At 61.5% G+C, this 114,778-nt stretch carries 98 protein-coding genes and 4 tRNA genes (1 of these 102 only partly in view); 45 read left to right on the forward strand and 57 right to left on the reverse strand.

The window, feature by feature from the left end:
• The 8 genes from AC07VH_RS27685 to ahpF all read left to right on the forward strand — a co-directional run.
• Positions 1-336, forward strand: partial view of an ABC transporter permease gene (locus tag AC07VH_RS27685; RefSeq protein WP_086146592.1) — the 3' end only. The gene continues 636 nt to the left of window position 1, outside the view; the window shows 336 of its 972 coding nt (coding positions 637-972); the start codon falls outside the window, past its left edge; its stop codon occupies positions 334-336.
• A gap of 9 nt (positions 337-345) precedes the next feature.
• Positions 346-1,404 (forward strand): LacI family DNA-binding transcriptional regulator, encoded by a 1,059-nt coding sequence (locus AC07VH_RS27690; RefSeq protein ID WP_494788916.1) that lies wholly within the window; start codon positions 346-348, stop codon positions 1,402-1,404.
• The gene (gene rbsK, locus AC07VH_RS27695) at positions 1,401-2,309 is read left to right on the forward strand and encodes a ribokinase (RefSeq protein WP_494788917.1); all 909 of its coding nucleotides are present in this window, start codon (positions 1,401-1,403) and stop codon (positions 2,307-2,309) included. Before AC07VH_RS27690 ends, rbsK begins: the two co-directional genes overlap by 4 nt.
• 13 nt (positions 2,310-2,322) lie before the next feature.
• A complete protein-coding gene (gene rbsD, locus AC07VH_RS27700; RefSeq protein ID WP_099666108.1) occupies positions 2,323-2,715 on the forward strand; it encodes a D-ribose pyranase in 393 nt (130 codons plus the stop codon).
• Between the two features lie 134 nt (positions 2,716-2,849).
• Complete coding sequence (locus tag AC07VH_RS27705; RefSeq protein ID WP_475416671.1) at positions 2,850-5,693, forward strand: EAL domain-containing protein; 2,844 nt, start codon at positions 2,850-2,852, stop codon at positions 5,691-5,693.
• A 167-nt stretch (positions 5,694-5,860) separates the two neighbouring features.
• Positions 5,861-6,256, forward strand: a complete 396-nt coding sequence (locus tag AC07VH_RS27710) for a DUF3597 domain-containing protein (RefSeq protein ID WP_494788918.1) — start codon at positions 5,861-5,863, stop codon at positions 6,254-6,256.
• A gap of 194 nt (positions 6,257-6,450) precedes the next feature.
• A complete protein-coding gene (ahpC, locus tag AC07VH_RS27715; RefSeq protein ID WP_070219447.1) occupies positions 6,451-7,014 on the forward strand; it encodes an alkyl hydroperoxide reductase subunit C in 564 nt (187 codons plus the stop codon).
• Between the two features lie 98 nt (positions 7,015-7,112).
• A complete protein-coding gene (ahpF, locus tag AC07VH_RS27720; protein ID WP_494788919.1) occupies positions 7,113-8,708 on the forward strand; it encodes an alkyl hydroperoxide reductase subunit F in 1,596 nt (531 codons plus the stop codon).
• A 65-nt stretch (positions 8,709-8,773) separates the two neighbouring features.
• Here ahpF and AC07VH_RS27725 read toward each other — a convergent pair whose 3' ends face one another.
• The 8 genes from AC07VH_RS27725 to AC07VH_RS27760 all read right to left on the reverse strand — a co-directional run bounded on the left by AC07VH_RS27725 (position 8,774) and on the right by AC07VH_RS27760 (position 13,983).
• The gene (locus AC07VH_RS27725) at positions 8,774-9,121 is read right to left on the reverse strand and encodes a CzcE family metal-binding protein (RefSeq protein WP_475416668.1); all 348 of its coding nucleotides are present in this window, start codon (positions 9,119-9,121) and stop codon (positions 8,774-8,776) included.
• A gap of 135 nt (positions 9,122-9,256) precedes the next feature.
• The gene (locus AC07VH_RS27730) at positions 9,257-9,883 is read right to left on the reverse strand and encodes an ABC transporter ATP-binding protein (RefSeq protein WP_475416667.1); all 627 of its coding nucleotides are present in this window, start codon (positions 9,881-9,883) and stop codon (positions 9,257-9,259) included.
• On the reverse strand, positions 9,874-10,977 hold the full coding sequence (locus AC07VH_RS27735; RefSeq protein ID WP_494788972.1) for a hypothetical protein: 1,104 nt from the start codon (positions 10,975-10,977) through the stop codon (positions 9,874-9,876). Before AC07VH_RS27735 ends, AC07VH_RS27730 begins: the two co-directional genes overlap by 10 nt.
• Before the next feature lie 102 nt (positions 10,978-11,079).
• A tRNA-Asp gene (locus AC07VH_RS27740) sits at positions 11,080-11,156 on the reverse strand.
• A gap of 57 nt (positions 11,157-11,213) precedes the next feature.
• Positions 11,214-11,289: transfer RNA gene (locus tag AC07VH_RS27745), tRNA-Val, on the reverse strand.
• 217 nt (positions 11,290-11,506) lie between these two features.
• Positions 11,507-11,583 (reverse strand) — tRNA-Asp (locus AC07VH_RS27750).
• Between the two features lie 54 nt (positions 11,584-11,637).
• Positions 11,638-11,713, reverse strand: a tRNA-Val gene (locus AC07VH_RS27755).
• Between the two features lie 98 nt (positions 11,714-11,811).
• On the reverse strand, positions 11,812-13,983 hold the full coding sequence (locus AC07VH_RS27760; protein WP_494788920.1) for a S9 family peptidase: 2,172 nt from the start codon (positions 13,981-13,983) through the stop codon (positions 11,812-11,814).
• 162 nt (positions 13,984-14,145) lie between these two features.
• Between AC07VH_RS27760 and dinB the strand changes: the two genes are divergently transcribed.
• Positions 14,146-15,330, forward strand: coding sequence for a DNA polymerase IV (gene dinB / locus AC07VH_RS27765; protein ID WP_494788921.1), 1,185 nt, complete (start codon positions 14,146-14,148; stop codon positions 15,328-15,330).
• Positions 15,331-15,446: 116 nt separating this feature from the next.
• Positions 15,447-16,343 (forward strand): recombination-associated protein RdgC, encoded by an 897-nt coding sequence (locus AC07VH_RS27770; RefSeq protein WP_034754435.1) that lies wholly within the window; start codon positions 15,447-15,449, stop codon positions 16,341-16,343.
• Between the two features lie 134 nt (positions 16,344-16,477).
• Here the strand turns inward: AC07VH_RS27770 and AC07VH_RS27775 are convergent, their stop codons facing one another.
• A complete protein-coding gene (locus AC07VH_RS27775) occupies positions 16,478-19,207 on the reverse strand; it encodes a TonB-dependent receptor (RefSeq protein ID WP_494788922.1) in 2,730 nt (909 codons plus the stop codon).
• 519 nt (positions 19,208-19,726) lie between these two features.
• Positions 19,727-20,212, reverse strand: coding sequence for an asparaginase domain-containing protein (locus AC07VH_RS27780; RefSeq protein ID WP_034781194.1), 486 nt, complete (start codon positions 20,210-20,212; stop codon positions 19,727-19,729).
• Between the two features lie 151 nt (positions 20,213-20,363).
• Here AC07VH_RS27780 and AC07VH_RS27785 point away from each other — a divergent pair, with 151 nt between their 5' ends.
• Positions 20,364-21,137, forward strand: a complete 774-nt coding sequence (locus AC07VH_RS27785) for an L-asparaginase (RefSeq protein WP_475416663.1) — start codon at positions 20,364-20,366, stop codon at positions 21,135-21,137.
• On the opposite strand, the gene AC07VH_RS27790 is transcribed toward AC07VH_RS27785, so the two are convergent.
• Positions 21,125-22,138, reverse strand: a complete 1,014-nt coding sequence (locus AC07VH_RS27790; RefSeq protein WP_475416662.1) for a D-2-hydroxyacid dehydrogenase family protein — start codon at positions 22,136-22,138, stop codon at positions 21,125-21,127. The two genes, AC07VH_RS27785 and AC07VH_RS27790, sit on opposite strands and share 13 nt — an antisense overlap.
• A gap of 328 nt (positions 22,139-22,466) precedes the next feature.
• Here AC07VH_RS27790 and AC07VH_RS27795 point away from each other — a divergent pair, with 328 nt between their 5' ends.
• Positions 22,467-24,338 (forward strand): phosphoenolpyruvate carboxykinase (GTP), encoded by a 1,872-nt coding sequence (locus tag AC07VH_RS27795; RefSeq protein ID WP_494788923.1) that lies wholly within the window; start codon positions 22,467-22,469, stop codon positions 24,336-24,338.
• 208 nt (positions 24,339-24,546) lie between these two features.
• On the opposite strand, the gene AC07VH_RS27800 is transcribed toward AC07VH_RS27795, so the two are convergent.
• Both AC07VH_RS27800 and uvrA read right to left on the reverse strand, forming a co-directional pair.
• Positions 24,547-25,275, reverse strand: a complete 729-nt coding sequence (locus AC07VH_RS27800) for a hypothetical protein (RefSeq protein ID WP_494788924.1) — start codon at positions 25,273-25,275, stop codon at positions 24,547-24,549.
• Positions 25,276-25,829: 554 nt separating this feature from the next.
• Positions 25,830-28,679: an excinuclease ABC subunit UvrA gene (gene uvrA, locus AC07VH_RS27805; RefSeq protein ID WP_494788925.1), complete on the reverse strand. Its 2,850-nt coding sequence runs from the start codon at positions 28,677-28,679 to the stop codon at positions 25,830-25,832.
• A gap of 381 nt (positions 28,680-29,060) precedes the next feature.
• On the opposite strand from uvrA, the gene ssb reads away from it, so the two are divergent.
• The 4 genes from ssb (at position 29,061) to AC07VH_RS27825 (ending at position 32,863) form a co-directional block, all read left to right on the forward strand.
• The gene (gene ssb / locus AC07VH_RS27810) at positions 29,061-29,570 is read left to right on the forward strand and encodes a single-stranded DNA-binding protein (protein ID WP_076569341.1); all 510 of its coding nucleotides are present in this window, start codon (positions 29,061-29,063) and stop codon (positions 29,568-29,570) included.
• A 238-nt stretch (positions 29,571-29,808) separates the two neighbouring features.
• Entirely contained in the window at positions 29,809-31,260 is a 1,452-nt protein-coding gene (locus tag AC07VH_RS27815) for a UbiA family prenyltransferase (protein ID WP_494788926.1), read from the forward strand.
• Positions 31,257-31,622, forward strand: coding sequence for a DMT family transporter (locus tag AC07VH_RS27820; protein WP_475417706.1), 366 nt, complete (start codon positions 31,257-31,259; stop codon positions 31,620-31,622). Before AC07VH_RS27815 ends, AC07VH_RS27820 begins: the two co-directional genes overlap by 4 nt.
• The gene (locus tag AC07VH_RS27825; protein WP_494788927.1) at positions 31,622-32,863 is read left to right on the forward strand and encodes an ArnT family glycosyltransferase; all 1,242 of its coding nucleotides are present in this window, start codon (positions 31,622-31,624) and stop codon (positions 32,861-32,863) included. The genes AC07VH_RS27820 and AC07VH_RS27825 overlap by 1 nt, the downstream gene beginning before the upstream one ends.
• A 56-nt stretch (positions 32,864-32,919) precedes the next feature.
• Here AC07VH_RS27825 and AC07VH_RS27830 read toward each other — a convergent pair whose 3' ends face one another.
• Entirely contained in the window at positions 32,920-33,336 is a 417-nt protein-coding gene (locus AC07VH_RS27830) for a hypothetical protein (protein ID WP_489629457.1), read from the reverse strand.
• 224 nt (positions 33,337-33,560) lie between these two features.
• Here AC07VH_RS27830 and AC07VH_RS27835 point away from each other — a divergent pair, with 224 nt between their 5' ends.
• Positions 33,561-33,719 carry a hypothetical protein gene (locus AC07VH_RS27835; protein WP_475417703.1) on the forward strand — a complete coding sequence of 53 codons (159 nt, stop codon included), beginning with the start codon at positions 33,561-33,563 and terminating at the stop codon, positions 33,717-33,719.
• A 53-nt stretch (positions 33,720-33,772) separates the two neighbouring features.
• Here AC07VH_RS27835 and AC07VH_RS27840 read toward each other — a convergent pair whose 3' ends face one another.
• Both AC07VH_RS27840 and AC07VH_RS27845 read right to left on the reverse strand, forming a co-directional pair.
• Entirely contained in the window at positions 33,773-37,354 is a 3,582-nt protein-coding gene (locus AC07VH_RS27840; protein ID WP_494788928.1) for an ABC transporter permease/M1 family aminopeptidase, read from the reverse strand.
• A 9-nt stretch (positions 37,355-37,363) separates the two neighbouring features.
• Complete coding sequence (locus AC07VH_RS27845) at positions 37,364-38,251, reverse strand: ABC transporter ATP-binding protein (RefSeq protein ID WP_475417701.1); 888 nt, start codon at positions 38,249-38,251, stop codon at positions 37,364-37,366.
• 256 nt (positions 38,252-38,507) lie between these two features.
• On the opposite strand from AC07VH_RS27845, the gene AC07VH_RS27850 reads away from it, so the two are divergent.
• Positions 38,508-39,020: a GNAT family N-acetyltransferase gene (locus AC07VH_RS27850; RefSeq protein ID WP_475417700.1), complete on the forward strand. Its 513-nt coding sequence runs from the start codon at positions 38,508-38,510 to the stop codon at positions 39,018-39,020.
• On the opposite strand, the gene AC07VH_RS27855 is transcribed toward AC07VH_RS27850, so the two are convergent.
• The gene (locus AC07VH_RS27855; RefSeq protein WP_475417699.1) at positions 39,017-39,865 is read right to left on the reverse strand and encodes a porin family protein; all 849 of its coding nucleotides are present in this window, start codon (positions 39,863-39,865) and stop codon (positions 39,017-39,019) included. The two genes, AC07VH_RS27850 and AC07VH_RS27855, sit on opposite strands and share 4 nt — an antisense overlap.
• A 165-nt stretch (positions 39,866-40,030) precedes the next feature.
• On the opposite strand from AC07VH_RS27855, the gene AC07VH_RS27860 reads away from it, so the two are divergent.
• Together AC07VH_RS27860 and AC07VH_RS27865 are read left to right on the forward strand one after the other, a co-directional pair.
• Positions 40,031-40,597: a GNAT family N-acetyltransferase gene (locus AC07VH_RS27860; protein WP_494788929.1), complete on the forward strand. Its 567-nt coding sequence runs from the start codon at positions 40,031-40,033 to the stop codon at positions 40,595-40,597.
• Positions 40,594-41,337, forward strand: coding sequence for a metallophosphoesterase family protein (locus AC07VH_RS27865; RefSeq protein ID WP_475417697.1), 744 nt, complete (start codon positions 40,594-40,596; stop codon positions 41,335-41,337). Before AC07VH_RS27860 ends, AC07VH_RS27865 begins: the two co-directional genes overlap by 4 nt.
• Positions 41,338-41,343: 6 nt before the next feature.
• Here AC07VH_RS27865 and AC07VH_RS27870 read toward each other — a convergent pair whose 3' ends face one another.
• The 6 genes from AC07VH_RS27870 to AC07VH_RS27895 all read right to left on the reverse strand — a co-directional run bounded on the left by AC07VH_RS27870 (position 41,344) and on the right by AC07VH_RS27895 (position 50,555).
• Positions 41,344-41,979: a hypothetical protein gene (locus AC07VH_RS27870; protein ID WP_494788930.1), complete on the reverse strand. Its 636-nt coding sequence runs from the start codon at positions 41,977-41,979 to the stop codon at positions 41,344-41,346.
• Between the two features lie 88 nt (positions 41,980-42,067).
• Complete coding sequence (locus tag AC07VH_RS27875) at positions 42,068-43,411, reverse strand: sigma-54-dependent transcriptional regulator (protein ID WP_475417695.1); 1,344 nt, start codon at positions 43,409-43,411, stop codon at positions 42,068-42,070.
• A complete protein-coding gene (locus tag AC07VH_RS27880) occupies positions 43,404-45,314 on the reverse strand; it encodes a sensor histidine kinase (RefSeq protein WP_489629462.1) in 1,911 nt (636 codons plus the stop codon). The genes AC07VH_RS27875 and AC07VH_RS27880 overlap by 8 nt, the downstream gene beginning before the upstream one ends.
• 109 nt (positions 45,315-45,423) lie before the next feature.
• Positions 45,424-46,416, reverse strand: coding sequence for a porin (locus AC07VH_RS27885; protein ID WP_475417693.1), 993 nt, complete (start codon positions 46,414-46,416; stop codon positions 45,424-45,426).
• 108 nt (positions 46,417-46,524) lie between these two features.
• Complete coding sequence (locus AC07VH_RS27890) at positions 46,525-47,838, reverse strand: dicarboxylate/amino acid:cation symporter (RefSeq protein ID WP_099375495.1); 1,314 nt, start codon at positions 47,836-47,838, stop codon at positions 46,525-46,527.
• Between the two features lie 383 nt (positions 47,839-48,221).
• Positions 48,222-50,555, reverse strand: a complete 2,334-nt coding sequence (locus tag AC07VH_RS27895; RefSeq protein ID WP_494788931.1) for a catecholate siderophore receptor Fiu — start codon at positions 50,553-50,555, stop codon at positions 48,222-48,224.
• A gap of 294 nt (positions 50,556-50,849) precedes the next feature.
• On the opposite strand from AC07VH_RS27895, the gene nudC reads away from it, so the two are divergent.
• Both nudC and folE read left to right on the forward strand, forming a co-directional pair.
• Positions 50,850-51,689, forward strand: coding sequence for an NAD(+) diphosphatase (nudC, locus tag AC07VH_RS27900; protein WP_494788973.1), 840 nt, complete (start codon positions 50,850-50,852; stop codon positions 51,687-51,689).
• 74 nt (positions 51,690-51,763) lie between these two features.
• Positions 51,764-52,330, forward strand: a complete 567-nt coding sequence (gene folE, locus AC07VH_RS27905) for a GTP cyclohydrolase I FolE (protein WP_034781250.1) — start codon at positions 51,764-51,766, stop codon at positions 52,328-52,330.
• 46 nt (positions 52,331-52,376) lie between these two features.
• Here the strand turns inward: folE and AC07VH_RS27910 are convergent, their stop codons facing one another.
• Positions 52,377-53,195: an AraC family transcriptional regulator gene (locus AC07VH_RS27910; RefSeq protein WP_494788974.1), complete on the reverse strand. Its 819-nt coding sequence runs from the start codon at positions 53,193-53,195 to the stop codon at positions 52,377-52,379.
• A 193-nt stretch (positions 53,196-53,388) separates the two neighbouring features.
• Between AC07VH_RS27910 and AC07VH_RS27915 the strand changes: the two genes are divergently transcribed.
• On the forward strand, positions 53,389-53,796 hold the full coding sequence (locus tag AC07VH_RS27915; protein WP_475417691.1) for a hypothetical protein: 408 nt from the start codon (positions 53,389-53,391) through the stop codon (positions 53,794-53,796).
• A gap of 131 nt (positions 53,797-53,927) precedes the next feature.
• On the opposite strand, the gene AC07VH_RS27920 is transcribed toward AC07VH_RS27915, so the two are convergent.
• Positions 53,928-54,293 carry a hypothetical protein gene (locus AC07VH_RS27920; protein WP_034781254.1) on the reverse strand — a complete coding sequence of 122 codons (366 nt, stop codon included), beginning with the start codon at positions 54,291-54,293 and terminating at the stop codon, positions 53,928-53,930.
• A gap of 325 nt (positions 54,294-54,618) precedes the next feature.
• On the opposite strand from AC07VH_RS27920, the gene AC07VH_RS27925 reads away from it, so the two are divergent.
• Positions 54,619-56,265 carry a methyl-accepting chemotaxis protein gene (locus AC07VH_RS27925; RefSeq protein WP_475417690.1) on the forward strand — a complete coding sequence of 549 codons (1,647 nt, stop codon included), beginning with the start codon at positions 54,619-54,621 and terminating at the stop codon, positions 56,263-56,265.
• Positions 56,266-56,269: 4 nt separating this feature from the next.
• Here AC07VH_RS27925 and AC07VH_RS27930 read toward each other — a convergent pair whose 3' ends face one another.
• Positions 56,270-56,695, reverse strand: a complete 426-nt coding sequence (locus tag AC07VH_RS27930) for a hypothetical protein (RefSeq protein ID WP_494788932.1) — start codon at positions 56,693-56,695, stop codon at positions 56,270-56,272.
• A 189-nt stretch (positions 56,696-56,884) separates the two neighbouring features.
• Between AC07VH_RS27930 and AC07VH_RS27935 the strand changes: the two genes are divergently transcribed.
• Entirely contained in the window at positions 56,885-57,589 is a 705-nt protein-coding gene (locus AC07VH_RS27935) for a glutathione binding-like protein (RefSeq protein WP_494788933.1), read from the forward strand.
• On the opposite strand, the gene uraH is transcribed toward AC07VH_RS27935, so the two are convergent.
• Positions 57,586-57,993: a hydroxyisourate hydrolase gene (uraH, locus tag AC07VH_RS27940; protein ID WP_494788934.1), complete on the reverse strand. Its 408-nt coding sequence runs from the start codon at positions 57,991-57,993 to the stop codon at positions 57,586-57,588. The genes AC07VH_RS27935 and uraH overlap by 4 nt on opposite strands.
• Positions 57,994-58,004: 11 nt before the next feature.
• Positions 58,005-58,499 (reverse strand): GlcG/HbpS family heme-binding protein, encoded by a 495-nt coding sequence (locus tag AC07VH_RS27945; RefSeq protein ID WP_494788935.1) that lies wholly within the window; start codon positions 58,497-58,499, stop codon positions 58,005-58,007.
• 138 nt (positions 58,500-58,637) lie between these two features.
• Between AC07VH_RS27945 and AC07VH_RS27950 the strand changes: the two genes are divergently transcribed.
• Both AC07VH_RS27950 and AC07VH_RS27955 read left to right on the forward strand, forming a co-directional pair.
• Complete coding sequence (locus AC07VH_RS27950; protein WP_475417686.1) at positions 58,638-59,348, forward strand: heavy metal response regulator transcription factor; 711 nt, start codon at positions 58,638-58,640, stop codon at positions 59,346-59,348.
• Entirely contained in the window at positions 59,345-60,763 is a 1,419-nt protein-coding gene (locus AC07VH_RS27955; RefSeq protein ID WP_494788936.1) for a heavy metal sensor histidine kinase, read from the forward strand. The genes AC07VH_RS27950 and AC07VH_RS27955 overlap by 4 nt, the downstream gene beginning before the upstream one ends.
• A gap of 255 nt (positions 60,764-61,018) precedes the next feature.
• On the opposite strand, the gene AC07VH_RS27960 is transcribed toward AC07VH_RS27955, so the two are convergent.
• From AC07VH_RS27960 to AC07VH_RS27970, 3 genes are all read right to left on the reverse strand, one after another.
• On the reverse strand, positions 61,019-64,357 hold the full coding sequence (locus AC07VH_RS27960; protein ID WP_494788937.1) for a DEAD/DEAH box helicase: 3,339 nt from the start codon (positions 64,355-64,357) through the stop codon (positions 61,019-61,021).
• 174 nt (positions 64,358-64,531) lie between these two features.
• Positions 64,532-66,238, reverse strand: coding sequence for a methyl-accepting chemotaxis protein (locus tag AC07VH_RS27965; protein WP_494788938.1), 1,707 nt, complete (start codon positions 66,236-66,238; stop codon positions 64,532-64,534).
• A gap of 206 nt (positions 66,239-66,444) precedes the next feature.
• Entirely contained in the window at positions 66,445-67,335 is an 891-nt protein-coding gene (locus AC07VH_RS27970) for a LysR family transcriptional regulator (protein WP_494788939.1), read from the reverse strand.
• Between the two features lie 114 nt (positions 67,336-67,449).
• Between AC07VH_RS27970 and AC07VH_RS27975 the strand changes: the two genes are divergently transcribed.
• Together AC07VH_RS27975 and AC07VH_RS27980 are read left to right on the forward strand one after the other, a co-directional pair.
• Positions 67,450-68,646 (forward strand): serine hydrolase domain-containing protein, encoded by a 1,197-nt coding sequence (locus AC07VH_RS27975; protein WP_494788940.1) that lies wholly within the window; start codon positions 67,450-67,452, stop codon positions 68,644-68,646.
• Positions 68,643-69,833: an MFS transporter gene (locus AC07VH_RS27980; RefSeq protein WP_494788941.1), complete on the forward strand. Its 1,191-nt coding sequence runs from the start codon at positions 68,643-68,645 to the stop codon at positions 69,831-69,833. Before AC07VH_RS27975 ends, AC07VH_RS27980 begins: the two co-directional genes overlap by 4 nt.
• On the opposite strand, the gene AC07VH_RS27985 is transcribed toward AC07VH_RS27980, so the two are convergent.
• The 3 genes from AC07VH_RS27985 to AC07VH_RS27995 form a co-directional block, all read right to left on the reverse strand.
• Positions 69,798-70,343 carry a DinB family protein gene (locus AC07VH_RS27985; RefSeq protein WP_494788942.1) on the reverse strand — a complete coding sequence of 182 codons (546 nt, stop codon included), beginning with the start codon at positions 70,341-70,343 and terminating at the stop codon, positions 69,798-69,800. The two genes, AC07VH_RS27980 and AC07VH_RS27985, sit on opposite strands and share 36 nt — an antisense overlap.
• A 32-nt stretch (positions 70,344-70,375) precedes the next feature.
• On the reverse strand, positions 70,376-70,975 hold the full coding sequence (locus AC07VH_RS27990; protein WP_475417678.1) for a MarC family protein: 600 nt from the start codon (positions 70,973-70,975) through the stop codon (positions 70,376-70,378).
• 117 nt (positions 70,976-71,092) lie between these two features.
• Positions 71,093-71,881: an AraC family transcriptional regulator gene (locus AC07VH_RS27995; protein WP_494788943.1), complete on the reverse strand. Its 789-nt coding sequence runs from the start codon at positions 71,879-71,881 to the stop codon at positions 71,093-71,095.
• Positions 71,882-71,983: 102 nt separating this feature from the next.
• Here AC07VH_RS27995 and AC07VH_RS28000 point away from each other — a divergent pair, with 102 nt between their 5' ends.
• The 3 genes from AC07VH_RS28000 to AC07VH_RS28010 all read left to right on the forward strand — a co-directional run bounded on the left by AC07VH_RS28000 (position 71,984) and on the right by AC07VH_RS28010 (position 76,796).
• Positions 71,984-72,898: a DMT family transporter gene (locus tag AC07VH_RS28000; RefSeq protein WP_489629479.1), complete on the forward strand. Its 915-nt coding sequence runs from the start codon at positions 71,984-71,986 to the stop codon at positions 72,896-72,898.
• 40 nt (positions 72,899-72,938) lie between these two features.
• Entirely contained in the window at positions 72,939-74,555 is a 1,617-nt protein-coding gene (locus AC07VH_RS28005; protein WP_494788944.1) for a toxin-antitoxin system YwqK family antitoxin, read from the forward strand.
• A 510-nt stretch (positions 74,556-75,065) separates the two neighbouring features.
• The gene (locus AC07VH_RS28010; protein WP_494788945.1) at positions 75,066-76,796 is read left to right on the forward strand and encodes a methyl-accepting chemotaxis protein; all 1,731 of its coding nucleotides are present in this window, start codon (positions 75,066-75,068) and stop codon (positions 76,794-76,796) included.
• A gap of 1 nt (position 76,797) precedes the next feature.
• On the opposite strand, the gene AC07VH_RS28015 is transcribed toward AC07VH_RS28010, so the two are convergent.
• Positions 76,798-77,949, reverse strand: a complete 1,152-nt coding sequence (locus tag AC07VH_RS28015) for an AI-2E family transporter (protein ID WP_475417673.1) — start codon at positions 77,947-77,949, stop codon at positions 76,798-76,800.
• A gap of 160 nt (positions 77,950-78,109) precedes the next feature.
• The gene (locus AC07VH_RS28020) at positions 78,110-79,120 is read right to left on the reverse strand and encodes a hypothetical protein (protein WP_494788946.1); all 1,011 of its coding nucleotides are present in this window, start codon (positions 79,118-79,120) and stop codon (positions 78,110-78,112) included.
• Between the two features lie 170 nt (positions 79,121-79,290).
• Between AC07VH_RS28020 and AC07VH_RS28025 the strand changes: the two genes are divergently transcribed.
• On the forward strand, positions 79,291-79,611 hold the full coding sequence (locus AC07VH_RS28025; RefSeq protein ID WP_494788947.1) for a hypothetical protein: 321 nt from the start codon (positions 79,291-79,293) through the stop codon (positions 79,609-79,611).
• Here the strand turns inward: AC07VH_RS28025 and AC07VH_RS28030 are convergent.
• The 3 genes from AC07VH_RS28030 to AC07VH_RS28040 all read right to left on the reverse strand — a co-directional run bounded on the left by AC07VH_RS28030 (position 79,590) and on the right by AC07VH_RS28040 (position 81,563).
• Positions 79,590-80,651 (reverse strand): GGDEF domain-containing protein, encoded by a 1,062-nt coding sequence (locus AC07VH_RS28030; protein WP_475417670.1) that lies wholly within the window; start codon positions 80,649-80,651, stop codon positions 79,590-79,592. The two genes, AC07VH_RS28025 and AC07VH_RS28030, sit on opposite strands and share 22 nt — an antisense overlap.
• A 193-nt stretch (positions 80,652-80,844) precedes the next feature.
• The gene (locus tag AC07VH_RS28035; RefSeq protein WP_494788948.1) at positions 80,845-81,294 is read right to left on the reverse strand and encodes a GNAT family N-acetyltransferase; all 450 of its coding nucleotides are present in this window, start codon (positions 81,292-81,294) and stop codon (positions 80,845-80,847) included.
• A complete protein-coding gene (locus AC07VH_RS28040; RefSeq protein WP_494788949.1) occupies positions 81,291-81,563 on the reverse strand; it encodes a hypothetical protein in 273 nt (90 codons plus the stop codon). The genes AC07VH_RS28035 and AC07VH_RS28040 overlap by 4 nt, the downstream gene beginning before the upstream one ends.
• On the opposite strand from AC07VH_RS28040, the gene AC07VH_RS28045 reads away from it, so the two are divergent.
• Positions 81,562-82,923, forward strand: coding sequence for a DNA cytosine methyltransferase (locus AC07VH_RS28045; protein ID WP_494788950.1), 1,362 nt, complete (start codon positions 81,562-81,564; stop codon positions 82,921-82,923). The genes AC07VH_RS28040 and AC07VH_RS28045 overlap by 2 nt on opposite strands.
• On the opposite strand, the gene AC07VH_RS28050 is transcribed toward AC07VH_RS28045, so the two are convergent.
• The 5 genes from AC07VH_RS28050 to dnaA form a co-directional block, all read right to left on the reverse strand.
• Positions 82,850-83,770 carry a hypothetical protein gene (locus AC07VH_RS28050; RefSeq protein ID WP_494788951.1) on the reverse strand — a complete coding sequence of 307 codons (921 nt, stop codon included), beginning with the start codon at positions 83,768-83,770 and terminating at the stop codon, positions 82,850-82,852. The genes AC07VH_RS28045 and AC07VH_RS28050 overlap by 74 nt on opposite strands.
• Positions 83,767-86,154: an ATP-binding protein gene (locus AC07VH_RS28055; RefSeq protein ID WP_494788952.1), complete on the reverse strand. Its 2,388-nt coding sequence runs from the start codon at positions 86,152-86,154 to the stop codon at positions 83,767-83,769. The genes AC07VH_RS28050 and AC07VH_RS28055 overlap by 4 nt, the downstream gene beginning before the upstream one ends.
• A 253-nt stretch (positions 86,155-86,407) precedes the next feature.
• Positions 86,408-88,906: a DNA topoisomerase (ATP-hydrolyzing) subunit B gene (gyrB, locus tag AC07VH_RS28060; protein ID WP_494788953.1), complete on the reverse strand. Its 2,499-nt coding sequence runs from the start codon at positions 88,904-88,906 to the stop codon at positions 86,408-86,410.
• Positions 88,907-89,058: 152 nt separating this feature from the next.
• Positions 89,059-90,165 (reverse strand): DNA polymerase III subunit beta, encoded by a 1,107-nt coding sequence (gene dnaN / locus AC07VH_RS28065; RefSeq protein ID WP_034754341.1) that lies wholly within the window; start codon positions 90,163-90,165, stop codon positions 89,059-89,061.
• A gap of 274 nt (positions 90,166-90,439) precedes the next feature.
• Positions 90,440-91,834, reverse strand: coding sequence for a chromosomal replication initiator protein DnaA (gene dnaA / locus AC07VH_RS28070; protein WP_070224767.1), 1,395 nt, complete (start codon positions 91,832-91,834; stop codon positions 90,440-90,442).
• Between the two features lie 624 nt (positions 91,835-92,458).
• On the opposite strand from dnaA, the gene rpmH reads away from it, so the two are divergent.
• The 6 genes from rpmH (at position 92,459) to AC07VH_RS28100 (ending at position 96,925) form a co-directional block, all read left to right on the forward strand.
• Positions 92,459-92,593, forward strand: coding sequence for a 50S ribosomal protein L34 (gene rpmH, locus AC07VH_RS28075; protein WP_010401996.1), 135 nt, complete (start codon positions 92,459-92,461; stop codon positions 92,591-92,593).
• Between the two features lie 8 nt (positions 92,594-92,601).
• A complete protein-coding gene (rnpA, locus tag AC07VH_RS28080; protein ID WP_494788954.1) occupies positions 92,602-93,054 on the forward strand; it encodes a ribonuclease P protein component in 453 nt (150 codons plus the stop codon).
• On the forward strand, positions 93,051-93,311 hold the full coding sequence (yidD, locus tag AC07VH_RS28085; protein WP_034754335.1) for a membrane protein insertion efficiency factor YidD: 261 nt from the start codon (positions 93,051-93,053) through the stop codon (positions 93,309-93,311). Before rnpA ends, yidD begins: the two co-directional genes overlap by 4 nt.
• An 11-nt stretch (positions 93,312-93,322) precedes the next feature.
• On the forward strand, positions 93,323-95,050 hold the full coding sequence (yidC, locus tag AC07VH_RS28090) for a membrane protein insertase YidC (RefSeq protein ID WP_494788955.1): 1,728 nt from the start codon (positions 93,323-93,325) through the stop codon (positions 95,048-95,050).
• 185 nt (positions 95,051-95,235) lie between these two features.
• On the forward strand, positions 95,236-96,615 hold the full coding sequence (gene mnmE, locus AC07VH_RS28095; protein WP_070291976.1) for a tRNA uridine-5-carboxymethylaminomethyl(34) synthesis GTPase MnmE: 1,380 nt from the start codon (positions 95,236-95,238) through the stop codon (positions 96,613-96,615).
• A gap of 10 nt (positions 96,616-96,625) precedes the next feature.
• The gene (locus AC07VH_RS28100; protein ID WP_475415128.1) at positions 96,626-96,925 is read left to right on the forward strand and encodes a hypothetical protein; all 300 of its coding nucleotides are present in this window, start codon (positions 96,626-96,628) and stop codon (positions 96,923-96,925) included.
• Between the two features lie 73 nt (positions 96,926-96,998).
• Here the strand turns inward: AC07VH_RS28100 and AC07VH_RS28105 are convergent, their stop codons facing one another.
• Positions 96,999-98,696 carry a M1 family metallopeptidase gene (locus AC07VH_RS28105; RefSeq protein WP_494788956.1) on the reverse strand — a complete coding sequence of 566 codons (1,698 nt, stop codon included), beginning with the start codon at positions 98,694-98,696 and terminating at the stop codon, positions 96,999-97,001.
• Positions 98,697-98,875: 179 nt separating this feature from the next.
• Between AC07VH_RS28105 and AC07VH_RS28110 the strand changes: the two genes are divergently transcribed.
• Positions 98,876-99,073 (forward strand): hypothetical protein, encoded by a 198-nt coding sequence (locus tag AC07VH_RS28110; protein ID WP_493047685.1) that lies wholly within the window; start codon positions 98,876-98,878, stop codon positions 99,071-99,073.
• Positions 99,074-99,091: 18 nt separating this feature from the next.
• On the opposite strand, the gene AC07VH_RS28115 is transcribed toward AC07VH_RS28110, so the two are convergent.
• Positions 99,092-99,727, reverse strand: coding sequence for an Hpt domain-containing protein (locus tag AC07VH_RS28115; protein WP_489629497.1), 636 nt, complete (start codon positions 99,725-99,727; stop codon positions 99,092-99,094).
• A gap of 104 nt (positions 99,728-99,831) precedes the next feature.
• Positions 99,832-100,782, reverse strand: coding sequence for a CAP domain-containing protein (locus tag AC07VH_RS28120; RefSeq protein ID WP_494788957.1), 951 nt, complete (start codon positions 100,780-100,782; stop codon positions 99,832-99,834).
• Positions 100,783-100,989: 207 nt separating this feature from the next.
• On the opposite strand from AC07VH_RS28120, the gene pssA reads away from it, so the two are divergent.
• Entirely contained in the window at positions 100,990-101,775 is a 786-nt protein-coding gene (gene pssA, locus AC07VH_RS28125; RefSeq protein WP_489630741.1) for a CDP-diacylglycerol--serine O-phosphatidyltransferase, read from the forward strand.
• 3 nt (positions 101,776-101,778) lie between these two features.
• On the opposite strand, the gene AC07VH_RS28130 is transcribed toward pssA, so the two are convergent.
• A complete protein-coding gene (locus tag AC07VH_RS28130; protein ID WP_494788958.1) occupies positions 101,779-102,705 on the reverse strand; it encodes an aldo/keto reductase in 927 nt (308 codons plus the stop codon).
• 53 nt (positions 102,706-102,758) lie between these two features.
• A complete protein-coding gene (locus tag AC07VH_RS28135; RefSeq protein ID WP_494788959.1) occupies positions 102,759-103,322 on the reverse strand; it encodes a TetR/AcrR family transcriptional regulator in 564 nt (187 codons plus the stop codon).
• Positions 103,323-103,552: 230 nt separating this feature from the next.
• Here AC07VH_RS28135 and AC07VH_RS28140 point away from each other — a divergent pair, with 230 nt between their 5' ends.
• The 3 genes from AC07VH_RS28140 (at position 103,553) to AC07VH_RS28150 (ending at position 107,562) form a co-directional block, all read left to right on the forward strand.
• The gene (locus AC07VH_RS28140) at positions 103,553-104,245 is read left to right on the forward strand and encodes a gluconate 2-dehydrogenase subunit 3 family protein (protein WP_494788960.1); all 693 of its coding nucleotides are present in this window, start codon (positions 103,553-103,555) and stop codon (positions 104,243-104,245) included.
• Between the two features lie 117 nt (positions 104,246-104,362).
• Positions 104,363-106,159: a GMC family oxidoreductase gene (locus AC07VH_RS28145; protein ID WP_046683272.1), complete on the forward strand. Its 1,797-nt coding sequence runs from the start codon at positions 104,363-104,365 to the stop codon at positions 106,157-106,159.
• 14 nt (positions 106,160-106,173) lie between these two features.
• A complete protein-coding gene (locus tag AC07VH_RS28150) occupies positions 106,174-107,562 on the forward strand; it encodes a cytochrome c (RefSeq protein WP_494788961.1) in 1,389 nt (462 codons plus the stop codon).
• A 64-nt stretch (positions 107,563-107,626) separates the two neighbouring features.
• On the opposite strand, the gene AC07VH_RS28155 is transcribed toward AC07VH_RS28150, so the two are convergent.
• The 8 genes from AC07VH_RS28155 to AC07VH_RS28190 form a co-directional block, all read right to left on the reverse strand.
• Positions 107,627-108,772, reverse strand: coding sequence for a D-alanyl-D-alanine carboxypeptidase family protein (locus tag AC07VH_RS28155; protein ID WP_489629503.1), 1,146 nt, complete (start codon positions 108,770-108,772; stop codon positions 107,627-107,629).
• 113 nt (positions 108,773-108,885) lie between these two features.
• A complete protein-coding gene (locus AC07VH_RS28160; RefSeq protein WP_219135775.1) occupies positions 108,886-109,539 on the reverse strand; it encodes an alpha/beta hydrolase in 654 nt (217 codons plus the stop codon).
• 48 nt (positions 109,540-109,587) lie between these two features.
• Positions 109,588-109,905: a (2Fe-2S) ferredoxin domain-containing protein gene (locus AC07VH_RS28165; RefSeq protein WP_034781335.1), complete on the reverse strand. Its 318-nt coding sequence runs from the start codon at positions 109,903-109,905 to the stop codon at positions 109,588-109,590.
• A 40-nt stretch (positions 109,906-109,945) separates the two neighbouring features.
• Complete coding sequence (locus AC07VH_RS28170; protein ID WP_489629504.1) at positions 109,946-111,133, reverse strand: VanZ family protein; 1,188 nt, start codon at positions 111,131-111,133, stop codon at positions 109,946-109,948.
• Positions 111,130-111,744, reverse strand: coding sequence for an ABC-type transport auxiliary lipoprotein family protein (locus tag AC07VH_RS28175; RefSeq protein WP_489629505.1), 615 nt, complete (start codon positions 111,742-111,744; stop codon positions 111,130-111,132). The genes AC07VH_RS28170 and AC07VH_RS28175 overlap by 4 nt, the downstream gene beginning before the upstream one ends.
• Before the next feature lie 12 nt (positions 111,745-111,756).
• Complete coding sequence (locus tag AC07VH_RS28180; protein ID WP_077408877.1) at positions 111,757-112,716, reverse strand: MlaD family protein; 960 nt, start codon at positions 112,714-112,716, stop codon at positions 111,757-111,759.
• Complete coding sequence (locus AC07VH_RS28185) at positions 112,716-113,612, reverse strand: ABC transporter ATP-binding protein (protein ID WP_230542069.1); 897 nt, start codon at positions 113,610-113,612, stop codon at positions 112,716-112,718. Before AC07VH_RS28185 ends, AC07VH_RS28180 begins: the two co-directional genes overlap by 1 nt.
• Complete coding sequence (locus AC07VH_RS28190) at positions 113,612-114,745, reverse strand: MlaE family ABC transporter permease (RefSeq protein ID WP_494788962.1); 1,134 nt, start codon at positions 114,743-114,745, stop codon at positions 113,612-113,614. Before AC07VH_RS28190 ends, AC07VH_RS28185 begins: the two co-directional genes overlap by 1 nt.
• Positions 114,746-114,778: the final 33 nt, after the last annotated feature.

Genomic DNA, 114,778 nt, shown 5'->3' on the forward strand with positions numbered 1-114,778 from the left:
ACAAAACCGTCGAAAGTGCTGGTGTTTGCCCTGATGGGCTTTCTTGCCGGCGTGGGCGCGCTGTTCCAGGTGTCGCGCCTGGAAGCGGCCGACCCGAACGGCGGCGTGGGCATGGAATTGCAGGTGATCGCCGCCGTCGTGATCGGCGGCACGAGCCTGATGGGCGGGCGCGGTTCCGTCATCAGCACCTTTATCGGCGTATTGATCATTTCCGTGCTGGAAGCGGGCCTGGCGCAGGTGGGCGTGTCGGAACCCGTGAAACGCATCGTCACGGGCCTGGTGATCGTCGCCGCCGTTGTGCTCGACACTTACCGCCGCCGCGGCGAGCGTTCATAATACCGGCCCATGGCAACCATCAAGCAAGTGGCGCAGGCGGCGGGGGTATCGTTTACCACCGTCTCGCACGTCCTCAACAATACCCGTCCCGTCAGCGACGAGGCGCGCCGCGCCGTGCTGGCGGCGGCGGAACAATTGCATTACGTGCCCAGCGCGCTGGCGCGTTCCCTGCGCAGCCGCAGCACGGGCACCATCGGCCTGATCATTCCGAACAATACGAACCCGTATTTCTCGGAAGTGGCGCGCGGCATCGAGGACAGCTGCTACGCGGCCGGCTACAGCGTGATCCTGTGCAATTCCGATGACGATCCCGTCAAGCAGCGCGATTACCTGAACGTGCTGCTGACCAAGCGTTGCGACGGCCTGATTTTGTCCGCGCTGGCCGACAGCGATGGCGAACTGCTGCGCAAGATGAAGGTGCCGGCCGTGCTGCTCGACCGCGCGCCCAGCGACCTGGCCATCGATGCGGTGGCCGTCGACAACCGCGCCGGGGGATCCTTGGCCGCGCGCCATCTGCTGGGACTGGGACGCCGGCGCCTCGCCTGCATTGCCGGTCCCCGCGAAGTGAGCATTTCCAACGAGCGCATCGCCGGCGCGCGCAGCGCCATGGCGGACGCGGGCGTGACCCTGGCCGACGCCCTGTGCGTGCATGGCGATTTTACGAGCGCGGGCGGTTATGCGGCCGCGCTGGACTTGCTGGCGCTGCCGCAAGGCCAGCGTCCGGACGCCTTGTTCTGCTGCAATGATTTGATGGCCTTTGGCGCCCTGCGCGCCGCCGCCGAGCGGGGCATCGCCGTGCCCGGCGAACTGGCCGTCGTCGGCTTCGACGATATCGACCTGGCCAGCTTCGTGCATCCGGCCTTGACCAGCGTGGCGCAGAACACGCGCGAGCTGGGCCGCATCACGGCCGCGTGCCTGCTGGCGCGCATCGCCGACCCCGCCTTGCCGCGCCAGCAGCGCAGCATCGCACCCGAGCTGCACGTGCGCGGCTCCAGCGTGGCCGCCACCGTACCTTCTGCAGTACCTACTTCTTCTCCTGCAACTGAACTGATGGGAATGACATCATGATCGTGGTTATCGGCAGCATCAATATGGACCTGGTCTTGCGCGTGCCGCGCATGCCCCTGCCCGGCGAAACCCTGACGGGCGGCGCGTTTAGAACTATTCCTGGCGGCAAGGGCGCCAACCAGGCCGTGGCCTGCGCGCGCCTGAGCGGCAAGGTGGCGGGCGCCCAGCAAGTGGCCATGATCGGCTGCGTGGGCGACGACGCCTTCGGCGCGACCTTGCGCGCGGCGCTGGTGGGCGACGGCATCATCGACAGCCACGTCACCACCTTGCCGGGCGTCGCTTCCGGCATCGCTTCCATCCTCGTCGACGACAACGGCCAGAACAGCATCGTGATCGCCGGCGGCGCCAACGATCTGCTCAGCCCCGCGCACATCGACGCGGCGAAAGAGCTGATCGAGCAGGCGGACATCGTCGTGCTGCAGCTGGAAACGCCGATGGCCACCGTCGTGCACGCCATCAAACTGGCCCGTTCGCTGGGCAAGACCGTGGTGCTGAACCCGGCCCCGGCGGCCAGCTTGCCGGAAGGCGTGCTGGAACTGGTCGACTACCTGATTCCGAATGAAATCGAAGCGGCCATGCTGGCCGGCGTCAGCCCGGATGGCGCCGATGCCCAGGCGCTGGCGGCGGCGCTGCAAAAGCTGGGCAGCGACAACGTCATCATCACGCTCGGCTCCAAGGGCGTGCATGCGTCCCTGTATGGCGGCGATTTCACGTTTCCTGCCGAAGCGGTGCAAGCCGTCGACACGACGGCCGCCGGCGACACCTTCATCGGCGGCTTTGTCGCGGGCCTGGCGTCCGGCATGGACGAGGCGGAATCCATCCAGCAAGGCCAGCGCGCGGCCGCCTGGAGCGTCACCAAGCCCGGCGCGCAAACCTCGATCCCCCACTTGCACGAGCTGTTCTAACGACACCACGCCCATGAAAAAATCACCGCTGCTTAATATTGCGCTGTCGCAACTGATCGCGTCGCTGGGGCATGGCGACATGCTCGTCATCGGCGATGCGGGCTTGCCGTCGCAGCCGGGCGTGCCCCTGATCGACCTGGCCCTGACGCGCGGCATTCCCGGCTTCATCGATACCGTCAACACGGTATTGACTGAAATGCAGGTGGAATACCATTTGCTCGCCAGCGAACTGCCGCAGCATAATCCGGCCATGGCGGCGCAGGTGGCGGCCTTGTCCCTGCCCGATGCGCGCCAGGTGACGCACGAGGAGTTCAAGCAATTGAGCAAGGGCGCGCGCGCTATCGTGCGCACGGGCGAGTGCAGTCCGTATGCCAACATCATTTTGGTCGCCGGCGTCGTGTTCTAGCGCAAACAATGGCGACATTGTTTGCCAAAAACATCAACGCTATTGTTCTCACTGAAATAATTATCCAATGGCAAAAGGGGCGGCTACAATAGCCTTACCCCTGCCAGCTCGGCAGCTTCCTGTGGTGTTCCGCCATGCCGATGAAAGCCCCCGACGCTTTCCGCCTAGTCTTGCCGCTCGCCGGCAGGCTGGCGCGCGGCTGGCGCGGCCTTTTCTTCCTGCTGCTGTGTCTGGCCACACAAGCCCGGGCGCTGGAACCCGTCTCCCTGCAGCTCAATTTCACGCACCAGTTCCAGTTCGCCGGCTATTACGCGGCCATCGAGCAAGGCTATTACCGCGAGGCGGGCCTCGACGTGACGCTGCTCGAAGGCAGCGGCGCGCCGCGCGCCGAGGCGGCCGTGCTGGCGGGCCAGGCCGAATATGGCGTGGGCAACAGCACCTTGTTGCTCAGCCGCCTGGCCGGTAAACCCGTGGTGGTGCTGGCCGTCGTGTTCCAGCATTCGCCCAGCGTGCTGCTGATGCGCCAGCATGGCGGCGCGCCCGACGTGCGCCGGCTGGCGGGCGCCCCCGTGATGATAGGCGCGCCCGCCGACGCGGCATCCGCGTCCGATGAAGTGTCGCTGTTCCTGAAGAAAATGGGCGTCGCGCCGCAGCAGATGCGCCACTTGCCGCCCAGCTACCGGGTCGAGGATTTGATCGAGGGCAAGGTCGATGCGATCGCCGCGTATTCCACCAACGAACCGGACTATCTGGACCGGGCGGGCTTTCCCTATTACCAGTTTACGCCGCGCACGGCCGGCATCGATTTCTACGGCGACAACCTGTTTACCAGCGAGCACGAACTGCGCCGCCATCCCGAGCGCGTGAAAGCGTTCCGCGCGGCCAGCCTGCGCGGCTGGCAATACGCGATGGCGCACCGCGAGGAAATGGCGCAACTGATCCATGTCAAGTACGGCCAGCGCCATGACCGCGCCCATCTGCTGTACGAGGCGCAGCAGATGGAATTGCTGCTGCAGCCCACGCTGGTGGAACCGGGCTACATGAATCCCCAGCGCTGGCAGCATATCGCCGATACGTATGCCGCCATGGGCGTGCTGCCGCGCGATGCCACGGACAGCCGCGCCTACCAGGGCTTTTTGTACCGCCCCGTGCCAGGCGCGGACCTCGGCTGGCTGTACCTGTCGCTGGGCGTGGCGGGCAGCCTGCTGGCCGTGTCGGCCGCCTTTCACTTCAGCAATCTGGCACGCGAGCGCCGCCGCACGGAGGACACCATCCGCCAGGGCGAGTTGCGCTTTCGCACGATGTTCGAGCAGGCGCCCATGGGTATCGCTCTGATCGATACCGTGAGCGGACAGTTTCTGGATATCAATCCGCGCTATCTGGCCATCGCCGGGCGCAGCCTGGAGCACATGAAGCAGACGAGCTGGATGGAGATCAGCCATCCCGACGACGTGGCGGGCGAGCAGGCCCACGTGGCGCAGCTGCTGGCGCGGCGCATGCAGGGCTTTCGCCACGCCAAGCGCATCGTGCGCCCCGATGGCGGCGTGGTGTGGGTCGACGCCTCGGTGACGGCCATCGCCACGGCGCGCCATGACGGCCCGCACCACTTGTGCATGCTGGAAGACGTGACGGACAAGCGCCAAACGGAAGCGCTGATCTGGCAGCAAGCCAACTTCGATACTCTGACGCAATTGCCGAACCGCCGCATGTTCCACGAGCGCCTGCGCCAGGCGCTGGCCCAGGGCCGCCGCGACGCGAGCCGCGTGGCCATCCTGTTCATCGACCTCGACCATTTCAAGGAAGTCAACGACACCCTCGGCCACCACCAGGGCGATATCCTGCTGATCGAGGCGGCGCGGCGCATCCGCGTGGGCGTGCGCGAGACGGACACGGTGGCGCGCCTGGGCGGCGACGAGTTCACGGTGATCCTGTCCGACCTCGATGATTTGCAGCAAGTCGACCGCATCGCGCGGCAAATCCTCGACGGCTTGCTGGCGCCGTTCTTGCTGGGGCAGGAGCAGGCCTTCGTGTCGGCCTCGATCGGCATCACCCTGTATCCGGACGACGCGGGCACCATCGAGGAATTGCTCAAGCATGCGGACCAGGCCATGTATGTCTCGAAAGGCGCGGGACGCAACCGCTACAGTTATTTCACGCCCGCCATGCAGGTGGCGGCCGTCAACCGCATGCGCATGGGGGCGGACTTGCGCACGGCCCTGCGGGAACAGCAGATGCAGCTGCATTACCAGCCCATCGTCGAGCTGCATAGCGGCCAACTTGCCAAGGCAGAAGCCTTGCTGCGCTGGCACCATCCGCAGCGGGGCATCGTGTGCCCGCCCGATTTTCTGGCGCTGGCCGAAAGCAGCGGCTTGATCGTGGAGATCGGCGACTGGGTGCTGCGCACGGCGGCCGCGCAGCTGCTGCATTGGCGCGCGCAGGGCCAGGTCATCGGCTTGCCGGGGCTGCAGCTGTGCCTGAACCAGTCGTCGCTGGAATTGCAGCGCGAAGTCGAGGCGCCCGGCACCTGGCTGCGCCAACTGCTGGCGCTCGATGTGCCGCCTTCGGCCATCGTGCTCGACATGCGCGAAGATGTACTCTTACCTAACGGCAATAGCATGGCGCCACGCCTGCAGCACTTGCGCGAGGCGGGCTTGCAGATCGCCCTCGACGACTTCGGCAGCGGCCATGCCTCGCTGACGCAATTGCAGCAGTGCGGCATCGATTACCTGAAGCTCGACGGCGTGCTGGTGCGCAAGCTGGGGCCCGGGGCCAGCGAACTGGCGCTGTGCGAAGCCATCGTCACCATGGCCCACAAGCTGGGTTTGCAAGTCATCGCCGAAGGGGTGGAGACCGAAGAGCAGCGCGCGCGGCTGCTGGAGATCGGCTGCGATTTTGCGCAAGGCGAGCTGTTTGCGCCGCCGCTGGCCATCGAAGCGTTCGACGCGCTGCTGCACGCCAGGCGGCCCTTGCACCCTTGAAACAGGCGCGCCGCGCTACCAGATGTTACGCAAGCCTGCGGGACGGGGCCCCCGGCCTGAACGGGCTTATACTCGACGGGCTGGCGCCTGCGTCCGGCTTTGCTGTCATGGGTCCCGGACCCTACGCAGGCAAACCTTCTTCCATTCACTCAACTCGAGGTGACCTCATGGGCATTTTCAGCAATATCTACAACAAGATCTTCCACCATTCGTCCGACGCCGCACCGGCTGCCACGCCAGCCGCCACGACGGCGCCGGCAGCGGCACCTGCGGCTCCGGCTGCCGCACCGGCGGCTGCCGTTCCCGTGGTGGACGTGGAAGTGGTGCTGGTCGACCTGGCCAGCAAGAACGCGGAAAAACTCAATTGGCGCACGTCCATCGTCGACCTGATGAAACTGCTTCAACTCGACAGCAGCCTGGCCGCGCGCAAGGAACTGGCGCAAGAGCTGCACTTCACGGGCGACACCAACGATTCGGCCAGCATGAACATCTGGCTGCACCGCCAGGTGATGATCAAGCTGGCGGAAAACGGCGGCAAGGTACCGGAAGAGCTAAAGAACTAAGAAGGAAACACCTGGCGGCGGCAGGGGTATCCACTGTCACCGCTATCCAATCCCGTGGGAACTGCCTATCATGGAGTTCCCATGGCGTCATGATAGCTAAAACCAATTGAAACTATTGTGACAATCAATTTTGAATATGGGTTAAAACCCCTTACACTAGAGTCTTACTGATTCACCACACGAGAGGAAATGACATGTCGCTGATCAATACCCAAGTTAAACCATTCAAGGCAACCGCATACCACAATGGCAAATTCGTCGACCTGACGGAAGCGTCGCTGAAAGGCAAGTGGTCGGTATTCGTCTTCTACCCGGCCGACTTCACCTTCGTTTGCCCAACCGAACTGGAAGATCTGGCCGATCACCACGCCGAGTTCCAGAAGCTGGGCGTCGATGTCTACGGCATCTCGACCGATACCCACTTCGCGCACAAAGCCTGGCACGACACCTCGGACGCCATCAAGAAAGTGCAATACGCACTGATCGGTGACCCGACCGGCGCCCTGTCGCGCAACTTCGAAGTCATGATCGAAGAAGAAGGCCTGGCACTGCGCGGCACCTTCGTCATCAATCCGGACGGCTTCATCAAAGTGCTGGAAGTGCATGACAACGGCATCGGCCGTGACGCATCGGAACTGTTGCGCAAAGTGAAAGCCGCCCAGTACGTGGCGAACCACCCAGGCGAAGTGTGCCCGGCAAAATGGACGGAAGGCGCCGCAACGCTGACCCCATCGCTGGACCTGGTCGGCAAGATCTAAGTCTCGATGCACGACGTAGCAAACAAGTAGTTACCGCGATGCCGGACCGGGCGTCCGGCCCGGCATTCGCCTAAATATTTGTAAAGGAAGAAAAAATCATGTTAGATGCAACCCTCAAAACCCAACTGAAATCCTACCTGGAAAAAGTGGTGTATCCGCTTGAGCTGGTCGCTTCTCTCGATGACAGCGCAAAAGCCCGCGAGATGAAGGAATTGCTCCAGGAAATAGTCCTGTTGAGCGACAAGATCACGCTGGTCGAGCGCCTTGATGCTGGCGTACGCACCCCGTCGTTCAGCATCAACCGTACCGGCTCCGACATCGGCGTGCGTTTCGCCGGTGTGCCGCTGGGCCACGAATTCACCTCGCTGGTGCTGGCGCTGCTGCAAGTGGGCGGCCACACCATCAAGTTCGACGACGCCGTGATCGAGCAGATCCGCAACCTCGACGGCGATTACGAGTTTGAAACGTTTATTTCACTGAGTTGCCATAACTGCCCGGAAGTGGTGCAGGCCTTGAATGCCATGGCCGTGATCAACCCGCGCATCAAGGTCACCACCATCGATGGCGGCGTGTACCCGCAAGAAGTGGAAGCGCGCCAGATCATGGCCGTGCCGATGATGTTCCTCAACGGCCAGCACTTTGGCCAGGGACGCACGAATGTCGAGGAAATCCTCGCCAAGCTCGACACCAATGCCGGCGCCCGCCAGGCGGAAGCTTTGAGCAAGAAAGACGTGTTTGATGTGCTGATCGTCGGCGGCGGCCCAGCCGGCGCGGCAGCGGCCATCTATGCGGCCCGCAAGGGCATCAACACGGGCGTGCTGGCCGAGCGTTTCGGCGGCCAGGTGCTCGATACCCTGGCCATCGAGAACTTTATTTCCGTCAAGGAAACCGATGGTCCGAAGTTCGCCGTGGCGCTGGAACAGCACGTCAAGGAATACGACGTCGACATCATGAACACGCAGCGCGCCGCGAAATTGACGCCAGGCAAGCTGATCGAGATTGAAACGGCGAATGGCGCCGTGCTCAAAGCCAAGACCGTCATCCTGGCCACCGGTGCCCGCTGGCGCGAAATCAACGTGCCGGGCGAGAAGGAATACCGCAACCACGGTGTCGCCTACTGCCCGCACTGCGATGGTCCCTTGTTCAAGGGCAAGCGCGTGGCCGTGATCGGCGGCGGCAACTCGGGTGTGGAAGCGGCGATCGACCTGGCCGGCCTCGTGAAACACGTGACCCTGATCGAGTTCGGCGCGGAACTGCGCGCCGATGCGGTGCTGCAGCGCAAGCTGCACAGCCTGCCCAACGTGACCGTGATCACCTCGGCGCAAACCACCGAGATCCACGGCGATGGCAAGATCGTCAATGGCCTCAGTTACACGGACCGGGTCAGCGGCGAGTCGAAGAAGGTCGAGCTGGAAGGCGTCTTCGTGCAAATCGGCCTGGTGCCGAACACGGAGTGGCTCAAGGGCACGGTCGCGCTGTCGCGCCACGGCGAAATCGAAGTCGACGCCCGCGGCCAGACCTCGATCCCCGGCGTGTTCGCGGCCGGCGACGTCACCACCGTGCCGTACAAGCAGATCATCATCGCCACCGGCGAAGGCGCCAAGGCAGCCCTGTCCGCCTTTGACCACCTGATCCGCTCGGACGACGAGGAAGTGGTCGAAGAGTCCGCGGCGAAAGAAGCATTGACGGCGTAAATCTTCACGCATAAAAAACCGGAACGGCCGCGAGGCCCTTCCGGTTTTTTTATGCGTAAAGAAACTTAACTGCCCGCGTACAGGGGATTGGCGGCCACGTACACCGCGATGCCGTCGACGGCCATGTCCTTCGGTGCGATCTCGGCCAGGGCGAAGACGGTCTTGTTGTTAAAAGTTTGCACGTGCCATGTAAAACGCTGGCCGGCGCGCGCGATGGTGACGGTTTCGCCGCGCGTGACGTTGATGTGGCGCGTATCGGGCTGCAGCTCGATGCTGCGCTGGGCGGCGGCGTGCGGGGCGCTGCTGCCATAGTCGGCGGCCGTGCCCGTGGGGCCGGCGGCGATCGCCGAGGTGGCAACGGTGGTGAGGGCGGCGCACAGGATGGCCAGGGCGCTGCGGTGGGTGTTCAACATATCAATCTCCAAGAATTAGCCTGGCGCGCCGAATAAGCGCGCCATGTTGTCGTTGTGGCTGCACCGGGATCGCCGGTTTTTGCAACACGGCATCGTAAGCGGTTCTTGGCCGATCTGCAAAGCTGTATTTCCTGTCTATATTTCCACGGTGGCCGCCAGCGGCACGTCCGGCGCCATGTGGCTGGTCAGCACGATGCACTGGCGCGCCAGGCGCGATGGCTCGGCCAGGCGCGCGCGCAAGTAAGCCATGGCGGCCGCGTCGAGGCCATTGAACGGCTCGTCGATCAGCAGCAGGCGCACGGGCAAGGCCAGGGCCAAGGCCAGCTGCAGTTTTTTATGCTGGCCCAGCGAGAGGGCGTTGATGCTTTGCTGCAAGGTTGGCAGCAGGGCAAACGCGCTCAGCTCATCGTTCAGCAGGGCCTGGTCGCTGCCCGGGTACAGGGCCAGGTGCAGGTCGAGAAACTCGTACACCTGCAGCCAGGGCAGGGCGGGTGCATCGCCGCCGCAATAGAAGGCCTGGGCGCGGTAGGCCAGCGGCATGAAGCCGCTGTCGATATCGTTTAGGCGGATGGCGCCGCGCGCGGGCAGCAGGGCGCCGCTCGCCAGCTTCAGCAGGGTTGTCTTGCCGGCGCCGTTGGCGCCGCGCAGCCAGGTGACGCCGGGGCCGAATTGCTGGTTGAATCCCTGGAACACGCTGTGCGTGGGGAAGTGAAAATCGAGGTGCTCGATGTGCAGAGTGGGACGACAGGCATTCAATTCCATAATTCGCTTCCGATGGCGCTCAAGGCAAGGATGGACAGGACGACGAGGGCGACACGCCCGCGTGCCGTCAGGCGGAGCAGGCCGACGATGGCCAGCAGGGCGACGCTGGCGGTGATGGCATACACGCTGGTCGCGCGCTGCTGCAAGGCGGCGGGATCGGTGGCGTACAGCAAGACGCCGGCGGACAGCAGCACGGCAAACGCTGGCAGCAGGCTGGCCGCGCAAGCCAGGCGCGTCAGGGGCGTGCTGGCCAGGGGCCAGGCGTTCAGCACGGGGCGCAGCACGGCGATCTGCTCGCGCACGGCCTTGTCGCCGCGGTCCGTCACAATGATCAGGCTGGCGCTGGCCAGCAAACCGAGCAGCGGCGCGGGCACGAGGGGCGCGCGCAGCAGCCAGGCCAGCATACTGGCGCCGGCCGTAGCCAGCAGCACGCTTTGCTGCAGGCCAATCACATTCTCATTGCGCCAGAACGGCAGCCAGAACAGCTGGCGCCACAGGAAGACGCTGCGCCAACGGGGGGGCTGCGGCACATAGGTGCTCATCGTGGGCGCCCGCGCCCTTTGGGCGGGGTGGGGCGCGCGCAGGCGCTGTGCCATGATGAGCGTCGTCAGCAGCCAGGCCAGCAGCCAGGCGGCGAGGGTGGCGGCCATGCCGGGCGCGACGACCGGGCGCAGCCAGGGCGGCGACTGCAGCAGCCAGATGCTGGCCGAGACGGCGTACGCGAGGCCCAGCGGCAGCATCAGCAGGCCGGCCACGGCCACATCGGCTTGCCAGCGCAGGCGCGGCGGCAAGGGCAGCTGGCGCAGCCAGGCGGCGGTATGCGCCGGCAGCAATCGCTTGCGCAGCAGCCAGGCGGGCAGGCAAGTGAGCAACGCCTGCGCACCCAGGATGGCCAGCGCCGTGGGCCAGGCGTGCGTCACGGCGAGAAAGCCGGGCAGGGCGATGACGCTGAGCAAGCCCAGCAGGACGGGACCGGCCAGGAACACGAGAATCTCCATGGAACTGGCCAGGCTGGCGGCAAATTGCAGCAAAGCATGATGGGCCAGGCGCAAGCGCAGGGCGAGGTAGGGGGAAAAGCTGCGGGGCAGGCGCATCAAGGCGTGGACTGAGTCAGGGTAGCGCTGATTCTAGTGCATTTGCTGTTCCAGAATGGGAAAAGCCCTTCGGTTCCAGGAACCAAAGGGCTTTTCTTTTATTGGCGGAGCGGACGGGACTCGAACCCGCGACCCCCGACGTGACAGGCCGGTATTCTAACCAACTGAACTACCACTCCAAGCTCGTATGATCTGTGTTGCTGATCCATGAAGCACTGGATAATTTTCTGTATTGGTGGTGGGTGCTGAGAGGCTCGAACTCCCGACCTACGCCTTGTAAGGGCGCCGCTCTACCAACTGAGCTAAGCACCCGCATACCCAGAAAACTATCCCGACGTTTGTCACCACGTCTGGAAGAGGCACTATTATAGGGGGCGCTTTCGTGCTTGTGCAACTATTCTTGAGGGGGAATGGCAGTTTTTTTGCTGAAAAGCGCAAAAATGTTCAAGGAAGGGAGTACTGGCGTGATTTCTGCTGCTGAAATGGGAAAAGCCCTTCGGTTCCAGGAACCAAAGGGCTTTTCTTTTATTGGCGGAGCGGACGGGACTCGAACCCGCGACCCCCGACGTGACAGGCCGGTATTCTAACCAACTGAACTACCACTCCAAGCTCGTATGATCTGTGTTGCTGATCCATGAAGCACTGGACAGTTTTCTGATTTGGTGGGTGCTGAGAGGCTCGAACTCCCGACCTACGCCTTGTAAGGGCGCCGCTCTACCAACTGAGCTAAGCACCCGTTGCTTGTCTCAGAAAACCATCCCGACGTTTGTCACCACGTCTGGAAGAGGCGCTATTATAGGATGGCTAAAATCCTTCTGCAAGCGCTTTTTCACATTATTCTGTGATATTCCACTGCGACAGCATCCACGCCATATTGAAGGCGTTTTCCTGGATGGCGTTATAGCGGCCCGACGCGCCGCCGTGGCCGGCGCCCATATTCGTTTTCAGCAGCAGGGGATTGCCGTCCGTTTTATAGGCGCGCAGCTTGGCCACATACTTGGCCGGTTCCCAGTACATGACCTGGCTGTCGTTCAGGCCCGTCGTCACCAGCATGGCCGGGTAATTCTTGCGCGCAATGTTGTCGTACGGCGAGTAGCTGAGCATGTAGTCGTAGGCCGCCTTCTGGTTCGGGTCGCCCCATTCCAGGTACTCTCCCGTGGTCAGCGGCAGGCTGGCGTCCATCATGGTGTTCATCACGTCGACGAAGGGCACGGCCGCGTGCACGGCGTGGAACAGTTCGGGGCGCATGTTGACGACGGCGCCCATCAGCAAGCCGCCGGCGCTGCCGCCCTGGATGATCAGGCGGTTCGGGCTCGTCCATTTTTCGCGCACCAGGTAGTCGGCGCTGTCGATGAAGTCATGGAAGGTGTTTTTCTTCTTCATCAGCATGCCGTCTTCATGCCACGCTTCGCCCATGTCGGTGCCGCCGCGGATATGCGCTTGCGCATAGATGACGCCCCGCTCCAGCAGGCTGATGCGGCTGATGGAAAAAGTGGCTTCCGTCGAGATGCCATACGAACCGTACGAGTACAGCAGCAGCGGCGCGGAACCGTCGAGCTTGACGCCCTTCTTGTAGACGACCCACAGCGGCACTTGCACGCCATCGCGCGCTTTCACCCACAGGCGCTGCGTGGTGTAGCGGCTGCCGTCAAAGCCGCCGACGATTTCCTGCTGCTTCAGTACCGTGCGCTGGCCATCCTTCATGCTGACATCGATGATGGTGGGCGGCGTGACAGGCGACTGGTACGACATGCGAAATTGCGTGGCCGAAAACTCCGGCGTGCCGACGGCCGTGGCCAGGTAGACGGGGTCGTCGAACTGCACCGTCTTCCAGTTCTTTTGCGCAAAATCAAAGATGCGCGCGCGGTTCAAGGCACGCGCCTTTTCCATCACCACCAGATAGCCCTGGAAGGCGTCGATGGACTGGATCACGGCATCCTTGTTGTGCGGTACGACGGGCTTCCAGTTCTTCGGCTGCGGCGCGGACAGGGGCGCGCTGACGACGCGGAAATTCTTCGCATCCTTGTTGGTGAGAATGTACAGCTGGCCGTCGCGGTGCTCGACGCCGTAGCGGTGGCCCTTCTCGCGTTTCAGCACGCTCTGGAAACTGCCTTGCGGCTTGCTCGTTGGCAGCAGCAGCACTTCGCTCGTATCCGTGCTGCCCGAAGTGAGCACGAAGAACTGCCTGTCGTGCGTGCGGTCCACATGGATGGCGAACTGTTCCACCGGCTCGTGGTAGACCTGTTGCGGCGCGCCGCCCAGGGCCAGGCGGAACACGCGGTCCGAGCGCTTGGTGGTGGCGTCTTCCTGCGCCAGCATCAGGGTGGCATTGTCCGCCGCCCAGGCCACGGACGTCACGCGCGGCATGCTGTCCGTGAGCAATTTGCCCGTTTTCAAATCCTTGACATGCAGCTCGTACTGGCGGAAACCCGTTGTGTCGGTGGTGTAGGCCAGCAACTGTTCATTCGGGCTGACGCTGAAGGCGCGCACGGCAAAGAATTTGTGGCCTTCGGCCAATTGATTCTGGTCCAGCAGGATTTCTTCAAACGCCTGCGCATCGTAGGCGCCGCCGGCGCCGACGGGGCGGCGGCAGTGAATCGGATATTGCTTGCCCGCTTCCACGCGCGTGTAATAGTAAAAGTTGCCCTGGCGCGCAGGCACGGACAGGTCCACTTCCTGCATGCGTCCCTTGACTTCCGCATACACCTTGTCAGCCAGCGGCTGGATCGGGGCCGTGACGGCGGCCGTGTAGGCGTTTTCCGCATTCAGGTAGTCGATCACGGCAGGATCGGTCTTTTTTTGCAGCCAGCGGTAGTCGTCCGTGACGACGGTGCCGTGGCGCGTTTCCTGCCAGGCCGTCTTGGCGGCGATGGGCGCGGACAGAGTGGCAGCGGTGGTGGTGGCGTCGGCGGCCAGCGCGGATGGCGCCAGCGTGGACAGCAGCAGGGCCGGCAGGATGGATGAGCAGGCGGCAATGCGGCGCAAGGCGTGATGTGCGGTGGACAAGGCAACTCCTTCGGTTCGTTGTTGTGCAGCAATTCTATTCTTGCTAAATAGAAAAGCCAATCATGATTTCAGTCAACACGGCGCGGCGCTTGCATCCACGGGCATTTCCAGCGATACTGTATATAACAACAGTATTTAACTGCATTCCGCCGCGAGGTGCCCTTGACCACATCTGCCTCCCCACTTCCCGAGCCGCCTGCCGCCCGCCGCTGGATAGCCCACCTGGACATGGACGCCTTCTTCGCGTCCGTGGAATTGCTGAAATATCCCGAATTGCGCGGCGAGCCGGTGGTGATCGGCGGCGGCCGGCTGCAGCAGCCCGTGCTGCAGGAAGACGGCACGCTGCAATTCGCGCGCATGCGCGACTATGTGGGGCGCGGCGTCGTCACCACCTCGACCTATGCGGCGCGCGCGTTCGGCGTGTTTTCCGCCATGGGCATCATGAAAGCGGCGAAACTGGCGCCCGACAGCATCCTGCTGCCCGCCGATTTCGAGGCTTACCGCGACTATTCGGCCCGCTTCAAGCAAGCCGTGGCCAATCTTGCCCCCATCATCCAGAACGTGGGCATCGATGAAATCTATGTCGACCTGACCGAACATGGCGAGCAGGCGCCGGCCATGGCGGCGCGCCTGAAGGCAGCCGTGTTCGAGGCGACGGGCCTGTCGTGCTCGATCGGCCTGGCGCCGAACAAATTGCTGGCGAAAATCTGTTCCGACCTGGAAAAACCCGACGGTCTGACCATTTTGTCGCCCGAGGATGTCGAAATGCGGGTCTGGCCCTTGCCGGCGAAAAAGATCAATGGCATCGGCCCGAAGGCGACGGCCAAGCTGGAAGCCTTGGGCATTGTCACCATCGGCGAGCTGGCGCGGGCCGACATGGCCATGCTGCGCACGCAGTTCGGCGACCTGTACACGGGCTGGCTGCGCCAGGCGGCGCTGGGCATCGACGAGCGGCCCGTACAGACGAGCCGGGAAACCAAGTCCGTCAGCCGCGAAACGACGTTCGAGCGCGACTTGCAGGTGGTGCGCGACCGCGCCACCCTGTCGGAAAAGCTGGAAAGCCTGTGCACGCGCGTGGCGGGCGACCTCGACAAGCAGTCGCTGGCGGGGCGCACGGTGGGCATCAAGCTGCGCTTCGAGGATTTCAGCACGGTGACGCGCGACATCACCCTGCCCAGCGCCACGGCGGACGCCGCCGCCATCCTGCGCGCCAGCCGCGACTGTTTGCGGCGCGTGCCATTTGACAAGAAAATCCGCCTGCTGGGCGTGCGCATCTCGACCTTGTCCGATCCGGCCGTCGTGACGCGGCAGGTGCCAGCCCAGGCGGAGCTGTTTCCCGCCCTGTAGCGGCGTTTCCTACAAGATACATACCGCGCCAGACCGCGCTTTTGACGGCATTTTCACGTCGAAAGTGTAGAATGGCGTTCCCCTGGCACTACTGAAACAAACGGAAGACAAAAACTATGTGGTTCAAGAATCTTCAGATTTACCGCCTGCCCGCACCGTGGGCTTACACGCCAGAACAACTGGAAGAGGCTTTGTCCTCGAACAAATTTACGCCGGCGACCAGCATGGATCTGATGCGCCAGGGCTGGGATACGCCGCGCCCGAACGGCGGCCTGGTCCACGTGGTCAACAAGCAAATGCTGATCCTGCTGGGCACGGAAAAGAAATTGCTGCCAGCGACCGTCATCAACCAGGTGGCCAAGGCCCGTGCCGCCGAGATGGAAGAAGCGCAAGGCTTTGCGCCTGGTAAAAAGGCTATGAAGGAATTGAAGGAACGCGTGGCCGACGAGCTGCTGCCGCGCGCCTTCAGCATCCGCAGCAACGTCTGGACATGGATCGATCCCGTCAATGGCTGGCTGGTGGTCGATGCGGCCAGCCCGGCGAAAGCCGACGAAGTCATCAAGCTGCTGCTGAAAGCCGTCGATAAATTGCCGCTGGAAAGCCTGCGCGTGCAGCGCTCGCCCGTGGCGGTGATGACGGAGTGGCTGCAGGCGGACGACGCGCCTGCCGGCTTCACGGTCGACATGGACACGGAATTGCGCGCCACGGGCGAGAGCAAGGCCACCGTGCGCTACGTGCGCCACACCCTGGAAGCGGACGACGTGCGCCGCCACATCGCGGCCGGCAAGCAGTGCACGCGCCTGGCCATGACGTGGAACGACAAGATCTCGTTCGTGCTGACGGAGTCGCTGGCGATCAAGAGCGTCAAGCCGCTGGACGTGATCAAGGAAACGGAATCGAGCACGAAGAACGACGAAGAGCGTTTCGACGGCGACGTGATGCTGATGACGGGCGAGCTCTCCAAGCTGATGGCCGACGTGGTCGAAGCTTTGGGCGGCGAAGCGACGGCATAAAAGCAGTTATATCGGTATGGAAAAGGAGCTTCGGCTCCTTTTTTTCGTCTGTGCAATATGCGGGCGCATAAAAAAAGCGCCTTGCACGGTGAAGTGCAAGGCGCTTTCCAGACAAGCTAATTCACAACGTCAAATTAGAACTTGTAGTTGCCGGTGATGTAGAACGAACGCATCATTGGATCGGCGTAGCGTGGGTCGAAGCCGACCTGGTGGCCCGACGACGCGCGCAGCGACAGCGGCGGTGCACGGTCGAACAGGTTTTTGATACCTGCGCGGATCGTGGTCTGCTTGTCAAAGGCGAAACGTGCTTGCCAGTCGAACGTGGTGTACGACGGTACTTGCAGGCGGAAGTTTTTCTCTTCTTTCTGGGTAGCGAGGTTGTACACGGTAGCGGCTGCATCGGTGTAGCCGTTACGGTAGTTGACCGTGACCGTGTTGCTCAGGCGGCCCGTGTCCAGGGTCGTCGTCAGCTTCATCAGGTTGCGGAACGTGACTTCGTTGGTGTCGCCGAAGAAGTTCATGTTGCTGGTGTAGATATTGTCGCTACCAGCCTTGGTGTAGTTGGCGTGCAACATGTGCGTACCGCTCAATTGGGCGGTCAGCTTGCCGAAGGAAAACTTGTGGTTGGCCGACAGATCCCAGTCGATACCACGGTATTCCTTCTTGCCGATGTTGACCGACAGTTTCTTGAACGAGTAGTAGGTGATGCCGGTCGATGGTTCGGTATAGGTTCCGAAGCTCGATGCATACTTGATCGGATCGGCAAATGCCTGCTCTTCGGAAACTTCCGACACGGCATTGCGCAGTTTCACATCCCACAGATCGGCGCCGAACGAGAAGGCCGCGCTAGGCTCGACACGGAAGCCCAGGGTGAACTGCTTCGATTTTTCCGATTGCAGATCCGGGTTGCCTTGCGATACGGCATTGTATTGCGTTGCTTCCGCGCGGCACAGTGCGTTACCTGGGTATGGGCAGTCAAATTTCTTGGCGGTAAAGCCGGCGTTGACCAGTGGCTGAGCAATTTCCAGCATGCTCGGTGCCTTGAAGCCCGTGCCATAGGAACCGCGGATCAGCACGGTCTGTACCGGCTGCCAGCGTGCCGATACCTTGTAGGTATTGGCGCTGTCTTTTTTGCCGACAGTTTTGTTGTTCAGCTTGTCATCGATCGCCTTGACGGTATCGTGACGGCCACCGACGGTCATTTCGAACGACTTGGTCAGCGGTGCCAGCAACTCGACGAACGCGCCGTAGGTGTCGCGGCTCATGTCGTAGGCAGGCTTGGTGTTGAAGCTGTAGATGTCGTCGCCGGTAGCGCCTGGCGATTGCTCATAGGTATAGGTGCGGTAGTCGCCACCGATACCCAGGCTGGCTTTGCCGCCTGGCAGGCTGAACAATTCACGCGAACCGTGCGTGTCGACGCCGCGCATCGTGGTCGATGCCGTGCGCACGGAGCCGACGAATTGCGCGCCAGCGACCTGTGCTTGCACGGATGGCTTTTGCGTCGCTGCAAACGGGTTGAAGTCCGGATTGGCCAGGATGTCCTTGAACGCCTGATTTTTCTGGTAGCCACCCGTGTAGCGCTCGTCGATCGAGTTTTGCGACCAGGTCAGGCCGCTTTCGAAGTTCCACGCGCCCAGTTCGCCTTCCACACCGACGACCATGTGTTTGGTTTCGGTGATGGTGTTGCTGGCGCGCAGGCCGAAGTCGGTGCTGCGGTAGTTGGCCGTCACGGATTTGACGTCGGCGCGTTGCGCTGGCGTCAGGTAGGGCGACACATAGGTGTTGTACAGCGCGCTGTCCTTGGCGATCGAAATCGGGATCGGATTGGCGGCGATACGCGCCGTCAGGTCGTAGCGCGAGTAGGCCAGTTCGGCGAATGCGTTCAGGTTGTCGTTCAGCTTGTACGTCGCTTTGGAGAACAGGCTGTCGCGTTTCGATTGCGGCACGACTTCCACGGTGGAGCCAGTGTCGAAGCCGCAAGCGCGTGCATTGGCGGTGGTGACGTCGAAACCTTCAGGGCAATTTTTGCCGCCATTTTGAGCCAGGTAAGGCGAAAACGCGGTCGATGGCGCACCGCTCTTGTAGGCAACCGTGGCGCCTGCTGGCGAAGCCGAGGTGCTGGTGCGGTCCCAGATGTAGTTATTGCCGTTGCGGCTGAATGGCACATACGAGCTAGCGGCGAACGTGCGGTCGGTGGCGCGCAGTTTCGACTGCTCGTCGTGACGGTACGACAGCAGCACGTTGAAACGGTCTTCGTCCAGATCGCCGAAACCGTAGGTGACGCTGGTGTTCCAGGCGTTGCCGCCCTTGTCTTCCGGACCGCCGTAGGTGGCTTCCAGGGTGGCGCCTTGCTGGTTTTTCTTCAGGATGAAGTTCAGTACGCCGGCGATGGCGTCCGAACCGTACAGTGCCGAAGCGCCGTCGGTCAGGATTTCGACGCGCTCAACGGCGCTCATTGGAATGGCATTCAGGTTGACCGTGGTGCCGGAACCTTGTGGCGCGATGCGGCGGCCGTTCAACAGCACCAGGGTGTAGGTTTCACCGATACCATGCAGCGATGCACTGGTATTGCCGCCCGAGTCGGAACCAGCGGCGACTGCGCCGATGGTGAAGCCTTGCATGGCAGGCAGGGCCTGGATCAGGTCGGCTACCGAAGTAGCGCCCGATTTGGCGATCGCTTCTTGCGACAGGCGCTGCACAGGCAGGGCGCCTTCGACAGCGATACGCTTGATGCTCGAACCGGTAATTTCAACTTTTTGAATTGCTTCGTCCGCCATGGATTGGCCGGAGAACAAGACGCTGCCTGCCAGTACGGTCAGGGCCAGGCGTACGCTGCGTACGCCGATTTTTTCTTTAAATGCCATTGTAACAATTACTCCGTAGTAGTTTTAATAACGACAAGCAGTACACGAGCACCGCTCAGGCCATCGGATAGAGGGCCAGCGGAGGCGTGTACGGTAGGCGGAACCACGTCGGTGGGAGGTGGAAGACTACTTAGCGCAATATTGTTATAAATGCACTTTTGACTTGTCGAGGCAAACATTATGTCTTCTCAGCAAGGAAAAATGCATGTCAACCGTGTCGGATTTGGCAATAAATTATAGATACTGAAGAATATTTTATTTATTTGTTAAATTGCAGTTTTATATTTCAATATATCAGTGTTTTAAAAAATGTTGAATGGCGTTTTTTTACAACATAAAATTATTGTATTGGCAATTCGATGTTTTACCTACAATAATTCGAGGAAAAGTGTTGCTATGCAGAATTTCTGAAAGGTCAAAAAACGTAAAAAAGCCCGCTGAAAGCGGGCGGGGCGAATTGTGACAGAGTGTCGGTCAGGCCGTTGCCGGCCTGTTTGTGCCCCTGTGCTTTGCCATCGCTTACAAGGGCTGGAACACGCCGGCGGCGCGGTTCTTTTGCACATTGTCCCAAGCGAAGATCTGGCCGTTCATGGCCACGTACACGCCGGCCGGCAAGGTTTGCGCCACGCCGCAGGCAAAGCCCAGGTTGAACAGGGCATCGGAATTGTCGATTTCGTAGGGAATCATGGCGCCCGTGAGAATCACCGTTTGCTGCAGGTTCGCCGCGCCCAGCACTTGCGCCGTTTCGCGCATGGTGTCGGTGCCGTGGATGATGACGATGGCTTTTTCCTGCGCCGCGCGGCACGAGGCCAGCACGCGCTGGCGGTCCGCATCCTGCATGTCGAGCGAGTCGAGCAGTGGCAGTTGCTCCAGCGCCACGGGTGCCGTCATGCGCGCACGGGCAATCGCTGCCGGCAAATGACTGTCGGAAAAGCCCAGGGTACCGTTCAATTCGTTGTAGTGTTTGTCGAAAGTGCCGCCGGTGGCGAGTATGCGCAAAGTCATGATGTGGTCACGATGTCAGTGGAGAATGACGCGCATGATAGCGTGGATTGTGTCCCTTGCGTGAATGGCGGGCCGGTGCGCATCGCACCTGGAAAATTCAGCCATCTGTGAGTACACTGGTTTCTTTGTTTGCCTGCCACCCCGACTCCGTATGAAAGCGCTCGCTCCCGGTACCGTTATTTTTCACCGCCACCGCGGCTACGGGGTGATCACGTCCGTCAATCTGCTGACGGGCTGGATCGCCGCCCGTTTCGGCAGCGAAGCGCGGACCCTGGACCTGAACCTGTCGACCGACGACGTGCAGTTCGCCGATGGCGAAGCGATCCTGTTTCGCCGCGCGCCGCCGGACCGCATGCCGCACGCGCGCCTGATGGCCATGGTGCGCGAGCTGCACCAGGCCGGTTACCAGAAACTGTATCTGTATTCCTGGCCCAAGCCGTCCGGCCTGCACTGGCGCTGGCATCTGTTCACGGGGCCGCGCGACTGGATGCAGCGGCCGTGGCGCGAAGGCTGGTATGGCTCGGGCGCCGATTACAACGTCAACCCGGTGATGGGCTGGGGCGACACGCCCGGCGCCACCACTGGCGAGCTGATCGATGCCCTGGCCCGTTTCGATCCGCAAGGCCTGGCGCAGGCGCTGGGGCGCGACGACGACCATAGCGACTGGTTTGGCCGCGTCTGCGATGCTTTATTGCCGAATTACATGTACAGCCTGGACATGCAGCGCACGGCAGGCGAGCCCTTGCCAGACATGCCGCCCGTGCCGGTAGTGGCCGTGCGCGCCGGCGTGGCGCCGTATGCGGGACCGCAGATCGCCTGGCCGCCCGGCTGGGCCGGCCTGTGGCGCGGCCGGCACGTGCTGCCGGCGCCCGCCATCCGCATCACTGGAGAACCCGACCTCCTCAAGGGCTTTCAGCGCTCCTGAGGGACTTGCCGCGCGTGCGCCAGTACTTCCGGATTGAGCAGGCGCGTGCATTGACCCTGCATGAAATCGACAATGTTTTGCAAGGCGTAGCGGAAATACAGTTCATAGCTGTCCCGCTCGACGTAGCCCAGGTGTGGCGTGGCCAGCACGTTCGGCAGCAGCAGCAATGGCGAGCCGGGTGGCAAGGGTTCATCCGTAAACACGTCCAGCGCGGCGGCGCCCGGACGTCCCATCTGAAGCGCCGCTTCCAGCGCGCCCTCGGCCACTAGTTCGGCGCGGCTGGTGTTGACGAAAAGCGAGTTTGGTTTCATGCGCGCCAGGTCCTCGGCTGTGACCAGGCCGCGTGTCTTGTCGGACAGGCGCAGGTGCAGGCTCAGCACGTCGGCCTGTTCAAAGAAGGCCTCGCGCGATGGTGCCGCCGTGTCGCCGGCCGCCACGGCCGCCGCACGGCTCGCTTCGCTGCCCCACACGAGGATGGTCATGCCAAAGGCGCGGCCATAGCCGGCGATCAATTGCCCGATCTTGCCGTAGCCCCAGATCGCCAGGGTGCGCCCTTTCAATACCGTACCGAGCGTGTTGCGCGCCGGCTCGATTGACGACGTTTGCCACAGCCCTTCCTGTAAATGTTGCGCGTACGGCACGATCTTGCGTTGCGCCGCCATGATCAGCGCCCACGTCAGTTCGGCCGGCGCCGTGGGCGAGCCGATGCCTTCCGCGATGGCGATGCCCAGTTCCGTGGCGGCCGCCACGTCGACGTGTCCGCTGACCTTGCCCGTTTGCGATATCAGTTTCAGGTTCGGCAGTTTCGACAGCAAGGCCCGGTTGAAACTGCTGCGTTCGCGGATCAGCACCAGCGCGTCGAACGGCGCCAGGCGGATGGCCAGCTGGCCCAGTCCCCGCGCCGTATTGCTGAACACTTTGACCTCGTGGCCATCGAGCAATTGGAAACAATCGAGGCCGCGCACGGCATCCTGGTAATCATCGAGTATGGCAATTTTCATGGTGGATGGCCGATTTTAGTGAAGATTTGGTAGGGAAATAACAGGATACGGGAAATGCTGAATAGCCTACTACATTAGTCAAGCTATTCTCCTACATTTTTGCGAGAATAGCCGTTACGCGGGTGTACAATCGCCGGCACTTTTAAAGCTTCCTGATTATAGTTATAGCGCAAACTGTTCCTGCAGCCTGGGTGCATGATCCAGGTAAACGACTCCAGAGCCCTGCCCGCGTGAGCACCCCGCCCGCAGTGAGCCGCAGCCAACTCTCAACGATGCTGCCTGTCTTGCCGGAATGACCAGAATTTCTTTTATTGGTATTGGAGGTAATATGAATCAGCCCGTCATGGGTGGCGTCGCCGCACTCAACGTCCCAGCTTATATTAAACAACAGAAACTGATCAACTGGGTGGCCGACATTGCCGCGCTGACCAAGCCGGACCGCATCTACTGGTGCGATGGCTCGCAGGAAGAGTACGAGCGCCTGTGCGCCGAGATGGTTGCCAGCGGCACCATGAAAAAACTGAATGCCGACAAGCGCCCGAATTCCTACCTGGCCTGCTCCGACCCGAGCGACGTGGCGCGCGTCGAAGACCGCACGTATATCTGCTCGGCAACGAAAGAAGCGGCCGGCCCGACGAACAACTGGACCGATCCGGGCGAGATGCGCCACACCCTGAACGGCCTGTTCGACGGCTGCATGCGCGGCCGCACCATGTACGTGGTGCCCTTCTCGATGGGGCCGCTCGGCTCGCCGATCGCCCACATCGGCGTGGAACTGTCCGATTCGCCGTATGTCGCCGTCAACATGAAGATCATGACCCGCATGGGCCGTGCCGTGTACGACGTGCTGGGCACCGATGGCGAATTCGTGCCGTGCGTGCACAGCGTGGGCGCGCCGCTGGCCGCCGGCCAGCAAGACGTGAAATGGCCGTGCAACAGCACCAAGTACATCGTGCATTTCCCGGAAACGCGCGAAATCTGGTCCTTCGGTTCCGGCTACGGCGGCAACGCCTTGCTGGGCAAGAAATGCTTCGCCCTGCGCATCGCCTCGAACATGGGCTACCAGGAAGCGCAAGCGTCCGACAACAACCCGGGCTGGCTGGCCGAACACATGCTGATCCTCGGCGTGGAATCGCCGGAAGGCAAGAAGCATTACGTCGCGGCAGCGTTCCCGTCCGCTTGCGGCAAGACCAACTTCGCCATGCTGATCCCGCCGGCAAGTTTTAACGGTTGGAAAGTAACCACCATCGGCGACGATATCGCCTGGATCAAGCCGGGCGCCGATGGCCGTTTGTACGCCATCAACCCGGAAGCCGGCTATTTTGGCGTGGCACCGGGCACCAACGAAAAAACCAATTACAACTGCATGGCGTCCATGCGCGACAACACGATTTTCACCAACGTGGCGCTGACGGACGACGGCGACGTCTGGTGGGAAGGCTTGACCAAGGAAGCACCTGCCCACCTGATCGACTGGCAGGGCAAGGACTGGACGCCAGCGTCCGGCACCAAGGCGGCGCATCCGAATGCGCGCTTCACTGTTGCTGCAACGCAAAACCCCGTCATCGATGCGGCCTGGGACGATCCGGCCGGTGTGCCGATCTCGGCCTTCATCTTCGGCGGCCGCCGCTCGACCACCGTGCCGCTCGTCACCGAAGCGCGCAACTGGGTCGAAGGCGTCTACATGGCCGCCACCATGGGCTCGGAAACGACGGCCGCGGCCGTGGGCCAGATGGGCGTCGTGCGCCGCGATCCATTTGCCATGTTGCCGTTTATCGGCTATAACATGAGCGATTACTTCCAGCACTGGCTGGACATGGGCGTCAAGGTGGGCAAGGTCAACCCGGCTGCCCTGCCGAAGATCTACTGCGTCAACTGGTTCCGCACGGACGAGGCGGGCAAGTTCGTCTGGCCTGGCTTCGGCGACAACATGCGCGTGCTGAAATGGATGCTGGAGCGCATCGAAGGCAAGGCGGGCGGCGTGGAAAACCTGTTCGGCACGACGCCGCAGTATGGCGACCTGAACTGGGATGGCTTGCCATTCACGCAGGAGCAGTTCGACACCATCACCTCGATCGACAAGGCCGCGTGGGTGGAAGAATTGAAATTGCATACGCAGTTGTTTGAAAAACTCGCGTATCATCTGCCGCAAGAATTGGCAGATCACAAGGCTGCGCTGGAAAAGCGGCTGAGTGCGTAAATAAGTTAACGTACGACGGCGCCTGACAAGCGTAGCGCGCCGCGCAATAGCTTGTCAGGTGTTGAGAGTTGTAGTGGGGGGAGAAACACGCCGGCATAGACTGGCGTGCTATAAGTGACACGCCGGCAATGACTGGCGTGCTAGCAAAAAGAGAAACGGCGCGGATTGCATGAGCAATCCGCGCCGTTTTTTATTGTGGCTTGTCGGTTCAGCGAGACATGGCCGGCACGAAATAGCGCAGGTTGGCGTCATCGTTCATTTTCGGGCATTGGCCAGGTTTTGCTGCCGGAAAGGATAGCGGCAGTAGCGTCGTTTCATGCAGGCGGTCTTCCACTTCCAGCACGCCGGCATACGCTTTCACCTGGCGTGGCGCGGGCGACTGGCAATCACCGATTGCCAGTTCGCGTCCTTCGCCATGAAAGCTGCCACCGTAGGCAATACTGGTGCACAGCGCCGGCCAATAATGAAATGGAGTAAATTGTGCTGCCGCCGCCATGTGTTGTTGATCTGCCGGCTGTAATTTTTGCTGCATGAAATATAGCAGCAATGAGGCATGCCGCTCGTAGGACGGCGGCAGTGCCAGGCGCAACGGCTGGGTAGCTACCTTGATCCGCCTGCCGCAGCTGCCGTCGTTGCTCGCCACGGGCAGGATTTCACGTCCCGGTGGCCCCTGTGGATGGATCGCAAACGGGGCGGGCTGGTTCAGACTCAACGGTAGGGATTCCATGCGCAATGCAAGTTTCAGGCGCCGTGCGCCATCGTGGTATTCAATATCATATTGTTTACCAGGCTTGAAGCCCTCGCGGGCCTCGATCCGATACAAACCGTAGGCTGCATCGACTTCTTCGCTGATGTCGCGCAAGCCCTGCTGCATGGCGAAGCGCTTGATCTTGTCGCCAGTTTGTTGTTGCTTCGGTTCGCTCCAGTCCGAATCCACGGCTTTCAAGCTGCGGCATATCGGCAGGGAAGGCGTTTTTCTGGCCGGTGCATTGCTGCATTTCCGGGCTCGCCAGATAATAGCCTTGCAGTTGTTGCCCCATTTGCTTTTCCACGCGTAGCCGTACCACGACCGGTGTCAGTTTTCGACCCAAACCATGCTCCTGAATACGAAAATTCTTTGTGGACAGGGCGATTGGTTGCCTGACAATGCTATACCTTCCTTCATCCCTGAGCACGTAATCCGGATAAGTTTCAGGCAGAAACAGGACACCGCGCGCATTGGCCGGCAGGCTGATGGTCGCGGGGCCTGCGCTGGTCGCAGGTGTTGCATGCAGGAATTTTCCTGGCTCATCTCCCATGCAGGAACAGGCCAGTACACTGCCCGGCAGCAGCAAGCACGCCAGTGCTATGCAGCGGGTCCAGCTGAATCGCGATGGTCTGGTTTGCATGGTCTCTCTTGACGAAGCGGCTTGATTGCCGAGCAAGATAGTTTCCCATAGAAAAATCCCCCGGACAAGACCATTGGCCGGGGGATTGAGAGGGAGACGCCGCTTATTGCTTCAGCAGCGGCCCCAGGTACTTGCCCGTCACGCTGGCCGGGTTCAATGCCACGTCTTCCGGCGTGCCCGTGGCGATGATCTGGCCGCCGCCGGCGCCCCCTTCGGGGCCCAGGTCGACGATCCAGTCGGCCGTCTTGATGACGTCCAGGTTGTGCTCGATGATGACGAGGGTGTTGCCCTGGTCGCGCAGGCGGTGGATGACTTTCAGCAGCAAGTCGATGTCGTGGAAATGCAAGCCCGTCGTCGGTTCATCGAGGATGTACAGGGTGCGGCCCGTGTCGCGCTTGGACAGTTCCAGCGACAGTTTCACGCGCTGCGCCTCGCCGCCGGACAGGGTGGTGGCGCTCTGGCCCAGCTTGATGTAGCCGAGGCCCACGTCGAGCAGGGTTTGCAGCTTGCGCGCGATCAAGGGGACGGGTTTGAAGAATTCATGCGCCTCTTCCACCGTCATGCCCAGCACTTCCGTGATGTTCTTGCCCTTGTAGTGCACTTCCAGCGTTTCGCGGTTGTAGCGCTTGCCATGGCACACGTCGCACGGCACGTAGACGTCGGGCAGGAAGTGCATCTCGACCTTGATCACGCCATCGCCCTGGCACGCTTCGCAGCGTCCGCCCTTCACGTTGAACGAGAAGCGGCCCGCGCTGTAGCCGCGTTCCTTGGCCGTCGGCACGGTGGAGAACAAATCGCGGATCGGCGTAAACAAGCCGGTATATGTGGCGGGATTCGAGCGCGGCGTGCGGCCGATCGGCGCCTGGTCGACGGAAATGACCTTGTCGAAGTGCTCCAGGCCGCTGATCGACTCGTGCGGCGCCGGCTCCGTCTGCGAACCGTACAGATGGCGCGACAGGGCCGGATACAGGGTATCGTTGACCAGCGATGACTTGCCCGAGCCGGACACGCCCGTCACGCACGTCATCAGGCCCACCGGCAAGCTCAGCGAGACCTTTTTGAGGTTGTTGCCCGTCGCGCCAGTAATGACCAGCTGCTTTTCCGGATTGCTGGCGTGGCGCTTGGCCGGTACGGCGATCTTCAGCTTGCCGTTCAGGTACTGCGCCGTCAGCGACTTCTTGTTCTTGAGAATGTCGGACAAGGTACCTTCGGCGATGATCTCGCCGCCGTGCACGCCCGCGCCGATGCCCATGTCGACGATGTAGTCGGCCGTGCGTATCGCGTCTTCGTCATGCTCCACCACCAGCACGCTGTTGCCGATGTCGCGCAAGTGTTTCAAGGTTTCGATCAGGCGGTCATTATCGCGCTGGTGCAAGCCGATCGACGGCTCATCGAGCACATACATGACACCTGTCAAACCGGAGCCGATTTGCGACGCGAGGCGAATGCGTTGTGCTTCGCCGCCGGACAGCGTATCGGCGCTGCGGTCCAGCGACAGGTAATCGAGGCCCACATTATTGAGGAATTTCAGGCGCGAAATAATTTCCTTGACCACGCGGTCGGCGATCTCTTTCTTAGCACCCGTCAACTTCAGCTTTTCAAAGAATTCCAGCGTCTCGCGCAGCGGTTTGCCCGCCACTTCATAGATGGCGCGCTGCTGCTTGCCGGTGCCGACCTTGACGAAGCGCGCTTCCACGCGCAGGCGCGCGCCATCGCATGAGGGACAGCATTTCTCATTGATGAACTTGGCCAGTTCTTCCTTGACGGCCATCGAATCCGTTTCGCGGTAGCGGCGCTGCAGATTGTTGACCACGCCTTCAAACGTGTGTTCCTTGATGACGGTGCGGCCCCGTTCGTTGACATAGCTGAACGGGATCACTTGCTTGCCGGAACCGTACAGCACAGCTTGCTGTGAATTCAGGTCCAGCTGCTCGAACGGCATGTCCAGGTCGAATTCGTAAAAGGCGGCCAGGTTCGACAGCATCTGGAAGTAAAACTGGTTGCGGCGGTCCCAGCCCTTGACGGCGCCCGACGCCAGCGACAGATTGGGGAACGCGACGATGCGTTTCGGGTCAAAGAATTCAATGTGTCCCAGGCCGTCGCATTCGGGGCAGGCGCCCATCGGGTTGTTGAACGAGAACAGACGCGGTTCCAGTTCCTGCAGGGAGTAGCCACACACATTGCAGGCGAACTTGTTCGAGTACACGTGTTCCTGGGCGGTATCCATTTCGTAGGCAATGGCGCGGCCGTCGGCCAGGCGCAGGGCCGTTTCGAAACTTTCCGCCAGGCGCTGCTTGATGTCCTGGTTCACCTTGACGCGGTCGATGACGACGTCGATCGTGTGTTTTTCCGTTTTCTTTAGTTTCGGGAGGTCATCGACTTCATAGATCTTGGCCGCATGCGTGCCGCTCTGCACGCGGAAGCGCACGAAGCCCTGTGCCTGCATCTGCTCGAACAGATCCACGTGTTCGCCCTTGCGGTTGGCGACGACGGGCGCCAGTATCATCAGCTTGGTGTCTTCCGGCATGGCCAGCACGGCGTCGACCATTTGCGACACGGATTGGGCGGCCAGCGCGTTTTCCGGGTGGTCGGGGCAGTAGGGCGTGCCCACGCGCGCATACAGCAGGCGCAGATAATCGTGGATTTCCGTCACGGTGCCCACCGTCGAGCGCGGGTTGTGCGACGTTGCCTTCTGTTCGATGGAGATGGCGGGTGATAGGCCCTCGATCAGGTCGACGTCCGGTTTTTCCATCAATTGCAGGAACTGGCGCGCATAGGCCGACAGCGACTCGACGTAGCGGCGCTGGCCTTCCGCGTACAGGGTGTCGAAGGCCAGCGACGACTTGCCGGAGCCGGACAAGCCGGTAATCACGATCAGCTTATTGCGCGGCAAATCGAGATTGATATTCTTGAGGTTATGCGTGCGAGCGCCGCGAATGCGGATCTGTTCCATGTGATTGCCTTGCTTTCAGTGAGTGGTGCGGCCGGCGCATTGCGGGAACTGCCAGATGAGGCAGCCACAACGGGTCAACCTGTTACTATAGCCGGGTTTTGCTCTGCATGCCTGAGGCAGTCACGGGCGGATTGCGCCACCCCGAGAACGTGCCCCGGCAAAGTTTGATGCAGATGCGTGCAGACGATTAAACACTGTATATAATACCAGTATTCAAGTTTCTTGTTTTCACCTGCCGTGAAAAAAACGTGTTGCCGCGCGGTAGCTGGCGTCCGTTAGAAAGCGGATGCTTTGCGCCGCGTGGTCGCTTATAATCGTCGTTTGGTAAAAAATCTCACGCGCGGGACTCCGGCTCCCGCTGCGGTTCATCAGGAGTTATTCATGGCATCAGTCAACAAAGTCATCATCGTCGGCAATCTGGGCCGTGACCCGGAAATCCGCTACATGCCTAGCGGCGACGCGATCGCCAACATCGCCGTGGCCACTTCGTACAAATCGAAGGACCGCAACACGGGCGAACAAAAAGAATTGACAGAGTGGCACCGTATCTCGTTCTTCGGCCGCCTGGCGGAAATCGTCGGCCAATACCTGAAAAAAGGTTCGTCCGTCTACGTCGAAGGCCGTCTGCAAACCCGTAAATACACGGACAAGGACGGCGTCGAGAAGTACGCAACCGACATCATTGCGGAACAGATGCAAATGCTGGGCGGCCGTTCCGGCATGGGCGGCGGCGATGCCGGCGGCGATGACAGCTACGGTGGTGGCGGCGGCTACGAAGCCCCGGCCCCGCGCCAAGCGCCAGCCCCGCGTCCGGCACCAGCCCCGGCACCACGCCCGGCACCGAAGCCGGCGCCGAACTTCTCGGACATGGATGACGATATTCCGTTCTAAGACGCACTACGGCTCATTGCTGCATAACGCCTCGCAAATCCTTGATTTGCGAGGCGTTTTTATTTGTTGTTGCGGGTCTTTTTTTTCGGGTCACTTTTAGGTGCTACGGGCGTTCAGCTCAAGCAGATAACCGCTCCCTTCCTTGATCTATGTTGGTTAGCGCCATCATGACTCCCCCTATAATTTAATCACTGCCCTCAGCATCCCGTCCGCAATGCCACACCAGAACAGGGAGAAAATGGTGGCTATTTCGACCGAAGCGCCCCTGGTTGTCGATCTTGATGGCACGCTGACGCCAACCGATACCCTGGTTGAAGCCGTCATTAAGGTGGTGAAGCAATCCCCGCTCAATTTGCTCCGCTTGCCGTTCTGGCTCATGAGAGGGCGGGCAGGCTTCAAGGAAGCCATTTCGGCGCATGCCAGCATCTCGGGCGAACTCCTCCCTTACCGTGCGTCCCTGCTGGATTACCTGCGCGAGGAAAAGCAGAAGGGCCGCATGATTGTCCTGGCGACGGCGGCTCACCATTCTATTGCCAGCGACGTGGCCAGGCATCTTGGCCTGTTCGACAAGGTGCTGGCGACGCAAGCCGGTCACAATCTCAAGGGCAGGGCCAAGCTGCAAGCCATCCAGGAGCAGGTAGGGCCATGCTTTGTCTATGCTGGCGACAGCAAGGCGGATGTCCCCATCTGGCAGGCCGCCAAGGCGGCGGTGCTGGTGGATGTTGCCTGGCGTACGGTCCAAACCGTCCGACGGCATGTACCGATCGAACGCGAGTTTCCGGGGGAGAGCTGCGGGCTAGGCGTGTGGATGAAAGCCCTGCGTGTCCACCAGTGGCTAAAGAATCTGTTGCTGTTCGTACCCCTGCTGACGGCATTCTCCTTCCTCGACCTGGGCAAGTTGATCACCATGGCCGTGGCCTTCCTGGCTTTCTCCTTGGCCGCCTCCGCCACCTACATGGTCAACGACCTGTGGGACCTGGAAAGCGACAGAGCACACCCCCGCAAGCGGCTTCGCCCTTTTGCCAGTGCCCGCCTGCCGATTCTGAAGGGCCTGGTCGTGGCAGCGGCGGCGTTGCTCCTGGCCCTCGTTCTGGCCTGGTTCGTGTCGAATGCCTTCCTTCTGATGCTCCTGCTTTACCTCGTGCTGACCAGCGCGTATAGCTGGGTGCTCAAGGAATACGTGCTGATTGACGTGCTCATGCTATCCCTGCTGTATACCTTGCGCATCCTGGCAGGTTCGGTTGCCATTGGTACCGCCGCCAGTTCCTGGCTGTTGGCTTTCTCGGTCTTCATGTTCCTCAGCCTCGCCCTGGTGAAGCGCTGTGCGGAGCTGGTCACCCTGGAAGAGAATGGCAAGGCAGCCACGCGTGGACGGGATTACCGGGTGACCGACCTGGCGGTGTTGTGGCCCCTGGGGGGCGGGGCGGCCCTCTCTGCCGTGGTGGTGTTCGGGCTGTTCATCAGTGCGCCGGAAACGCAGCGGCGCTATGGCACCCCGCAGATGCTGTGGCTGGTTGCCCTGGGATTGATTTACTGGCTTGCGCGCCTGTGGGTGAAAACCTCCCGCGGTGAAATGCACGATGATCCGGTGATTTACGCCCTCAAGGACCACGGCAGCCGCATGACCGTATGCGCCATGGTGGCCATCATGCTTGGGGCGCATTTCCTCGTATTGGGTACCTACCCATGAAAACGCTCTGCATTGCCATCCTGAGCATCGCGCTATCCGTCATGGCGCAGTTCTCATTGAAGAGCGGCGTGTCCGGCGCCGGGGTGAAGGCGATGATGGCTGAGCCCAAGTCCTTCATGACCCTCATCAATATCCTCACGGACAAATATGTCCTGGGAGGCTTTCTCCTCTATGGCCTGGGAGCGCTGGCCTGGCTGGGCGTGCTGTCGCAATGGGAGGTGAGCAAGGCCTACCCTCTGGCAGGCCTGGGATTCGTGCTCACCCTGCCAATCGCTTACCTGCTCGGGGAGCAGATAAGCATGCCCCGTGTGATTGGTGTGGCGCTGATTTGTGCGGGGGTGTTTTTGGTGGGGAGGAGTTGATGAATGACAAGCATGATGCCCAGCAACAGCGAGATTGGCTGTGGCTGGCAATCGTCGCAGGCATCGGCCTCGCCCTGAGGGCGGCGGTGATTGCGGGCTACCAGCATGTGCCGGAAGGCGATGAACTTGCCTACAGGAGCATGGCGCTCAACTTGCTTGGCGGGAATGGCATCGTCGACAGCATGGGCAACCGCGCGATGTACAACGTGGGCTATCCCCTGTTGATACTCGCGCCTGTCTTTTTTCTTTTTGGCGACGACCTCCTGGCGGTTCGCCTGGTGAACATGTGCCTGGGAGGCGCGGCAATCGTGCTGTGCTACCTGGTGGCCAAAGAGGCTGGTGCAGGCCGGTCGGGGCGTCTCATCGCCGCACTCGCCTGGGCGCTATATCTTCCGAACGGCATCTATGGGATGTATCTGGCCAAGGAAAACCTGATGATTCCCCTGATGCTGGGGGTCATGTGGTGTGCCCTGAGACTGACACGTCAGCCCTCGAATACAGTGGCAATCGGCTGCGGGGCACTCGGTGCCCTGTTGGCGTTGACTGGCAATGCAGCCTTGTCACTGCTGGCGGTCCTTGCATGGGCATTGCTGCTGTCTCCCGCATCGATGGCTCAGCGGGCAAGCATGGCCATGCTCGCGCTGTCAGTTGCGTTGCTGATATCTGGCCCATGGCTGCTCAGGAACATGCAAGTGATAGGCGCCCCTGTCTTGAACACCAATGGCGGCTTCAATCTCTATTTGGGGAACAACCCGGCTGCGACAGGCATGTTTGTTTCCATCTCGGAGACACCACGTGGCCCTACCTGGGATGCCCTTCGGAAAACGGGGGAAGTGCAGGCCTCCGAGACCTTGAAACAGGAAGCTATTTCTTGGGTGAAGGCCCATCCGGCGGCGTTCCTGACGTTGGCAGTGAAGAAAGCGGCTTACTTCTGGACGCCCCCCTTCCATGAGGGCAAAGGAGATCAGTCGTCGGCGGAAAAGCTAGTTCGTCTCTTGTGGACGATACAGTTCTTGCTCCTGATTGCCGGTGCGATTGGAACGGTGCTGATTCCAAGGCTAAGAAATCGGCAGGTCGCCCTGCTCTGGCTGGCGCTTGCGTGCTACACCGGCGTTCACATGTTGTTCTACGTGATATTCCGATACCGTGAACCCATCATGCCGATCCTGGCAGTGATGGCGGGCTTGGTGCTTGAGTCACTTGTGGCCGCCCGCCAGCAGGCAGCGAATCCGGCCAGATAAGACTGGGGCCGTGCTCTCGACTCTTTTGCGCCCCTTGCTGTCATGCTGCCGGAAACTCAATCGCGCAGCCGCATCTCCAGGCTGTAATTCGCCACCGCATTCCTGCGTGCCGCGTTGCGCATCAAATACACCTGCACCGTGTACTCGCCATCGGCCGGCAGTTTCGCCTGGTAACTGTTGCCGCTGGTCGAGCCGATGAACAGGGCTTCCTCCTGGCCGGCCTGGCGGATATTGAAGTAATTCGACGGCTGATTGGTTTTCAGCTTGACGCTGAGGGTCTGGCCGGCCTTGCCAGTGACCGTGTATTCGGCCGTGGCGTAGCCCTTGATCTTGCCTTTCACGCTGTGCGCGTTCTTGCCTGCCGTCAATTCGACGTTTTCCTTGTGGACAGGATCGGCGCTCCAGGCGGGCGTGGTAAAAACGAGGGCCGCCAGCAGCAGGCTGGCGCGGAGGGACAGTGGACGACGCGGCATATGGCATTTCCTTTCAAACTGGATGAAGAAGCAGGCGATGGTGATGCCGCCCATCTTACGCCAGCGCTTGCCAAGCGCCTGTACGGCAGCGCGAGCATGGCCAGTTCGCGGATGGTTTCCCCCCGCTTTCTTGACCTGGGTACTTTTTTTAGCTGCGCACGTTTCAAGATGCGGCCGACGGCATTACCGTCAACGCGTATTGCCCCGGCGTTGTCGGCACCGACATGTGGCTCGACATCGACAAGCGCATGGCCGAACTGACCGGCGCCGAGCTGGACGCAACGTACAAGCAATACGTGGACGGCATCGCGCTGGGACGTGCCGAGATGCCGGAAGACATGGCGGGGCTGGTCTCGTGTACCGTTAAAACACTGACGGCATAAAAAACAGGCCACGCTGTCGGTGACAGCGCGGCCTGTTTGCGTTGCATCCAGGATTACTTGATGCTCACTTCCTTGCGGTTATCGCGCGGGACCCGGTCGATCATCTTGTTGTAGGGATCGACGCCCACTTCGAACGGCTTGTCCTTCACCGTGATGGTGAGCACAGGCTCGCTGCCCGACAGCATGCGCTTGGCGGTGTACAGGACTTGTTCATCCTTTTCCTTGGCGCCGGGGGCGCGCGCGAAGATGGCGATCTCCACCGGTTCGTCGTAGATGCGCGGGCTTTCCTTGCCCTTGCCGTCGGACTCGAGCTTGGCCAGGTGCAGCTGCAGGGTGACGTCCCACTGGCCGTCCTTGCGCTGCACGGCCGTCGCTTGCGTGACGCGGTTGTCGTAGAAGACGATTTTCTCGAACAGGTCCGTGATCAGCGCCTGCTTGTCCTGCGGCGCCTCGGCGCGGATGTACGCCAGCAGTTCGCGCGAGGTGGTGAACGGCGCCTGCTGGTAGCCCTTGTCCTGCAGATAGCGCTTCAGGGCACGGTTCAGGGCTTCTTCGCCAATCTCGTCGCGCAGGCGGTAGAACACGAGGCTGCCCTTGTTGTAGTGGATGTATTGCTGTCCCTCCACGCGTGCCAGCGGCAGCTCCTCGATGGCTTCGCCGCCGCGTCCGCTCAGGTAGCGGTCCAGCTCATAGCGCAGGAAGCGGCGCATCTTGTCGCGGCCGTATTCCTTTTCCATCACCATCAGGGCCGAATACTGCGCCAAGGACTCCATCAGCATGGTGGCGCCCTGCACGTTGGCGCCGATCACCTGGTGGCCCCACCACTGGTGCGCCATTTCATGCGCCGTGACGTAGAACACGTAGTCGATGTCATCCTGGTCGCGCAGGTCGGCGATGAATCCGATGCCTTCCGAATACGGAATCGTATTGGCAAACGACTGCGCGAAGCTCTGGTAGCCGGGAAATTCCAGGATGCGCACCTGCTTGTGCTGGTAGGGCGTGAACTGGGTGGTGTAATAGTCGAGCGACTTTTGTACGGAGGTCACCATGCGCTGCGTGTTGTAGCCATGCTTTTTATCGAAATATATTTCGATCGGCAAGCCGCGCCACGCGTCTTTCTTGACTTCCCAGCGCGCCGACAGGTAGGCGAAGAAGGGCAGCATCGGCTGGTCCATCTTGTAGCGGTAATAGCGGCGGCCATCCTTTTCCCAGCTGTCTTGCAGATAGCCGGGCGCCAGGGCGATCTGCTCGCCGCTGGTGGACACCGTCGTGTCGAAATGGACCCAGTCGGCATCGCCGCCCAGCACCGCATTGCCATACGCTGCAGTGTCTTCCAGCTTGGCCATGCGCTGCGGTTCGCCCAGGCCCCGCTTGCGGCGCTCATTGCGGTCCGTCAACTCCATTTCCTTGGCATAGCCGAAGTGGGGGAAGAAGGCCTGGTTGTTGAAGAAGCTGCCGTTCAGGTTGACCTGGTCCGGCGCGCCGCTGTTGGTAAAGCCCTCATGCGTGACGGCCACCGTGAAGTCCAGCGGCAGGGTGGCGCCCGGCGCCAGGGGCTGGGCCAGCTTGAGGATGCTGAAGCCGAGTTCCTTGTCATCGAGCACGATCTTGTGCGCCGGCAAGTTCAACCACCGTGTTTCCAGGTCCGGGTTAAGCTGGATGCGCAGGGTATCGAGCGGCTGCTGCGTCTTGTTTTGCAGCACGTAGTGGCCCTTGATCAAGACTTTACGTTGTTCAGGGTAGATATCCACGTCGGCCTGGATATCCGTGATCTTCAGCTGCGGCAAGTCCTTGTATTGCTTGTACAATTTCTCGTAGCGGGCCTGCTTGTCCATGCCGATGTTGGCTGTTTCATACTGGTTCAGCACATTCGTGTTGTAGAAGATCCAGCCGCCCGTGCCTGCCCAGCACAGCAGGACCACGGCCAGCGCAATACCTGCACCACCCTGCAGGCGCTGGCGGGCCAGGCGCAGGCGCGCGCGCCAGCCGGCTGCCAGGCCGCGCACCCAGAATGCTTGCGCCAGCATGACGAGGGCCACGGTAAACAGGCTCCAGTACAGCGCAAACCAGGCCCAGCCAGTCAGGAAGTGGCCATAGCCGTTCATGTCCGAATACTTGATGGCCGGCGTGCCGCCGAAGGCGTACAGATTGTGTTCGAAGTGCAGCATGCCCAGCACCATTTGCGCCACCATCAGCAGGATCACCAGCAGGTAGCCGATGAACTTGTTGTTGGACAACACTTGCAGGGTGAGGGCGCACAAGGCCATCAGCACGAAGAAGAGGGAACCGAGCAAGCTGCCTTTCAGGTACAAGCCCAGTTCCACGGGCGCGCCGCCCTTGTAGAGCTGAAAACCGATGGCCGCGATGACGCCCACCAGCAGGTAGCCGGCGATGACGCCGACCAGGGCCGTGCACTTGGCCAGCAGCGGTACCCAGCCGGGCACGGGCATGGCGTCGCTGACGTCGGCGATCCGCGCTTGCCGCTCCTTGAAGATCAGTTCACCTGCGTAAAAGGTGACGATGATGATCAGCATGAAGCTGAAGCTGTTGTTGATGTGCTGCAACAGCAAATGCGTCATCGGATACACGGCCGTGCCATACATGTTCTTGGCGACATTGGCGCCGGTGATCAGGTTGATCACGGCGAACAGCAGCATGACGAGGAAGGGCACGCTCTTGAACACGCCGACGGCGTCGAAGCGCAGGATTTGCCACCACTGGCGCCAGGCTGTCGCGGCCGTAAAGGTGGGGACGCTGCGCGGCAGGTGCAGCGGCGCCGCCACGGCCGGCCCGGCGGCCTCGGCCTTGTGCTTGCCGAACAGGCGCTTGCCCGTGCCCGTGCGCTGCGGCTTGAACAGGAGCACGGTGGCGGCGAACAGCACCACCGTGATACCCAGCCACAGCAGGCGGTTGGCCAGCAGGAAGCCGGAGAACGGCGGCAGGCCCGCGTTCGCTTCGGCGGACGTGAAGTAGCGCGTCATGCGGCCCAGGGCGCGCATGCCGAAGGGGTCGAGCAGGACGGCGATCCATTCGTTGTTGATGTCGCGCGTAAAGGCGCCGGCCATGCCCCACAGCACGAAAAAGCCCAGCACGCCCACGTAGACGAGCAGCATCGAGCGCGTGGTGGCCGCCAGCAGCATCAGCAGGGCGCCGATGAAGAGCAGGTTCGGGATCACCATCACGGCGAAGCTCCACGCATACGCATGCGGCGAGAACGCGCCCACGCGCTGCGGGTCGACCCAGGGCATGAGGGGGCCGAGCATGATGGCGACGGCAATGGCGGCAAAGATCACCAGGCAGGCGACGAAGCCGGCGGCGAAGCGGCCGAACAGGTAGTCCCATTTGCGCATGGGCGTGGCGAACAGCATGTCGGCCATGCCCACTTCGCTGTCGCGCAGCACGGCACCGGCGATAAAAATGGTGATGAGCAACATCGACAGCAGGCTGAACATCGTCAGCAGCTGCGCCACCACGGTGGGCGCATTGCGGTTGATGTTGCCGATGGCGCCGCCCACCTGGATCGAATCGCTGCTGCTGGCGCCAAAGGCCAGCAAGGCCAGGATGACGGTAAATATCCACAGCAGCGGCTGTTTCAGCTGGTAGCCGAGGTCAAACTTGAAAAATTCCTTCCACATGGCGGCCCCTTACGCGGCGGCGCCGCTGCGGGCGGCGTTGCGCACGTGCAGGAAGTACACGTCTTCCAGGTCCGCGGCGATCTGCGCGAAGCCGCTGTCGGGCTGGCTGTCGGCAAACACATTGATCTGCGGCTTGCCGCCCACCAGGCGCGTCGACAGTACATTGTGCGACTGCTGGTACTGCGCCAGCTCGTCCATGCTGACGCTGCGGCGCCAGACCTTGCCGTGCAGGGTGTCGATGGCCGCCTGCGGTTCCCCCTGCACCAGCACCTGGCCCTTGACGATCATCGCCATGCGCGGGCACAGGTCCGTCACGTCGTCGACGATGTGGGTCGACAGGATCACCACCACCTGCTCGCCGATCTTCGCCAGCAGGTTCAGGAAGCGGTTGCGCTCGTCCGGGTCCAGGCCGGCCGTCGGCTCGTCGACGATCACCAGGCGCGGCGCGCCCAGCAGCGCCTGGGCGATGCCGAAGCGCTGGCGCATGCCGCCCGAATACGTGCCCAGGTTGCGTTTGCGCGCTTCCCACAGATTGGTTTGCTGCAACAAGGCTTCCACGGCTTCCTTGCGCGGTCCCTTTTCCGTCAAGCCTTTGAGCACGGCAAAGTGGTTGAGCAGGGTTTCCGCGCTGACCTTCGGATACACGCCGAAATCCTGCGGCAAATAGCCGAGCTGGCGGCGCAAGCCGGCCTTGTCCTTGAGCACATCGGCGCCATCGAAGTGGATGCTGCCGCTATCGGGATCCTGCAAGGTGGCGATGGTGCGCATCAGCGAGGACTTGCCCGCGCCATTCGGTCCCAGCAAGCCGAACATCCCGTTGGGAATGTCCAGGCTGACATTGTTGATGGCCTTGACGCCATTGGCATACGTTTTGTTCAGCTGTTTGATCGATAGCATGTGCAGCACTCTCCAGAGCTTGGGTATGAAAGCCGGCAGATACATGTCTGCCGGTCTGTGGAAGGGGATCCCCCTTGTTTTTCAGCCGCGGTGGCGGATGTTACTCAAAAACAATAATATATAGCCAACTGGAAGAAAATTAATGTTTTTGCGACCAGGGGTGGAAATGCGGGGCTGGAATGCGGGAGAGAGGGATGAATGACGTGGTGGTACACTCGCCATTTTCAGCGACGCCGGGCGTCGGAAAGAGGGGACCATGCCAGTCGCACAGAACATGACATTGCGCGCCGTTGCGCCGGACGAAGTAGGGGCGCTGGCGCGGCTGTTCCAGCTGTACTGCTATGAGAATACCGCCTGGAGCGGCGAAGACGTGCTGGCCGACGGCCGTTACGATGTGTGCGATGCGGGGCTGGCCGAGTACGTGCATGCACCCGGACATACGGCCGTCTGGATCGAGGTCGATGGCGCGCTGGCGGGCTTCTTCGTCACGGAACCCGGCATGGCGGGCGCGCTGCCGGTGCGGGAGTTCAGCGACTTGTTCATCTTGCAGAAATACCGGCGCCGGGGGCTGGCGCTGGAAGTGGTGCGGCGCGTGCTGCTCGATGGCGAGCAGACGTGGCTGGTGGCGATGTTCCGCGCCGATGCGCATGCGAATGCGTTCTGGCGGCAGGCGTTTGCGCGCCTGCCGTTTGCCAGGGTCGAGGCGTACGACGATCCGGACTTGCCGCAGTTTCAGCTGACTTTGCTGAAACCGGCGGCGGTCACTTAAAAGCGCACTTTGACATATGCCGACGGTCCCGTCAGGCGGATGTTCAGGTCGGCATCGCGTTCGCTGTCGCGGTGCAGCTTGATTTTCGAGATGCCGTAATCGGCCACGAAACCGATATTCTTGAACGGAAACCATTCCACGCCGACATTGCCGCCGTAGATGTGGCCGTTGATGCGCCCGCCATTTTTCTTGATGCCCGACGCTTCCGCATACATGCGCAAGTCCGGCGTGAAGGCGTGGCGCCAGCCCACTTCCAGCAGCGGCGCAAACGCGTGCTCGCCGATGGAATCGCGCGCCGTGGCCGTTTCGCCATTGACGACGCCGGTGGCCGTGCCGTTCAGGTTGGCGTGGTAGTAGGCGGCGCCCAGGCCGATGCCGAAGGTGTCGTTGCCGCTGCCCAGCCACCATTTATAGGCCAGCTTGGCCAGGTCCAGCTTTAAATCGGCATTCGCCGTCGCCGTGCCCGTGACGGGCTGGCCATTGATGATGGTTTCGCCCGTCAAGCTTGGCGTGTAGGATTTGTCGTAGCGGTAGTAGTCGAATGCTAGGCCGTGGCGGTCGCCGATCAGCAAGTCCGCCTTGATGCGCGGGATGGTGGTGTGGCTTTGCTTCGACTCGGGGGCGTCGATGCGGCCAAACTGGGTGTCGGCGCCGATATTGATGCGCGGATCGGCGGAAAATGCCCCCACCGAAATGCTGACACGGTCCAGGGCGGGCGACGGCTCGGCCCGCGCCGTGGCGGCCGCCGTGGCCATGCCCAGCACGCCCAGCATCATGGTCCCGCGCAAGGCGAGATGCTGGAAACGGAGTGGGGACAGGCGGGCGGGGACGGACGTAACAACCATGGGACAACTCCTCAAGATAAAGTGAAAACTGGCGCGATGTGTTGGGCAACAGTGCAATGAGGAAATGGTAGCAATTGTTACTTTTGGATTACGTAGCCGCACGGCGCAAATTACCGTCGGATTTGTCCTACCGTATGTAAGTCCTGGTTAGAGGAGAAGAAAACGATGCAAGCAATCATCGAGCTGGCGACACCGCGTCTGCTGCTGCGCCAATGGCGCGACAGCGACTTGCCGCCGTTCGCGGCGCTGAATGCCGATCCCCGCGTGATGGCATTTTTCCCATCCACCCTGTCGCGCGAAGCCAGCGACGCCATGGCGCGGCGCTGCAGCGGACTGATCGCCGGGCGGGGCTGGGGTTTGTGGGCGGTAACCTTGCGTGAAAACAATGCCTTCATCGGCATGACGGGGCTGCATAGTCCCGACGCGCAATTGCCGTGTTCGCCATGCGTGGAAATCGGCTGGCGCCTGGCGTTCGATTACTGGGGACAAGGTTACGCGCAGGAAGCGGCGCACGCCGTCCTGCAGGCCGGTTTCGGGCGTTTGCAACTGCCGGAGATCGTCTCGTTCACGGCCTTGCCCAACGTGCGCTCGAGCGCCCTGATGGCGCGCCTGGGCATGCGCCGCGATGCTGCCACCTTCGAGCATCCGGCCCTGCTGCCAGGACACGCATTGCGTACGCATTGCCTGTATCGTCTGACGCGCGCAGAATGGTGCGCACAGGAGGGAACATGAGAATCGCCGCCATTTCCGATATCCACGGCAACCTCGATGCGCTGGAGGCCGTGCTGGCCGACATCGCCCGGCGTGACGTGGACGTGACCGTCAATCTGGGCGATATCGTCTCGGGCCATCTGCAGCCGCGCGCCACGGCGGCGCGCCTGATGGGCCTCGGCTTGCCCACCATCCGCGGCAACCACGAGCGTCAATTGTTCGGCGATCCGGCGCGCATGGGCGTGTCCGACGCTTTTGCGCGCGCGCAACTGTTACCCGAGCAACTGGACTGGATCGCGGCGCTGCCCGCTACTTTGCGCTTGCGCAAGGACGTGCTGCTCGTGCATGGCACACCGGCAAGCGACCTCGTGTATTTTCTCGACAGCGTCACGCCGCAAGGCAGCCGCGCCGCCACGCCGCAGGAGGTGGCCGAACGCGCCGGTGAGGCCGACGCGGCCCTGATCCTGTGCGGCCACACGCACATGCCGCGCCAGATGCGCCTGGCCGATGGGCGGCTGATCGTCAATCCGGGCAGCGTGGGCTTGCAAGCCTACGACGACGACCACGGCTATCCGCACCTGATGGAAAACGGCACGCCGCACGCGCGCTATGCCATCGCCGAACAGGGCGCGGACGGCGCCTGGACGGCGCAGTTGCACGCCGTGGAATATGACTGGGACAAGGCGGCCCGGCTGGCGCTGGCCAACGGCCGGCCCGACTGGGTCACGCCCTTGCGCACGGGCTACGTCGGCGCCGCCTGAGGTGTATCAGCAGCTCGGCGCGCGGGTGACGGGCACGGGCACCAGTGCCGTCTTGCCTTCCCTGGCGATCACCTGGTTGATGCTGATGCTGCAGCGCTTGCCTTCCCACGAGAAAGCCGCTTCATAATCCTCGCCGGCGCGCGGCGTGAAGGTGATGTCGCCATGGCAGCTGGGCGACACGCTGTCAAAACGCACGCCGTTGGCCACGTAGAACGGCGAGACATCCTGGAAGCCCAGGCGCAGGCTGCTGGGCTTGCCCGCAGGAATCTCATATTCGCGGAAATAGGCCTTCGAGAAAAAACCGTCCTTGCGCGCCAGGTTTTGCGACGTTTCCGTTTCCGGGATGCCCAGGCTGGTATTGCTGACCGTGCCGATCAGGGAGCCGAAGGCGGAGCTCATGCCGCCGCTGGCCTTTTCCACGCCATCGCTGAACATGCCGCGGATGCAGCTGCTGTCGCGGTACAGGAAGGCGGTGGCGCCATTCTGGCCGAACAGGCGCAGACGGCTGATGGTGGATGTTGCCGGCGCCGCCGGCGCGCTGGCCGCCTCGGCGGAGGCAGCGGGTACTTCGGTGGTGGCGAGATCCTGGGCAAAGCTGGTGGCGCTGAGCAAGAGGGAAAAGAGGAAAGCAGGTTTTTTCATTGGCTTAAAAATTATCAAAAAGAAATAATATATACTATAAGGCAATAAATTACTGCTCTTTTTGACAAGCCTTTCACCGTGCCGTTCCCTAGCGGAACTCTTCCGCCACCAGGTTGTACTTCTGCATCTTGTGATACAGGGTTTGTTTCGGTAGACCCAGCACGGCGCTTACCTCGCTGACGTTGCCCGAATATGCGCGCAGTTCCTGCTCGATCAGAGCGCGTTCGAAGCCGTTCACTTGCTCCGCCAGCGACAGCGGGCTGGCCTGGCCACTCGCCAGCAGGCTCGAGGCGCCGCCGGCGATACCGAGCACGAAGCGGTCGGCGATATTGCGCAGCTCGCGCACATTGCCGGGCCAGGAATGGGCCATCAGGTTGCGCATCTGTGCGCTGGAGACCACGGGTGCGGCGCGGTTGTAGCGGGCGGCGGCGGCCAGCACGAAGTGTTCGAACAGGATGGGAATGTCTTCGCGCCGTTCGCGCAGCGGCGGCAGATGCAGCACGATCAAATTCAAACGGTAGTACAGGTCGCTGCGGAATTTCTGTTGCTGCGACAAGTCTTCCAGGTCCAGCTTGGCCGCCGCGATGACGCGCACGTCGACGGGCGTGGGCACGTTCGATCCCAGGCGCTCGATATAGCGTTCCTGCAGCACGCGCAGCAATTTCACTTGCAGGGACAGGGGCAGGCTTTCGATTTCGTCGAGGAAGAACGTGCCCTGGTCCGCATGCTCGATCTTGCCGACTTGCCGCTTGGCCGCACCCGTGAACGCGCCCGGTTCGTGGCCGAAGACTTCGCTTTCGAAGATGCTCTCGGGAATCGCGCCACAGTTGACGGCGACAAAGTTGTGCTTGCGGCGGTGGCTGAAATCATGCAGGCAGCGGGCCACCATTTCCTTGCCCGTGCCCGTGTCTCCATAGATCAGCACGTCTGCCGGTTCGTTGGCAACGTCGAGGATCAAGCGCCGTATGTCGCGCATCGCCACGGAATTGCCCAATAGACGGGCTTCGATGCCGCCGCCGTCCTCGAGCTGGCGGCGCAGGCTGTGCACTTCCAGGGTCAGGCGCCGGGTTTCCAGCGCGCGCAGGATGACGTCAACCAGCTGGTCGGACGAATACGGTTTTTCGATGAAATCGTAGGCGCCCGTGCGCATGGCGTGCACGGCCATGGTGATGTCGCCGTGGCCCGTGACGAGGATCACGGGCAGGTTGGCGTCGAGCGTCTTGACCGCTTGCAGCAATTCCAGGCCGCTCATGCCGGGCAGGCGCACGTCGCTCACGACGATGCCGGGGAAATCCGGCGTCAGCAGTTTATAGGCCAGTTCGGCCGAGTGGAAGGCCAGCACGTCCAGGCCGGCCAGCTGCAATGCCTGCTCGCTGCCTTCGCGTACGGTGGGGTCGTCCTCGACCAGCAAGACCTTCAAGCCGTCAAACATGTTTTTCCTCCTGCGTTGCAATCTGTAGTTCGATGGTGAAGATGGCGCCGCCGCCGGGGGCGTTCTCGGCGCGCAGCACGCCGCCGAACTGGCGCGTGATCTGTTCGGAAATGGCCAGTCCCAGGCCCAGGCCCAGGCCTTGCGGTTTGGTGGTGAAGAACGGTTCGAACAGGTGTTCATACACTTCCGTCGACAGGCCCGGCCCGGTGTCGGCCACGTGGATCAGCACGTGCTCCGGCGTGCATTCGACGGCCACGCGCAGGCTGCGCACCTCGCTGCCATTCATGGCGTCGAGCGCATTCGCGTACAGGTTGACCAGCACTTGCTCCAGGCGGTTGCTTTCGCACATGGCGAAGATGTCGTCGGGCGGCAGTTGCAAAGTAAAACGCACATTTTCCACCTGCAGCCGGCGTTCGACCAGGAACAGGGCGTTGCTGATCGCCGTGGGTATCGAGACGGAGGTCAGGCTGGTCGTCGACTTGCGCGCAAAAATCTTCAATTGCCCCGTAATGGTCCCCATCCTGGCCGCAATTTGCGAGATCTTCGCCAGGTTGCGCCGCGCATCGTCGAGCCGGCCCCGTTCGAGCAGGATGACGGCATTGTCGGACATGGTGCGCAGCGCCGTCAGCGGCTGGTTGAGTTCATGCGTGATGCTGGCCGACATCTGTCCCAGTACGGCCATCTTGCCGGCCTGAAACAGTTCATTCTGTGTGATGTGGAGTTTCTGCTCGGCCTTGCTGCGCACCTCGATTTCCTGGCTCAGGCTTTGCGTCATGGCATTGAGTTCCGAGGTGCGTTCCTCGACCATGGCTTCCAGGTTGTCGTAGGCATGCTGCAGGTCTTCGCGGGCGCGCAGTTTTTGCGCCACGGCCGCGCGGCGCTGGCGCAGGTAAAAGAACAGCAGCATGAAAAAGCCCAGCAGCACGCAAGAAAAGGCGGCCGCCGCGCGGGCGCTGGCCTTGGCCTGCGCCAGGTCGGACAGGTAGATGAAGGTCCAGCCTTGCGGCGACTTGAGCTTGATCTGCGTCATGACGCTCGAGCTGGTCTTCGGCGGCGTGTCGGCGTGTTCCTGCTCGCGCACGCTGATCACGCGCGCGCCATTGCCCAGTTGGCGGTCGGAAACGAAGGGAATGGCTTCCAGCTGCTTCGAGTAATACTGGCGCGTGCGGTTGAGTTCTTCGACGATGGCGGGCGACAGCGGCGCCAGGGTCTTGTATTTCCAGTCCGCCATGGAACTGAGGAAGATCACGCCGTGCTCGTCGGCCAGCATGACCTTGTCGGCGCCCTGCACCCAGCGTTTTTCCAGGTTTTCCAGGTTCACCTTCACCGTTGCCAGGCCCAGCATGTGGCCATTCTGGTAGATGCCGTGGGCAAAGAAGTAACCGGGCTCCAGCCGCGTCGTGCCCACGCCGTAGAAGCGGCCCGGCGTGCCGCGCAGCGCATCCTGGGCGTAGGGGCGGAAGGAGATATTGTCGCCAATAAAGCTGTCGGGCTGCTGCCAGTTGCTGGCTGCCCGCGTGTTGCCGTCGAGGTTGCTGATGAAAATGGTCGACGATTTCGCCTGGGCATTCATCTGCTCGAGGTAATGGTTGACCGTGTCGACCAGCACCGGGTCCTCCGGGTGCTGCAGCAGGCGGATGACGTCGCGGTTCAGCTCCAGGGTCTTGGGCAGGAAGTCGTATTTCTCCAGTGCATTTTCCAGGCTGCTCACATACACCTCGAGGCGCTGCGCGCCGCTCGCCTGCAGCTTGCCGATGGCGATGCGTTCGGTCCAGAAATACACGAGCCAGACGGTGGCCAGGCAGGCGGCCAGCACCACGCCCCAGGCCAGCGTTTCGCGGCCCGACCGTTGCGACAGGCGCTGGCGCCAGGAAAGGGAGGATTTGGTAGTACTGCTATTCATAAAATCAGCTGCCAACTTGCAAGAACCCACAGTATCGCATTTAAGTAATCGCGGAAATAAAAAAGCCGCCGGATGTGCATCCGGCGGCCTGCGCTAGCGTGAGCCGCGATTAGAACGTGTGACGCATACCGAGGTTGAAACCGCTGTTGCCGGTGCCATTGTCGGTGGCGTTGCCGACGACGAAGGTGGCGCCGTTCTTGTTGCTGATGTGGCCATAGCCGGTGTACAGGTCGCTGCGCTTGGACAGGGCGTAGAACGCGCCGATGGCCCATTGCTGGGCGTCACGGTTCAGGTTGCTCTTGTCGTTGTGGCGGATGTACGAAGCGACCAGCTTGGTGGCGCCGAACGGGGCGCTGAAGCCGACGAGGATGTCGTTGCTCTTGCTGTTGTCGAGGGCGCGGTTGTCGGCGTAGCCGAAGTTGCCTTGCACGACGCCAAAGTCGTAGCGCGTGGCCAGCAGCGTGTTGCGCGTTTGCTGGGTCGCCAGCGCATTTTCCTTGCGGTGGTGCGTCAGGGTCACGTTCAGCGGACCATCGATGTAGTGCACGGCGCCGCCCATGCTGCGGTTTTTCGCATTGTCGCCGGCCACTTCGCCGAAGCCGTACGCCAGGTCGGCCGACAGCTTGCTCCAGGTCGGCGTGCTGTATTGCACCATGTTATCGACGCGGATATTCGTCACCATCAGGTTCGATGCCGTGCCGGCCAGACCGATGACGAACGGATCGGCCACGTCGCGCAGGGCCAGGTAGTACGGCGAATATTGGCGGCCCAGGGTGACGGCGCCGGCGCTGCCGGTCAGGCCGACATACGCCTGGCGGCCGAACAGCAAGCCGCCCTGACCCGAGGTGCCGGTATCGATATTGAAACCGCTTTCCAGCACGAAGGTGGCGGCCAGGCCGCCGCCCAGGTCTTCCTTGCCTTTGAAGCCGATGCGCGAGCCCGAGGCGACGCCGGAAGCGACGCGGTTCAGGCGGTCTCCGGCCGCATCCTTGTCGAACACCAGGCCGGCGTCCGCCACGCCGTAGACGGTCACGCTCGATTGGGCCATGGCGCCGGTGGAGGCTGCGCCGAGGGTCAGCAGGGTAAACAGGACTTTTTTCATGAAAATCTCTCTAATAGGTTGGAATGACTACTGATCGCACTACCTGACTGCTTGTTACTCAACATGGACAACAAATAAATGGCCCGCTTGTGGCGGGCCATGGCGCTATCAGGCTTTGCTAGCGTGATCCGCTTCGCCCCAATGGCTTTCCGTGTTCTGGTTGGCCGCGTTGGCCGCGGCTGCTTCTTCCTCGGTGGCCAGGCCGCCTTCCCACTTGGCGACGACGGCCGTGGCGACGGCATTGCCGACCGCGTTGGTGGCCGAACGGCCCATGTCGAGGAATTGGTCGACGCCCATCAGCAGCAGCAGGCCCGCTTCCGGAATATTGAACTGGTTCAGGGTCGCGGCAATCACCACCAGCGAGGCGCGCGGCACGCCGGCCATGCCTTTCGAGGTCAGCATCAGCAGCAGCAGCATGGTGATCTGCGTGCCGATCGACAGGTCGATACCGTAGGCTTGCGCGATGAACAGCACGGCGAAGGTGCAGTACATCATCGAGCCGTCCAGATTGAACGAGTAGCCCATCGGCAACACGAAGCTGGAAATCTTGCGGTCCACGCCGAACTGGTCGAGCGCCGTCAGCAGTTTCGGATACGCCGCTTCCGAGCTGGCCGTCGAGAATGCCAGCAGGAATGGTTCGCGGATCAGGCCGACCAGTTTGAAGACGCGCGGGCCGATGACGACGAAGCCGGCGCCGATCAGCAGTGCCCACAGACACATCAGGCCCAGGTAGAAGCCGCCCATGAACTTGGCAAACGTGACCAGCACGCCCAGGCCATGCGTGGTGATGACGGAAGCCATCGCGGCGAACACGGCCAGCGGGGCCAGATTCATGATGGTGCCGGTGATGCGCAGCATGACTTGTGCCAGCTGGTCGACGACGGCCGTCAGGGTCTTGCCCGATTCGCCCAGGCCGGCCAGTGCGCCGCCGAAGAAGATCGAGAACACCAGCACTTGCAGGATTTCATTGTTGGCCATGGCCTCGATCGGCGACTTCGGCACCAGGTGCGTGAAGAAATCTTTCAAGGTGAAGGCGGCCGTTTTCAGATTCGTTGAAGCGTGTACGTCCGGCAATGGCAAGCCCAGGTTGGTTCCCAGCTGCATCAGGTTCGACAGCACCATGCCCAGCGCCAGCGAGACCAGCGAGGCGACGACGAACCAGCACATGGCTTTCAGGCCGATGCGGCCCGCCGTCTTGCCGTCGCCCATGTGGGCGATGCCGACCGTCAGGGTGGAAAACACCAGCAGCGCAATGATCATCTTGATCAGGCGCAGGAAGACGTCGGTGACGATGGAAATATTGCCAGCGATTTGAGCGCTGAGCTTGGCATCAGGGAAGGCGGTGTTGCATCCATAACCGACGGCAATGCCGAGGATCATGGCAATCAGGATGTACAGGGTTAATGGCCGTTTCTTTTTCATTTTGACTCCTCCGGTGAAACGCCGCTATGAGCGGATTATTGATAGCGAGCAACTCAAGCTTGGAGTCAATATTTCTCAAAAACAAGCCCTTGCGTGCCAGCGATTATTTGCAGCAAAACCTGTACATAGCAAAGGATATGCCTGAAATGGAAATTTGGGACCTAACTTCTTAAGTTGTTGATTTGAGGCGGCTTTTTTGTTGCTTAGATGTTGCAACTTTGCACGCTTGCGCGAAATATTGGACGCGGCAGGCCATCGCTGTATGACTTTTCATACGCTAGTTACGGCAGGGGGCGCTGCGACAAAAAGATAAGATTGTCAGGACAATAAAAAAGCCCCTCCGAAGAGGGGCTTGATGTGGCGCAATGTGTGTTCTCTTGACGTTAGAACTTGATATTCGCCGTCAGGCTGAACGAACGGGGCTGGCCTGGCGTGTAGCGGAAGCCGGACTTGTTGATGGCTGCCACATAGGTCTTGTCGGCCAGGTTGTAGGCATTCAGCTGCAAGTCGAGGTTCTTGTTGACGGTATAGGTTGCCATGGCGTCGAAGACCCAGTAGGCATCCACGCGGGCCGGCGTGCCGACGGCGCCATCGGTGCCGCGCAGCATTTCACCCACGTAACGCGCGCCGCCGCCGATCTTCAGGCCGAACGGCAGGGTGTAGGAAGTCCAGCTGGTGAACGCCTGTTTTGGCGTGTAGGTGAGGCTCTTCTCGCCGCTGGCCGTGAAGACCTTGTTCGACTCGACCTTGGTATTCATGCGCGTATAGCCGGCGCTGACCAGCCAGTTCGGCATGATCTCGCCCACCACGCCCAGTTCCAGGCCTTGCACGCGCTTCTTGCCGGTCTGGTAATAAATGGTCGAGATGACAGGATCTTGCTCCACTTCATTCTTGACGGTGGTCTGGTAGACGGCGGCCGACAGCGACAGTTTTTGCTTCAGGAAGTCCCACTTGGTGCCGATTTCCTTGGTGATGGTTTCCTGTGGGTCATAGTTCGGGTTTTGCGCGCTGTTGGCGGCGGTGCTCAGGCCGAAGTTGACGCCAGGCGGTGCTTTCGACGTGGCCAGCAAGGCGTACACGCTGCTGTCCGGCGTCGGCTTGTACATGGCCGAGATCTTGCCGTTGGCCAGGGTGTCGCTCAGGGTCAAATGGGTCGGAATCGGCGTGCCCACTGGCAATGGCTGTACCGCGGGCGCAGTCACGGCCCCTTGCAGGGTGACGGCGTCATACGTGGTGTTGAAGTGGTCGAAGCGCACGCCGCCGTTGAAGATCCACTTGTCGCCGAACTTGACGGTGTCGAACACATACAGGCTTTGCGTGTTGACTTCGCCTTCCGTGAAGGCGCCGCTGCGCACGGGATTGTGGCCGGTGACGGTGTCGCGCGGATTCGGGTGGTACAGGTTCGCTGCCGGCAAGGTGCCCAGGCTGGCGGGCACATAGCTGTAGTTGGTCTGTTTTTCGCTGGTGAACTCGGCGCCGGCAACCACGGAGTGCTTCAGCACGCCCGTGTCGAACTGTGCGCTGACGACGGTCTGGTTGGTCAGGATCGTGTTTTCCTGGTCCTTGACGGTGCGCAGCGAGCGCGCCAGGGTCCAGGTCGACGGATCGGCGGCGACCGGCGTCTTCAGGTTGGCCATGCTGCCCATGAAGGCCGTCAGCAGGTAATCCTGCTTGGTCTTGCCATAGCGCGTGGTGTTCTGGATCTGCACGTTGGGCGAGAAATCATGGTCGATGCGCAAGGTGCCCATGTCCGCCTTGACCTTGTCGTAGTCCGAGGTGGAGCCGTAGAAATTCTTCGGATCGACCCTGGCGGCGCCGTTCAGGAAGGTACGGATGACCGGTTGCTCCTTCGTGGCGACGTCCGGCGTCGAGTAGCCAGGCAAGCCGATGGTCGGCACGCCGCCGTCGGGCACGTTGTCCTGGTCCACGTGCAGGTAGCTGGCCGTGATGCGCGTCGGTTTGCCGATGCCGAAGGTGACGGTGGGCGCGAAGGCCCAGCGCTTGTTCTTGACTTCGTCGCGCGCCGGATTGCCGCTGTCCTGCGTCATCAGGTTCAGGCGCATTGCCGTGCCGGTATCGCTGTCGAGGATGCGGTTCCAGTCGGCCGTGGCGCGCTTCTGCTTGCCGCTGCCGGCCGTCAGCAGCGAGTTGAACTTGTTTTCCATGCTGGCCGTCTTGCTGACCAGGTTGATCGAGCCGGTGGGCGAACCGCGGCCGCTGTCCGTGCCCGCCGGGCCCTTCAATACGTCGATCTGTTCGATGTTGAAGACGTCGCGCGCGATGGAACCCACGTCGCGCACGCCGTCGACATAGATGCTGCCGGACGAATCGAAACCGCGCATGTAGACGGCGTCGCCCGTGTTCGTGTTGCCGTTTTCGCCGAGGAAGAAGGTACCGACGCCCGGCGTGTTGCGCAGCGCGTCCGTCAGGGTCAGCGCGCCTTGCTGTTCGATCAATTCCTTCTTGATCACGACGATGGTTTGTGGCGTATTGACCAGCTCTTCCGTGTATTTCGGCGACGAGGCTTTTTCGGCCTTGAAATCATTTTCCTTGGAACCAATGACCTTGACTTCGTTCAGGGTTTGCTGCGATGTCGGGGCGCTTTGGCCGGCCGGGTCGGCCGCCTGGGCGGCGACGGGCAGCAGCATCACGGCCAGGGCGGCGCCGATGTGCTGGTTGAAACGGGTTGGGGCGTGTTTGCGGCTCTTGATTGCCATCTTGCTCTCTCGATAAGGTCAGGGTAGTGGTTCCTGGCTGGCTCTGCGCCGCAGTGCTTGGGCACGCGGGCAAGTGGCTGGCGGTGGAGACGGAATAGGCCGTATTGTAATAACTGGGCGCTATTTCGTAAATGAGAATCGTTATCAGTATCATTTGCGCAACGGATTGGGTGTGCCACAAAAAAAACACTGTAATGCCGCATACCTGCTTGCTTTGCGTCCGAGCTGCTGCTACGCGCGCAGGCGTCCGGCAGCGGGAGTATGATGAGCAACCTTTACAAATTTCTTCCCAGCATGTTGCACACTCCCGTTGCCTTCGTTCCCCTGATCGATCCTCCCGAACCGGCCCCGGCCGCCGCCGAGACGCTCACATTCGTCTTTCACCGCGGGCGCCTGCTGTTGCGTACGCCCGGGCTGACCCTGCCCACTGCCGCCGAGGCGGCCGCGCTCGATATCGACCTGAGCCGCGCCCAGCCCGTAGGCTGGTGGCAGGGCCGCTATTGCCAGACGGTCTGGACGGATTCCGAGCTGTTGCCCGCCGATAGCCCCCTGGCGTATCACGGCATGCGCTCGCTGTTCAACGCCGTCGACGATGGCTTCCTGGGCCTGGCCAGCCGCGCCGTGCAGCTGGCCGAATGGGCGCGCACGCACCGCCATTGCGGCGTGTGCGCCACGCCCATGCAGCGCACGCGCGGCGAACGCTGTTTTACGTGCGCCGCCTGCGGCATGCTCGCGTATCCGCGCATTTCGCCCGCCATGATGGTGCTCATCCGCAAGGGCGAGCAGGTGCTGCTGGCCATGCACAAGCATTCGCCATCACAGCGCTTCAGTCCGCTGGCCGGTTTCCTCGAAGCGGGCGAATCGATCGAGGAAGCCGTGCACCGCGAAGTGATGGAAGAGGTGGGCTTGCGCGTGCACAACTTGCAGTACTTCATGAGCCAGTCCTGGCCGTTTCCCCATTCGCTGATGATCGCGTTTACGGCCGACTACCTGGATGGCGAGATTCGCCTGGACGAGAACGAGATTGCCGAGGCGCGCTGGTTCGGCCCCGGCGATGCGTGGCCGGAAGCGAGTTCGAGCGTGTCGATCTCCGCGCTGCTGGTGGGCGCGCACCGGCCGCCGGCGCAGTCGTAAAGCAGGGGCTGCTCAGGCAGCCTGCCGCATTTTCTATATACTGGCGGCAATTGCAAATTTTAGGGTGGTTTAGCATGTCTCAAGAAGAATTCTCCGAAAACGACTGGCGCCGGCTGATCAGCAGCCTGGGCGAAGATCCGCAACGTCCTGGCTTGCTGGAAACGCCGGCGCGCGTGGCCAAGGCGTGGAAGCACTGGACGTCCGGCTATGGCCAGGACCCGGTGGACTTGCTGAAAGCCTTTGAAGATGGCGCGGAACAGTACAACGAGCTGATCGTCGTGCGCGGCATCCCCGTCTACAGCCATTGCGAACACCACCTGGCGCCGTTCTTTGGCAAGGCCACCATCGGTTACGTGCCCAACGGCAAGATCGTCGGCCTGTCGAAACTGACGCGCCTCGTCGATTGCTTCTCCAAGCGCCTGCAAGTGCAGGAACGCATGACGATGCAGATCGCCAACGCGCTGATGGAAGTGCTGGAACCGAAATCGGTGGGCGTGGTCGTGCGCTGCCGCCACCTGTGCATGGAAAGCCGCGGCATCCGTACGCCGGGCGAAGAAACCATCACCTCGGCCATGCTGGGCGAGATGCAGCCGAACCTGGCGCTGCGCACGGAATTTCTGGCTCTGGCGCGCGAAGTCTGATTTTTAGGCGATGATGCGTGACGAAGGCGGCCTATGCCGCCTTTTTTCATGCGCGTCCGGATTCCCGTTCCGTCAGGTAGCGCGCCGGCGGCTTGCCCACCGCCTTGCGGAACATGGTGACAAAACCGCTGGTGTTTTCATAACCGAGTTCCAGCGCCACCGCTTTCACGCTGTGTCCTTGCGCCAGCCGCTGCAAGGCCAGGATAACGTGCAATTGCCGGCGCCAGCGGCCCACGCTCATGCCCATTTCCTCCAGTGATAGCCGGGTCATGCTGCGCTCGCTCATGCCGATGCGGCTGGCCCAGTCGGCCAGGGTGCTTTTATCGGCGGGCCGCGCCAGCAGCAGGGCGGCCAGGCGGCGCAGACGCGCATCGCGCGGCATCGGCAGATGCCAGTCTTCCACGGGCGCCGCCGCCAATTCATCGAGCAGGGTGGCTACGAGGCGTTCCTGCGCGCCCTGCAGCGCGATCAGGGTGGGAAAACCGGCCGCCTTGGTGATGAGTTCGCGCAGCAGTGGCGAGACGGCCACGGTGCAGCAGACGGCCGGCAAGGCCGGCGCCATGGCCGGTTCGACAAACAGGCAATAGCACTCGGCCTCGCCCGCGCCCTGCGCCGAATGCATCAGGCCGCCCGGTATCCACACGGCGCACTGGGGCGGCACGATCCACACGCCGCTTTCTACTTCGCAATGGATCACGCCCCGCGTGGCGTACAGCAGTTGCCCCTTGCGGTGCTGGTGCGGCGCCTGTTCCGCATCCTCGGGCACGCTGGCCAGGCCCACGGCCAGCAAGGGACGCAGCACGCCGTCGACGTCGAAATCGAGGATGGAGGCATCGTCGTCCAGACCCAGGCGGGCCGTCAGCATGCTGGGCAAGAGGGGATGGGGCATGGGACGACTTTGGCTGGATTGAATAATATTGTGGCTATTGTATGCAATGACGTCGGGTGCCGTCATCGGTATCGTATGGCTATCCGCAGCCCCGCTTCAACGGCAACCGCCGCCGCCAGAGTTCTGATGAAGGCCAGGAGGAACGGCAACCCCCTTGAAGGAGTCTCCCATGCAACTCGATATCACCGATTTCCCCCTCGTCTGGATGCGCCGCGACAACGCCGCCAGCGGCCCCGACGATGCCTTGTTCAGCCAGTTCGAGGACTTGCTGGCGCGCCAGCAGGCGTTTGTCATTCTCAGCGAAGAAGGCCTGGACGAAGATGGGCATGACCATCCGCAGGAAGCGCGCAAGCGCGCCGTGCTGTGGATGAAACGGCACAAGGCTGCCCTGCGCGCGTATATCCAGGGCATGGTACTGGTCGAACCGAGCGCCGCCAAGCGCCTGGCCGGCAAGGCCTTCGCCGTCATGTTCGGCCAGTTCTGGGGCTATCCCCTGCATTTCGGTACCAGCCGCGACGACGCGCTCGACATCGCCCAGCATTTGCTCAAGGCGTGGCTGCCGCCAAGGGAAAACTAACAACGCCAAGAGCACCTGACAAAACCGTAGCGAGCGGCAGTGATTTGTGGCCAAGAAGCGCAACCGTACTTCTAGTACGGTGAGCATCGCAGGCCGCAAAGCGCGCCGCGCAGTAGGTTTGGTCAGGTGTTTTAGTAGCGGTAGTCGTTGACGAAGTGTTTTGTGAAGTTGTACTTGCTGCCGCCGTCGAGCAAGTCGACCAGGCGTTTCGGCGCCGAGGCCGACATGAAGGCGTCGGCCGCGCCGCCCGTGCTGCGGAACTTCATGCCCGGACTGAGGATCTGGTTGGCGCCGATTTTCAGGTGCTGGAAGCTTTTCGTTTTTTCATTGTTGAGGATGAAGTGCAATTCCTGCTTGAACGTCAGGAAGGGGATCTTCAGCCACCAGCCTTCGTCCGTGCCATAGCTGGCGACGCTGGCAAAATGCGTGTTCTTGTCCGTCAGGGTGGGTTTGCCCAGGCGGTCGTTGATGCGTTTCATGGCTTCATTCTTGGTCATGCTGTGCTTTCGTGATTCAATCGATCTGGCGTGCATTTTGACACACGCCCGCCACCTCCGCCTGCCTTGACGCTGCCTATCTGCATCCTTTTTTACTGCAATGCAACATCGCAATGCAACATCAATTCTCATCAATTGTCGCAACGCATTAACAACACCGGGCAAAATTCATTGCTTACCGGCATTGTAAATATCGGTCGTTCGAGCGTATGCTGGAGCAGTCTGAACGTTGCCGCCAGAGCACCGTCGCCGCCGCATTCCCGGCTTGCCGAGCCGGAAGCGGACCACGCCCCATCGCCGCACAATAGAGAGTTGGAGACACAGCATGAAGAAATTGACGTTCCAGCAGAAGTTATGGATTCCCCTGATTTGCAGCCTGTTGTGCATCACCGTTATTTTTGTCTATAACGCCCTGGAAATCCGCAAGATCCGCATCGAAGAGCGCAGCGCCGATCTGAGCAATGCCGCCGACCTGGGCCTGGGCGCCGTCAAGATGTTCGGCGATCTGGCCGCCAGCGGCGCCTTGACGAAGGAAGAAGCGCAAAAGCAGGCCACGGCCGTCATCAAGAGCATGCGTTTCGGCGAGACCGGTTATTTGTCCATTATCAACCTTGACGCCGTCGTCGTGATGAATCCCGCCGCGCCGCAAACCGATGGCAAGAACATGTCGGATTTTAAGGATGCCAACGGCACCTATCTGTACCGCGACATCGTTGCCGTCGGCAAGACCGATGCGGGCAAGGGCTTCGTCCATTATTACTTTCCCCGTCCCGGCCAGAAGACGCCCGAACCGAAGATGAGCCGCGTGGTGGCCTACAAGCCATGGAGCTGGACCATCGTGACGGGCGTGTACATGGATGATATCGATGCGGCCTTCCGCCAGTCGCTGCTGACCTCGCTGGGCGTACTGGTGCTGGTGTGCGCGCTGCTGGCCGCCGTCGTCGTCGTGATCAACCGCAGCCTGCGCCATGCGCTGGGCGGCGACCCCGAATATGCGGCCGACGTGGCCGAAAAGATCGCGAATAACGACTTGAGCGGCATCGTGCGCACGCATGCCAGCGACCGCCACAGCGTGCTGTACGCGATGAAAACCATGCAAACCAATCTGGTCGACGCGATCAGCGAAATCCGCCACAGCGCCGAGACGATCGCCACGGCATCGAGCGAGATTGCCAGCGGCAATATGGACTTGTCGGCGCGCACGGAAATGCAAGCCAGTTCGCTGGAGGAAACGGCGGCATCGATGGAGGAACTGACCTCGACCGTGACGCAAAACGCGGGCAATGCCGTGCAGGCGAATGAACTGGCGCAGTCCGCTTCCGCCGTGGCGCGCCAGGGCGGCGCCGTGGTGGCGCAAGTGATCGGCACCATGGACACGATCAACGCCTCGTCGCGCAAGATCGTCGACATCATCGGCGTCATCGACGGCATCGCCTTCCAGACGAATATCCTGGCCTTGAACGCGGCCGTGGAAGCGGCGCGCGCGGGCGAGCAGGGCCGCGGCTTTGCCGTCGTGGCGTCGGAAGTGCGCAACCTGGCGCAACGATCCGCGGGCGCGGCGAAGGAAATCAAGGAACTGATCGGCGCCTCCGTCGACAGCATCGCGGCCGGCAGCACCCTCGTCGCACAGGCGGGCACGACAATGGATCAGGTGGTCGCTTCCGTCTCGCGCGTGACCGACATCATGGCCGACATCACGGCCGCCTCGCACGAGCAAAGCACGGGCATCGGCCACGTCAACCAGGCGATCACGGAAATGGATAGCGTGACGCAGCAAAATGCGGCACTGGTGGAAGAGGCGGCGGCAGCGGCGTCGAGCATGCAGGATCAGGCGGCCGTGTTGGCGCAACTGGTGGCGCGCTTCAAACTGTCGGCGCAGGAGCCGGGAACGGCGCCGCGCCTGGCGGCAAGCTCGGCTGGTGCGCCACGCGCCGTGGCGAAAAAACCGCTGCGCAGCCTGGCGGCGCGCTAAGTTCCTATTGGGCCGGTGCCGCCGCTGGCGGCGCCGGTTCGAATTCCAGCTTGTCATCGATGACCACGAATTGCCCGACCGGCTGGCCCAGGTCGGCTTTCGGGTCGTTTTCCATTTCCGTCAGCGCATTGCAGGTATTCGTTTCCGCCTGCCACAACTGCTTGCCCATGCGGATATTCCACACGCCATCGCCGGCCGCGAACAGCTCGACGGTGATGTCGGCCGGCGCATCCGTCGACAGCGTATGCAGGCGCTGGCATTGCGGCAGGTTGGTGGCCATCAGCTGCACTTCCACGGTATCTTGCCAAAAATAACGTTGCTGGCGGCGCACGGTCAGGGAATGGTCTTGCCCATCGAACATGTAGATGGCGAAGTCCTGGACACAGCCTGACAGCAGGACGGACAGCGTGACGATCAGGAGTTTGCGCATGGTCGGCTTTCTTTGTTTGTGCTCTGGAATGTCGGGATGCCTGCGTGACGGCGCTAGTGAATGCTTGCGCTGCTGGGGCGCCGTCTTGTTTTCCGCTGACGTGGCATTATATCCATGCATATCAGTTGCGGCGCGACAATAGTTCTGCCAAGTGCGCCTGCCCCTACTCATCTACCTGGAAAGACCACGATGATCGACCTGTATTACTGGACCACGCCCAACGGGCACAAGGTGACGATGTTCCTGGAAGAAGCGGGCATCCCCTACAACATCATTCCCGTACATATCGGCAAGGGCGAGCAGTTCAAGCCCGAGTTTCTCGCCATCGCACCGAACAACCGCATCCCCGCCATCGTCGACCAGGCGCCGGCCGATGGCGGCGCGCCCCTGTCCCTGTTCGAATCGGGAGCGATTCTGCAATACCTGGCCGAGAAAAGCGGGCAATTCCTGCCGGCCGACGTGCGCGGACGCGCCGAAGTCATGCAGTGGCTGTTCTGGCAAATGGGCGGCCTTGGCCCCATGGCCGGGCAAAACCACCATTTCGTGCAATACGCGCCCGAACCCATCGATTACGCCATCACGCGCTACGTCAACGAAACGAACCGGCTATATGGCGTGCTGAACAAGCGCCTGGCGGACCGCGCATTCGTGGCCGGCGACACGTATTCCATCGCCGACATGGCGATCTACCCGTGGATCGTGCCGCACGCACGCCAGCGCCAGAAGCTGGAAGATTTCCCGCACCTGGCGCGCTGGTTCGCGGCCATCGCCGCCCGTCCCGCCACCGTGCGCGCCTACGCGCGCGCGGCCGAGATCAATGTGCAGCCCACCGTCAGCGGCGACGCGAAAGGCGTGCTGTTCGGGCAGACGGCGAAGACTATCGGCCAGGTTTAATTTCCGCGGTAGGTGGAAAAGCCGAAAGGGCTGAGCAGCAAGGGAATGTGATAGTGCTGCTCGGTCTTTTCCACGTGGAATTGCACGGGGATTTCCGGGAAGAATGTTTCCTGTTTCAGCCGCGCATAGTGTTCGCCAGTTTTAAACACGATGCGGTAGTCGCCCGCCTGCATGGGCGTCTCGACTGGATACATGGCCGCGATGCGCCCCTGCGCATTCGTCACGGCGCTGCCCAGCTGTTGCCAAGCATCCCCTTTCTTTTGCTCCAGCGTGACCGTCACGCCGGCCGTCGGCTGGCCGCTCTGCAAGTCGAGGATGTGCACGCTCAAGGGATTGGCGGCCTGGGCCATGCCGGACAGGCTGGCGAAGGCCAGGGCGGCAGCGGTTTTTTTCAGATAGATCATCGTTGTTGCTTTCATAAGGTGGGGGAATCGAGTTCAGGGACGGCGGCCAGGGCGGCCTGGGCGCAGGACCGGTCTGGCAGGGCGCCACCGCCACCGGCCACGCCGATGGCGCCGACGACTTCGCCCTTGGCGCGCAAGGGCAGGCCGCCGCCCAGCAGCAACAGTTCCGGCACGGTCGTCAAATTGGCCATGTCGGGATTGCCGCGCGCGGCCACGGCCAGCGCCTGGGTATCGTTGTTCGTCGACAGGGCCGTATATGCCTTGCGCCGGCTGGCGTCCGTGTTGTGCGGCCCGACGCCATCGGCGCGCTGCACGGTCACGAGATTGCCGCCACGGTCGAGTACGCTGACGACAATATGCCGGCCTTGCGCCTGGCACGCGGCGATGGCCGCATGCGCCAGCTTGTTGGCCATTGCCAGAGAAAGATCATCGACCTGGCGCAGCTGGGCGCGCGCTGGGCTGGCCAGCAGGCACAGCAGGGTACTGCCGAGTAACAGGGTTTTCATGTGGCTGTCCGTTGATAAGGTGGCGCCAGTATGGCCAGGCGTGCCCTACGAGAAGATGATCGCCGCATGACATTTTTATCATCCGCGGCGCCCGGCGCGCGGCGTAGAATGGTTTTATATTCTCCTTAGAAAGCTGCCATGCGTATCCTGGTCATCGAAGACGAACCGAAGACGGGCGACTATCTGCTGCGCGGCCTTGCCGAGTCCGGCTTCACGGTGAGCCTGGCGCGCAATGGCCGCGACGGCTTGCACATGGCAAGTACGGAGTCACCCGATCTCATCGTGCTCGACGTCATGCTGCCCATCATGGATGGCTGGCAAGTCTTGCGCGCGCTGCGCCTGCAAGAGGGTGGCGCCGACGTGCCCGTGATTTTCCTCACGGCGCGCGACGAGGTGCAGGACCGCGTGAAAGGGCTGGAACTGGGCGCCGACGATTACCTGGTGAAACCGTTCGCGTTTGCCGAGCTGGTGGCGCGCATCCGCACCCTGCTGCGGCGCGGGCCGCCCCGTGAAGACGACGTCATCCGCATCGGCGACATGGAAATCGACGTGATGAAACGCAAGGTCAGCCGGCAAGGCCAGCGCATCACCCTGACAGCGAAGGAATTCGGTTTGCTGCATTTATTGGCGCGGCGCCAGGGCGAGGTCTTGTCGCGCTCCATCATCGCTTCGCAAGTGTGGGACATCAATTTCGAGAGCGATACCAACGTCATCGACGCGGCCATCCGCCGCCTGCGCAGCAAGCTCGACGACCCGTTCGAACCCAAGCTGATCCACACCTTGCGGGGCATGGGCTATGTCTGCGAATTGCGCGCGCCCAGCGCTCCCGACAGCGGCGTGGCCGCATGAAGCTGGCAGAACTGCGGCGCTCGCTGACCCTGCGCGTCACGCTCGTGTTCGTGCTGATCGTGGCCCTCGTGTCGGCCGGACTGGGCATGCATCTGTACCGTTCATTTGTGGCGGAAATCGAGCGCCGCGACGATATTTTATTGCTGGGTAAACTACGGCAGATCCAGCAATTACTCGGCAATGCCGGCACCCTGGACATCATCCGCGAGCGGCCCCAGTATTTCCGCGACACCATGAGCGGGCAAGAGAATTCCCTGGTGCGCATCGTGCGCGCCGATGGCACGCGGTTGATCGATGTCAATCCGAACGGCGAGAACGTCGCGCATGCTGTTCCCGTGGCCGTCGATGCGCCCGTGACGGCCAGCGACATCGTCAGCTGGACCAGCCGCGACGGCTATCCGGCCAGGGTGGTGGCGGCCAGCGCGCGCATCGGCGAGCCGGCGCAGATGGCCGATATTGCCGTTGCCCGGGTCTATGGCGACCGCACGGCCATGTTTGCCGCCTACCGCTGGCAGATCGTCGTCTCTGTCGCCATCAGCGCGCTGGTGGCGGCGATGCTTGCCAGCGTGATGCTGCTGCGGGGCTTGCGGCCGTTGCGCAATATCGCCGCCCATGCGGCCCTCGTGCGGCCGGGCAAGCTCGGTCAGCAGCTGGAGGCGCGCGGGGCGCCGACGGAATTGCTGCCCCTGATACAGGCCTTGAACGCCATGCTGGCGCGCTTGCAGGAAGGGTACGCGCGGCTGTCGCAGTTTTCCGCCGACCTCGCGCATGAATTCCGTACGCCCGTCACCAATCTGCTGGGGCAAAGCCAGGTCATGCTGGCCCGCCCCCGCAGCGCGCACGAGTATGAACAGCTGGTGTCGTCGAACGTGGAAGAGCTGGAACGGCTGTCGCGCATGATCGACAGCATGCTGTTTCTGGCGCGGGCGCAGCAGGACGAGATGATCCTGATCAAGCAAGCATTGCCCGTGCAGGACGAGTTCTTGCGCCTGGCCGATTTCTTTGAAGGCCTGGCCGAAGAACGCGAGCTGGCGCTGGCTTGCCACGGCAGCGGCACGGTGACGGCCGAGCCGCAACTGCTGCGCCGCGCGCTGGGCAACCTGCTGTCGAACGCCATCCGCCACGCGGCGCCCGGCAGCACGATTCTGTTGCGTTCGCACGCGACCAACGAGGGCGTGGAACTGAGCGTAAGCAACCTTGGCCCCGCCATCCCCGCGCGTCACTTGCCCCACCTGTTCGAGCGTTTCTACCGCGCCGACCCCGCCCGCAGCGACTCGGCCGCCTCCACGGGATTAGGGCTGGCCATCGTCACGGCCATCATGCAATTACATGGCGGCAACGCGAGCGTGGCCTCGGACGCGGCCGCCACGACGTTTACCTTGGTTTTCCCGGCGCAGCAACGTAGGTCGGATTAGCGGGGCGTAGCTACGCGTAATCCGACAATATTGTTGGCGCTGCGATGATGTCGGATTACGCGCTCAAGCGCTAATCCGACCTACGCGACCTACACAAATGGCATTATGCAGAGCCACGACGTTTCCCCTCACCTTCCCGCTCCAGCAGCGTAGGTCGGATTAGGCCAGGGGCCGTAATCCGACGTAGTGTTGGCGGCAGCGCAGATGTCGGATTACGCGCGGCGTTGCCGCGCTAATCCGACCTACGCCTGCCAATCAGCCCATCTCCACCAAAAACTCATGCATGCCCGTATGCGGCAATTGCGCGCACGCCGCCGCAAAGTGCGGCAACTGTCCCCACAGCAAGGGGTTGCCGACGATGTACACGTAATGTTGTGCACGCGTCAGGGCCACGTTGAGCAGGTTCGGCGTGGCCGCCGCCCATTGCGCGGCGCCGGCCGTGCTGTCGTCGGCTCCGAGCACCAGCATCACCACGCTTTGTTCCTTGCCCTGGAAGGTGTGCACGGTGCCCACCATCTGGCTGCTCCACTGGCGCAGTTCGCGCGCCGTGGGCGCCTTGCCGTAGCCGAGGCGGCGGTCCCAGTCCATGTCGACGATGCGCGAGCGCAATTCGTTGCGCACGGCCTTGAACGGCGTGATCACATACATGTCCGGCAGCTTGCCGTCGCGGCGGTATAGTTTTAATAATACTTCCAGCACGAAATCGAGCTGCACCGGCACCACCTGCTTGTAGCTGACGGCGCCGACGGCATCGATCCAGCGGCTCGGTCCCCGCGTCAGGCCGCGCGCGCCTGCCGGCGGCGTGCGTTCAGCTAGCCCATAGACCATCTTGTCTTCGTAGGCGATGCTGTTGGCCAGCGAAAACATTGGCTCCACGCAGCGGCGGTGCACGCGCAGGGGGCTGCCGATCCACAGGGGCTGGGCGCTGCCGGCGCCGACCGTCGCGCCATAGCGGTTGGCTTTGTCGGCCAGCGTCTGCACGGAAACGGAAGTCGGCGCGTAGCTGCCATCCTGCGTATGCGGCGACAGGGCGGACAGGGTTTGCACCAGGCGGCCCGGCACCGTGAACACGGGTTCGATCTGCAGCGGGTCGCCCACGACGACGGCCCGTTTGGCGCGCCACAGGCTGCCCAGCGCCGCTTGCGGCACGGCCTGGCCCGCTTCATCGATGAACAGCCAGCCCAGCGATTCGGGGCCCATGCCCTGGAACTGGCGCGCGAACGAGGCGAACGTGGTCGACACGACGGGCACCACCATGAACAGGCTGTGCCAGACCATGGCGACGTGCGACTGGTCGTAGGCGCGCTTGTTTTTCAGCAATTTCGACACGGCCAGCAAGTTGCCGCCAAAACCGGGGCCGCCCTTTTTCGCCACTTCCGCCAGCCACGCTTCATGCAGGGCCAGGGCCTTGGCGAACAGGCGCGAGCGCAGGCGCGCCAGGGCCGGTTCATGCCACAGGCCGCCAATCTGCAGCGCGTCGCCGTCCAGCTCGTCCAGGGTCGCCGGCGCGATGATGGTGGGAAAGCGCAGGCGCGCGCGGCGCAGCAGCTCCGTGCTGTCATCCCATTCGCGCTGGCGCGATTGCGCCGTGCGCAGCGCGATGTGCAGGCCATGGCGTGCCCGTTCGCAGCGCGGCTCCAGTTCGCCCTTCAAGAGCAGCTTGATGGCGGAGACGTCGCGCGCTGCCTGGCGCTGCGCCTCGGCATTGGCGATGACGGCGTCCTTGTAGGCGCGCGCCGGAGCCGTGCGGAATAGCCGGGCAAAGAAGCCGGGCTGCGTCAGCGCCACCAGGCGCTCTTCTTCCAGCAATTCCTTCTTGCTGGCGAGCAAGGTGTCCTGCTGCGCCAGCGCGCCGGACAGGGCGGCATTCGCCGCATCCATCTCTTGCTCGGCTGCAATCAACGCTTGCTGGCTGGCCTGGATAAAATCGGCTTCCGTACAGGTGCCCACGGCTTGCCACAGGGCCGCGTATTGGGCGTGCTCGGCCAGGGCCTTTTCCACCACGTGTTCCGTCTCGCGGAACTCGCGCGCCGCCTGGGCGAAGCTGACGCCCTGGTAGCTGGCCAGCCACTGGCGGATATTCTGCGCGTTCGGCGTCTTGCGCGCCGTGGTTTTATCCCAGTCGTCGTCATAAAAATTGCTGACGAAGCGGCGGCGGTTGGCGCTATTGCCCAGCGCGCAGGACATCAAGCCCCATGGCGCTTCCGTGTCGCCCAAGGCACGGTTGGCGCCATTGCCATCGGCCACCACGCGGCGCGCCACGCTTTCAAAGTAACGCGTGCGCGCCCATTCCTTGCCCAGCTGTTTCGGTTTTGGGAGGTCGCCGGAAATGTTTTCCACTGCCGCATTGTTCGACGAGGCGACGACCATTTCAAAGCCCGTCAGTTCCGGGCGCAAGCGGGCGATGGTGATCGGGTCGCGCACGCCTTCGAAGGCCACGGCCACCTTGCCGATGAAGGCGTCGCCGGCGCGGTCCAGGCAGGACAGCACGCTGGCGCGGCGCACGATGTTGTCGGCGAACAATTCGCGCAGCAAGGTCGTCTTGCCCGTGCCGGGCGGACCGTTGACGGAAAAGATGCCGCGCTCATGCAAACTGGTGCGTGCGCCGTGGATGGCGAACTGCTGCATCAGGCTCATGGCGTAGCTGGCGTCCTCCAGCCAGTGGCCCCGGTTCATATTGGCCGGATTGAGCATGGCGGCCAGCGCCTGGCGTCCGGCCGGGCTGTACAGGTCGATGCGCTCGTCCTGCGCCAGCGGCGTCAGATAGGCGGCGACCGTCGCGGGCAACTTGCCTCCACGCAAGGCGCGGATGATCTGCTCCAGGTCATCGAGGTAAAAGCTGTTGAGGATATCGATGCTGGGTTCCACCGTGTCACCGAAGTCCAGGCTGCGGTTCTGGCTGGCCTCAGCCAGGTCGTTTTCCGCCACGGCCGCGCGTTTCTTGCGCGTGCGCAATTCCAGCACGGCCAGCGGCTGGCCGGCGGACGGGTGGAAACCGGCCCAGTCGCGCAGCAGGTCGGCCAGGGCCGCGATTTCCACGCCGGACAGGGGCGACGAGACATTGCCTGCCTCGTCCGCTATTTGCTGCGATACTCGGCTTGCCGCGAAATTGCGCAAGCTGTCCTGCAGCGCCAGCTGGCTGTCGCTGAAGGCGTCCAGGCTCAGGCCGGACCAGTCCGGCGTGCGGGCGCGGCCCAGGGCCCACGGCAAGGTCGACACGGAGACAGGGTCGAACTGCGGCTCGCCCAGCGCATTGAGGTTCAGGCGGGCAAAGCACGAGCGTCCCAGCAGCTCTGTTTTTTCTGTTTCGGCCATGTTTTCCGGGCCGTTGGCCGGCGGGCAAGCCTTGTTGATTTCGGCCTTGTCGAACACGCCGAGGAAGAGCGAAAAGCCGTCGATCTCGCGGTCGGAAGGCACTGGCCATTGCGTGGCGAACTGCGGCGGCAATTGCACCAGCTGTTCGCGGTGCAGGAGACGCACGGTGGACTGGTCTTCAACGTCCGTGATTTGATTCAGGTCAAACGGGATAAAGAATTCGATCTTGTGCCAATACTCCAGGATAGCCAGGAGGCGCTGCTGTTCTGCCTGATTCATGATGACCAATATTTTGTAAAGCGAGCGAGGATTGTAAAGCGTATGCACGCTGCACGTTTTGCACTTTTGCCTATTGCGCGGGCTTTGCCGCAAAAAAAGTGGTATTGGCGGACGAAAAAAAGCCAGGCAGCAATTTCCTGCCTGGCTTTCCCGTGGGGAGGATGTTGCTATTGGTTAAAACTCTTCCCATTCGCTCTCGGCACCGGCATTGCTGCGGCGTGCCGGCGCGGCCGCGACGACCTTGCGCACGGGTACGGGCTTGGCCGCGGGGCGCGCGATGGCTGGCGCTGCCGGTGCTGCGCGCACAGGCGTCAGTTTGGGCGCGCTGGCGACATGGTTGCCGGTCTTGAAGAAGCCCACCACATGCGCCAGTTCGCCCGCCTGCTCCTGCATGCTTTGCGAGGCGGCGGCCGCTTCTTCCACCAGGGCCGCGTTTTGCTGCGTCACTTCATCCATCTGGGCGATGGCCATGTTGATCTGCTCGATGCCGATGGTCTGCTCGTGCGTGGCGGACGTGATTTCGCCCATGATGTCGGTCACGCGCACGATGCTGTCGACGATGTCGCCCATGGTCTGGCCCGCTTCATTGACGAGGCGCGACCCCGTGTCCACATTGGCGACGGAGGCGGCGATCAATTCCTTGATTTCTTTCGCTGCGCCAGCCGATCGTTGGGCAAGATTGCGCACTTCCGTCGCCACCACGGCGAAGCCACGGCCCTGTTCGCCCGCGCGCGCCGCTTCCACGGCCGCGTTCAAGGCCAGGATGTTGGTCTGGAAGGCGATGCCGTCGATGACGCCGATGATGTCGACGATTTTCTTCGACGAGTCATTGATCGTGCCCATGGTGTCGACCACTTGCGAGACGATGCTGCCGCCGCGCACGGCCACCTCGGACGCGCTTTTCGCCAGCTGGTTGGCCTGGCGCGCATTGTCCGCATTCTGCTTCACGGTCGAGGTCAGTTCTTCCATCGACGAGGCCGTTTCTTCCAGGGAACTGGCTTGCTCTTCCGTGCGGGAAGACAGGTCGAGGTTGCCGGCGGCAATTTCGCTCGATGCCGTGGCGATGGCATCCGTGCCATGGCGCACTTGCGCCACCACGCCCAATAAACTGTCGTTCATGGCCTTCAGGGCGCCCAGCAGGCGGCCCGTTTCATCGCTGGAATTGACGACGATGTGCGACGACAAGTCGCCCGAGGCCACGGTTTCCGCCACGGCCACGGCTGCATTGATGGGGCGGGTGATCGAGCGCGTGATGATCCAGGCCACGAAGGCGCCCAGCAGCACGGCCACGCTGCCGAGGACGATCATGGAGGCGCGCGCGCTGGCGCTCAGCGTTTCGGCGTCCGTCGCCGCCTGCGCCGCCTGCTCGGCTTCATACGCGACCAGGCTGTCGAGCGCGCCCAGCACGATCTTCAGGCTCGGCGCCGCTTGCTGGGTCAAAAAGGCGATCGCCTCTTCCGTCTGGCCCGCGTTGCGCAGCTCGATGACCTTGTTGTTCAGCGGCGCGCCCGATTTCAGGGCCGCGTCCAGCTCGGCCATCAGCGCCGTTTCCTTGTCCGTCGAGATTTTCTTTTGCAAGGTTTCCTTGGCGGCGCCGTACTTCTTGCGCGCTTCGCCGATCTTTGCCAGTTCCGCCTGCACCAGCGCTTCCGTCGGCGCCACCACCACGCTGGTGATCGCCAGGGTAATGTTGCGCACGTTGTCGCTCATGGTATTGGCCGCCGCCATCTTGACGTTCTTGTCGGCCACGATATCGTGGGTGCGGGCGCTCAGTTGCCCCATCGAGTACAGGCCGACGAGCAAGACGGCCACCAGCAGGCCGAGGACGACAGCAAACCCGATCCCGAGCCGGGTGCCGATTTTGAATTGTGTGAGTGACATGATTGCTTTCGTGTTGCGGTATGGTGAGGAAACGTCGGACGGACCGGGGCTACGGGTTTGTACGTATGGGCGGCCAGCCTGTAATTGTTCCTCAAAATTCCGCACTGCAATACAAATAATTGTATCAAGTCCGTGAAAAGTTCAAGAACTGGCGGCAAATGAAATAAGTTGTCGCATGGAAACAACGAGCGCTACCGCAGGAAACATCAGCGCTGGGGAAACACGTGGGCAGTGAGGAAGTCGATGAAGGCGCGCAGTTTCGGCGTCAGGTGGCGGCTGCTGGGCCACAGGATGCGAAAGGCGCCGTCGTGCCGGCGGTGCGCGTCCAGCACGGGCCGCAGGCGGTCCGCTGCCAGTGCCGCCCGCACGGCGAAGTCGGGCAGGGCGGCGATGCCCAGGCCGCTTTCGGCAAAGTGCAGCAGGGTGTCGACGTTGTTACAGTTGAGCACAGTCGGCAAGCCGGCCGCGTGCAGGGCATTCCACTCGGGCAAGGGCCACGCCTCGACCTTGCCGCTGCTGGGAAATTTGTACAGCAGACAGGTGTGCTGGACCAGCTCGGCTGGTAGCAGCGGCGTGCCGTGTTGCGCCAGGTAGGCGGGCGCGGCCACCAGTTGCAGCTGGAACTGCCCCAGTTGGCGGCTCATCAAACGGCTGTCGGCGCTTTCGCCCGCGCGCACGACGGCGTCATATCCCTCCTCGATGACGTCGACCCGGCGGTCGCTGAAATCGAGGTCGAGTTCCACCTGCGGATAGGCGCGCGCGAACGCGGCCAGCACGGGATTGAGCAGGCTGCCCACCAGCGGCAGGCTGACGCGCAGGCGGCCCTGCGGCGCGCTCTTGCTGTTGGATAATTCCAGCTCGGCCGCTTCGATCTCGCCCAGGATGCGCCGGCAGCGTTCGAGAAACACGGTGCCTTCGCTGGTGAGCGCGATGCTGCGCGTGCTGCGGTGAAACAGACGCACACCGAGCCGCTCTTCCAGCCGCGCGATGCTCTTGCCCACGGCCGAGGCGGAAATCCCCAGCACCCGGCCCGCCGCCACGAAACTGCGCATTTCCGCCGCCTGTACGAAGGCCGTGAATCCCGCCAGATTATCCATGGTTTCCCTTTTTGATTGCGGATGTCAACGTCCGCACAGACTGAAACTATAGCCTGTTTTTCTTTGATCGCGCCTGGCTTACCTTGGCAGCCTGATCATTTGAAAGGCTGAGCCATGATGTACAACTTCTCTCCCGCGGCCTTGTCCGCCCGTATCGATCCCTTGCTCGATGCCGTGCTGCAGCAGCAGCGCCTGGTGGGCGCCGTGGTGCTGGTGCGCCAGCGCGGCCAGGACGTGTACTGCCGCGCGGCCGGCCACCTGGACCGCGAGGCGGGCACGCCCATGATGGAAGACGCCGTCTTCCGCCTGGCGTCCGTCAGCAAACCCATCGTCTCGACGGCCGCGCTGGCGCTGGTGGGACAGGACTGTCTGGGCCTGGACGACCTGGTGGCGGATTGGTTGCCGTATTTCGCGCCGCGCCAGCCGGACGGTACGGTGGCGGCGATCACCGTGCGCCACCTGCTCACGCACACGGCTGGCCTCGACTACGGCTTTTTCCAGCCGCCGGGCGGCGCGTATGCGCGGGCGGGCGTGTCCGACGGCATGGATGCGTCCCGTATGTCACTGGAAGACAATCTGCGCCGCCTGGCCACCGTGCCGCTCGCGTTTGCACCCGGTGAGCGCTGGGCGTATTCGATCGCCACCGACGTGCTGGGCGCCGTGATCGAAGCGGTGACGGGTTTGCCGCTGGCGCAGGCCGTGGCACAGCTGGTGACGGGGCCGCTGGCCATGCGCGACACGGGCTTTATCAGCACCGACGCGGCGCGCCTGGCCGTCGCCTATGTGGACCGCGCAGCGGGAGAAGCCCGGCCGCGCCGTTTGCGCGATGCGGGGGAAGACCATCTGCCGTTTCTCGACGGCATGGCCGGCTTTACCTTGTCGCCGGCAAGGGCGCTCGACGCGCACGCGTATCCGTCCGGCGGCGCCGGCATGGTGGGTTCCGCCCCCGACTTCATGCGCCTGCTGGAAACCTTGCGCCAGGGCGGCGCGCCGCTGCTGCCGCCGGCGCTGGCGCGGCAGATGGGAGCAAACCAGACGGGCGGTTTTGATTTGCCGTTCTGGCCGGGACGGGGCTTCGGCCTGGGGTTCACGGTATTGACGGACCCGCTTGCTGCCGCCACGCCGGAATCCGTGGGCAGCTGGCGCATGGGCGGCACGTATGGCCACTCGTGGGTTGTCGATCCGGCGCAGGAATTGTCCGTGGTGGCGTTCACGAATACGGCGCTGGAGGGCATGGCGGGGCCCTTTGTGACGCAACTGTGCCAGGCGATTTATGGCAACAAGGAAGCTGGCGCCAAGGACATGTCATGACGCGCCCGCACCCCATCGTCTTCCTCGCGCTGGGCCTGTTCGGCGTGTATTGCATCGAGTTTGGCGTGGTCGGCATCTTGCCGATGATCATGCAGCGCCATGGCGTGACGGCCGCGCAGGCGGGCTCATTGGTGAGCCTGTTCGCGCTGGTGATCGCCGTGGGCGGCCCCTTCCTCGTGCTGCTGGCCACGCGCTGGCGCCGCAAGCCCGTGCTGATCGTCTCGCTTCTCGTGTTTGCCCTGGCCAGTGTGGCCTCGGCGTATGCGCCCCGCTTCGGGCTGCTGCTGGCGCTGCGCATCGTGCCGGCCCTGTTCCACCCCGTGTATTTCTCGCTGGCCATGGTGGCGGCCGCCGCCCTGTATCCGCCGCAGCAGGCGGCGCGGGCCGGCGCGCATGCGTTTACGGGCACCAGCATGGGCATGGTGCTGGGCATCCCGCTGACCACGTGGATCGCCGCGCAAGTTGGCTATGAGGCGTCGTTCCTCGCCTGCGCCCTCGTGAATGCCCTGGCGGCGCTGGGGCTGTATCTGTTTCTGCCCGACACGCCGCGCGAGGCGCCGCTGACGTATGGCCGCCAGCTGGCCGTGCTGCGCAAACCTGCCCTGTGGTTCACCATTGCCGCCGCCGTGCTGGTGTTTGCCGCCATGTTTGCCGTGTATGCGTATGCGGCCGCCTACCTGCAGCAGGAGGCGGGCTTGTCGGCGCGCCAGACGGGGCTGGCGCTGGTGGTGTTTGGCGTGGGCGGCGTGGCGGGCAATCTGTACGCCGGGCGCCAGCTGGGCACGCACGTGCTGCGCACGGTCTTGCTGCAGCCCGTACTGCTGGGGCTGGCGTACTGGCTGTTGTACCGGCATGCGGGCAGCGATATCGGCTGGGCGGCGCTGACCGTGTTGCTGCTGTTCTGGGGCGCGGCGCATACGAGCGGGCTGATCGTGACGCAAGTGTGGCTCAGCAGCGAAGCGCGCGAGGCGCCCGCGTTCGCCATCGGCGTGTATATCGCCGCCATCAACCTGGGCGTGACGGTGGGCGCGCTGGCCGGCGGCATGGCCATCGAGTCCTATGGCATGCGGGGTGCGCTGGCTTGCGGCGCGCTGCTGGGGGCGCTGGCGCTGACCTTGATCGGGATCAAGGCGTGGCGCTATCGCCTGCCCTCAGTCCTCGATATGGTTGGGGATGCGAAACAGTAGATCCGTGTCACCGATATCCACGCCCGCTTGCGACAGCAAGGTGCTGGCCTGGCCACGGTGATGCGTCTGGTGGTTGAAGAAATGCATGAGCAGGCTGAAGAATTCGCGTCGGTTCGGCCCCTTGCTGTTGCGGTAGTCGAGCAAATGGTCGAGGTCTTCTTCGCGGATGGAAGCGGCCCAGTCGATGATGACCTGGTCCAGCCATTGCCGGTGCGCGTGCATGGCGGCAAAATCGTCGGCCGCGAACAGCGGCTGCGTGAGCGACGCGGGCGGCGTGATGGCGCGGATGGGATCGAGCAGCGGGAAGCCGGCCGGATGCTTGGCATAGCGCTGCAGCCACAGCGTGTCGCCCACCATCACGTGGTTCAGGGTGGCCAGCAGGGAGCCGAAAAAGGCGCCCCGCTCGCGCTCCAGCTCGCCGGGCGGCAGGCTGGCGGCCGCCGCGTAGACCTTGGCATTCATCCACTGGTTGTAGTCGGCCATCAGGCAAATGTGGGCGCAACGGCTCATGCTGGACTCCTTCAGTGGATGAATGTTCTATGTTAAACGGACTTCAGGAACGCGCGTATGCCAGCTAATAGCATTTCAATGGCCATCGCCGTCAGGATCAAGCCCATCAGGCGCTCGAACGCCGTCATGACCCTTGGACCGAGCGCCCGCTGCAAGCGTTCGGCGCACAGGAAGACGGCCAGCCAGACGGCGGCCACGGCCGTCAGCCCCGCCACGTGGGCGATCACGTCGTTCATTTCATGCGAGGAAAACAGCAGCACGGTGGCCAGGGCCGACGGGCCGGCCAGCGCGGGGATGGCCAGCGGCACGATGAACGGCTCGCCGCCCATTTCGTGGTCGCTATTGCCCGCGTTGGGCTGTGGAAACACCATGCGCATGGCGATCAGGAACAGGATCACGCCGCCGCCGATGCGCAGCGCCACTTCCGACAATTGCAAGGCGTTCAGGAAATGGCGGCCGAAGAACATGAACAGCAGCAAGATGCCGAAAGCGATCAGGCATTCGCGCACCACGACTTTCCAGCGCCGCTCGATGGGTACCCGTTTCAGGGCATTGACGAACAGGGAAACGTTGCCGAACGGGTCGGTGACGAGCAAGAGCAGGATAAATGTCTGGAAGAAATTCTGTGTCATGGCGGTGAGAGATAAGGTCAACACCGCTGCCAGGATGGGCGCGGTGCGATAAGGCTTGCGATGATAACAAGCCCGGCGGCGATCGCCCATGATTATTGATGCATAGCAGCATTTTTTTTATGCCGCGATGACTTTTGCCTGGTAAAACGCCGTCGGCGTGGTGCCGAAATGCTTTTTGAACATGGCCGTAAACGCGCTTTGGCTCGTGTAGCCATTGTCCATCGCCACATCGATGACCTTGCCGCCGCGCGCCAATTGCTCCAGCGCCCGCAGCAGCCGCGCCTGCTGGCGCCACTGGCCGAAGCGCATGCCCGTCTGCTTCTGGAACAAGCGGTGCAGGCTGCGCTCGGTGATCGCCAGTTCCTGCGCCCAGTGCGCCACCGTCAGCTGCTCGCCCGGTTGCTCCATCAGCCGCGCGCAAATGCCGCGCAGGCGCGCGTCCGCAGGCAAGGGCAGGTACAGGGGCAGCACGGGCAGGCTGCCCAGTTCGTGCAACAGCAATTGCAGCAGATGCCAGTCGCGGCTGCCTTCCGCGAAGTCGGGCGCAATGTCGACGGCCGCCACGATCAGTTGCCGCAGCAGGGGGCTGATGTCGAGCACGCAGCTGTGGCCAGGCAGCAATGGAGAATTGGCGCAGTTGACGAACAGCGTGCGCATTTTCACGGCGCCGCTCATGCGCACCTGGTGCGCGATGCCGGGCTGCAACCACACGCCGCGCGTGGGCGGCACCACCCAGCGCCCGCCCTGCGCCTCGATGGTCATCACGCCTTCGATGGCATACAGCAATTGCGCATGCGTGTGGCGGTGTACGGAAATCACGTGGCCATGCGCATAGTCGACGGCCAGCGCCATGGCGCGCGCCGTGACGGGCAGCAATTCCTGAAAGGCGGGGGAAGTGCAATCCATAAAAAGAGCGTCAGTTTTGCGATAGGTATGGACATCTTAGCGCGAGAAGGCGCGGCGCGCCTGCGGCATGATGGTTCCCCGCAACTATTCCTGGAGCTATACATGCCTGTGCGCGCCTATCTGTATCCGTTTCTCGCCATGCTGCTGTGGGCCGGCAACGTCGTCGTCTCGAAGCTGGCCGCGTCCAGCATCGCCCCCACGGCCATCACGGTTTACCGCCTGGTGCTGGTCTTGCTGGTGATGACGCCGTTTATCGCCCGCCCCCTGTGGCGCAACCGTCATGCGCTGCGGCGCCAGTGGTGGCAGCTGGCCTTGTGCGGCCTGATGTCGATGGCGCTGTTCCAGAGCCTGTCCTACCGCGCCGCCGAATCGACGACGGCGACGAACATGGCCATCGTCACGGCGCTGGCGCCGCTGATGACGGCCCTGCTCAGCGTGCTGCTGCTGGGCGAGCGATTGACTGTCGGCATGGCGGCCGGCGGCGTGCTGTCGTTCGGCGGCCTGCTGTACCTGGTAGGGCGCGGCGACGTGCTGGCCTTGCTGCAGCAGGGCGTGCATGCGGGCGATGCGCTGATGCTGCTGGCCTGCCTGATCTTCGCTTTGTACGGCGTGCTGCTGCGCCGCTGGCGTTTAACGATTCCCGCCTGGCAAGCCATCTATTGCCAGGCGCTGGCGGCCCTGGCCTGCATGCTGCCGTTTTTCCTGTTGTTGCCGCCCGGCAGCGCCAGGCTGGACGCCACCACCTTGCCCCTGATCGGCTATGCGGGCATCGGCTCGTCCATCGTCCTGTCCTATTTGTGGATCGAAGGCGTCAAACTGCTGGGGCCGAACCGCTGCAGCATCTACGTCAACCTGCTGCCCTTGCTGACGGCCTTGCTGGCCGTCGTCTGGCTGCATGAAAGCATGCATGTGTATCACCTGGTCGGCGGCGGCATTTCGCTGCTGGGCGTGCTGCTGGCGCAGACGGTACAACGCCCCCTGTTTGGCCGGCGTGCTGGGGTGTCGGGCCTTGCCTGAACGGCCATGCATAATGGCGGTTTTCGGCAGTGGAGTTGACATGCGGTACACATTTTGGACGAGCACGATGGCCATGGCCATGGCGCTGGCCTTGGGCGCCCTGGCGCCAGCGCAGGCCGCGCCGCGTTTTTATGAGGGTGCGCCCATGGCCTACGCCAGCGCCGTCGAGCGCCGCGACGGCGGCGTGGTGCTGGCTTTCCTGCGGGAAAATGGCGAGGTCAACGGCTACTATTGCCAGTGCAAGGGCATCAGTGAAAAACGCATGAATCTGGACAAGTACGGCCAGGCCAGCATCGAGGCCGTGTTCCAGCTGGATCTCGACAGCGAAGGCGAAACCACGTTCGTGCTCAGCCGCAGTGACAACCGCTTTGGCTTGCATGCCTACCGCTACGAGCGCAGCGGCGGCAAGATGTTCAAGGTGGCCACCTTGCAGCCGGCGCTGGATGCCATCGTGCGCGGTGCCAAAACCATGGACGAGGCGCGGGTGCGCGCCGCGCTGGCCCGTTTGCAGCTGATTGACTACAGCATCGCCTATGCGCCCACGGGCGTGGCCGAGTTCGACGCCATCGAGCATGCGCACGGCACCCTGGTCGGCTATTTCAATATCGACGGCGAGTTACTGCCGGGCAAACCGGCCGACGCCCCCGCGTTTGCCTATAAAAAGACGTACCAGGAAAAGGATGGCCATTTCCTCACAGTCACGTATCTGCTGGGCAAGGGCTGGGAAGGGGGCTTCGCGCCCAGTTATCACGTCAAGTGGATCACCTGGGAAACGCAGCCGCAGCGCTTTGCCGCCAGCCAGGACGGGCTATTCATCGAGTATGACGTCAATTGCTGCGTGGGCAGCGTGTTTGCCCGCGGCCTGTATGCGCAGGGCAAGCGTACCGGCGTATGGCATTACGAAGAGCCGAACACCATCCGCTCGTCTGGCGCCTTTGTCGACGACAAGGCGGAGGGACCATGGACGTATGAAAGCGGTGACGAAACGACGACGGGCCAGATGCGGCGTGGGCAGCGCACGGGGCGCTGGGAAGTGAGTCCGGGCGTGGCCGAATGGCGCGCAGCGGACATGCACAGTTTCACCGGTTACGACCATTTCGTGAAAGACCGCCTGGAGGGGCCCAGCGAGCGCCGCGTCGGTGGCGTGGTGCAATGGCAGGGTACTTATGTGAGCGGCAAAAAGCAGGGCCAGTGGGTGGAGCCCGGTGGTGGCGGCAACTATGTCGATGATGTGAAACAGGGGCCGTGGAAGAAGGCGACGCCGGACGGCGGCTGGCAAGTGTTGACCATGCTCGATGGTAAACCCGATGGCAAGCTGGAGCAGTATGCGGCCGGCGGCCAGCTGGAACTGGTCGAGCATTACCGCTTCGGTGTGCTCCATGGCACGATGGAAAGTTTTTATCCGGACGGCAAGCGGCGTTACCAGGGCAGCTTTGCCGACGGCAAGCGCGATGGCGCGGAAACCCTGTTGTTTCCCGATGGCGAACTGCCGCAATTCCATCGCAACTGGCACCAGGGCGTGCTGCATGGCGTCAACATCGAACATTTCCAGAACGGAAAACCGAAGCAGATAGGCGCCTACAACATGGGCAGGAAAACGGGCCGGTTTCAGTATTTCCGCGACGATGGACAGCTCATCGAAGAAACCATGTATTAACTAGTTGACTAAGTAATCCTCGGGAAATTAGTGTGAATTTATGACGAACAGAACCGGATGCTATGCAAGGCGCTCGCTGCGACGCAGTGCGGGCACTGCTAGCAGTGAGCAACGCCGTAGAGCGCCGGTTATGGCAGTCAGAAATCACAATAATTTATTGGGGGTTACTTAGCATAAATGGCATTCCCGCGCGACCGCGCACGGCAGCGGAATGCCAGTTCTGCGCAAAAAACATCATCCGCTTGTTACAAATCGTGAAAATCCATACTGGATGTTGCTACTAGTAATCTTTCCCTGTATCTTGCAGTCAGGAAATTAAAAGTACAGGAAACCTCGACCTCGTTGCCCTGTCTTGCACTCCTGACGATATGCGCGGGCCGCCTTTCCCCCTGCCGCCGCACACGCCGTATCGACCTGTCCTGAACAATTCACGTGATCCGCCCATCTGGCGTTTGCCGCTACCCCACCCGGCAGGCGGTGACACGGTCGCGCCCTTACCAAGGAAATTGCATGCTGTCGAATATAACAATAAAAATGCGTCTGATCGCTACCATGAGCGTGCTGGGCGTGCTGATCGCCTTGCTGGGCGTGATGAGCATTATCAGCCTGAAATCGGCCAACAACAGTCTCAACGAGGTCTACAGCAATCAGCTGGCCTCGACGCAAGCGATCGGTGAATCGCAAATTGCCCTGGGCCGCGCCCGCTTCACGATGGACCGCGTGATGGTGCACCCCGAAGCGGCCGATGCCAAGGATACCCTGGCCCGCGCGGAACAATTCATGGAAGCGTCCAACAAGTCCTGGAAGGTGTACCTGGCCTTGCCGCAAAGCACGGACGAAAAGCGCCTGTCCGACGACATGGACAAGAAGCGCAGCGACTACATGAACAACGGCTTGCTCGTCATGAGCAAGGCTTTGCGCGAAAACAATATCGAACAGGCGGACAAGCTGATGATGGCGGGGCTGACGCCGCTGTACCGCACCCTGGACCAGGCCGCCGAAACCTTGACGCAATACCAGGCCACCTCGGCCGCCAGGATGTATGCGGATAGCCAGTCCAGTTACCATACTCAGGTAACCATGGCCATCGCCGGCATGATAGTGGGCGCCTTGCTGACGATTATTTCCAGCTTCTTGCTGCTGCGCGCCATCTTCGGCCCGCTGGACCAGGCCCTGCGCCATTTCGGCGCCATTTCCGACGGCAACCTGGCCAACGACATCGTCATCACGCGCCACGACGAGATGGGCGCCCTGCTGGGCGGCCTGAAACAGATGCAGGAGCGTCTGTCGACCACCGTGCGCGGCGTGCGCGACGGCAGCGGCGCCATCGCCACGGCCAGCAATGAAATCGCCTCGGGCAACCTGGATCTGTCGAGCCGCACGGAGCAGCAAGCGTCGAGCCTGGAAGAAACGGCCTCGTCGCTGGAAGAGCTGACCTCGACCGTCAAGCAGAACTCGGACAATGCGCGCCAGGCGAACCAACTGGCCGTCTCCGCCTCGGACGTGGCGGTGAAAGGCGGCGCGCTGGTGGCGCAAGTGGTCGACACCATGGGCACCATCAGCGAATCGTCGAAAAAGATCGCCGACATCATCGGCGTGATCGACGGCATCGCCTTCCAGACCAACATCCTGGCCCTGAACGCGGCCGTGGAAGCGGCCCGCGCGGGCGAGCAGGGTCGTGGTTTTGCCGTCGTCGCCACGGAAGTGCGCAACCTGGCGCACCGCTCGGCTTCCGCCGCCAAGGACATCAAGATGCTGATCGAAGCGTCGGTGCAGAACGTGGGTGCCGGCAGCGCGCTGGTCAGTCAGACGGGCACGACGATGGACGAGATCGTCTCCAGCATCCGCCGCGTGACGGACATCATGGGCGAAATCAGCGCCGCCGGCCACGAGCAGGAATTGGGCATCGGCCAGATCAACCAGGCCGTGGCGGAAATGGATACCGTGACGCAACAGAATGCGGCGCTGGTGGAAGAAGCGGCGGCCGCCTCGGAAGCGATGCAGGAACAGGCGGCGGCGCTGGCCGAGATGGTCAGCATCTTCAAGCTCGACGCCGCCCACAGCGGCCCGGCAGCGGCCAAGCCCGCCTTGCGCAAGCCTGTCGTGGCCGCCGCAGGCGCGGCCTTGAAACGCCCGGCGCTGCGCCTGGCGCCAAGCCGCACCGCCTCGGCAGCCGCTCCGGCCCAGCCACGTGCTGCCAAGCCGGCCGCCGACAACAGCGGCGAATGGGAAGAGTTCTAAGCTAGCGAGGTTCCAGGGCCGCCTTGCTGCCCTGTTCCTGCAGCAGCGCCGCCTCGGCCAGGGCCTGGGCGCGCGCTTCTTCCGCCGCCTGTTCCGCTTTCTCCAGTGCATCGTGGCGCGCCTGCAAGGCCGCCCGCGCGCGCACGAAGACGATCTTGATGGCCGCCATCACGGGCACGGACAGGAAGATGCCGACCACGCCGCCGAGCTGGTCGCCGGCCAGCAAGCCGACGATCACCATCAGCGGGCTCACTTCCACGCCTTCGCTCATCAAATATGGGTTGACCACGTAATCCTGGAACAAACGGTAGGCGGCGATAAAGCCGATCAGCCAGAACACGTGCTCGAAACCGCTGAAACCGGCCACGACCACGGCGATGACGGCCGCCGCCAGCGGGCCGGCAAACGGGATAAACTCCAGCAGGGCGGCGGCACCGGCCAGCAGCAGGCTGTACGGCACGCCCATCAGGGAAAAGGCGATGCTGTAGGACACAAACGTGGCGATCGACAACAGCAGCAGGGCGCGCACATAGCGCGACAGCAAGATGTCGAGGTCATCGATGATGGCGCCCCAGAGTTTCTTGTTCGGGCGGTTCAGCAGGGACAGCAAGCCGTCGCGCATGTCCGGGCCTTCCTTGATCAGCAAAAAGCTCAGCACGGGCACCAGCACCAGATAGATCAGGTTGCTGGCCGCATGCATGACGGTCAAGCCCAGTTCCTTCGCCAGCGGCATGGCTTGGCCCGTACCGCTGCTCAGCTGCGTCTGCATGAAGGACAGCAGGCGCGCGCGCAACGGCTCCATGAATTCCGGCAACGGGATGCGCTCGGCAAAGTTGTTGCCCCTGAGTAGGGTCGGCAACTGATCGCTGAGCTTGATCGCCTCTTCCTCGATGCGCGCCCCGAAGATCGACCCCAGCACCGCCACCAGCAAGATCACCACCAGGAAGACGATGCCGATACTGGCCGTGCGCGGCAAGCGCTTCGGCCCGTACCGTTCCAGCAGCCCGATCAGCGGATACACGAGGTAGCTGAAGAACACCGCAAACACCACCACGATCAGGGTCGACGATACCTTGTACGTGAGGAATAACAAAAAAGCGACGAGAAAAGCCGTCCACACCATCTTGGCGACGCGCAAGTTAAAACCGAACATATGACTCCTTAGGGCAGGATGCTACGCAAGCGTGGCTGGCTTGAAGGGCTGGGTGGGCAAGGCAGGGATCGGGCCGCGCCGCACGGCCGGAAATCATACCGCAAAATGCCAAAATGCCATGCTCTTGTGCGTAATGGCAATGCTTTCCCTGTTCGCCTCCTTATTTTGTCCGCCAGCTGGCCACGGTGATGAGCACGCTGTCTTTCTTGTCCGGTTCGCGCAGGGTGATTGTGTAGCGGCCGCTCGTGTCGCTGCCCGTGAACACGACCTTGTCGTCATGGCCCTGCACTTGCGCGCCCTTGGCCAGCTTGGCATAGGTGTTGAGCACCCAGTGGAAATCGGCATAGCTGCGCAGGGTGATGCTGGCATCGGGCAGGGGCTCGTCGCCGGCCTCGGCCGCTTCCGTAGGCGTGCGCATGGGCAAACCGGCCAGGCCCGCCGGTGCGATGAGCTTGCCGCCGCTGGCGCTGCTATTCAATTCCGCGCTCGGCAGCAACAGGTGCAGCAAGCTGGGAGGAAAGCCGGGCGGCAGGTCGCGCGGCTCCCAGCCGGGCTGGCCGGGACGCGTGGTGATGTATTCCACCGCAGCAATGCTTTGCCGCTGTTCCGGCGCAGCCTGCGCCAGCATGGGCGGCAGTTGCCGCGCCCACACGAGCAGCGGCGCGGCCATCTCGTCCTGCGCGCCCGGCGGTACAAACACCGTCAGCATGGCATGGGTGGACGGCAGGCAGGCGGGCACGGCATCGCCGATGGCGGCCTGGCAATGACCGTTGACGAGGCCCAGGGCCAACAGCTTGCGTTGCGGGTCGAACAGCATGGCGGCCCGCTGCGCGCCGTGTGCGTCGGGGTTGATGGATGCCAGCACGGAACGCCCGTCGGGCAGCATGGTCCGCTGGATGTGTTCCAGTGAGCGCATGCTGTCGAGCGCCTGGAGCGCGATCAGGCTATCGCCCTGCGTGTAGTTGCCGCGCGCATAGCCGAGCAGCTTGAAGACGTCGGCGCGGATTTGCGGATGCTCGTTCAGGCTGAGCGGCGGCGACGGCACGGAGACGGGCACGGTGGCGGCCACGAAGGCGGCGTCTTCGGTCGCTTGCGTTTGCGCCAGCGCAAACGGTGACGTGCCCAGAGCCGCGCACAGTGACAGCAGGGGATAAATGAGGCGTATGTTCAATGGCAATCCTGGTCGAGAGGCCATGCCGGTCCGGGCGCCGGCATGCGCGCGCCGCGATCTTAGCATTTCAGGAATGAAACGCTTTCTGCTAAGCTAGTCTATTGAATCACTGCCCCCTTGCCATGGCCAAGATCACCATTTCCTGCAGTATTCCCGTTGACGATGAGGTCGTGACCGAGTTCTTGCACAAGTATGTGCTCCAATCGCGTGTCGGCGCGGCCAGGAAATTGCGCATGGGAGAGAAGGGCTGCTTTTATGCCTGTTCTTTGTACCAGGAAGACCATGCCAAAGTGAGCCGTTTGATCTGCCGCATGCTGGCCTTCTTCGAGGGCAAGGATATCCCCTTGACCATCCTCAAGATCGGCGCCCGGGACAGCTGGTACGAGGTGGACCCCGAGCAGCGCGACCCGTGGAAGATTGCGCCGCAAGCTCTGCTGGCGCTGCTCGATGCGGGGCCGTACGATGGCGTTCAGGCGGCGTTGAGCACGTAGCGGTTCTTGCCGTTCTTCTTGGCCAGGTACAAGGATTCGTCGGCGCGCCGGTAGCTGTGCGACAAGTCGACTTCCTTGAGCAATTCCGCGACGCCGATGCTGACGGACACCTTGCGTTCCGGCACGAAAGCCGCCTCGACGGCATCGACCAGCTGCGCGGCAAAGGCGCAGGCCGCGTTCTTTTCGCCCAGGTAAATGACGGCGAACTCTTCGCCGCCCAGGCGGCCGCACAGGTGCTCGCCTGAGAGCCCTGCGATCACCTCGGCGATCCTTTTCAGCACTTCGTCGCCCACGTCATGGCCATGCACGTCGTTGATCTGCTTGAAGTCGTCGATGTCGATCATCAGGAAATACGCGGGCGTGCGCGCCGTGCGCTGCAAGGCGCGGGCGCTCTGCGTAAACATGCGGCGGTTGTTAAGCCCGGTCAAACCATCCTTGTAGGCCATCGTTGCCAGTTCGCGCTGGGCGCGGTAGTTGTGGATGCGCAAGACGAGAAAATAGATGTTCAGCGCCAGGCCGATGATCACGCTGATGGTGACGGCCAGCACGGGCCAATGCTGGTCGGCCTGGCCCGCATGCACGGGAAACTGTCCCAGCCCCAGCATGGCCCACACGCACAGCGATACGCCCAGGTAATACGCGATGCCGCTGAAGATGGGTGCCGTCGTCAGGGTGATCATCACCCCCAGCGGCAACACCCAAAAAGCGGGGTCTTCCGTGCCCAGCATCAGCACGCGAAAGCCGAAAGCGATGAACAGCACGCTGATGGTACCGCTGGCGATAATCGCCTGCAAGGACTTCGCATACACGGTCAGCAGCAGCCCGGCCAGCATGCCCGTCACCCCCAGCGCCGCCTGCGCATGATCGAGCGAAGCGCGCGGCAGGGTCAGGCTGAACGTGACCAGCCAGCAAGCCAGGCCAAACGTCAGGATGGCTATCGAAATGAAATGCAGTTCCTTGAAAAAGCGCTGCTGCTGCTCCCGTTCTCCTGAAAAGAACAGGTAATAGAAGGCAGGCGACAGGCTGCGCGAAGTGAACATTGCATTTGTCCAGAGACAACACGCCTTGCGGCAGGGGCGCCTCCCGGCAACGGCAGGCGGCATGGTGCGCGTACAAAATTAGTTGCGCTCAGGAACTAGTGTACTGGTTTCTTGGAGGCAGTGGGGAGATGGGCGAGGAAAACGGCGGCCAGTGTACTGCCGCCGCCACAGTGGCGTACGGCGGCGAGGGGCGTCACAGCTCGCGTGCCAGGACCTGGCCGACCAGGTCCTTGCCAAAGCTGTGATGCGCCTCTTCCTCCACCAGCTGGAAACCGGCCTTGTCGTAGATCCGCCGGGCATCGGTGAGGATGCTGTTGGTCCACAACACCATTTTCGTATAGCCGACCTGGCGGCTGAAGCGCAGGCATTCTTCGACCAGGCGGCTGCCGATGCCCAGGCCGCGCGCGCAGGGATCGACATACAGCAGGCGCAGCTTGGCCGTCGTATCGTCCTGGCGCACGATGAAGACGGAACCGATCACCTTGCCGTCCTTTTCGGCGATCCAGCAGCGCTCACGGGCAGGATTGAATTCCCGCACGAAAAAGCGGCCCTGGAGAGGGTGGCCTTGGCTGTTACGGAAATCATGGAAGCTTGGCTTATGTCGGATAACATCTATCCCAGAGAAATAAGCCTTTGATTTCAAAAGAACTTTTCAAGTTCTTCATAGCGACAGGCTTCTGAATTTGACATGGGCATGAAAAATCCCTCATATGTATCATTAAAACTAAAAAATTTCGGCTTACAGTTCGCTTGTGATAAACAACACTCACAGGCGGCGAGTGTGGTCGTACTGACTATAAGATCATGAAATTTCACACCTAAAAGATGCAGGTGTGGACTGGACTGCTCCCTTGGCACCGTCTGGCGCCCACAGTCTTTTTTCGGTACTCTATGAACTGTGGTATAAGACATGAATTTTCCACACATTTTTTGTGGCAAAACTGCTAGAAAGACGAAGTTGAAGACAAAAAAAAAGAGCCTAACATTTATTGATATCTTCGCTGGATGTGGTGGGCTGAGTTATGGACTCATGGCGGCGGGATGGAAAGGTTTGTTTGCCGTCGAACGGGACGAGAATGCATTTGCCAGCCTTAATGAGAATTTGATAAAAAAAGGTGGAAAAAACCAATTCGTCTGGCCTAAATGGTTGCCTAAAACGCCACATGGAGTCGATGATGTGCTTGCTACGCATCGTGAAGCCTTGCTGGCTCTACGTGACAAAGTCGATTTGCTAGCAGGCGGGCCGCCTTGCCAAGGTTTCTCTGCCGCGGGACGGCGAGTGGCAAATGACCCAAGGAATCATTTAACTGAGTCATATCTCAACTTTGTATCGCTTGTCAGACCAAGAATTGTCCTTATCGAAAACGTGAAAGGGATAGCCGTCGACTTCGATGATGCAAATGAGGAAAGTGGAAAGATAAATTATGCTAAACGGATAATGCAAGCTTTATCTGCAGACTATACAGTCCATGCGGAGATTCTTGATACGTCATTATTTGGGGTACCCCAAAAACGGAAGCGTTTTTTCATAATTGCCACAAGAAAAGATGTGGAAGTTAGTTACGGTGAAACTCCGTTTAAATTTATTGAGCGGTTACGCTATGCATTTCTAGCTGAAAAAGGAATCTCTTCACCTGTTTCTGCTAAAAGCGCTATATCAGACTTAGAGATTATACGAAATGGTGTTAGGCCGAGTAGTGATTCGGTAAATTTTGAAGAGATTGGATATAAGGGGCCACTTACTGCTTATCAACGGCTTATGAATGCAGGAGCTGGAGCGAACGTGACCGACACCAGACTTGCCCGTCACAGACCCGAGATTAAATCTAGATTTGAGAAGATAATCGAACTGTGTCATGCCGATGGAAGACTAAATATTTCAATTTCTCCTGAATTACGTGCAAGCTTCGGCCTTAAAAAATGCGCAATACGTGTTCTAGATCCGGAAAATCCATCGCCGACCATTACAAGTATGCCAGACGATCTAATTCACTACTCTGAGCCTCGCACGCTTACTGTTAGGGAGAATGCGCGCCTTCAGAGCTTTCCTGATAACTTTGTATTTAAGGGAAAGTACACTACGGGCGGTGATCGAAGAAGACGCGAAGTACCTCGATTTACGCAAGTTGCAAACGCCGTACCCCCGCTCGTCGCTGAAGCTATTGGCCGGGCACTGATTGACTATCTTGCATCGAAGACTAATGCGATGGAGGTTTTAAAGACTGCGAAAGTTTCTCAAAGTCCTCGTGATGTTGCAATAGATCCAGCCTAAGCTGTTTCATATGCGCACTTGTATATTCCTCACCTTTGCGATTCATTAATTTTCGAACAAATCCACTCACCTCGACTCGAACGTGAGCAAGCACGTTTCTTTTCGGGATGGCCTTTTCGATATAAGCAACTAGTTTCTCATCCCAATTTTCAGCATCTGCCTTAGCTTTGAGAATTTTCCTAAGTAACTGAAGACGATTAATGCTGGTATAGGTCCCGTGTTGATCAAATAGATCGGAGGGGTGTTTTGCTGCTCTGATTGCTGCAATTGACGCCGCAAATTTTTCGCTAATTTTTTCGACGTCTATTTTAATTTGTGCTAATGCTTTTTCCTGCGTATCTGCGTCAGCGCTGTCAAATGCATCTATCAGAGCATCCATAACATAGTGGTCTATGTCGCTTGTCGTACCCATCACAATGCCGCGTGAATGGTCAATGTCGATTACTTTCTTTACAAGTGCTTCGAAAACCCCAAAAGCGGTATCTGGAAGTTCATTACGCGTTGAGCAAAAAACTCCTTGTACTCCTTGCTTGAGAACCATTGCGTTGAGATCCCCGGCCTGCGATGAATAGAAGACCACATCGCGATACGGAATGTGTGCACGGACTTCTATTAGCCCTTCATCTCCTTTTTTTCCTGGACCTAAGTCATAGTCCATCAAAATTAAGTCGACGTGATCGCTATAGACGTCGTCAGCTAAACACTCGACTGCCGCCTCGACAGTATCAACGTACTTAACCTGAAGACGAAAACCTTGTGCTCGTACATTTCGTTCTAGTTTTTCTCGCTGTGATTGCACTAAATCTTGTTGGTTCTCAACCCAGAGCAAGTTGAAGTCTAGTCTCATCGCGAAATCCTTATTAGAAATACGGTGCCTTTTCCCCCTGGCCCCCTTGTGGCTTGTATTGTTCCGTTCATTTCGCCAAGCACCATACGTACGTGATAAAGCCCTAGTCCAGAGCCATCGGTTGTAGTGAAGCCTTTTTCGAAAACCCTGCCGACATCTTCAATCAATTCGTCAAATCCTCGTCCATTATCTGTAACCGATATGTGGATTGAGTCGCGAGCGGGATGAGTAATGTCGAAATTGATATTATGTGCTCGAGCCTTCTTTGCATTCGCAATCAAGTTATCTACTACAACCGAAATATCTATAGGTTTAAATTTTTGTTCAAACCCTTTCCCGTCGGACTTTACAAAAACTTTGAGTGGTCCAAAAAGGAAATCCTTAGCGACACCGTTGATATATTGATCAATGTATTCACCCAAATCAGCTTTAATCTGTTCTGACTCAAGTCGAAAGTTTGCTTTTGTAGCAAATTTAGAAACGCCCATCACCTTTTTGTTCAGTAAGGAGATTCGCTCAACGGCGCTAAGTATGTCAGATCTTTGTATAAATTCCTGTCCAGAGATACGGACCAGAAAATTCTCTATTTGTTGATTAATGTCCACCGCATACATTGTGACCTGATGGTGGAGATTGAGAATTGTTTGAGTGTCGAGGGATGCTATTGACGTCAAAAAGAGATTTCTCTTCTTCTCTTCGGCTAGTTGTACGGTTGTACGCTCAGCTTTCGCTTCCGCAGCCTCTGCACGTTGCTCGGCTTTCTCTTTTGCGCGTCGTTCTTCGTCAGCTTGAATACGTGCTAATTCTTCAGCCTTACGAAGTTCAGCGAAACGTTTCTCTGCTTCCTCAATGTTATCGAATAAAAACTTATCTTGGGTTTTCTCAGCGATTGCACGTAGACTCCCAAGCGAAGCTTCAAATTGAGAAGACCGTTCATCGAGGATGCCAACGAGCCGTCGATTATAGTCAAGAAGTTCAACCTCTTGGTTATCTACAAGTTTTGCAACTGCTGCAGTCACGCGAGCGCGACCAGGATCCGTAAGCAAACGCGAAACATCGCCTGTATTTTTGTCTTCTTTGTCCACAAACGTTACTGGGACTACATATCGCTCTAGGCGTTTTAGGCATTGCTCCCGAACGCATTTCCGCAGCTGAAGTGCAGCTTTGGTGGCTATTAATCCAGAGTCTCGACTAGAGGATTCTTGAAAATTTTCATCAGTCCCAGATACATCTATTCGGCCGATTAGATCGCGTGTCCCCAGAAACCTTGAGAAGCCTTGTTGCTTTCTACGGTCAATTCCAAACCAATCATCGCCTTCTTCGCCAATGGGAAAAACGCGAAAACCATTTCGAAAAAGAAAAATTGAACCAAACTGGACGGATGGAACACCCATTCGCTTAGCGAATGTAATCTTGGCTGACTGGTTTAGAAAGAAGACCTTTGCCGAAAACCCAGATCCTATGAGCAATGGGTAGGCGTTAGGTTCTCGAACACGATAGATAAGTTCGCCGCGGTCTGTTAAAGAACTTTCTAGACGACCGTCTTCAGCGATATGAACTTCGATAAATGTTGTTTTTTCCTGTAATGTGGAAAAAATGAAATTGCCAACAGGTCCATTGACCATAGAGTTTGGCGAGAGTTCTTCGCCTTTCTTACTCTCTTGAATTGCAAGTAAAGCGTCTGCACTTTCTTCATCTGGAGCGCGAACGACGATCCGAAAGCCGTCTGAGTCAGCACCGAAAGGGTTGATAAGCTTAGAAAGTGCAGATTTTAGTCGTAGAATATCTTCGCGTCTCCAAGGTCGTCGCAGTCCCTCTATGGTAATAGCTGTGCCATGAGCGATGGTCGGTATCCCTGCAGGGATACCGAAGCCGGAGGTCTTTTCTACATACTCAACTGGAATACTTTCGAATCGGTCAAAATGATTGACATCAAAACGATTCCAATCAACTCGAAGAGTATGTACGGGCCCGTTTATTGCTGAACGTTGCCGAGACTGCAGAATAACCACCTCGCCCAATCGATCCGATGAAAATCGGCCAATCCCTTTACTGCCAGCGTATCGTCGCCTATCAGAAATTTCGTCACGGAAGTCTGCGGGGCGTTGTCGCTTGGAAGAATAAGCGACAAATAGCCACTTAGTTTCAATATCTTCCTGAGACATACCTGCCCCGTTGTCTGCGACTACGATAGCCTGATCGTCAAAATGGATGTCAACCTGACTTGCGCCTGCGTCAAACGAGTTCTTAACCAACTCGAAGATGGCAACTTCATCATTTGTAATGAGCTCACTGCCAAGAACGCTTTTTAAGCCACTACTGACATCAAAATGAAGAGTCGTTGGCGGATTCTGAGCTTGAGTAGTTGAGATAATGTTTCCCATTATTTATCTTTTGTTAAGATTTGCGGCGACTCCAAGTCGGTAAATATCACACTTCAACTTTTAGTCAGTTTTTTAGGCGTTTAGTTGCCGGGGCCGCTAACGTTTTAGTTTTTTACGAAGTGTATCAACAAATCTTAATAAATTTGGTAAAGGGATCAATATTTGCATTGTCTGCTACATTTTTTCACTATCGGTGACACAGGTTTTTTACCAACCTGCCATAGTTTTTACTTTCTGTGTCATCCCACATGGCTTAAACGTCAATATTCCCCGCGCGCAACGCGTTATTTTCAATAAACGCCCGGCGTGGTTCCACGTCGTCGCCCATCAGGGTGGTGAATATCTGGTCGGCCGCAATCGCGTCTTCGATCTGCACTTTCAACAAGCGGCGCACGGTCGGGTCCATCGTCGTTTCCCACAGCTGGTCCGGGTTCATTTCGCCCAGACCTTTGTAGCGCTGTTTCGAGACGGTGCGTTCGGCTTCGTCGCGCAGCCATTGCATGGCCTGGTGGAAGTCGACCACGGCGATTTCCTTCATGCGCTCGCCTTCGCCGCGGCGGACAAACGCGCCTTCGCCGATCAAGCCTTCGAAGGTGGCGGCGCCGCTGCTCAGCACGGCGTAGTCCGGGCCTTGCACGAAGTCCGCGTCGATGGCCGTCACTTTGACGTTGCCGTGGTGCATGCGTTCGATGTGCAGCTTGTGTTTTTCCGACAAATCATCGGAACGCACGTGCACGCGCACGGCGCTGTCGTTGATGGCCGTCTGCAGGGCCAGGGCGGAAGCTTCCGCCTGGTCCAGGGTCGACAGGTCCAGCTGCACGCCCGTCATGATGGCCGTCAGGGCGGCGCGGTCGATGACGCGCGTCAGACGCGTCATGATGGTGTTCGACAGGTTGAACTTGCGCACCAGTTCCGTCAGGGTGTCGCCGGAAATGCCTTCCGCGCCTTCGCGCGGCACCAGCACGGCCGTGTTCAGCGCCACCGTCATCATGTAGCTTGCTTCCTCGGCGTCATCTTTCAGATAGCGCTCGTCGCGGCCCGCTTTCACTTTGTACAGCGGCGGTTGCGCGATGTAGATGTGGCCGCGCTCGACCAGTTGCGGCATCTGGCGGTAGAACAGGGTCAGCAACAGGGTACGGATGTGGGCGCCGTCGACGTCCGCATCGGTCATGATGATGATGCGGTGGTAGCGCAGCTTCTCGACGTTGAATTCGTCCGGTCCGATCGAGGTGCCGAGGGTGGCGATCAGGGTGGTGATCTGCTCCGACGACAGCATTTTTTCGAAACGGGCTTTTTCCACGTTCAAGACTTTACCGCGCAGCGGCAGGATCGCCTGGAACTTGCGGTCGCGCCCCTGTTTTGCCGAGCCGCCTGCCGAGTCACCCTCGACGATGTACAGTTCGCACAGGGCAGGGTCTTTTTCCTGGCAGTCGGCCAGCTTGGCCGACAGGCCCAGGCCGTCCATGATGCCTTTGCGGCGCGTCAGGTCGCGGGCCTTGCGGGCCGCTTCGCGGGCGCGCGCCGCTTCGACGATCTTGCCGCAAATGATCTTGGCGTCGTTCGGTTTTTCTTGCAGGTAATCTGCCAGGGTCTTGGCGACGATCTCTTCGACGGGGCCGCGCACTTCCGACGACACCAGCTTGTCTTTCGTCTGCGACGAGAATTTCGGTTCCGGCACTTTCACGGACAAGACGCAGGTCAGGCCTTCGCGCATGTCGTCGCCGTTGATTTCCACTTTCGCCTTCTTGGCGAATTCCTGCTCGTCGATGTATTTGTTGATCACGCGCGTCATGGCGGCGCGCAAGCCCGTCAGGTGGGTGCCGCCGTCGCGTTGCGGGATGTTATTCGTAAAGCACAATACCTGTTCATTGTAGGCATCGTTCCACTGCATCGACACATCGACCGTGATGTTGGTGCCCTGGTCCGACAGGCGCTCGCCCGTGGCCTGGAAAATGGTCGGGTGCAAGACCGACTTGGCCTTGTTGATGTATTCGACGAAGCCGCGCGTGCCGCCTTCGAAGGCGAACACTTCTTCCTTGCCCGTGCGCTGGTCGGACAGCTTGATGTTGACGCCGTTGTTCAGGAAGGACAGTTCGCGGATGCGCTTGGCCAGGATTTCGTAGTGGAATTCCACGTGCGTGAAAATCTCTTCGTCGGCCCAGAAATGCACTTCCGTGCCGCGCTTGTCCGTCTCGCCGATGACCTTGATCGGCGACGTCGCGACGTCGCCGGCCATGACGATCTGGCGGTCTTGCGGCACGCCGCGCACGAATTCCATGTAGTGGACCTTGCCGTCGCGGCGGATGGTCAGTTTCAGCAATTTCGACAGGCCATTCACGCAGGACACACCCACGCCGTGCAAACCGCCCGATACTTTATAGGAGTTCTGGTCGAACTTGCCGCCCGCGTGCAGTTCGGTCATGACGATTTCCGCCGCCGAACGCTTCGGATCGTGCTTGTCGTCCATTTTCAGGCCGGTCGGCACACCGCGGCCATTGTCGGTGATCGAGATCGAATTGTCGCTGTGGATGGTGACGTGGATTTCCGTGCAATGGCCGGCCAGCGATTCATCGATGGAGTTGTCCAGCACCTCGAATACCAGATGGTGCAAGCCGGTGCCGTCCGAGGTGTCGCCAATGTACATGCCCGGGCGTTTGCGTACGGCTTCCAGGCCTTCCAGGATCTGGATGGAGGCGGCGCCGTATTCTTCCGTTTTGGCCTGGATCGGGGTGTCTTGTGGATTCTCGGACATGGACTGCTTTCTCAAATAACGATTGCTGATTGATTCGGGGCTGCTGGCTGATGACCGTAGGTCGGGTTAGCCGGAACGGCGTAACCCGACAGACGGCGCTCAGCATGTCGGATGACGCTGCGCTCATCCGACCTACGTCACTGCTGTGGTCTTTAGATCCGCATCGGCATGACGACATATTTGAAGTCGGCATTGTCCGGGATGGAGATCAGGGCGGACGAATTCGAGTCGCCCAGCGCGATGTTGACGTATTCGCATTTCAGGTTGTTCAGCACGTCCAGCAGATACGTCACGTTAAAGCCGATGTCGACGGAATCGCCGCCGTAGTCGATTTCCAGCTCTTCGACGGCTTCTTCCTGGTCCGCATTGGTCGAGCTGATCTTCATGCTGCCCGGGGTGATGATGCAGCGCACGCCCTTGAACTTGTCGCTGGTCATGATGGCGGCACGTTGCAGCGAGCGCAGCAGTTCATCGCGGCCGATGGTGAAGTCGTTCTTGTAGCCTTTAGGAATCACGCGCGTGTAGTCGGGGAACTTGCCTTCCACCAGCTTCGAGATCAGCTCGATGTCGGCAAAGGTCAGTTTCACCTGGTTGGCGGCGATGTCCAGCTGCACCGGTTCATCGTTCTCTTCCAGCAAACGCTGCAGTTCGATGATGGTCTTGCGCGGGATAATCACTTCCTGGCGCGCGAACGTCTGCTCGGTGGCGACCTGGCAAAACGCCAGGCGGTGGCCGTCGGTGGCCACGGCGATGACATTATTGCCATCCAGAACCAGCAGCAAGCCGTTCAGGTAATAGCGGATGTCTTGTTGCGCCATCGAGAAATGCACCATGTTGAACAGGTGCTTCAGCGTTTTCTGGGGCAGGGTGACGGACGCGTTGTAGCTTTCCGCCTGCTGCACGGTCGGAAACTCTTCCGCCGCCAGGGTTTGCAGCGCGAAGCGCGACTTGCCCGTTTGCACGGTCAGGCGCTTGTTGAGCAGGGTCATCGTGACGTCGCCCGATTCGGGCAGGGCGCGCAGGATGTCGAGCAGCTTGCGCGCGGCCACGGTGGTGCCGGTGACGTCCGCGCCGGAACCGATTTCCGCGTGCGTGGTGATCTGCACTTCGGTGTCGGTCGACAGGAAGGAGACATTTTCACCGTCTTTGCGGATGAGGATATTGGCCAGAATCGGCATAGTGTGCCGACGCTCGACAATACCGCTCACGATCTGCAGTGGCCGGAGAAGGGTATCTCGGGTGGTTTTGACCAATTGCATATTTATCCTCAATGTATAGGTTGAACAGTACGACGTTTAACGTATTAATTTAACAATTCTTGCCATGGGGAGCCCCGACAGACCGGCTGCGGCGCCCTCCCAGATAATAAGGGTAAAGCACGTTTTGAGCCAGTCTTGCCCAGTCGTGCTTGCAACGCCTGACAAAACCGTGGCGAGCGGCAGTGAGTTGTGGCCGAGACGCGGAGCTGTGCTTTAGCACAGTGAGCATCGGAGGCCGCAAAGCGCGACGCGCAGCAGGTTTGGTCAGGTGTTCTTAACCCTTCAAGGTTTGTTCCAGTACATGCAATTCATGGTTGCATTCCGGATTCTTGGTGCGGTCCAGCGCGATCTTGCGCACGGCATGCAGCACCGTGGTGTGGTCGCGGCCGCCGAACAGCTCGCCGATTTCCGGCAGGCTCTTCTGTGTCAATTCCTTGGCCAGGTACATGGCGATCTGGCGCGGCCGGGCGATATTCGCGGGGCGGCGCTTCGAATACATGTCGGCAACCTTGATATTGAAGAAGTCGGCTACCGTTTTCTGGATGTTTTCCACGGAAATCTGGCGGTTCTGCACCGACAGCAAGTCCTTCAGGGCTTCCTTGACGATATCGATGGTGATGTCTTTGCCATGGAAGCGCGAATACGCCAGAATTTTGCGCAGCGCGCCTTCCAGCTCGCGCACGTTCGAGCGCAGGTGCTTGGCGACAAAGAAGGCCACGTCGTCGGAGAAGGTCACGCCTTCCTGCTTGGCTTTTTTCAACAGAATCGCCACGCGCATTTCCAGTTCCGGCGGTTCGATGGCCACCGTCAGGCCCGAGTCGAAGCGCGAAATCAGGCGGTCGTCCATGCCCGTGATTTCTTTCGGATACGTATCCGAGGTGATGATGATCTGTTTCTTCGCGGCAATTAATGCCTCGAACGCATAGAAAAACTCTTCCTGCGTGCGGCTCTTGCCGCCAAAGAACTGGATATCATCGATCAGCAGCATGTCGAGCGAGTGATAGTAGTGCTTGAAATCGTCGAAACCCTTGCGCTGGTAAGCGGTCACTACGTCGCGAACGTACTGTTCCGCGTGGATGTAGCGGATTTTCGCGCCCGGATTGTCGGCCATTACCTGGTTGCCGATGGCGTGGATCAAGTGGGTCTTGCCCAGGCCGACGCCGCCGTAGAAGAACAGCGGGTTATACGACACGCCCGGATTGTTCGCTACCTGGATGGCGGCGGCGCGCGCCAGCTGGTTGGCCTTGCCGGTCACGAAGCTGTCGAAGGTCAGGTCGGTGTTGATGCGGCTCTGCTCGCGGCGCGGCGCGGCGCCGATGCTCAGTTCCGGCACGCTGGGCTGCGGTTCCGCCGGGCGCGCGCTGGGCGCGCCGCCATTCGGATCGCTGGCCGGGGTGCTGGCGGTGACTGGCTTTTTCGGCAGGGCCAGGCGCGGGTCGAGCACGAACTGCACTTCCGTCGGCGCTTCGAAATACTGTATGGCCAGCGCCGTGATGCGGCTGGCGAACTGGGTCTTGACCCAATCGAGCTTGAAGCGATTGGGCGCAGCAATGCGCAGCTTGCCCTCTTCGTAATCGAGAGGGATAAGCGGTTTGATCCACGCACTGAATTGTTGCGGTGTCAGCTCCAGTTCCAACTGCGCGGAACAGGCCTGCCAGAAATTATCCATGTATGTCTATGTGAAAAGGTGTGGGAGGGCGTATCGATTCTGCCCTGCGGTCACCGTGTTGCAAGGCCGGCGTCGCGCGAGGGCTCGCCACACGTAACGCGCTATTCTACTCCCGACTGCCAAAGTTATCCACAGGCACGACGCTTATTTTTGTGTGGCGGGGTGGGGCGCCGTGTGTATAAGAAGCGACTTATCCCCCGGTTATCCCGTCACAGGCAGTGCTGGCGCGGCCTGCGGCGCAGGCGGAGAGCTGCGCGCAAATTTCCTGGCGATCACGGCAATCCTTGACAAGAGGGGGGCATATGCTGAATAATTCAGGGTTCCCCGCCCGTATTCCGTGTTTATTCATTTGGAACGACAATATGGACTAAGCGTGGATTAACGACGCAGTACCAAATCGTAGCGAGCGGAGATGAGTTGTGGCTGAGGCGCGCAACTGTGCGAAGGCACAGTGAGCACCGGAGGCCGCAAATCGCTCCGCGTAGTAGATTTGGTGCGCGTTCAAGCGGGCGATGAGATTGGCCAGCTTGTGCCTTGGCATAAGTGCGCGATTGTCATTGGCACCAAAAACTGACGGGACGTCAGACCCGATTTTGCATTTTTTTTGTTTTTAGCGAGACCAACATGAAACGTACTTACCAACCTTCCGTCGTTCGCCGCAAGCGTACGCACGGCTTCCGCGCTCGTATGGCTACCCGTGGTGGCCGTGATGTGCTCAACGCACGTCGCGCAAAGGGCCGCAAACGTCTGGCCGTCTAGGCTTGTCGTTGACAGCTGATCGCGTGGCTAGCTGTACTCCAGTCGGCAATCAACGCGAAGGTTCACACGACTTCGCGCGCTTTCGGCGTATCGTTAAAACGGATGAATTTTCATCCGTTTTTCGTTTGCGCCCTTCGCAAAAAACAGCGCATTTTGTGCTGTACACCCGACACAATCAATTGCCGCATGCGCGGCTGGGCGTCGTTGTGGCCAAGCGTTTCGCGCCGCGCGCGGCGACCCGCAACACGATCAAGCGCGTCACGCGCGAGCTGTTTCGCAACAGCGCGATGCCGCCGGTCGACTGCGTGGTGCGTTTGTCGCGCGCCGTCAACAGCAAGGATGGCCCGGCCACCACGACCCGGCTCAAAGCCGAGCTGCGTGAAGAATTGAGCCGCCTGTTCGCGGCGCAAATCGCCGCCCAGGCCCGTTCTGTTGCTGCGCCACCACCATCCGTGCCATGAAAACCCTGCTGCTGTTCCTGCTGCGCGCTTATCAGTTGCTGATCAGCCCCATGCTGGGACAGAATTGCCGTTTCTATCCGAGCTGTTCGCATTACGCGATGGAAGCGCTGCGCGTGCACGGTACGGCCAAGGGCAGCCTGCTGGCTGCCAAGCGCCTGTGCCGTTGCCACCCCTGGAATGAAGGGGGCGTCGACCCGGTGCCGCCGGCCGATGGCAAACAATCTTCAACGACCGCTTGCGGTTGCAACCACTCCTGACAAATACCCTAATGGATATCAATAAACGTACCATCCTGTGGATCGTGTTTTCCGTCTCGCTGGTAATTCTCTGGAACGAATGGATGATCTCGAACGGCAAGCCGTCGATGTTCTCCGCGAACACGGAACAAACCGCCAAGGCGCCTGTCACCCCGGCCAAGACGGCCGCCCTGGCGCCCGCCGGCGCAACCGCCGTGCCTGGCGAAGCGACCGATCCCGCCGCGTTCAAGCGCGAAGTGATTACCATCACCACCGACGTCATCAAGGTCGATATCGACACCCTGGGCGGCCAGGTCAAGCGTCTGGAATTGCTGAAATTCAAGGGCGCGGGCAATCCGGGCTGGTTCGGCGGCTGCTTCGGCCTGTTCAAATGGTGCCAGCCTGACGAAGGCAAGCAAAACGAAGTGCTGTTCGACGTTGGCGCCAACCACACCTACCTGGCGCAGTCGGGCCTGGTCGGCGGTCCTTTCCCCACGCATAACACGGGCTTTACCGTACAGCCTGGCGTACGCACCCTGGCGGACGGAAAGCAAATCCAGCTGGTCATGGAAGCGGTCGAAGGCGGCGTCAAGCTGACCAAGACGTTTACCTTCAAGCGCGGCGACTACGTCATCGACGTGCGCCACGACGTGGCCAACGTGGGCGCCGCGCCCGTCACGCCGCAGCTGTACCTGCAACTGACGCATGACGGCAACAAGCCGGTCGGCGACTCGTTCTTCAACAGCAGCTTCACCGGTCCTACCCTGTACACGCCGCAGGACAAGTACCAGAAGATGACGTTCGAGAAGATCGAAAAAGCGGCCGTGGAAGATGAGAAGAAGGGCAACGACAACGCCATGAAGGGCCTGCATCCGCAATCGGCGAATGGCGGCTGGTTTGCGATTTCGCAACACTTCTTCGTGTCGGCCTTCGTCCCGCCAGAAAACGTCAAGCGCGACATCTTCACGAAAAAGCTCGACACCAACCTGTACGCCATCGGCAACGTGCTGCCGCTGCCGACCCTGGCGCCTGGCGCCTCGGCCAGCATGGACAGCAAGCTGTACTCGGGTCCGCAAATCGCGCACCTGCTGGAAGCCGTTTCGCCCGGCCTGGAACTGGTCAAGGATTACGGCTGGCTGACCATCATCGCCAAGCCGATCTTCTGGGTCATGGAACACATCCACAGCGTGCTCGGTAACTGGGGCTGGACCATCATCGCCTTCACGATCCTGATCAAGCTGGCGTTCTTCCCCCTGTCGGCCGCCGGCTACCGCAGCATGGCGAAGATGAAACTGGTCACGCCGAAGATGCAGGCGATCCGCGAGCGCTACAAGGGCGATCCGCAAAAGATGAACCAGGCCACGATGGAGCTGTACAAGACGGAAAAGATCAATCCGCTGGGCGGCTGCCTGCCGATCCTGATCCAGATGCCCGTCTTTATCGCCCTGTACTGGGTGCTGAACGCGTCCGTGGAAATCCGCGGCGCGCCATGGATCGGCTGGATCACCGACCTGGCCCAGCATGACCCATGGTGCATCCTGCCGGTGCTGTACGCGATCTCGATGTACATCACGACCAAGCTGAACCCGGCCCCGGCCGATCCGATGCAAGCGAAGATGATGCTGTTCATGCCACTGGCATTCTCGGTGATGTTCTTCTTCTTCCCGTCGGGCCTGGTACTCTACTGGGTCGTCAACAACGTCCTGTCGATCGGCCAGCAATGGGTGATCACCAAGAAATACGCGCCGTCCACTGTGTAAGCAGGGTTAGCGAAGTAAAAGCCCGCCTAGTGCGGGCTTTTTAATTCTTGTAGGTCGGATTAGCGTGGCAAGGCCACGCGTAATCCGACACTATCGCCAGCGTGTGCTGCGTCGGCTTACGCGCTGCGCGCTAAGCCGACCTACGTTGCTGCACCTTCCCTTGCCGTACCTATTACAATATCCCCATGAAACTCGACTCTTCCCCTATCGCCGCCATCGCCACCGCTCCCGGACGCGGCGGCATCGGCGTGGTACGCGCCTCCGGCAAAAATCTCGCCCCGCTGATGACGGCCCTGTTCGGTGCGCAAACGCTGAAACCGCGCCACGCCACCTATCTGCCGTTCACGGAAGCCGATGGCTCCATCATCGACCAGGGCATCGCCATCCACTTCAAGGGCCCGCATTCCTACACGGGCGAAGACGTGCTGGAATTGCAGGGCCACGGCGGCCCCATCGTGCTGCAGCTGCTGCTGGCGCGCGTGCTGGAAGCGGGCAAGGACAGCGGTCTGCGCCTGGCCGAACCGGGCGAATTCACGCGCCGCGCGTTTTTGAATGACAAGCTGGATCTGGCGCAAGCCGAAGCCGTGGCCGACCTGATCGACGCTTCCACGGAAGCGGCCGCCAAGTCCGCCTCGCAATCGCTGTCGGGCGCGTTTTCCAACACCATCCACGCGCTGGTGGAACAGGTGACGGGTTTAAGGATGCTGGTCGAGGCCACCCTGGATTTCCCGGAAGAGGAAATCGACTTCCTGGAAAAATCGAATGCGCGCGGTCAATTAAAAGCCGTCATCGAAGCGTTGCATAAAGTGTTTGCCCAGGCGGCGCAGGGCGCGCTGCTGCGCGAAGGCTTGAACGTGGTGCTGGCCGGCCAGCCGAACGTGGGTAAATCGTCGCTGCTGAACGCGCTGGCGGGCGCCGACGTGGCCATCGTCACGCCGATCGCCGGTACCACGCGCGACAAGGTCAGCGAAACCATCCAGATCGAGGGTATTCCGCTCAACATCATCGACACGGCCGGCATCCGCAGCGCGGGTGACACCATCGACGCCGTCGAGCGCATCGGCATCGAGCGCACCTGGGGCGAGATCGGCAAGGCGGACGTGATTTTGCACCTGCTCGACGCCGACCACGGCCCGACGCTGGCCGATGAAACCATCGTCGCCGCCTTCCCGGAAGGCGTGCCCGTGGTGCGCGTGTGGAACAAGATTGATCTGTCCGGCCACAAGCCCGGCGTCGACAACATGCCCGATGCCACCCACGTGTATCTCTCCGCGCACGAGCACATCGGCATCGACCTGCTGCGTGCCGAGCTCCTGCGCATCGCCGGCTGGCAGCAGACGGGCGAATCGCTGTACCTGGCACGCGAACGCCATCTGATCGCCTTGAAATCGGCCGGCAAGCATCTGGATATCGCCGCCGCGCACGCGGCGCAGGACGACCAGTCACTGGACCTGTTCGCCGAAGAACTGCGCCTGGCGCAGGTGCAGCTGTCGAGCATCACGGGCGAGTTTTCGCCCGACGATCTGCTGGGCGTGATCTTCAGCCGTTTCTGCATCGGCAAATAAGGAGAATCGGATGAAGCTGGTGCTCGCCGTCATGTTCGCCTGCCTGCCCCTGCTGGCTGGCGCGCAGGAAAAGTTGCCGCAGGACGTGGCGAAATTCGTCGAAAATGCGCAGATGTGCGAGCACTTCGCCGGCGAATGGGACGATAACGACAAGGCGCGCCAGCGCGAGATCACGCAGGCCGTGGCCAGCTCGTGCGGCCAGGCGCAGCGGCAGTGGAAGCGCTTGCGCGTGAAATACGCGAAGCAGCCTAAGCTGCAAAAAGTCATTGCCGAGAATGCCAATGACGCGGTGCGCAGTTTCCGGAAATAGGTGGCTGGATCCGTGATGCTGTCAGCTTCAACCCCCAGCATTTGCTGCTGGGTTTGATGAATTCACGGCCGCGTCATCCTTTCCTCCCCTTCGCCTGTTCTTCCTTGAACTTCTGGAACGCCTCGATATGCTCGGCGCGGCGCAGCACGCGCGAGTGCGGGTCGAGCGTGTACGTGGCGCCCGCCGGCAGGGGCAGTTCGCCAAAGCCCAGCGACATGGGAACGGTATGGATTTCTTTGCCGATACGCACTTCCACCGGCATCGGGAAGGCGATGTCGGCAGGCGTCTTCCATAGCAGGCGCAAGGTGTCGCCGTCGCGCACGGCGGACAGTTCCGGCAATGTCGCCTGGTACAGATAAACCTGGAAGAACCAGTCGTAATTGCTGTCCGTGACTTTGTTGACGATGGCCATGAATTCCGCCGTGCTGCCGTAGCGCGGCTGGAACTGGCCCGGCTGCGGCTGTTCCGTGCCGTAGACGAGCAGGCGCACGGCGCGGAAGAAGGCCTCGTCGCCGATCAGGCCGCGCAAGGTGTGCAGCACCAGCGCCCCTTTCACATACAGGTCGCCGCCCGGTCCGCCCTTTTTCAGGTCGTAGACTTCTTCCTCGCTTCTCGGCTTGCCCGAAACCATGGGCGCCTTGTTGACGATGCCGGCGCGCATTTGCTGCAACGAAGCAAAATACTCTTGCTCGCCCCGCAGGTACTGCATGTAGAGCGGCTGCATATACGTGCCGAAGCCTTCGTGCAGCCACATATCGTCCCAGTTGCTGTTGGTGAGCTGGTTGCCGAACCATTCATGGGCGAATTCATGCTGCAACAGCTCGTCGTAGCCATAGCTGGTCTTGGCGAATTTGTTCCCATAGGCATTGATGGTCTGGTGTTCCATGCCCTTGTGCGGGGTTTCGGCGATGCCGACTTTCTCATCGCCAAACGGGTAGGGGCCGATGACGCTTTCAAAAAAGTCTAGCATGGGCGGCAATTCCGCGAACAGGGCGCCCGCCTTGGCCTCGCTTTCCGGCAGGTACCAGAATTGCAGGGGGATGCGGTTGCCGTAGCGGCTCGCATACTCGCCCTGCAGGCTATGGTAGGGCGCCACGTTCAGGGCGATGCCATAGGTGCTCGGGTGTTTGGCGCGCCAGTGCCAGGTGCGCCAGCCGTCGGCCTCATCCATGCCGAGCGCGATGCCGTTGCCGGCCGCCACCAGCGGCGCCGGTACCTGAATGTGCTGGTCGATCAGCTGGGCCTTGCCCATCGGGTGGTCGATGCACGGCCAGAACAGGTCGCAGCCTTCGCCTTGCACGGCGCTGGCGAACCACGGCGCGCCAGCGGCGGTGCTCGACCACACCATGCCGCCATCCCACGGCGCTTTCACGGCGACGTGCGGCACGCCGTGGTAGACGATGCGGATGCTGGTGCGCGCGCCTGCCGCGAGGGTGGCCGGCAAGGTCATGCTCAGGCGGCCGTCCGGGTTGGCATAGTCTTGCGGTCGCAGCGCCTTGCCGTCGATTTCGATGGCATCGACGGGCAGGTTGCGGTCCAGGTCCAGCGCGAAACGCGAGATCGGCTGCGTGGCCAGGAAGGTCAGGCGCGCATCGCCGGCAATGCTGCGGCGGGCGGGATCGATGCGCAGGGTCAGGTCGGCGTGTTCGAACACCACCGCCAATTGTTCCGGCGTGCGTTCGGCACCCGAATTGAGGGTGTAGGCGGTGGGCGCGCGCGTGGCGCAGGCGCTGAGCAGCAGGCAGGAGAGCAGCAGGGGGATGTGTTTCATGGCGAGCGCGCAAGTGAGCGGAATACCGATTGTAGTGTGAAGTGACAACGTTGTCGTTTGGAAATTTCGAGATGCCGATGGGGCAAGCGTGGCCGCGGTTGAGAAATGTCATGGGCTTCAAACTGTGCTGACGTAATCTTGCTGAGCGGCCTTGAAGTGCCGCCAGGAAAGGAAGCGCCATGGACAGCGAACAGCCGGAAGTCGTGGAAAGCAGGGGGATGGCGGCGCCGCCATTGCCTTCCCTGTCGCAATTGATCGCAGTGCTGCCGCCGAAAGGCGCATGCTGGTACTGCGACAAGCCGCTCGATGCCGTGCGCCGCTTCTGCTGCAAGAGTTGTTGCGTGGCGTATGCGGAAGAGGCGCAGTTCAACAGCTGAGCGGTAACGGGCTGAGCGCTAGCGCCGCCGCAGCAGCGCCGCCAGGGCGCCGTCGAAATCGAACTCATGCGCGGCGGCCGCCACTTCCTGGTAGACGTTCACGCCCAGGCTGGCCGCGAGCAGGCTGGCCGAGTTTTCCAGGATGTCAATGGCGGCGCCGTCGCCTTCGCGCAGATGGCTGGCCAGGCGCGCCAGCAGCAGCTGGATGGCGGGTGCGGCCGGGTCGGGCGCCACGTCCTGCGCCGCCGTGTGGGTTGCCTCCGGCGTGCCCAGCATGCTGCTGACCGCGCCGAGCAATTGATCCTGCGCCAGTTCCAGCTGCTGCATCTGCTGGGCCAGGTCGGGCGCCTGCGCACGCAGTGCCGACTCCAGGGTTGCCGCCAGGCCGTGCACGTGGCGCGCGCCGATCATGCCGGCGGCGCCTTTCAGGGTATGCGCCTTCAGGCGCGCGGAAGCATAGTTGCCCGTGTCGAATTCGGCGCGGATCTGGCACGGCGTGGTGCCGTGGTCATGCAGGAAGCGGCGCAGGATTTTCAGGTACAGGATGCGGTCGCCCATGATGCGGCCCAGTCCGTTCTCGACGTCGAGAATGCGGACCATGTCGGATGCCGCAACGGCGGCATCATCATCGCAAGCGGCGTGTGGTTTCAGCATGCTGTGCAGAGCGCCCCAAAACTTGTCAATTGCTGTAAAGCAGGAACAGCTATTTTACATCCAGTCGTCCTCGATGCTGCGCCCGCTTGGCACGGCGAGTCGCCCTAGCGCGTGCTGAATGACCAGCTCTGCGTGACGTCCGCGCCATTGACTTTGCCGATGAAACTCACGTCATAGCTGGTGTTCGCGTTCAAGGCCGACAGCGGGATGATGGACGCGGCCGAGACGGGCGTATGCACATCGTTGCCGCTGGTGAGCAGGCGCACGGCCAGGTCCGCGGCGGCGCCGCGCTGGCGCACGCTGAACGCCGTCACGCTGACGGGCGTGCCGTAGTTGGCATGCACGCTGATCGGGTAGCCGACCACATCCTGGTTCGGCACGGGATCGGGTGATTCGTTATCGCTGGAGAAACTGACGGCCACCTTCTGCTGTCCGCTGTAGGGATAGGTGACGATCTGCGCCGCCGCCAGCCCGGGTCCATAGCTGCGGTTGCCGGCCAGGTCGGTGGTGAAATACGCATAGCCGGTGCCGCTGACGGCCGCGCCCGCGCCGCCTTCCTTGAACAGCGGCTCGAAAATGACGAAGCGGTGATAGATGGCCGTGACCAGCTCTTCGGCCAGGTAAAAGCCGGACGTGTTGCTGGCGCCGGCGATGACTTCGCCCTGCAGCGAGGTGACGACGTAGCCGGCCTTGGCCAGGCGGTCGCCCAGTTTGACGCCCGTAAAGCCGGGCTTGCCCTGCACCTGCTCGTGCGCCACCGTACTGTTGAGATTGAGATAGCTGGAGTGGCCCAGGGCTGCGCTGTCGATCAGGCTATTGCGCACCAGCGGAGACAGGCCGATCTGGCTGCGCCGGTAGTTGAACCAGTTGAAGCCATCGGTGGCGATATTGTTGCTGAGGACGGGAGCGCCAGGCTCCTGCGTCAATTGCCCGGCCGGGGTCGAGGTGCTCAGCGACGTATTGCCGCTATCGCCGCCACCGCCGCAGGCGCTCAGCAGGGCTGCGCTCAGCAGGGCGGGTATCCAGTATTTCCAACGCAGTGACGAGGCAATCAAGTCGACTCCTGTATAGGTGGGCGGACAGCGTGCTGCCCTGTAAAACGATTCTAAGGTATTTTGATCGCTCGTAGAGCATCGATGAAAAGATATGTCCCGCTCGTGCGGGGACGGTGCCGCCGCTGCGCAGGGTAGAATGAGCGTAGCGCAGCGTTTGCCGCTGCATTGCCTCATCCCGCTACTTTGATTGCCCATAATTTGAACACATTGCCCAAGTCGCGCCTGCAGCGCGCCAAATACGCCTTGCCCAGCATGGTGACTTTGCTTTCGATAGCGTGCGGTTTTGCCAGTATCGTTATTTCCGTCGATAACGCCGGTGTCGGCGATGCGGATGCCTACCGCCTGGCGGCGGCGCTGCTGGTACTGGCCGGCGTGTTCGATGCGCTCGACGGCTACGTGGCCCGGCTGACGGGGACCAGCTCGCAGTTCGGCGTGCAGCTCGATTCCATTGCCGATGTGATGAATTTCGGCTGCGCCCCGGCTGTCTTGTTGTATTGCTATGGTTTTGTGCAGATGGGCGTGCACGATCCGCTGCTGTTGCGCTTTGGCGGCATGGCCAGCTTCTTCTTTGTCGCCTGCGGCGCCATGCGCCTGGCGCGCTTCAATGTGAATGTGGGGCGCACCGACCCCCTGTATTTCGTCGGCATGCCGATCACGGCCGGTGCCGCTTGCGTGGCGGCCGTGGTGGTGGCCTGGCCGGCGCCCATCGATTCCATGCTGCACAGCTATCTATTGATGCTGCTGCTGGTCGGCGTGGGCAGCCTGATGGTGTCGACCTTGCGCTTCCCCAGCTCCAAGCAAAAGAAAAGCCTGGCTGCGCTGCTGGTGCTGATCCTTGCCATCGCCCTGCTGGTGTGGCTGAAGACCAGTTTCTTTGCGCTGTTCTTCGCCGTCTACATCGCCGCCACCCTGCTGCTCAACCTGGCGTGGTACCTGGGCTGGCGCGGCATTGCCTTACCCCAGGTATTCAACGACCCGGACGAGATTGATTAAACGTTAAGCCACCTCGTGCCCGCGCGCGGCGCGCAGGATGGCGAACCAGTCGCTGCGGCTGAGCGTGAACTGCGTGCCTTCCACGGCCACGCCCACCGCTTCGATGCGTCCCGTGCCCGTCAGCGGCAGGGGGCGGCATGGCAATTGCATGATCCAGGCAAACACCACGCTGGCAAACGGGCGCTGCAGCTGGTCCGCGATCTGCTTGATGACATTGCGCAAGTTCTCCACATTCGCATCGCCGCCCTGGAACAGCCGTCCGCCCGCCAGCGGCGACCAGATCATCGGCGCCACCCCCACGTCCTGCAAGCCGTCGAAGGTTTCGTCGAACAGGGGCGCCACGTGCAGCGGCGAAAATTCCACCTGGTTCGTCACCAGCGGGAAACGCCGGTGCAGGCACTCGAATTGGTGGCGGCTGAAGTTCGATACGCCAAAGTGCAGCACCTTGCCCGCTTGCCGTAGCTGGGTAAACGCGCCGGCGATCTCGTCGAAATCCATCAGCGGGTCGGGGCGGTGGATCAGCAGCAAGTCCAGGCGGTCCGTCTGCAATTGGCGCAAGCTGTGTTCCACGGAACCGGTGATGTGCGCCGCGCTCGTGTCGTAATGCTGGATGGCATGGCCGGGACGGTGCGGCGACAGCAGCTTGATGCCGCACTTGCTGACCAGCTCCATCTTGTCGCGCAAGCCCGGTTGCAGGGCCAGCGCTTCGCCGAACAGCCCTTCGGCGCTGTAATCGCCATAGATATCGGCATGGTCGAAACTCGATACGCCCAGCGCCAGGCATTGCTCGATGAAGCTCAAACGCTGCTGCGCCGACATATTCCACTCGCCGATGCGCCACATGCCGGCGACGATGCGCGACAGTTCGGGACCGTTGCCGCTTAAACGGCTGCGCGGCGCTTGCAGGCTGGCGGGAAATACATGGCTCATGGGCTGGCTTTCTGGTGGTGGCGAAGAAGGTGACGCCACGATTATATCCAGAGCTACAACATGCTGCGGATAAAGCGGCAGCAACGCTCCTGCAGCGCAGCATCGAGCTGGCCGCCCAGTTGCATCTGGTACACCAGCGCCGATTGCAGCATGAAGGCGAACAGCCGCAGGTCGAGGTCGGCGCGCACCCCGATGTTGACCAGGCGCTGCACCACCAGGGTGATCCACGGCGCGACGATCTGCTCGCGAAAGCGCAGTTGCGCCGCCGTATCGTCGTGGATCAGCACCAATAAATCGCAGGTGAAGCGGCCGTCGGCGTTCAGGTTGTCGAAGATGCGCGCGCAGATCGCCTCGATTTCCTGGCCGTCCGGCATGTCGAGCGCGCGCTGCAGCTTTTCCGCCGTGCGCTTGACGAGCGCGTCGAGCAGCATGTCTTCGCGGCGCGGCCAGCGCCGGTAGATCGTCTGGCGCCCCACGCCGGCCACGTCGGCCACCATCTGTATCGTCACCGCCTCCAGTCCATGCTGGCGCACCAGCAGGACGATGGCTTCCAGTACCGCATCTTCCACGCCCGCCTTGCGCGGGCGGCCACGCACCGCTGCCTCTTTTTTGATCACGTTAAACCTGTCTCTGAATGTTTCTTTTAATTATGGTACGATGCGCACCGTAAATGCAAAGCTAGCGCTTGTCAATCACCTTGATCAATTAACCGGCAGGCGAATGCACCGCGCCGCGATACCCCAGTCATCTCTACGTGAAATCTGCCATCTGCGCGGCGCGTGTCCGCATTTTCTTTCTGACTTCCACATCCATCACTGTGGCGGCTCGTGCCGCCTGAGGACAACCTATGAAAATCATCGGGATTTCGCCCCACCGGCGCAACTTCCTGCGCAAGGCCGTCGGCGCCGCGCCTGCCGTGGCCTTGCTGGCCGGCGCCGGCGGCGGCCTGGCCATGGCCGTCTCCAAAGACCAGCCTGCCTATAAACCGCGCTTTTTCGACGCCACCGAATGGGCCACCCTGACGGCGTTGGTCGACCGGCTGATCCCCGCCGACGCCGACGGGCCGGGCGCGCTGGAAGCGGGCGCGCATGAATTCATCGATGCGCAGATGAACACGCCTTACGCGTATGGCGCGCTGTGGTACATGCAGGGGCCGTTCGTGCCCTCGATCGAACAGTTCGGCTACCAGTTCCACATGGCGCCGCGCGAGCTGTACCAGAGCGCCCTGGCCGGCGTGAATGCGGCCGTCAATAAGCAGTCCGGCAAGCCTTTCGTGCAGCTGAACGCGGCCGAGCGCGACGCCGTCATCACGCAATTGCAAAAGGGCACCCTGGACATCGGCGCAGTGCCATCGAAAGTCTTTTTCAACCAGCTGCTGCAAAACACGCGCGAAGGTTATTTTTGCGACCCCGTGCACGGCGGCAACAAGGACATGCTGGCCTGGAAGATGGTGGGCTTTCCTGGCGCGCGCGCCGACTACATGGATTGGGTGGAGCAGTACGGCAAGAAATACCCGTTGCCTCCAGTATCCATCGCCTGAAAACGTCCATGGCGGCGTTGCACTGCCTGGTCGTACTAGCGTACTGCCTGCGGCAATGCGCCTTGCCCTGAACCTTTTCAGTTATTCGTAGCAGATCAAAGAAAAAGAAAAACCATCATGAGTGATATCAAACCCGATGTAAAAATGAAGCCTGTCGATGCCGTGATTGTCGGCTTCGGCTGGACCGGTGCCATCATGGCCAAGGAATTGACGGAAGCGGGCCTGAACGTGGTCGCGCTGGAACGGGGCGAGTACCGCGACACCTATCCCGACGGCGCCTATCCGAAGACCCTCGACGAGCTGACCTATATCCAGCGCAGCAAGCTGTTCCAGGATATGTCGAAGAGCACGTTCACCTTCCGCCACAGCATCACGGGCGTGGCCGTGCCCTACCGCCAGATCGGCGCCTTCAAGCCTGGCACGGGCGTGGGGGGCGCGGGCTTGCACTGGTCGGGCATGCACTGGCGCGTGTTGCCGGAAGAGCTGCAGATCCGCAGCCACTACGAACGCCGTTACGGCAAGAAATTCATTCCCGAAGGCATGACGATCCAGGATTTTGGCGTGACCTATGCCGAACTGGAGCCGCACTTCGATTTCGTCGAGAAAGTCTTCGGCACCTCGGGCCAGGCGTATAAAGTCAACGGCATCGTCGTCGGCGACGGCAATGTGTTCGAGGGCGACCGCTCCGACAATTACGCGCTGGCGCCGCAAAAAGTGCCGTACACGGCCGAACTGTTCCGCCGCGCGGCCAAGGCCGTCGGCTATCACCCGTTCGTCAACGCCTCGTCGAACGCGTCCGGCCCGTACACGAACCCGTACGGCTGCCAGATGGGGCCGTGCAACTTCTGCGGTTTCTGCTCCGGCTACGCCTGCTACAACTATTCCAAGGCCTCGCCCAACGTCAACATCATGCCGGCCCTGCGCATGGTGGCCAATTTTGAATTGCGCGCCAACTGCAACGTCGTGCGCATCAACCTCGACGGCAGCAAGGGTGGCAAAGCGCGCGCAACAGGTGTGACCTACATCAATGCGGATGGCAAGGCCGTCGAACAGCCGGCCGACCTGGTCATCGCCAGTGCCTTTGCCTACAACAATGCGCATCTGTTCCTGCTGTCGGGCATCGGCAAGCCATACGACCCCGTCAGCAATGAAGGCGTGGTGGGGCGCAATATCGCCTACCAGATGATGTCCACCATCCAGACTTTCTTCAAGGAAGACACGAACACGAATCCGTTCATCGGCGCCGGCGGCACCGGTGTCGCGCTCGATGACTGGAATGGCGATAACTTCGACCATGGCCCGCTGGGCTTCGTGGGCGGCTCGCCCGCCTGGTGCAACCCGGCCGGCTCCAAGCCCATTTCCGGCATCGCCACGCCGGACGGCACGCCCGCCTGGGGCTCGGCCTGGAAGAAAGCCGTCAAGAAGAGCTACCTGAACACGGTGTCGTTCGATTGTCACGGCGCCAACATGACTTACCGCGACTGCTACGTCGACCTGGACCCCACCTACACGGACAAGTATGGCCAGCAATTGCTGCGCTTTACCTTCGACTGGAAGGAAAACGACATCAAGATGAGCCGTTTCGTCACCGACAAGATGATGAAGGTGGCCGAGGCCATGAACCCGGAATCGATCAAGGTGTCCGTCAAGAGCGTGGGCGACCACCTCGACTTGCGCAACTACCAGACCACCCACTGGGCGGGCGGCACGGCCATGGGCGCGGACCGCAAGACCAGCGTCGTCAACCGCTACCTGCAAAGCTGGGACGTGCACAACGTGTTTGCCGTCGGCTCCAGCGTGTTCCCGGTCGGCATAGGCTACAACCCGACGGGCCTCGCTTGCGCGCTGACCTACTGGTCGGCCAAGGCCATCCGCGAGCAATACCTGAAAGATCCCCGTCCCCTGGTCGCTTGATAAAGAACAAGAAGATGAACAACACATTCACCCATACCGTGGGCGCGCTGCTGCTGGCGCTCGCTTCAAGTACTGCCTGGTCGGCTACCGCGACCACCCCGAACGCCCAGCTGATACGCCAGGGCGAATACCTGGCCCGCGCCGGCGACTGCATCGCCTGCCACACGGCCGGCACGCAGGGCAAACCGTTCGCGGGCGGCCTGGGCATGGAAACGCCGATCGGCAAGGTGTATTCCACCAACATCACGCCCGACAAGAAGGCCGGCATCGGCGACTGGAGCTTTACCGATTTCGACAAGCTGATGCGTACCGGCGTGACCAGGCACGGCTATACCGTGTATCCGGCCATGCCGTATCCGTCGTACTCGCGCCTGAGCGAAGCGGACATGCAGGCGCTGTACGCCTACTTCATGCATGGCGTGAAGGCAGACCCGACGCCGAACAAGGCGGCCGATATTCCGTGGCCGCTGTCGATGCGTTTCCCGCTGACCATCTGGCGCTGGGCCTTCGCCCCCACGCCGCAGCCGTATAAAACGCCGGCCACGGGCGACGCGCAATTGCTGCGCGGCGCCTACCTGGTACAGGGCCTGGGCCACTGCGGCGCCTGCCACACGGCGCGCGGCGTGGGCATGCAGGAAAAATCGCTGACGGATGAGGGCAACACCACCTTCCTGGCGGGCGGCGGCGTGATCGACGGCTGGTCCGTGCCTTCGCTGCGCAATGAACATGGCGGCGGCCTGGCGCGCTGGAGCGCGGCGGAGATCGCCGAATTCCTGAAAACGGGCCGCAACAGCCATACGGCGTCGTTCGGCGCCATGAACGACGTGGTGGCCCATTCCATGCAGCACATGACGGATGGCGACTTGGCGGCGATGGCGAAGTACCTGAAGTCCCTGCCGCCATCGAATCCGGCCACGCCCGCGTTTGTCGCCGACGACAAGCTGGCCAAGCAATTGTTCAGCGGCATCGTCAACTCCCAGGGCGCGCAGCTGTACCTGGACCGCTGCGCCGGCTGCCACCGCTCCGACGGCAAGGGCTATGAGAAGGCTTTCCCTGCACTGGCCGGCAATGCCGTGCTGCAGACGAACGATCCCACCTCGGCCATCAATATCGTGCTGTCGGGCGGCGCCGTGCCGGCCACGCGCACGGCGCCGTCGGCGCTGACGATGGCGCCGTATGCCGACATCTTCAATGATGAGCAGACGGCGCAGGTGGTGACGTTCATCCAGACCAGCTGGGGCAATCGCGGCACGCCCGTGACGGCGGCACAGGTGGCCAAGGTGCGCAAGGTCTCGGTGCCGGTGGCGGCGTCGCAGACGGAAGCGACGTTTGCGGCAGGCCGCCACGGCACCTTCCCGCCCGTGGCGCGCCAGCCGCACCTGAAGGATGCGCCGGCGAAGTAACGTCGACGGACGAAAAAAAATGCCCGCAGCGATGCGGGCATTTTTTATGGGGAATGCTGACTGCTTATTTCATCCACAGGCGCATCGAATCCCAGGCGCGGCCGAAGATCGTGGCCTGGTTGATGGTTTCCAGCGCCACGACGGGCAGTTCCAGCAGGACCTTGTCGTCGACCATCATTTTCAGTTTGCCGACAGGGGCGTTTTCAGCCAATGGTGCGACCAGCGGGTCCTTGCGTTCCAGCACAGGTTTCATCTTGGCCGCCGTGCCTTTTGGTACGGTGACGAGCACGTCGCGGGCGAAACCGATTTTCACGGTGCCTTTCGAGCCTTTCCACACTTCCGGCGTGGCCACGGCCTGGCCCTTCGAGTACAGCTTGACCGTATCGAAGTTCTGGAAGCCCCAGTTCAGCAGCTTCTGGCTTTCCTGCGTGCGCGCCTGGTCGGACGAGGTACCCAGCATGACGGAGATCAAACGGCGCTCGCCGGTGCCGCCTGGACGGCGGGCCGAGGCGATCATGCAATAGCCGGCCGCTTCCGTGTGGCCCGTCTTCATGCCATCGACGGTTGGGTCCAGCCACAGCAGGCGGTTGCGGTTAGGCTGGGTGATCTTGTTGTACGTAAAACTCTTGATGGAATCGATTTTATAGAATTCAGGATAGTCGGCGATCACGCGCTGGGCCAGCACGGACAGATCTTGCGCCGTGGAATAGTTATCCGGGCTAGGCAAACCATGCGGATTGGCAAAACGCGTGTTTTTCATTCCCATGCGCTGGGCTTCGCGGTTCATCAGCACGACGAAGGTGCCTTCGTCGCCGGCGACGGCTTCAGCCAGCGCGACGGCGGCGTCGTTACCCGATTGAATCATCAGGCCGTGCAGCAAGTCGTCGATCGAGACGGGCGTGGCCGGGTCGATGAACATCTTCGAGCTGCTCGAATCAACTTTCCATGCGCGCACGGACACGTTTACCTTCTGGTCCAGCGCCAGTTTCTTTTCGCGGATGGCGGCAAACGTCAGGTAGGCCGTCATGATCTTGGTCAACGATGCCGGCTCGATACGGGCGTCCGGATCTTGCGAAGCAATGATCTGGCCACTGGTGGCGTCAAGCAGCAGCCAGGATTTGGCGGCGATGCTCGGTGCAGGAACGTGCTGGGCGTGGGCGGCGGATAGGAAAAGTACACTGGAGGCCAGTGCCGCTAAAAGTTTTTTCATGGAGGCTGGTCTGCGAAAAAGATGAAGGCTGAGGGCCACGCAGTTGCTGCGTACGTGGCCGCGTGGAAAAAACGGATCAATTATAGCCGTGGAGGCGCTAGTAAGCCCACACTTCAATGATCATCCGCTGCAATTGCGGGTTTGTCACCATGCCACAGCGCAATCACGAGGTTCTTGATGTGGTTGAGCTTGCGGTGGAAAAAGTGGTCGGCGCCGGGGATCACGATCACGGGGATGTCTTGTGGACGGGCCCAGTCGAAGACGGCGGACAGGGGAATTGTGTCGTCCAGTTCGCCGTGGATCAAAATGGTGTCGGCCGGAATGTCGGCCATGGCCCATTTGCCGGCCGCGCTGCCGATCAGCGCCAGGCGTTCGACGGGCGTGCCGGCGGCGGCCAGGCGTTCCTGCAGTTTCGATTGCACGAAGGTGCCGAACGAGAAACCGGACAAGGCCACGGGCAAGCCCGGATACAGGCCGACCATGTGTTCATACAGCAATTGCATGTCGTCCGTCTCGCCCGCGCCATGGTCGTGCACGCCTTCGGAAGCGCCCACGCCGCGGAAGTTGATGCGCGCCACCACGTAACCGAGGGCGACAAACGCGCGCGCCAGGGTTTGCGTGACCTTGTTATCCATCGTGCCGCCGTACAGCGGGTGCGGATGGGCAACGAGGGCGATGCCGCGCGGAGTGTCTGCCGGGAAATCGAGCAAGCCTTCCATGCTGCCCGCATGGCCGGCGAGGGTAAATTTTTCCGAGTTTCTGTTCATGATGCTCATACTGGTGGCGTAGGCTTAAATTAGGATTAAATATGCGGCTTAGATTTTCAGACGTTCGACGATCTTGCCGCCCACCAGGTGGGTATCGATGATCTCGTCGATATCGCTGGTGTCGACATAGGTGTACCAGGTCGCTTCCGGGTAGATCACCAGCAGCGGGCCTTCCTCGCAGCGGTCCATGCAGCCGGCCTGGTTGATGCGGATCTTGCCCGCGCCATTCATGTCGAGTTCCTTGATGCGGCGCTTGCAGTGCTTTTGCGCCGCTTCCGCGCCATGGTCGCCGCAGCTGTTGCGGCCATCTTCACGTTTGTTCATGCAGAAAAAAACGTGGCGTTCAAAATACGGTGCGTCGCTCATACTATGCTCCTGCTGATTCATCAATGCGCCATGATAGCGCTTATGGGTGGTCTTCGCGACGCTGGCGCTGCACATCGTCCTGCCGGTTCAGGCGATGCGAGGGCAGGCACAGGAACCACAGGGCCACGAAGGGCCACAGCAAGGCCAAAAATTGCGCCGCGCCATTAAAGTTGAGGAACTTGCCTTGTACCCAGCCTTGCAAGGTTGACATGAAATACGGGTTGATCGGCGTCGTATTCACCATCACCAGGCTCAGCAGCAAGGTGGCGGCCGCGATGCGGCGCTGCGCCACGTGCGGCGCGAAGGCCAGGCCGCCCAGCATGATCAGGCCGATCAAGAAGCCGCCCTGGGCGCCCGGCGTGATCCAGACGAAGGCGTTTTGCGGCGAAAACAGCAGCGCGCTGGCCATCGAGCGCACGATCAGGGCGGCGGCGATCAGGGTCAGCATCAGGATGGCGCGCGGCGCGGCGCGGCGCAGCAGGCACAGCAAGGTGAGCACGGCGCCCGTCATGCCGCAAGCCGTGATGATGGTTTCTGAAAGCCAATATTGCTCGACCGTTAAGATCACGTCGGGACGCAGGTACGCGGCCAGATCGATGTCGATGCCCGTCAGCTGCGACAGCCAGTCCGACAGGATGGGCAGCAGCTGGCCCAGGCCGAACAGATAGCCTTGCGGATAGATCTGCGCCAGCGGCCACAGGGCCACCAGCACCAGGCCCTGGCTGGCATGCTGGGCAAACCAGCGCTGGCGCAAGCGGTACAAATGGCTATGGTCGAGCAGCTTGCGCGCCGTCAAGGCGCCGATGATGGAGCCGATGCAGCAGCCGGCCGCATTCGTATAAAAATCCAGGTTCGACGATACGCGGCTGGGCAAATAGGTCTGCACGGCTTCCATGCTGCCGGAAATCAGCATGCCGCACAGGCTGGCGACGATAACGGCAAAGAAACCTGTGATCCTTGGAAACAGCGAATACACGATCAAGGCGCCCAGCGGGATGTAGCCGACGACGTTGATGCCCACGTCAAAGCCCGTCCAGTAACGGGGCATGCGGGTGTTTTCCAGGAACGTCAGCGGCGACAGGCCATTGCTGTGCCAGCCCGTGAACGGGAACCAGCTGGCGTACACGATCAGGAAGACGTAGGCGAGCAGGGTCGCGCGCGACACGGGCGAGGAACGGACGGGCGGCAGCGGCGCCGCCGGGCTGGCGGAGGGTGCGGGCTCGGTCATTCTTTCGGGATATTCAGCGTGCCCAGCCAGGTGAGCAGGTCGGCGGCGATGGCGTCCGAGGCGGCCGCCAGCGCCTGCGCGCCGCCTTGCGCATCGGCGCTGCCGGCCGGACCGCTGCGGCTGAAGGTTTTCTGGTCGATCAGGCGGTGGCCGCGGAACAGCGAGGCGCGCAGCGACACATGGCCGCTGCTTTGCGTCTGCGTGTCAAACGCTTGCGAAAAATCATCGACGTCGATGCGCAGCAGGGGAATACCGGCGGCCGCGTCCGTGGTCGACAGCACTTTCACGCCGCTTTGCGCCACGCGCGTCTTCAGGCGCTGGCTGAACAGCTGCAGCGGCGGCGTGTTCCAGCGGTTGTAGGCGTACGGCCGCGATTGCTGCGCATCGGCGTACAGCAGGCGGTAATACATGCGCTGGCTGTCCAGCCACGAAGGGCCGTTGGCGTCGGCGATCACCAGCACGGGCACGGCTGGCACGGCGGCCGGTGCGGCCGCCAGCGGCGCGGCAGGGCCGAAGTCATAGAACGTGGGCACGGGGCCGCGGCTGGCGCAGCCGCCCAGCAGGACGGCGCCGGCCAGGATGAGTGCGGTGAGATGGCGTGGGATAGGCATGCGGTGTTCTCCTTATTTGCCCGGTGCCGAAAAACCCGGCTCGCCCGGGCCGGGCGGGATGTCTGGGGCGCCGAACAAGATGCTCTGCGGCTGTTCATTGAGCGTGCTCATGGTGGTTTTCAGGGCGCGCATCGAGGAGCGCGCCTCGCCGCTCAGCTCGATTACCTGCGGCAAGACTTCCAGCGATACGCCATTCGCCACCGTTTCCACGGAATGGCCGACCCGGTCGACCGTGCCATTGACCTTGTCGAGCACGCCGCCGGGCGCCTGGATGTCGTTACCGAGTTTTTTCCACGTGGCCGTCAGGTCCGACACGTTCTTGCTGGCCGTACTGACGGCCGTCAAGGTTTGCCGCGTCTGTTCCGTCAGTTGCGGCAATTGCGTCAGGGTCGGTTCCAGTTGCTGGGGAATGGCGCCAAAGGCCTTGGCCGCCTTGCCCACTTCATTGAAGGCGCCCAGCATGGCCGCCTGGTTGTCGGGGCTGAGCAGATTATTCACCTTGTTGGTGATCTGCTCAGCCTGGTCGAGGATGCGCTTGCCCCGTTTTTCCAGCTGGTCGAGCAAGCCCGCGCGCAGGGGGATCAGCGACGGTTTGTCCTTGCTGGTGCCCAGCAGTGTCGAGCCCACGTGCTCGTCGTCGAGCTGGATGTAGGCGATGCCCGTCACGCCCTGGTAGCCGAGCGTGGCAAAGGTGGTGTTGGTGACGGGCGTGTCGGGCGCCACGCTGATGTGCACGAGGATTTGCCCCGCCTTTTGCGTGTCGAAGTCGATGGCGTCGACCTTGCCCACTTCCAGGCCCCGGTAGCGCACGGTCGCCTGCGGGTTCAGGCCCGGCACGGACAGGGTGGTGGCGAGCAAATACGGGACTCTTTCCACGCGGTCGCGGTTGAACCAGACGCCGAACAGGATGGCGGCCACCAGCAGTGTGAGTGTAAAAAATCCCGTCATCAGGGCATGTGATCTGTTTTCCATTACTTCTCCGCTTTCTTGTCTGTGCCGGCGTCGTCGCCTGGCTGTGCCGCCTTGGCTGCCGCCTGTTTTTCATCGAGGACGGCCAGCGCGCGCTTGCCGCGGTCGCCGAGGAAAAATTGCTTGATGAACGGGTGGTCCACTTCGATCACCTCGCGCGTGGGGCCGATGGCGATCACGTGCTTTTCCGCCAGCACGGCGATGCGCGTGGACAGGGCGAACAAGGTGTCGAGGTCATGCGTGACCATGACGACCGTCAAGCCCAGCTCGCGGTGCAGCGACTGGATCAGCGAGACAAAACTTTCCGACAAGTCCGGATCCAGGCCCGCCGTCGGTTCGTCGAGGAACAGCAGCTTCGGTTCCAGCGCCAGGGCGCGCGCCAGGGCCACGCGCTTGATCATGCCGCCAGACAAGTCCGACGGCATTTTCAGCGCATGTTCCGGGCCCAGGCCCACCATGTTCATCTTTAATAATACCGCGTCGTGCACCAGCGCTTCGGGCAGCACGCGCAATTCGCGCATGGGCTGGGCCACGTTGTCGAACACGGTCAGGGCCGAATACAGGGCGCCTTGCTGGAACAGCATGCCCCAGTGGTTGCGCAACTGCTGCAGCTGGTCGGAACTTGCCTTGTTGATATCTTCGCCAAAGACTTTGACGCAGCCCCGTGCCGGATGTTCCAGGCCCAGCATCTGGCGCAGCAGCACCGTCTTGCCCGTGCCGGAGCCGCCCACGATGGAGAGGATTTCGCCCCGCTCGATTTCCAGGTTCAAGTCCTGGTGCACGACGGTGCGGCCGAACTTGGTCCACAGATTGGTGATGTCCACCACGGGTGCGCTGCCGTGCAGGTTGAACTGGCCTTCCTTGCCGGTGCCGCAGGCGATATCGGTGTCGTTCGCCATCAGTAGCCCACTCCATTGAAGACGATGGCAAACACGGCGTCGGCCAGGATCACGACGGTGATGGCCGTGACGACGGCGGTGGTGGTGCCGTGCCCCAGGCTTTCCGTATTCGCCTTGATGCGCAGGCCGAAGTGGCAGGAGACGAGGGCGATCAGCATGCCGAAGATCACGCCCTTGCCCAGGCCGATCATGTAGTTGGCCAGCGGCACGGCATCGGGCAGCTTCTGGATGAAGTAGCGCGCCGACAGATTCAGTTCCACCTTGGCCGCCACCATGCCGCCGATCAGCGCGGCCGTATCCGTCCAGATGACGAGCAGGGGCATGGAAATGGCCAGGGCCAGCACTTTTGGCATGATCAGGCGGAAACCGTGCGAAATGCCCATCACCAGCATGGCATCGAGCTCTTCCGTGACGCGCATGACGCCCAGCTGCGCCGTGATGGACGAGCCGGAGCGGCCGGCCACGAGAATGGCGGCCAATAAGGGCCCCAGTTCGCGGATGACGCTCATGCCCAGCAGGTTGACCAGGTAGATGTCGCCGCCAAAGGCGCGCAGTTGCTGCGCGGACAGATAGGACAGCACGACGCCGATCAGAAAGCCGACCAGGGCCGTGATGCCCAGCGCCTGGAAGCCCGCATGGAAGATATTGGCGGAAATTTCACGCCACGGCCCGCGCATCGGGTGGCGCGCGAAGCGGCCGATATCCTGCGTCACCTGGCCCACCAAGGCAATAAAGCCCTTCAAATGTTCGAAAAACAGCAAAATGGCCATGCCCAGCTTCATCACGGGCGTGAGGCGGTTGGCGCGCGACGGCGGCGTTTGCAGCGGCCCCGTCTCTTCGATGCGCCGGAAAAACTCTTCCTGCGATGGCGCCAGGGTCAGCTGCGCGGGGCGCTGCTTGCCCCAGGCATTCCAGAACAGCTGGGCGCCGATATGGTCCATGCTGTCGATGGCCGACAAATCCCATTGCGCCTTGGTATCGCCCTGCAAGGGCCTGAGCTGGGCCTCGATGGCCTTGATGGCATTGTCATGCGCCAGTGCGTGCACCTGCCAGGTGCCGCTGGCAGTGACAAGGGCTCCCTGTTGGGAGCTGGTCTGGGAGAGGGTCAGTTTCGGCGATTGTACAGTCGGCATCGCGCCAGTTTAAGGGAGAATGGCGCAGACCGC

This window comes from Janthinobacterium sp. GW821-FHT03C10 (genome assembly GCF_059420865.1).

Coding starts and splice junctions, on each gene's coding strand:
- AC07VH_RS27690 (WP_494788916.1), top strand. CDS start 346: ATGGCAACCATCAAGCAAGTGGCGCAGGCGGCGGGGGTATCGTTTACC.
- rbsK (WP_494788917.1), top strand. CDS start 1,401: ATGATCGTGGTTATCGGCAGCATCAATATGGACCTGGTCTTGCGCGTG.
- rbsD (WP_099666108.1), top strand. CDS start 2,323: ATGAAAAAATCACCGCTGCTTAATATTGCGCTGTCGCAACTGATCGCG.
- AC07VH_RS27705 (WP_475416671.1), top strand. CDS start 2,850: ATGCCGATGAAAGCCCCCGACGCTTTCCGCCTAGTCTTGCCGCTCGCC.
- AC07VH_RS27710 (WP_494788918.1), top strand. CDS start 5,861: ATGGGCATTTTCAGCAATATCTACAACAAGATCTTCCACCATTCGTCC.
- ahpC (WP_070219447.1), top strand. CDS start 6,451: ATGTCGCTGATCAATACCCAAGTTAAACCATTCAAGGCAACCGCATAC.
- ahpF (WP_494788919.1), top strand. CDS start 7,113: ATGTTAGATGCAACCCTCAAAACCCAACTGAAATCCTACCTGGAAAAA.
- AC07VH_RS27725 (WP_475416668.1), bottom strand. CDS start 9,121: ATGTTGAACACCCACCGCAGCGCCCTGGCCATCCTGTGCGCCGCCCTC.
- AC07VH_RS27730 (WP_475416667.1), bottom strand. CDS start 9,883: ATGGAATTGAATGCCTGTCGTCCCACTCTGCACATCGAGCACCTCGAT.
- AC07VH_RS27735 (WP_494788972.1), bottom strand. CDS start 10,977: ATGCGCCTGCCCCGCAGCTTTTCCCCCTACCTCGCCCTGCGCTTGCGC.
- AC07VH_RS27770 (WP_034754435.1), top strand. CDS start 15,447: ATGTGGTTCAAGAATCTTCAGATTTACCGCCTGCCCGCACCGTGGGCT.
- AC07VH_RS27775 (WP_494788922.1), bottom strand. CDS start 19,207: ATGGCATTTAAAGAAAAAATCGGCGTACGCAGCGTACGCCTGGCCCTG.
- AC07VH_RS27780 (WP_034781194.1), bottom strand. CDS start 20,212: ATGACTTTGCGCATACTCGCCACCGGCGGCACTTTCGACAAACACTAC.
- AC07VH_RS27785 (WP_475416663.1), top strand. CDS start 20,364: ATGAAAGCGCTCGCTCCCGGTACCGTTATTTTTCACCGCCACCGCGGC.
- AC07VH_RS27790 (WP_475416662.1), bottom strand. CDS start 22,138: ATGAAAATTGCCATACTCGATGATTACCAGGATGCCGTGCGCGGCCTC.
- AC07VH_RS27795 (WP_494788923.1), top strand. CDS start 22,467: ATGAATCAGCCCGTCATGGGTGGCGTCGCCGCACTCAACGTCCCAGCT.
- uvrA (WP_494788925.1), bottom strand. CDS start 28,679: ATGGAACAGATCCGCATTCGCGGCGCTCGCACGCATAACCTCAAGAAT.
- ssb (WP_076569341.1), top strand. CDS start 29,061: ATGGCATCAGTCAACAAAGTCATCATCGTCGGCAATCTGGGCCGTGAC.
- AC07VH_RS27815 (WP_494788926.1), top strand. CDS start 29,809: ATGGTGGCTATTTCGACCGAAGCGCCCCTGGTTGTCGATCTTGATGGC.
- AC07VH_RS27820 (WP_475417706.1), top strand. CDS start 31,257: ATGAAAACGCTCTGCATTGCCATCCTGAGCATCGCGCTATCCGTCATG.
- AC07VH_RS27825 (WP_494788927.1), top strand. CDS start 31,622: ATGAATGACAAGCATGATGCCCAGCAACAGCGAGATTGGCTGTGGCTG.
- AC07VH_RS27830 (WP_489629457.1), bottom strand. CDS start 33,336: ATGCCGCGTCGTCCACTGTCCCTCCGCGCCAGCCTGCTGCTGGCGGCC.
- AC07VH_RS27835 (WP_475417703.1), top strand. CDS start 33,561: ATGTGGCTCGACATCGACAAGCGCATGGCCGAACTGACCGGCGCCGAG.
- AC07VH_RS27840 (WP_494788928.1), bottom strand. CDS start 37,354: ATGTGGAAGGAATTTTTCAAGTTTGACCTCGGCTACCAGCTGAAACAG.
- AC07VH_RS27845 (WP_475417701.1), bottom strand. CDS start 38,251: ATGCTATCGATCAAACAGCTGAACAAAACGTATGCCAATGGCGTCAAG.
- AC07VH_RS27850 (WP_475417700.1), top strand. CDS start 38,508: ATGCCAGTCGCACAGAACATGACATTGCGCGCCGTTGCGCCGGACGAA.
- AC07VH_RS27855 (WP_475417699.1), bottom strand. CDS start 39,865: ATGGTTGTTACGTCCGTCCCCGCCCGCCTGTCCCCACTCCGTTTCCAG.
- AC07VH_RS27860 (WP_494788929.1), top strand. CDS start 40,031: ATGCAAGCAATCATCGAGCTGGCGACACCGCGTCTGCTGCTGCGCCAA.
- AC07VH_RS27865 (WP_475417697.1), top strand. CDS start 40,594: ATGAGAATCGCCGCCATTTCCGATATCCACGGCAACCTCGATGCGCTG.
- AC07VH_RS27870 (WP_494788930.1), bottom strand. CDS start 41,979: ATGAAAAAACCTGCTTTCCTCTTTTCCCTCTTGCTCAGCGCCACCAGC.
- AC07VH_RS27875 (WP_475417695.1), bottom strand. CDS start 43,411: ATGTTTGACGGCTTGAAGGTCTTGCTGGTCGAGGACGACCCCACCGTA.
- AC07VH_RS27880 (WP_489629462.1), bottom strand. CDS start 45,314: ATGAATAGCAGTACTACCAAATCCTCCCTTTCCTGGCGCCAGCGCCTG.
- AC07VH_RS27885 (WP_475417693.1), bottom strand. CDS start 46,416: ATGAAAAAAGTCCTGTTTACCCTGCTGACCCTCGGCGCAGCCTCCACC.
- AC07VH_RS27890 (WP_099375495.1), bottom strand. CDS start 47,838: ATGAAAAAGAAACGGCCATTAACCCTGTACATCCTGATTGCCATGATC.
- AC07VH_RS27895 (WP_494788931.1), bottom strand. CDS start 50,555: ATGGCAATCAAGAGCCGCAAACACGCCCCAACCCGTTTCAACCAGCAC.
- nudC (WP_494788973.1), top strand. CDS start 50,850: ATGTTGCACACTCCCGTTGCCTTCGTTCCCCTGATCGATCCTCCCGAA.
- folE (WP_034781250.1), top strand. CDS start 51,764: ATGTCTCAAGAAGAATTCTCCGAAAACGACTGGCGCCGGCTGATCAGC.
- AC07VH_RS27910 (WP_494788974.1), bottom strand. CDS start 53,195: ATGCTGACGGCCCGCCTGGGTCTGGACGACGATGCCTCCATCCTCGAT.
- AC07VH_RS27915 (WP_475417691.1), top strand. CDS start 53,389: ATGCAACTCGATATCACCGATTTCCCCCTCGTCTGGATGCGCCGCGAC.
- AC07VH_RS27920 (WP_034781254.1), bottom strand. CDS start 54,293: ATGACCAAGAATGAAGCCATGAAACGCATCAACGACCGCCTGGGCAAA.
- AC07VH_RS27925 (WP_475417690.1), top strand. CDS start 54,619: ATGAAGAAATTGACGTTCCAGCAGAAGTTATGGATTCCCCTGATTTGC.
- AC07VH_RS27930 (WP_494788932.1), bottom strand. CDS start 56,695: ATGCGCAAACTCCTGATCGTCACGCTGTCCGTCCTGCTGTCAGGCTGT.
- AC07VH_RS27935 (WP_494788933.1), top strand. CDS start 56,885: ATGATCGACCTGTATTACTGGACCACGCCCAACGGGCACAAGGTGACG.
- uraH (WP_494788934.1), bottom strand. CDS start 57,993: ATGATCTATCTGAAAAAAACCGCTGCCGCCCTGGCCTTCGCCAGCCTG.
- AC07VH_RS27945 (WP_494788935.1), bottom strand. CDS start 58,499: ATGAAAACCCTGTTACTCGGCAGTACCCTGCTGTGCCTGCTGGCCAGC.
- AC07VH_RS27950 (WP_475417686.1), top strand. CDS start 58,638: ATGCGTATCCTGGTCATCGAAGACGAACCGAAGACGGGCGACTATCTG.
- AC07VH_RS27955 (WP_494788936.1), top strand. CDS start 59,345: ATGAAGCTGGCAGAACTGCGGCGCTCGCTGACCCTGCGCGTCACGCTC.
- AC07VH_RS27960 (WP_494788937.1), bottom strand. CDS start 64,357: ATGAATCAGGCAGAACAGCAGCGCCTCCTGGCTATCCTGGAGTATTGG.
- AC07VH_RS27965 (WP_494788938.1), bottom strand. CDS start 66,238: ATGTCACTCACACAATTCAAAATCGGCACCCGGCTCGGGATCGGGTTT.
- AC07VH_RS27970 (WP_494788939.1), bottom strand. CDS start 67,335: ATGGATAATCTGGCGGGATTCACGGCCTTCGTACAGGCGGCGGAAATG.
- AC07VH_RS27975 (WP_494788940.1), top strand. CDS start 67,450: ATGATGTACAACTTCTCTCCCGCGGCCTTGTCCGCCCGTATCGATCCC.
- AC07VH_RS27980 (WP_494788941.1), top strand. CDS start 68,643: ATGACGCGCCCGCACCCCATCGTCTTCCTCGCGCTGGGCCTGTTCGGC.
- AC07VH_RS27985 (WP_494788942.1), bottom strand. CDS start 70,343: ATGAGCCGTTGCGCCCACATTTGCCTGATGGCCGACTACAACCAGTGG.
- AC07VH_RS27990 (WP_475417678.1), bottom strand. CDS start 70,975: ATGACACAGAATTTCTTCCAGACATTTATCCTGCTCTTGCTCGTCACC.
- AC07VH_RS27995 (WP_494788943.1), bottom strand. CDS start 71,881: ATGGATTGCACTTCCCCCGCCTTTCAGGAATTGCTGCCCGTCACGGCG.
- AC07VH_RS28000 (WP_489629479.1), top strand. CDS start 71,984: ATGCCTGTGCGCGCCTATCTGTATCCGTTTCTCGCCATGCTGCTGTGG.
- AC07VH_RS28005 (WP_494788944.1), top strand. CDS start 72,939: ATGCGGTACACATTTTGGACGAGCACGATGGCCATGGCCATGGCGCTG.
- AC07VH_RS28010 (WP_494788945.1), top strand. CDS start 75,066: ATGCTGTCGAATATAACAATAAAAATGCGTCTGATCGCTACCATGAGC.
- AC07VH_RS28015 (WP_475417673.1), bottom strand. CDS start 77,949: ATGTTCGGTTTTAACTTGCGCGTCGCCAAGATGGTGTGGACGGCTTTT.
- AC07VH_RS28030 (WP_475417670.1), bottom strand. CDS start 80,651: ATGTTCACTTCGCGCAGCCTGTCGCCTGCCTTCTATTACCTGTTCTTT.
- AC07VH_RS28045 (WP_494788950.1), top strand. CDS start 81,562: ATGAATTTTCCACACATTTTTTGTGGCAAAACTGCTAGAAAGACGAAG.
- AC07VH_RS28040 (WP_494788949.1), bottom strand. CDS start 81,563: ATGTCTTATACCACAGTTCATAGAGTACCGAAAAAAGACTGTGGGCGC.
- AC07VH_RS28050 (WP_494788951.1), bottom strand. CDS start 83,770: ATGAGACTAGACTTCAACTTGCTCTGGGTTGAGAACCAACAAGATTTA.
- AC07VH_RS28055 (WP_494788952.1), bottom strand. CDS start 86,154: ATGGGAAACATTATCTCAACTACTCAAGCTCAGAATCCGCCAACGACT.
- gyrB (WP_494788953.1), bottom strand. CDS start 88,906: ATGTCCGAGAATCCACAAGACACCCCGATCCAGGCCAAAACGGAAGAA.
- dnaN (WP_034754341.1), bottom strand. CDS start 90,165: ATGCAATTGGTCAAAACCACCCGAGATACCCTTCTCCGGCCACTGCAG.
- dnaA (WP_070224767.1), bottom strand. CDS start 91,834: ATGGATAATTTCTGGCAGGCCTGTTCCGCGCAGTTGGAACTGGAGCTG.
- rpmH (WP_010401996.1), top strand. CDS start 92,459: ATGAAACGTACTTACCAACCTTCCGTCGTTCGCCGCAAGCGTACGCAC.
- yidD (WP_034754335.1), top strand. CDS start 93,051: ATGAAAACCCTGCTGCTGTTCCTGCTGCGCGCTTATCAGTTGCTGATC.
- yidC (WP_494788955.1), top strand. CDS start 93,323: ATGGATATCAATAAACGTACCATCCTGTGGATCGTGTTTTCCGTCTCG.
- mnmE (WP_070291976.1), top strand. CDS start 95,236: ATGAAACTCGACTCTTCCCCTATCGCCGCCATCGCCACCGCTCCCGGA.
- AC07VH_RS28100 (WP_475415128.1), top strand. CDS start 96,626: ATGAAGCTGGTGCTCGCCGTCATGTTCGCCTGCCTGCCCCTGCTGGCT.
- AC07VH_RS28105 (WP_494788956.1), bottom strand. CDS start 98,696: ATGAAACACATCCCCCTGCTGCTCTCCTGCCTGCTGCTCAGCGCCTGC.
- AC07VH_RS28110 (WP_493047685.1), top strand. CDS start 98,876: ATGGACAGCGAACAGCCGGAAGTCGTGGAAAGCAGGGGGATGGCGGCG.
- AC07VH_RS28115 (WP_489629497.1), bottom strand. CDS start 99,727: ATGCTGAAACCACACGCCGCTTGCGATGATGATGCCGCCGTTGCGGCA.
- AC07VH_RS28130 (WP_494788958.1), bottom strand. CDS start 102,705: ATGAGCCATGTATTTCCCGCCAGCCTGCAAGCGCCGCGCAGCCGTTTA.
- AC07VH_RS28140 (WP_494788960.1), top strand. CDS start 103,553: ATGAAAATCATCGGGATTTCGCCCCACCGGCGCAACTTCCTGCGCAAG.
- AC07VH_RS28145 (WP_046683272.1), top strand. CDS start 104,363: ATGAGTGATATCAAACCCGATGTAAAAATGAAGCCTGTCGATGCCGTG.
- AC07VH_RS28150 (WP_494788961.1), top strand. CDS start 106,174: ATGAACAACACATTCACCCATACCGTGGGCGCGCTGCTGCTGGCGCTC.
- AC07VH_RS28155 (WP_489629503.1), bottom strand. CDS start 108,772: ATGAAAAAACTTTTAGCGGCACTGGCCTCCAGTGTACTTTTCCTATCC.
- AC07VH_RS28160 (WP_219135775.1), bottom strand. CDS start 109,539: ATGAACAGAAACTCGGAAAAATTTACCCTCGCCGGCCATGCGGGCAGC.
- AC07VH_RS28165 (WP_034781335.1), bottom strand. CDS start 109,905: ATGAGCGACGCACCGTATTTTGAACGCCACGTTTTTTTCTGCATGAAC.
- AC07VH_RS28170 (WP_489629504.1), bottom strand. CDS start 111,133: ATGACCGAGCCCGCACCCTCCGCCAGCCCGGCGGCGCCGCTGCCGCCC.
- AC07VH_RS28175 (WP_489629505.1), bottom strand. CDS start 111,744: ATGCCTATCCCACGCCATCTCACCGCACTCATCCTGGCCGGCGCCGTC.
- AC07VH_RS28180 (WP_077408877.1), bottom strand. CDS start 112,716: ATGGAAAACAGATCACATGCCCTGATGACGGGATTTTTTACACTCACA.
- AC07VH_RS28185 (WP_230542069.1), bottom strand. CDS start 113,612: ATGGCGAACGACACCGATATCGCCTGCGGCACCGGCAAGGAAGGCCAG.
- AC07VH_RS28190 (WP_494788962.1), bottom strand. CDS start 114,745: ATGCCGACTGTACAATCGCCGAAACTGACCCTCTCCCAGACCAGCTCC.